The sequence below is a fragment of the Methylomonas sp. MS20 genome (assembly GCF_050275925.1).
GTDB classification, from domain to species: domain Bacteria; phylum Pseudomonadota; class Gammaproteobacteria; order Methylococcales; family Methylomonadaceae; genus Methylomonas; species Methylomonas koyamae_A.
In genome coordinates, this window is record NZ_CP189962.1 from 3,390,898 (window position 1) to 3,504,030 (window position 113,133).

Sequence of the window (113,133 nt, forward strand, 5' to 3'; positions counted from 1 at the left end):
ATTGAAGATCTTGAACAGTTGATGCTTGTTCAAACCCAGTTGACTGTTGATCTCGTCCTTGAATTCCAGGAATAAGGGCAACAAATCGCTGCCGACACAGGTATCGTCGTGCAACTTATGCAAGCGGTGCAATAAATGATAAACCGCGAAGCGGTACAGCTCGGACTCCCGGACAAACAAGCGCGCCGCCGTCGAGCGCACCGCGATCCGGTCGAAATTGTTCAGCCGTATCGATACGATGTGTTTCTTATCGTCGAGGAGGTAGTCGTTGTCGTTCAATGCAAGTCCCTTGTTGGCGTCTGTTCGAAAACCAACCGCTGAGCCTAAATGCAGACGACTTTAATCCATCAATGTTACAGGTTTATAACAACTCTCATATATCGGACATTTTCGGAGTGCGCTCGCCCGACCGTCCGGCGCTAGAGCGAAGACTAAGCCCATCCACGTATCGACTCCGCTCCGCGCGCGCCGCAAACGTCGTTGGGAAACCGCTTGGCGACACGCCCCGCGGCCCGCGCCGGACCAAGTCAAAACGACCGATCCGGAACAGATTGCCCCGCTTCGCCCCGCCGCTGCGACTCGCCGCGCCAACCCGGCGCAACCGGCAATTTTCCCGCCCGGCGAATCAGGCATTGCATAGCAGACCTCAAAAAAATATAATCGCGCGCTTTTTTTAAAGAAAACCTCTTTCCATTTGACGATAGCGAATCCGCCCATGACTAGTCACCTGATGCCGACCTATGCTCGCCAATCCGTCACCTTCGCGCGCGGCGAAGGTGCTTGGTTGTGGGACAGTACCGGCCGACGCTATCTCGACGCCGTCGCCGGCATCGCGGTGTGCAGCCTCGGTCACGCCCACCCGGCGGTGGCCGACGCGCTGTGCGCGCAAAGCCGGACCCTGCTGCATACGTCCAACCTGTACGGCGTCGGCCTACAAGCTCAGCTGGCCGACCGGCTGGCGGAATTGAGCGGCATGGATAACGTATTTTTCAGCAACTCCGGCGCCGAAGCCAACGAAGCGGCGTTGAAGATCGCCCGCAAATACGGCCACCAAAAAGGCATCGACGAACCGGTGGTGCTGACGATGGAAAAAAGCTTTCACGGCCGGACGATGGGCACGCTGAGCGCGACCGGGAACACCAAGATCAAACAGGGCTTCGCGCCGCTACTGGCCGGATTTCGCCACGTGGCTTACAACGACGTTCCAGCCATAGAAGCCGAGTTGGCGGCGGACGCCAATATCGTCGCGATCATGGTGGAACCGGTGCAGGGCGAAGGCGGCGTCAACATTCCCGCGCCCGACTATCTGAACCGGATACGCGAGCTATGCGACCGCCACGATCTGCTGATGATACTCGACGAGATCCAAACCGGCGTCGGCCGTACCGGCCGCTTCCTGGCCTATCAACACAACGGTATCTTGCCCGACGTTTGTACGATGGCCAAAGCCTTGGGCAACGGCGTGCCGATCGGCGCCTGTCTAGCGCGCGGCAAGGCGGCCGATGTATTGACGGCCGGCAACCACGGCTCGACCTTCGGCGGCAATCCGCTGGCCTGCGCGGCGGCGTTGGCGGTGCTGGACACATTGACCGGCAGCGGCCTGCTCGATAGCGTCGAAGCCAAGGGCGCGCAAATTCACGCGGCGCTGAGCCAGGCGCTGGCCGGGAATTCGCATGTCGCCGCGATTCGTCATAAAGGTTTGATGATCGGCGTCGAATTGGATCGTCCCTGCGGCGAACTGGTCGGCATGGCTCTCGAACAAGGCGTATTGATCAACGTCACCGCCGACAACACGATACGTTTACTGCCGCCGTTCGTGATCGACGACGCGCAAATCGCCATGCTGACCGGGACTTTGTCGGCACTCATACAGGAATTCAGCAGGTAATCCACAATGCAACCGAGACACTTCACCAGTTTGCTGGATCTGTCCAGCGCCGAACTCCGCGCCCTGATCCACAGAGCCATCGCGCTCAAGCAACACCGCGATCCCGATTACCAGCCGCTGAAAGGCAAAGTGCTGGCGATGATTTTCGAAAAGTCCTCGACCCGTACCCGGATTTCCTTCGAGGCCGGCATGGCCCAATTCGGCGGCACCGCGCTGTTCCTGTCGCCGCGAGATACCCAATTAGGCCGCGGCGAACCTTTGGAAGACAGCGCCAGAGTCATTTCCAGCATGGTGGACTGCATCATGCTGCGCACTCACAAACACGAAACCGTCACGACGTTTGCCCAATATTCGCGGGTACCGGTCATCAACGGCTTAACCGACCTGAAGCATCCCTGTCAATTGCTGGCGGACATGCAAACCTACTTCGAGCAACGCGGCGACATCGCCGGCAAAACCGTGACCTGGATCGGCGACGGCAACAATATGTGCCATTCCTATATCAACGCCGCCCGCCAGTTCGACTTCCAATTGCACATCGCCTGCCCGTTCGATTACCGACCGAACCAAGCCATCGTCGATGCCGCCGGCCAACGCGTGGCGTTTTTCGAAAGCCCCGAGCTGGCCGCCGCCGGTGCCGATCTGGTCGTCACCGACGTCTGGGCCAGCATGGGTCAGGAAGAAGAACAAAAGCACCGCGAAGTAGCGTTCAGGGATTTTCAAGTCAACGCCGACGTGATGGCGGCCGCGCATGCCGACGCGCTATTCATGCATTGCTTGCCGGCCCATCGCGGCGAGGAAGTCAGTGCCGAGGTCATCGACGGTCCGCAAAGCGTGGTTTTTCAAGAAGCCGAGAACCGCTTGCACGCCCAAAAGGCCTTGCTGGAATTTCTCATCGGCCGATAATTTCGCTAAAATCGCCGGCTTGCGTTAGACCAACCTTGAGAGCCACTGTGAAAAAAACCCTTGCCTACCTCTCCGCCTGCCTGTTGTTTAGCGGTATCGCCGAAGCTCGAACGGCCTACGTCACCGACAAAGTCGAAGTACCGTTGCGTAGCGGCGAGAGCGAGCGCACCAAAATCGTCAAAATGCTGGAGAACGGCGCATTGGTCACCGTATTGCAGGAAAGCACCGAGAACGGCTATACCTACATCCAGACCAACAACGGTGCCGAAGGCTTTATTCTTAGCCGCTACCTGACCGGCGAACCCAGCGCGCGCGGCCAGCTCGAAGCCGCCAACAAAAAGTTGGAGGCCTTGACCGAGGAAAACAAACAACTGAAATCGGCGCAGGCCGGCAGCCTGGAAATCGGCAAGGAACGCGACAAACTCAGCGCCGACCTTAGCGAATTGCAACAAACCGCCGCGAATGCGATCCAATTGAAGCAGCAACGCGATCAGCTTCAAGAACGCGTCGTCAGCGTCGAACGCGAACTACAACAGTTAAAACGCGAAAACCAAGCCTTGGCGGACAGTACCAACCAAGATTGGTTTTTGTACGGCGGCGGCCTGTCCTTGTTCGGCGTGCTGCTCGGCTTTATTCTGCCCAAACTCAGCTGGCGGCGCCGTTCCAGCGGTTGGGACACGTTTTAATCCATTTTTCCCTCACTCGCCGTTGGCGGGAGAGCATTGAATCAGACGTTGGATGTCCTGAACACCGTGAAGCGCATCGTTGGCAATCGATGCGTTCGTTGATGAGCTTCGCTTCACTCGGCACGTCCTTAATTGTTTTGATTTTATTGGGCTGTTAAGGCCTTTCTTTTTTTTGGAACCACCATGCCTAGCTATCGTTCACGCACTACCACCCACGGCCGCAACATGGCTGGCGCCCGCTCGCTGTGGCGCGCCACCGGCATGAAAGACGGCGATTTCGACAAACCGATCATCGCCATCGCCAACTCCTTCACTCAATTCGTGCCCGGCCACGTGCATTTGAAGGACCTGGGTCAATTGGTCGCGCGCGAGATCGAACTCGCCGGCGGCGTCGCCAAGGAATTCAACACCATCGCCGTCGACGACGGCATCGCGATGGGCCACGACGGCATGCTCTACAGCCTGCCCAGCCGCGACTTGATCGCCGACAGCGTCGAGTACATGGTCAACGCCCACTGCGCCGACGCCATCGTCTGCATTTCCAACTGCGACAAAATCACCCCCGGCATGTTGATGGCGGCGATGCGCATCAATATTCCGGTCATCTTCGTGTCCGGCGGCCCGATGGAAGCCGGCAAGACCAAACTGGCCGGATCGGACGACATCAAAAAGCTGGACCTGATCGACGCGATGGTGATGGCGGCGGACAGCAAAGTCTCCGACGCCGACTTGGCGGCGGTGGAGCGCTCGGCCTGCCCGACTTGCGGCTCCTGCTCCGGCATGTTCACCGCCAACTCGATGAACTGCCTAACCGAGGCGCTGGGCTTGTCCTTGCCGGGTAACGGCACCGTGGTCGCCACTCACGCCGATCGCGAACAATTGTTCAAACAAGCCGGCCGCCGCATCGTCGAACTGGCCAAGCAGTATTACGAACAAGGCGACGAATCGGTGTTGCCGCGCTCGGTGGGTTTCAAAGCCTTCGAAAACGCGATTGCCTTGGACATCGCGATGGGCGGCTCGACCAACACCATTCTGCATCTGCTGGCCGTGGCTCAAGAAGCCGGCATTGCTTTCACGATGGCCGACATCGATCGGATGTCCCGCACGGTGCCGCAGTTGTGCAAGGTCGCGCCCAACACCAACAAATACCACATCGAGGATGTACACCGCGCCGGCGGCATCGTGGCGATTCTGGCCGAGTTGAACCGGGCCGGTAAGCTGCATACCGACGTGCCGACCGTGCACGCCAAAACCCTGGGCGACGCGCTGGCTGAGTGGGACATTGCCGGCAACCCCAACGATGCGGTGAAAACCTTTTATCGCGCCGGTCCCGCCGGCATTCCGTCGCAAGTCGCGTTCAGCCAGGATACCCGTTGGCCCAGCCTGGACACCGACCGCGCCGAAGGCTGCATCCGTTCCTTCGAGCACGCCTTCAGTCAGGAAGGCGGCCTGGCGGTGCTGTACGGCAACATCGCGCTGGACGGTTGCGTCGTCAAAACCGCCGGCGTCGACGACAGCCTGCTGGTGTTCGAAGGCAACGCCCACGTGGTCGAATCGCAAGACGAAGCCGTGGAAAACATCCTGGCCGACAAAGTCGTCGCCGGCGATGTCGTCGTCGTGCGTTACGAAGGCCCCAAAGGCGGCCCCGGCATGCAGGAAATGCTGTATCCAACCAGCTACATCAAGTCCAAGGGTCTCGGCAAAGCCTGCGCGCTATTGACCGACGGCCGCTTTTCCGGCGGCACCTCCGGCTTGTCTATCGGCCACTGTTCGCCGGAAGCGGCGGCCGGCGGCGCGATCGGTCTGGTGAAAAACGGCGACCGTATCCGCATCGATATTCCCAATCGGAGCATCAATGTGCTGCTGTCCGACGAGGAACTGGCCCAACGCCGCGCCGAACAAGACAAGCTGGGCTGGAAACCGGCCAAGCCGCGTTCTCGCAAGGTGTCGGTCGCCTTAAAGGCCTACGCTCATTTCGCCACCTCGGCCGACAAGGGCGCGGTGCGGGATTTGTCCAAACTCGGGGACGACTGAGCCAACACATACCAACGCGACCCGGCCAACGCAAACTTCGCGGCCGGGATTTCCACCCCACGGCCGCCCGTGCGACACCGCGCAGGCAGCGATCGATCGTCGATTAAGCGCCTGCCTCGCCGTAGGCCGACTAGACCTACGTGTGCGAAGTCCCCGATGCTAGGGCTTGGCCGGCTCTGTGCTCGGCTTTTGGGTGATAGTGGTCCCATGTCCACCGGATGGAGTGTTATCGCTAACGATACTGGCGTTTTGAACAGCATCAATCCGATCAAAACCGGAGTCGTGCTTGGTTCGAACCTCGCCATTTTAATGTAAGCACACAGCATTTCAGTTCGAACGCATCGGGTTCTGGTTCGTACAACCGCCGTTGTCCGTTGAACGAGCATCACTCTCGGCCGAACAAGCAAGGTTGCATGTTGAACCAGCACATTTCTCGATTGAACAGGCAGCTTTGGCTGTTGAACCGATAATCTTCTCCACTGAACACTCGCCGTTCTCTGTTGAACAGGCAACGTTCTGCAACGAACAGGGAACGATGCCTGTTCAAACCGGACCACACTACATTAAACAGAGAAACGCCGGCGTCGCGGAGCGAACCGTGTCTGTTTGGGATAGAACGTTCTCTCTTTGAGTAGGACCGATGCTTGTCAAGTCGAGACGGGCCGGTGTTTGACATAGAAGTGTGCCAGTTGGCGGCGGATCGCTGCTTGTTGAAACTAGAACGCTCGATGTTTAAGCGGGATCGTTGCCTCCCGGTCGGTCAGGCGAGGCGTTTCGGGATAAATCCGGAAAAAACTCGGCGGAACCGGGGCCCCATCGGCGATGCCTGGCGTGTCGAACGTCCTTTCCCCCGCCGGCTGGTTTAAAATGCCGGGACTGTTTACCGCCGGCTATCTTATGTTCTCGATTCGTGCTTTCCTAACTTTACTATCCGCTGTATCGGTTTTCGCCGCGCCCGCCGCCGGTTCCACCGCCGCCGACTGGGCGGCGATCAAAGCGCCTTCGTCGCGTCCCGCCGGGAGTTTCAGTATCGGCTCGTATACCAACGGCTGTATCGCCGGCGCGGCAAGCTTGCCGCTCCAAGGGCCGGGTTATCAGGTGATGCGGCTGTCCCGGCAACGCTATTACGGCCATGCCGAACTGATCGGCTTCATCCAAGCGCTCGGCCAAACCGCGCGCGACCGCCAGCTTGGTACCTTGTTGATCGGCGATTTAGGACAAGCTCGCGGCGGCCCAACGCTCAGCGGCCACCGTAGCCACCAATCCGGCCTGGACGTGGATATTTGGTTTTTGCTTTCGGAGCAAGCCGACCGGCGCGTATTGTCCGCCGAAGAACGGGAAACGTGGAGCGCGCCGTCGGTGGTGGATATGCGCGCATACCGCATCGACCGGCGCGCCTGGTCGCCCAACCACGCCCAAGTCTTGGAAGCTGCGGCACAACGTCCGGAGGTGGACCGCATTTTCGTGCATCCGGCCGTCAAACAAAATTTGTGCGACGCCAAACAGCCCGGCGCCAGCGGCTGGCTGCGCAAGATTCGACCTTGGTGGAAGCACGACGATCATTTTCACGTGCGTTTGAAATGCCCTGCCGACAACCCGGCATGCCAAGGCCAGGAGCCATTGCCGGCCGGCGACGGCTGCGACGCCAGCCTGGCTTGGTGGTTTACCGAGGAAGCCAAAACGCCGGCGCCAGGCCCGGTTTCCGTCCCGCCGCCGTTACCGGCCTTGTGCGAGCAATTGCTACGGGAATAATCCTGGCAAGCGCGGTTGGCGTGTGGGTGCCTAATCCCGCTCGCCTTAGATCAGTAGCGATAGCGAAAATTACACTCGCCGGTCAATCGGCTGCTCAACGCATTGTTGTCCACGCCGTATTGATTAACATCGACCTCGCAGCCCAGATTCACCGGCCGGGGTTTGGATTTCTGCAACGGCAGTAGTTCGTCGGCGGTTTGCGACGGCGACTGACCGGCTTGCGCGGCGGCATCGAACTTCGCCAAGCCGGCGTCGGATAATGTCAATACCAGTTTATCCGAGCTGTCCGCGTATCCGGGTTCCGCGACGATCAATATTCCGCAAACCACACCCAGTAATCCGCACCTTCCAAAAAAGACAGTCCACTTCTTCATGGCTACCTCCCGATTTCCGGCGACGCTGTCGGTGCGCCGCCCTACTTCGCGCCGGCGCGTATCGCGTCGCCGGCGACCTTCGCCAAGGATTTGGCGATCACCCTTGGACAGCAGGAAAAATGCCAAGTTGCGGAAAGGCTAAGCTCCGGCTACGCCGGCATTTCCCAAGCACGAGTAAGTTTAGTCGAGTTCCCGAAAAGTGATGCCGATCACAGTTCACGGGGCTTGCGACCGGCAGCGTCGCCGGATATGCCGCGAGTGCATATTCCAAACAAAACCACCACAGATTCCGACTTCAAAACCGCCAGGCATTCCGGCAGCAAAGCCGCCACCGATTCCAATCCAAAGTCGGCCATCGATTACCAAACGATTCTGCCAGTAGTGAATGACGGCTTGCGACCCATTGCGGTCCATCGCTTAGTTTGATCCAATGGCGGCTAATTGATCATTACCGGCCATTATTTGTAGTCGCCGATGATATACATAAATCGTCTAATTACTAGTTAGAAGTCCACACTATGTCAGACCGTGTTCCTTGCCCAGCCTGCGGAGCGCCCATTCTTCTTTCTACCGCAGAAAAGAACGGCGGCCTTTGTATGCCCTGCAAAGGTGGATATCGGAAAAGTATTGATGCATCGAAAATCAGGTACGAGCAAGACAAGAGATTCCGAGAAAGTTCTGAACACAAACACTGGCAATGGCTTGTCGATCAAGTCCATAACACAGAAACTGGTTTTTCAGGTTTATCTCATGGGAACCAACTTTACTTCGCAACAAACTTGGTGAGCGGCGAGGTATACAACGGCGGCTTTGATCAATACTTTCACAACAGTTCGGCTGATTACTTTAGGTTTGCCGTTGAGGGGTTAATGGCAATAGGTGCATCAAAAAGTCTCGCCCTCCTGACGGAAGCGAAGAAAATGTTTTTTGGAGACGCTGAGGTTCCTTCCGATACCTGCGAACGGCGTAGTATTCTGCGTGCTACGGATAGTGAAGCTCAAGTCAAACGAGATAAAGAACTGGATGTTCTTGATCGAGCATTTTGGGCAGACCCTGACAAACTTGGTAAGCGCATGAGTCAATTCGCAAAAGACAATGAACTACATAAAAACTTCTAACCTTACGTTCAAGTTGGCTCTCTCCGGTCGCAGGGACGCGCCTTCGGCCCACGGCTAGCGTTACTATATGGACTCTCTTAGGCGACAAATGCATCTCCGCGAAGCAATAGCTAGATTGAGTGACTGGCCAGAGATGGCCATGATTTTTGCCGAGCGAATTGGTGGCGAGTTTCGACCAGAGTCAGGAGCCGTCGTGCTTGAGCTTTCCGAGAGCGAACTTAGTCGTCCGGTGCGTGAGGTCGCGGCAGAGAGAGCGCCAGGCATGGAGTATTTTTTAGAGGTTTTCGTCGCGCTTGAGGTTGTTGAGGGGATGCGATTGAGTCAGCCACACCAAGAGTTAACCATTGAGCAGATTGTTGAGAGAGTCATTTATTATGGCGAGTATGACGCCTAACCATTCGCGGCAGCGAACGTCGACTGGCCATCGCAGTGCATTCGACGCGTCTCGGGGCCTCCGCCGCCAAGCCTGGCTTGTTGAACGACAGCTTTCTGTAATACAGCCGCCATGCACTGAAATACTTGAGTGTCTCTGATTGGCCGAACCCAGCCTTCATCCGAATAAATATCTGTCGGCGCCAGTGGTGATTTTGTCGTTGGAATCCCTGGCCGACATTGGATTGAAACCGGTGGCGGTTTTCGATTGGAATCGGTGGCTGGTTTGGGGTGGAATATGCCGCGACGCTGTTCCGTCAAAAATCGGGTCTAAAGCCCTTCCTGCACCTAGACTTTGAATAATCTGGAGAATAGGGCTCCGCCTGCGTTGGAGACCGCTCAAACCGTGGCCGGTCCGAATCGGACCGGCCACGTTCGCGATTTTGTAACGGCCGATGCTCCGCTAGCGACAAGCCGGACTTGCCAAATTCCGGCGAATTTGCGGAAATGACCGGCTTTTGACAGCGTCCGATTCCGACCCATGAATAAAACTCCGTTAGATGCTCTTCCTCGCCGCGCCATTCCGGCCTTTCCCGGTTGGTGGGCCGCGTTGGGACCCGGCGTGGTCTGGATGGCGCTGGCGCAAGGCAGCGGCGAGCTGATCTGGTGGCCGTACATGATCGCCAAATACGGTTTGACCTTTCTTTGGCTACTGGTACCGGCTTGCTTGTTGCAATATCCGTTAAATCTGGAGATCGGCCGCTACACCCTGCTGACCGGCGAAAGCATCTTTCACGGCTTCATTCGTTTGAACCGCCGGCTCGGCATCTTTCTGTGGCTGTTGATGTCGGTATCGTTTTTTTGGTTCGGCGCCTTCGCGTCGGCCGGCGGCACCGCGATGGCCGAATTAACGCATTGGCCGGCCGGCTGGAGCCAACGCGAGCAAAGTCTGTTTTGGGGCTATTTGTCCATCGCGGTGTTTCTGGCCGCGATCCTGGCCAGCGGCGTCGTTTACACCTTGATCGAACGCTTCATGAAGCTGGTCGCGGTGATCACCGTGGTCGGTTTGTTGTCGGCCTGCCTGCAAAGCGACGTAACCGCCACGCTGCCCGAGTTCGCGCGCGGCTTGCTGGGACCAACGGCGGCGATGGCGCGGCCTTGGGAAGCCGGCGACGCCAGCAAATTATTGACGGCCATCACTTTTGCCGGCCTGGGCGGCTTTTGGATTTTGTTTTATTCGTACTGGCTGCGCGACAAAGGCGCCAGCATGGCCGGCTGGGTCGGCCGGATTACCGGTTTGGGCGGCAGCGAGGAAGCGGTACTCAGCGACGGTTTTCTGCCGCGAGACGAGCCCGAAAGCGCCGCGCGCTGGCAAACCTGGCGGCGCTTCTTGAGCGCCGATATTTTGGTCGGGATTCTCGGAAACTTGCTGACGACGTTGATGACCTGCCTGCTGGCTTACGCGTTACTGTTCCCCAAGGGCTTGCTACCCCAAGAATACGAACTGGCCGTCGTACAAAGCCAGTTCTTCGCGGTCAGTTGGGGCGAAATCGGCAGGCTGTTGTTCCTGGTAGTGGCGGCGGCATTTTTGACCGACACCTGGTTGGCCACCGCCGATGCGGTCAGCCGTATCCAGGCCGACATCGTATTAACGCTGTTTCCAGCCGCGCAACGCTGGTCGGCGCGGCGCTGGTATTATTTGTTTTTGGGATTGCTAACGCTGATTACCTGCTTCACGATGCAGTTGGACGCGCCCGGCCCGCTGATCCTGACCAGCGCAGTGATCGGCTTTGCCGGCACCATCTTGTTTCCGCCGCTGTTGTATTGGCTGAATCACCGCTTGCTGCCGCCGCATTTGCCGGCTTGGGCCAGACCGCGCCGCCGACCTTGGTTGCTGGCGGTCAGCTTTGCGGTTTATTTGACCTTGGCCTTTCTGTATTTACGAAGCGTACTGGGATTTTGAGACTCTACGGCGGCGACTCAATGGGCTTTGCATAACACGCCGGCATCGACCTCGGCGCTGTGGGCGATTTTCTCCAGATTGCTGAGCACATCCAAACTGGCCTGTTCCATCCGTCCCACCGAGGCCAGCATGGTTTGATCGTCGCCGGCAGTATGAGCCGTCAAGGCTTTCAGCGCCGCCTGATGCACGGTCATGTGCGGTTGCTCGATTTCCGAATAACCTGGGAGCTTGGAAAAGCAGGCCCGACCTTCGCCCTGATAATACCACTTGCCTAAGCGGCACTCGGTATGTTCGGCAAAGTCCCGAATCGTCTTCGACGACAAGCGGAACAACACTTTGTAAACTTCGAACTTGTAAATCAAATGGTCCAATTTGGCCAATTCGCAGAAACTGCGCAGCGACGAAGCCGCCACCACTTTTTCCATCGTCACCGAAAAGTCCAACAGCTCGCGCATCGTGCCGGTCGCGCGTTGACCTTCCTCGCTATACGTTCTGGCGTGGTCCGCCAACTGGCTCATTTGCTCGCGGGTACCGCCGCTGGCGTTGCGGATGGATTCGGCCAGCGCCGATATTTTATTGGTCGCTTCGGCGGTACGTTGCGCCAGGGTGCGCACTTCGTCCGCCACCACAGCGAAGCCGCGCCCTTGCTCGCCAGCCCGAGCGGACTCGATCGACGCATTCAGCGCCAATAAATTGGTTTGATCGGCGATGTCGCGAATTAATTTGACCACGCCGATGATTTCCCGCGAACTTTGATCCAGCGAGCCGGCTTGTTCGGCGGCATGGCTGGAACCGTCGGCCAATTCGACCAAGTTGTGGGAAATCCGCTTAATGGCCTCGCTGCTGGTAATCGAGATGCCCTGGGCTTCGATGGCATTGTCTTTTTCGTCGCGCAGCCGGTTGGCCAAGGTTAGCAGACTGGTCTGCATATTCAGCAAGGATTGGCCGAAGTTCTGCAAATGGGCAATCGTGCCTAAATCGCGCTGGTGCGCCGCTTGCAGTGCCATGTTGCCGGCGTGCGCCTGCTGTAACGCAAGACGCGACTGCTCCAACTCATCGGTCTGCTGTTGAATTTGCCGGTGAGCATCGGCCAATTGCAGCTTGAGTTCTTCCAATTCGCGATTTTTCCAAAGAAACGAGAGCATTACCCCAACCCATTTTTGTCATTTTTTAATTACAGCGATTTAAAATTCATCCGTTCGCCGCGCGTGTAGTTTAGTCGATATACCTTAACGGATGGCTTGATAAATCGAGTGATTAAGCCTAGAAATACTTCCATCCTTTTTGTAAGCATATTCTTACGTTTTGATTTTCTCAATCGTCCGCAGGTGCAGCGCCGCCCAGAAATTGTAAACGGTCGCGACTTTAAGGTTGTCCGGCATGCCGACGCCGATCCGCTAACAATGCCACCGCGACCGCCGGTGCGCAATCGGCGGCATCCAAGCGCGAACACTCGCCGTTTGGCTTCGCCAGCAACTCCGAAAAATCTCGGTACGCGTAGCCCAAGTCATCGGCAATCTCCCTGATCAAAAACCGGCCGACGCCGGCGCCAACCCAAACCGGCAGTCGGGTGGCGCGTTGCATTCGCGCGAGCGAAGCGCGAGTCACCTTTTGCTTTTGCACGTCTTTCAAGCGGGCGGCGAACGCCTGCCACAGCGGCCAATCGGCTTCGACAAAATCGTAGCCGGTCAACCTGGACAAGCGTCTGGCGCTGGCTTGCGGCGTTTTTTCGGCACCGTCGGCGCTCTCGGTTTGATCGTGGTGCTCCTGCAAATCGCCGGTTACCCGGTATATATCGGCGGTTGTCGCAAAATGCTCGGCCATCAGACCTTGTTGCCGCCCGTTGAATTCGGCCGTGTCGGCAAGCGCCATCACCGAGGTACGAACGACACCGGTATAGAGCAATTCGCCGGAAATCAAACGCTGATAATCGGTATAGCCTTCGATTCGCGGACAACCGTTTTCAATCAGCAACAGGTCGGTCGTGGTACTGCCGATATCGACGAACAAAGCATCCGGCAACTGCTCCGCCAGCCAAAATACGCTGGCCAGCCAGTTGGCAGAGGCAATGGCCAGCGTATCGGCCGGCGCGACGTCCGATCCGCCGAGAAAGCCGGCCCGGCCGGCAAACACCTCGATACGATCGTCACCAAAGCGCTGGCCGACGGTAGCGACGATGGCTCGCACGCCTTGTTCGCGACTGGCGAATCCGTCCGCCAATTCGCCGGTCATCGTCACCGCGTGGCGATAATCGGCCAAACCGTAGGCCTGGTCCAGTTCAGCCAGTACCGCAGCCAGGTAATCGCAGCCCTTCCAGAGCGGGCATGGCCGTTGCTCGACCCCGCTCAATCCGCCGTGTTCGTCCAATAGCGCCAATTTGACATGGGCGCCGCCAATATCCCATCCCGCGATACGTTGAGCCATGAATTCGTTTAATGATTGAAAATAATATCGACGGTTTGGCTATCGGTTTGAAAACTTTCCGGCACGCCGTCGAGGCAACGCAACACTTGTTCGGCGACATTGATACCAATGGCTTGGCCGACCCCGGCATAGGAACTGGTCAAACGCGGATTGATTTCCAACAATTGACCGCCGCCGTCGGCGGTTTCCAGCCAATCCACCCCAACGTAGCCGAACAAACCCGGCAAACCGACCGCCAATTGATCCAGCCATCCCTGGTACAGGGACCGCGACGCAACCGCGACATTCACCCGACAACCGCGCAACGCGAAGCCGCCATCGACCACCTCGATCAGTTGGCGATTGACGCTCAGCAACCACGCTCGCCCGCCGGCAAACAACGCGGACAAGCTGGAAGGTCTACCTTCGCAATAGGGCTGGACCACATAACGCATCGGATCGGAGCAGCGATTGCGCCAATCGGAAAATTGCTCGGTAGTCAGTAACCGAGCGCCCTCGCAACCAACGCCATCGACGGGCTTGACCACCAAGCGTCCGCGCCAATCGGCGAAATCGTCGACGAGGCTTCGGGTCGGCACGGCCGGTAAGCCTAGCGTGCAAAACACTCGGTAGCTCGCCAGCTTATCCGCGCAAACCGCCAGCGTGGCGGGGTCGGACAACAGGGTCGGAGTCCGGTTGGCGGCGGCGATCTCGGCGAGGGTATGCAGAATGCCGTCGGTCTCCGGCGCGATCGGCCAAAAGCAATCCGTGGCATTCAACAGCTTGGGCAGAATGGTGCGGATGTCCGGATGGTTAACGCGCACGACCTCCGCTTCGGTCAATACATTGGGGCGTTGGCAGCGGCTATCGAGCATCACCGTCAACTCAATACCGGGCAAGGCCTTCAGTTCGTGCAGTAATGCCTGTAACATCTGCCCGCCCTCGGCCGCCAAGCCGGCCGGCAAAGACTGACCGGCAAAACCGCCGCCGGTGATATATTCGAACACCAAAATTTTCATGGTCGGTGCAATGCAGGTTATTCCGGTAATCGATTTAAAAGACGGCGAAGTTGTGTTGGCTGCTGGCGGCGACCGTAGCTGTTATCGGCCGGTGCATCCACAATCGTCGATCTGTAAAGCCAGCGAGCCGCTCGCCGTAATCGAGGCTTTTCTAAACCTGCATGCCTTTACGACCTTTTACATCGCCGACCTCGACGCCATCGAGGCTCGCGGCAGTCACCACCGCGAGATTCTAACGCTGGCCGAAACCTTCCCGGATCTGACGTTCTGGATCGACGACGGCGGCCCGGCCGTCGCCATTCCGTCTCGCGAAAATCTGCGGCCGGTGGTCGGTACCGAATCGCAAAGCCAAGCCGTCGATTTGTCTGGCGGCTCGGCCATTCTATCCTTGGACTTCAAGCACGAGCGCGCGTTGGGGGACCCCGGCTGGCTGACATCCACTGGCTACTGGCCGGATACCGTCATCGCGATGACCTTGGATAAGGTCGGTGGCCATGGCGGTCCCGACTTGGCCTTGTTAGGCGAATTACTGATCCGCCATCCGAACCGCCGCTTCGTGGCCGCCGGCGGCGTGCGCGACCGCGACGATTTGCGCCGGCTTGAGGAAATCGGCGTGCGCGCCGCATTGGTCGCCAGTGCCTTACATAGCGGTGCGCTGACCGGCCCGGACCTGGAAAACCTTTAGACAAAAAAATACCCCGGCAAGCCGGGGTATTTTTAACAACCTTCGCGTCTTAAACTTAAACGTTGTTAGCAGCAAATGGGTGTTTTGCACCAGATTTGGCAGCAACGACTTCTTTTGCAGTCGGAGTGCCGGCAACAGCGCGCTCAATCGCTTCTTTAGTCGCTTTGTAGTTGAATTCTTCGATTTTTGCGTCGTCTTCAGCCAACCAGTGGATGAATACGCCAACAGAAATGAACAAGTCATCAGCTTCGTCAGCAGGGATAGTACCGTCTTCAACAGAGTCGGCAACAGCCATTGCAACAGCGCGTTGAGCAGGTCCGAACATTTGAACGGCTTGTTTAGAACCTTTGATGGTCACTTTGTTGAACAAGATAGTCGCTGGTTTAACCATCAGGTTAGGAGCGACAACTGCCAACAGAGTAGAGAAACCGTCTTTGTTGTTGGTCAGAGCGTTTGCAAAAGCAGTTTCAGCCGCGGAACCGCGTGGGCCGATGATCAAGTCGATGTGGGCAATTTCGTTGCCTTCGCCAACCAAAGATTCACCAACGCGTAAGTTATTGATTTTAGCCATTTTAAATTTATCCCCTTAAGATAAGATTGAACCAAAAAATAGACACTGTTATGTCCTTAAATTGTCGTTTCGGTCTAGGTCCGTCTATCAACGGTTAGCCGCTTGTACCGCTAACCAATTGTTCCAGAAGCACCACGAGCACGGTTGCGACCGTCAGGTCCGCGGTTGTGCCTGGGTTGATTTTTTTTGCCTTGAAAGTTTTATCCAATTCATATAGAACCGGCATCAACTTGTCAGGCGCGAAGGCTGCCTGCAAAGCTCTTTCGAGCTCGACCATTTCCCCCTTAATCCACTCTGTGTATTGCTGTCCATACTTTCGCTCGACATGACTATCGGGAAACCGGGCCAATATCGCAGCATACACCGCCAACGCCGACCAGCCGAAATCGCCAGACAAAACGAAAGCACGATTATATCGTAAAACCGAAAAATCAAAAACGTCTTTAAACCGATTAACGTATTGGGCGGCGATTAAATCGCGCTCGGCGGCGTAGTCCATTGCTTCCAACAGGGTCACATTCGGCGTCTCGCGAACGTCATGGGCGTCCGATTCCCCCAATCCGCCCGGTGCAGCCAGCTCGATGGCCCGAAACACCCACTCCGCATCGGATTGCGTGGTTGTTTCCAACACCCGCGCCAGCGCTGCATGCAACGAGTCGCCGGCCGCCAAGCCGGCCGCGGCCTGCAAAACCGGCGCGCATAGCAAAATAATCCCCAAATTGGTGTTGCAATTGACAGCCTGACGGGTCGCGGCGACCGCGTGATAGATTTTTTCACCCAAGCTGAAGTCTGGATTCGTGATCGGCGCCCGGCTGACTTGAGCGCTGATCCGAAAGTCGTCGACCGTCATATCGTGGGCGGAACTGTAAATACTGACGTTACCCGGCTTGAATGCCTGCAATTCAATCTCGCAGGCTTGGCTATAAATGTCCATCAAGGACTGGCGATTAATGACAGCCATCTCAATGCAAATAACGTTCGACCAGATCGCCGGCCAGACAAGCGGCGACATCGATATCGCAGACGCTTTGCAAACCCTTCCAAGCCGGTACGCTATTGACTTCTATCACTCGGTAACAACCCTCGGCGTCGCGAATGATATCGACACCGGCGTAGTCCATGCGGAGAGTTTCGGTCGCCGCGACCGCCAAGGCCGCTAAAGCCTCGTCCAATTCGATGCATTCGCAGGTAGCGCCCCGCGCCACGTTGTTCAACCAGGAAATCCCGCGCCGCCGCATGCCGGCTACCGCACGACCGTTGACGACAAACACCCGAATATCCGAGTAACCGTCGCCGTCGCACTTGATAAAACGTTGCAGATAATAAATACCGCGACTGCCGGTCAACCACAGCAAGTCGGTGGATTTTTCGATGCGGCGAATGCCCTCGCCTTGCGAGCCGAACAAGGGCTTGCTGATCAGAAAATGACCGTCGCGCAACTCCTGTTCCGCAACCGCCAGCGCCTGTTCGCGGTCGCGGGTCACCCAGGTGGTGGCGGTCGGCAGCCCGGCCTGTTGTAGTAAGAAGCTGGTCATGCCTTTGTCGACGCTGCGTTCGACGGCCCCGGCGTCGTTGTACACCGGCACGCCGGCCATTTTCAACGCGTGCAAGATATCCAGATAAAACACCACCTCTTCCAGCGAACCGCCCGGCACGCCGCGCACGAACACCGCGCGCGGCAAACGATCGGGGTAGCCGGGCAGCGCGATCGGCAAGCCGGCGCCGGTCAATTGGAAACTGCATGCCGTGAGCGACACAAAGTCGGCGGAATAGCCCAGTCCGGCGAAAGCGTGGGTCAATTGCTTGCCATGCCAGCCTGGGTCGTCGGTGATAATCGCGATTCGATGCAAGATAATTTAAAGGCGTTAAAAACGGAAACGCGGCTAGAAGCCGCGTTGTTAGAACGAAAGGAAAAACGCTTAGAAGCCGAAAGACAGGTCCAACAGCGCGTTATCCAATTGCCCGGCCCGGAAACTTTTGCCGGATTCGACCGCCGTGACGATCACGCTGGCCGGACTGAACAACATCGCGTCGATTTTGAAAAAATCGTATTCGTAAGCCTTGAAAATCTCTGCAAACGGTTTGCCGTAATCTTTCGACGTGGAACTGGGCAATTCTTTAGCCAGTTTTTCGGCGGCTTCGTCACTGCCTTTCACGAACAAATGGACTTGACCGGCGAACAAAATCGCATCGTTGGTACGTCCCATCGCCTTGACGAAATTCGGATGCGGCGGGCAAATCGGCGCGCTACCGGAACCGTCGACGATGTTTTCCAGTGGGAAGTGCAAGGCATGAGCCTTGTGCATCGCCACTTCCAAAACCCGGCCGACAACTTGCACACCGCCGGCCAGACTACTGGTCGGCGTGACGATGATGGTCAAGGCTGACGGCGCCAGACCGCACGCGGCTGCAACCTTCTCGACGATTTCGAGCGGTGGGACCGCATCGTTTTCGATTACCAGAACCGCGCGCTCGGCGACATCCCGATATTCCAGCTCTTTGTACAGTTCTTCGACCGGTTCGACCACGCCGTCCTTGATCTTGGTGGCAAGCGCCCGCGCCGGGCCGGAGCCCAAAGCATAATATTTGCCGTGCGACAAACTCCACCCGGCATACTGGCTACCCAAACAGGACAATACCGGATTGGTTGCATGGACATTGATCGTCAGCGGCCAATGCGCGGTGTAGGAACTCTGCGAAATCGTCGCGGTACCCATGCCGCCCATGCAAATCTCGGTGATGATTCGCCCGGCTTCCAAACCGCCTGGTACATTGATTCCGGCGTCGATAATCGTGCAACCGTTTTCCAAGCGCTCGACACCCAAGCGCAGCTTGTCGGCGTTATCCAACAATGTTTGAACCAAGGGCTGGGTAAGTTTATTGACGCTTGCCTGATATTGCATGAGATTAACGACCTGTTTCCAATAATGTTCCGAGAATGTGTAACCGGCGGCGTAACTGCAGCATCGCCAGGCCCGAATTTTTACCGGCCGCAATAATACTGCATATCGGCTGGCCCGCGCCAAAAAAAGCGCCGCCTGGCGGCCTATCCGCGACCCAGTCCGGCCAAGAAAAATCGTCGGCGACACGGAGATTCCGATCAGCGAACACGGTACGCACTGCCTTGGACACCGGTGCCGATGCGACATTATCCAGCGACAATCCAAGACTTCCGCGCAGATGCGATACCAGCAAATCGTCGCCGTAAAGCTGAGCGCTAGCCGACACGCGGGGATTAAGCTCCAACACCCGAAAACCGTCGGGTACCAACATAAAATCCAAACTGTTCAGGCCGCGCAAACCGTATTCAGCCGTTAATTGGACCACGACTGTTCGCAAGGCTTGCGACACCTCACTCGGTATCGGTACCGAGCCGACGGCACCGGCAAACACAAACGCGAAGTCCGGACCTAAATTCGCGCGCCATTGCCGATTCCATCCCACCACCCGCGCCGACTCGCCATTGGCAACGAACAACGCCGACATCGCGATGCCGTCGACGTAACGTTGCCAATACCCCTCGCCGCTCGCATCCCGCCGCTCCGACTCAATCGATCTGGCGATGCCCAAACCGCCCTCGCCTCGCCAAGGCTTGCGCAACCATTCGCCCGCCTCGGTCGGCGCCTGGAAAACAACCTGAGGATAAGGTATCGCCAGTCGCGTCAGCAACGCAAAAAAATCCCGTTTATCCTGCAACCGGCAAAAAGTATCGGCCTGGTTGCCAAGCAATCGCCAATCCCGCGCCAGCTTCATCAAACTATCCGGATGCGTTTCAAAGCCGCTCCCGTACAAGACGTCGGCAATCCGGAAGCGCCCGAGGGCGCTAATTACCGCGAGCTTGATGTCGTCCCAGGCCAACGAACGCACCCGATAAGTTTGATTTGCGATTTGCCGGGTATCGGCATCGGCAAAGCAGTCGACGGCGACCACCTCGAAGCCGGCCCGAACGGCCAACGTCGCCAACATCCGTGCCGATTTTGCAATCACCAACAAACACTTAGAGATTTCCGCCACCGCGATTCGAGTCCGTATCGTCATCAAGCCGCAAAAAATACTAGATTTCGAAAAAAACTTCTGGTTAAATACGCGGCTCATGGAGAGCTGGCTGAGCGGTCGAAAGCGGCGGTCTTGAAAACCGTTGAGGGCTTATACCCCTCCTGGGGTTCGAATCCCTAGCTCTCCGCCATAATTCAATGGCTTGCGCTATACTAAACCGGCTTCACGGCCGGTTTTTTTATGCCTGAATGGGGAAATTTTTCCCTATTGATCGCCTTAGTATTCAATTTCCAGCGACTAAAAACGCCTTCCCCAGCGACCACGGTGCCGGCATTGCGTAACCTTTCCCGCGCGCCGCGAAAATGAGCTTGGCGCCGCGCTCACGATATAGCGTCGAATCCGTTGGATAGCAGACTGTATTTGTCAATTTGCGTTGACTACACCGGTCTAGGGGTCGGCACCCCGTCAACGATGAACTCCATTGCCCTGTTTCTCGGTGCCGGCATGGCACGGCGTCGATAAGTCAGCTCGGCACCATTCGCCATTCTCGGCCATTTTTTGGCATTGCGGAACAGACTCGTGCATCTCTGGCAATCTCAATGATGGACAACTGGTCGCGGAAAACCATCTGCCTGATTTTGGCGTAAAAGATCATGGTTGCCACCCTCTAAGCACCTGTCTGATGTTTGGACAGGACAGGCTAATAGCCTGTGGCCCATTTTCCGCCGGAATTTACCGGTCTACATAGTCAATTTTCAACCGGTATCAACATATGTTTCCAATTAAAACAAACGAAGTCGAATCGCCGCTCGATAAGATTAACGAAGCGGCAGCTCGCGAGAAATCGATTCGGCATGGGCATCTTAGTAACCCTCACCGGCAGCTAAAAGTAACGCCATTGATTTGAACAGAAAATCGACGATTTAAAGTGAAACCCCGGTTATGGTTCAGACGGCTAACCGGAGAGTTGGCAATCCGTCGTTATATGCCTGACGCCGAGTTTTTAGTTTCAGTCGCGAATGCGGCCGTTCGTGGTTGCTCTATCGATATATTCCAGAATTGAAGCGCCGACTTGGGCGACGGAATCTAGGCGTACAGCTAAACCCGCTCGTATTTGACCGATCGCCAAAGACTGTCGCGCGGAGACCCAGCACTCTTTCGACTCGTCAGCTGATTCAATCGACAAAAGCCATCCCAACCCACACCGTTAAATCCGGCTCGGCCGCGCGCTGAAACCAACCAGCGGCGCCAGTAAAAATGCGGTGGTGATGCCGACCGCCAGGGTCAGGCCAAAGGCGTGGACGATGGCGGTCGAGCTGAGCGCCAGGAGTCCGTAGGCCAGCAAGGTGCTGAATGCGGACAGCGTGACGGCGAGTCCGGTCGAGTCGCGCCGTTCGCTGCCGGCCAGATGAAAGAACACCGCGTAATCGACGCCGACTTCCAGCACCAGCATCAGCGCGAACAGATTGAACAAGGTAAACAATTCGCCGCGCCAGCCCAATATCGCCAAGGCCGCCGCCATCGCGACGGCCGGCACGGCCATGACCTGCAAACCGCTGCGCCAGCCCAATTTAAAGACCAGCGCGGCCAGCAACAAGCCGCACACGCCTAGCAACAAGCCGGTGACCATCGCGCGGTAGCGGGCGAATAGCGCCGACATTTGCCCGGCCTGATCCACCCAGGCCACCCCTGGCAGGTTTTGCGCCGCGGCGAGACCGGCCAGATCGGCAACGCCGCTCAATGCCACCACGCTACGGCAGGCACCAACATCGCAACCCAGCCACAGGCCGCGCTGACCGGGATCGGCGGCGGCCAGCCAATCGGCCAGCGGCAAGACCCTTGCCTCGGCGGCGACGAATTGGCGGGCTTCCTCGGCCGCGGCTTGGGCGCTGAAGCCCAAGCCCGTCATATAGGTTTTCAATCTCACGTTGTCGTACAGCGTGGTTTGCAGCAAGCGGTAATCGGCGCGCTGCCGCTCCGGATCGGGCCAAGCCGCGCTGATCGCGTCGTAACCCGCCAATCCGCCCTGCCCGCGAATGCCGTTTAAACCAGCCAGCAGCCGATGTTCGTTGGCGAGCCATTCTGTTTGATCGGCGCCACTGACCAGAAAAAACTGACTGTCGTAGCCAATCGCCAGCACTTGCTTGAGTTTGGCGTCGGCGGCCAGCAAACTGGTCGGAGCCGATTGCAACAGGCGCACGTCGTCCTTGGGCTGTAATTGGGTCAAGCCGCCGACCAGCAAGACCGCCAGGCTTAGTGCCAGCGCGATCCGATGGCGGTTAAGCCAACCCGGCCAGACTTGCTGCCAATAACGGGTCAACCGTAACACGGCCGGCCGATGCGGCATGCGAAAGCCGCCCAGCAAGCTCGGGAACACCGCGACGACAGTCAGCCACGACACGATCAAACCGATCGCCGAAAACGCGGCGATTTCTCGCAAGCCCGGAAATGGCGACCAGCCCAAACCAGCGTAGCCCAGCAAGCTGGTCAACAGGCCGAAGCCGATGCCGGGCAGCACATAGGCCAAGCCCTGGCGCGGCGTCCAATCCGGCAAGCCCATGCCGTCGCAGAAAAAATGCAGCGCATAATCCACGACGACCCCGACCAGGCTGGAACCGAACACCAGCGTCAGAATATGCAGCTTGCCGAACAGTTGCAGGCTCAATACCCAAGCCGCGAACAAGCCGGCGGCGACCGCCAGACACGACAGCAGCAAGGGCCGCGGGCCGCGGAACGCCGCCCAGAGCAAGATCAGCAAGCCTAGCGTCGATCCGCCGCCGATCAGCGACATCTCTTGCTGAGCGCTATGCGAGCCATGGGCGGTAAATAGCGGCATGCCGGTCGCCAGCAACTCGCCGCCCTGCTCGGCGATTTGCCCGGTCAGCCGCTGGTTGAGGCTTAGCAGGGTGCCCAGTTTATCCAGTTTCAGGTCGCTATCCGGCCATTCGCCGATCAGCAGGGCCCAGTAGCGGCCGTCGCGCTTGATCAGCGGGACGCCTTGGTGCAGGCTGGCCGCCAACGGCTGCCGGGCCCGCAGATAGCGGTTGAACAGTAGCCAGGGATCGCGTTCCAAGCCGGCGGTCTGCAATTGGCCGACCGGACTGTACAGCCAGGCCAGATTTTCGGCGGCGATTTTGGCAGGATCTTGGCTGAGGGTTTGCCGGGTGGCGTCGTCCAATAACTGATAGCGATAGTCAAACCAACGCCGATAGGCCGGCGCCGCAACGTCCGCCGCGCGTTCCAGCGGCAAACTCGCGAACAAACCGCTGGCCGCCAGCTCGCGGTGGACTTGCCGAATCGCGGCGACGGCTTGATCGGCGCTCGCCGCGCCGGCCAGCCAAATCAGCTTGCCTTGGATTTGCCGATTCCGCGCGGCAATCGCCTCGGCCACGTCCGGGCGTTGTTCCGCGACCGGCAGCAAGGCCATGAAACCGGTTTCCAGCCAATCCCGCGACCAGTCGCGCGCCGCCTGCCAAGCCAGCGCAGTCATCGCCAGACACCAAATCAGCGCATACAGCCTAGGGCGATAAACGTTCAAATTCGGCCGCCTGTGCCGGCGTCAGTTGGGCCGGATGGCTGATTTGTTCGAAGACGGTACTGGAACGGTTGCCGCCGCTTTCCAGAATATCGAAGCCGCGCAAGTCGCTATCGCCGGACAGTACCAGTTCGGCGACGATCTTGGCGAGCAGCGGGTCCTTGGGTAGGAACTGCAAGCGCCAACTCCGGGCCTGGACGCTGCCTTGAATCTCGAAGTCCGTCCGCAATCGAGCGAAGTCGCCGCCCAACAGTGCCGGTATCAATTGGCCGAAACTGGGCGGCAGGGCTTGCTCGCCCTGCTCGGAAACCATCCGGTCTCCGCCGATCAATACCGTCGAAGCGACCGGGCTGACGGTATTCCAGATCACGCCACCGCTTTGGGCGTAAACGAATTCGCCTTCCGACACCAAAGGTTGTTGCAGGAAGGCCAGTTGCTTGGTTTGCCGAAAATGGCCGACCGCGATCGGCTCGGGTTGCAGTATCGCCCGGACTTGGTCCAACACGTCGTCGGCCCAGGCCGGCGGCACGAGCAACATCAGCATTACCAGGCTCAGTCGGAACACGGCGACACCAAGCCCAATTTGGCGAGCAGCACCGGCGGCGATTGCCAGCACAACTCACCGCTGTTTAAATCGACGGCAACCTGCACGCTATAGCCCTTGGTCAAGCGATCGCCGCTGGTCTGGTCGAGGATCAGATAGTCGATTTTCAAACGATACTCCCATTCGCGCAGGCTGGCTTTTACCACCACCCGCTGCCCGAAACGGGCCGGTTTGACGTAGCGGATGCGTATATCCACCAGCGGCCAGGCGAAGCCGGAGTCCCGCATTTGCGGATAGTTGTAGGCTATCTTGTCCAACAGCGCGCAGCGCGCCACTTCGAAATATTTGCAATAGTGGCCGTGCCAGGCCACGGCCATCATGTCGACATCGTGAAACGGGATATCGATGGCGACTTCGGCTTCCAGCACGGACTTAGTCATATAAAGACCAGCGCTGGCTGCGTATCGCGTCGAGACAGGCCCGCAATTCGCCGTCCAAGGCCCGGTCCTCGGTCAGCGGCGCGACCAGACGGCGCAGATCGGCGCAGGTGTCGCTCAACGGCTCGGACAACAGCGCGCCGCCGCGCAATTCCACGGCTTGCACGCTGGCCAGCAATGCCGCCGCCGCCACCTGCTCGGTCAATTCCACGATGCGCAAGCAGTCGCGGGCGGCAATCGTGCCCATGCTGACCTTGTCCTGGTTATGGCATTCGGTGGATCGGGAGAACACGCTGGCCGGCATCGTCAATTTCAAGGCTTCGGCAGTCCAGGCCGACGCGGCGATTTGCACGGCCTTGAAACCGTGGTTGAGCGGCGCCAACTCGCCGACCTCGCCCGCCAGATTGGCCGGCAGGCCATGATTGAATTTGGGATCGACCAGTTGCGCCAATTGCCTGTCCAGCAAATCGGCGATATTGGCGACGGCGGTTTTCAAGGTGTCCATCGCCAACGCGATGTGGCCGCCGTAAAAATGCCCGCCGTGCAACACGTGCTCGTCGTCGGCGTCGATCAACGGATTGTCGTTGGCGCTGTTCAACTCGGTTTCGATCAGTTGCCGCAACCAGGGCAAGGCGTCTTCCAACACCCCAATCACATGCGGCGCACAGCGTAGCGAATAGCGATCCTGCAAGCGGCTGTCGTTGCGCGGCATGTCGGCGTGCCATTGCAAATCGGTGCGAATCCGCGCCGCGACCTTGGCCTGACCGGGATGCGGCTTGAGCTGGAACAATTTGGCGTCGAAATGGTAGGCGTTGCCTTGCATTGCGGTGACCGCCAGGCTGGTGATGCGCGCCGCCAGCCGGGACAGATATTCGGCGCGGCCGAAGGCCAGACAGGCCAGACCGGTCATCGCCGCCGTGCCGTTCATGATCGCCAAGGCTTCCTTGGGTTTGAAGACCAGCGCCGCAATGCCCAGTTCCGCGTAAACCTCGGCGACCGGCCGGCGCCGGTTTTGGTACAGCACGTCGCGCTCGCCGGCCAGCACGGCGGCCAGATAGGACAGCGGCGTCAGATCGCCGCTGGCCCCGACCGAGCCTTCTTGCGGGATCAACGGCAGAATGTCGCGGCGCAGCAATAGAGTCAGGTGTTGCAATAAGCGATAGCGCACGCCGGAGTAACCGCGCGCCAAACTGGTCAGGCGAGCCACCAAAATGGCGCGGGTTTGTTCCGGATCGAAGTCCTCGCCCAAACCGCAACCGTGAAAGCGATACAAACGCACCGGCAATTGCCCGACCAATTCGACCGGCACCGCGACGGTACACGAATCGCCGTAGCCGGTGGTGACGCCGTAGACGCAACCTTCCTCGGCCAGCAAGGTATCGACGAAACCGGCGCCGCGATCGATGCGGGCGATAAATTCCGCCGCCTCGCTCAGCACCGCGGCGGCCGTGCCGCGCGCGATACCGATCACGGCCTCGATGCTCAGCGGCGTGCCGTCGAAAATCACCGCCGCCGGTTTAGTCATCGCCAAGCACCGTCAAAAAACAGGAGTTAGTGTCGTCAGCCATTACATCAACGGCAAAAGCTGATCAAGAATTTTGCCGTTCGTGGCCAATATCTGCTTGGGAAACACGCCGGGATTGCCCTGAAAATCGGTCAGCGTGCCACCTGCTTCTAGAACGACCAATGCCCCACCAGCCACGTCGTACAAATTCAATTCCTGTTCCCAGAACGCATCGACCTGACCGTCGGCCACCGTGCATAAATCCAATGCCGCCGAACCCATTCGACGCTGGCCGGTGGTCGCCTGGGCGATGCGGCAGAAGCGAGGCAGGTTGTTGTCCGGCAAATACTGGCGCAAACAGGCGAAGCCGGTCGACACCATGCTGGCGGCCAGACTGGTCTCGTCCGACACCCGGATCGGCTTGCCGTTTTTCCAGGCACCTTGGCCTTTAGCCGCGCAGTAGTAGTCGTCCAGAGCCGGGCCGTACACCGCGCCGACCACCAATTCGCCGGCAATTTCCAACGCGACGCTGACGCCCCAAAAATACTGGCCTTTCGAAAACGAATGGGTACCGTCGATCGGATCGACGATCCAGCGCTGGTTTTGGTTGGCGGTTTGGCCGCTCTCCTCGCCCCAGAAGCCGTATTCCGGCCATTTTTCGGTCAAGGCCTGTTTCAGATAATGTTCGACCGCGACATCCGCGTCGGTGACCAGATCGCGTGCGCTTTTTTTGCTGACGGCCAATTGGTCCAGATCGTTGAAATAAGTCATCGCAATCGCGCCGGCGGCGCGCACGATGGTTTCCAGTTCGGAAAGTGGGATAGGCATGAATTTCCACTGAGGTTGATGAAAACGGGCGGAGTCGGTCTCCGCCCGCTCGAGCCGGCAAACGCTGGCGTAGTTATAGATTGTGGTAACCGGTTTCTTCGTGCAGCGCGATGTCGAGACCTTCGACTTCTTCGTCTTCGCTGACCCGCAAACCGATGGTTTTGTCGAGCAGCTTCAAGACCAGATAGCTGAACGCGGCGCTCCAAACGATGGTCACCAACACCGCCAGCGCTTGCACGCCGACTTGCTCGGCGATGCTTACACCGTTCAGCCCCAAGCCGCCGAAACTTTCCGCCGCGAACACACCGGTCAAAATGGAGCCGACGCAGCCGCCGACGCCATGCACCGGAAACACGTCCAGCGAATCGTCGATTTTCAGGCCGCGCTTCACGTATTGCGTCGCATAAAAGCAAACGATACCGGCAACAATGCCGATGACCAGACCGCCGATCGGACCGACAAAACCCGAAGCCGGCGTAATGGTGCCTAAACCGGCCACCATGCCGGTGACGATGCCCAACACGCTGGGTTTGCCGAAGCGGCGCCATTCGATGGTCATCCAGGTCAGCGAACCGGCGGCGGCGGCGATATGAGTCACCGCGATCGCCATGCCGGCGCTACCGTCGGCCTTCAGGGCGCTGCCGCCGTTGAAGCCAAACCAGCCGAACCACAGCATGCCGGCGCCGGTGACGACCATCGTCATGTTATGCGGCGGCATGGCCACGGTCGGAAAACCTTTCCGGTTGCCGATGACCAAGGCCGAGACCAGGGACGCCACGCCGGCATTGACGTGAATCACGATCCCACCGGCGAAGTCCTTGGCACCCAGCGCGGCCAGCCAGCCGTTACCCCACATCCAATGGCAAATCGGCATATAGACGACGATCAGCCATAACGCACTGAACCAGAGCATCGCCGAAAACTTCATCCGTTCGGCGAACGCGCCGACGATCAAGGCCGGCGTGATAATCGCGAAGGTCATTTGAAACATGAAATACACGGTTTCCGGAATATCGCCGATCAAATTAGCGATACCCATGTCCGGCAGGAACAATTTGCCGGCGCCGCCCAGCCAGGGTTGCCAGGCGCCGCCGTCGGCGAATATCAGACTGTACACGCCTGCCAACCATAACAACGACACCAGACAAGTAATTGCAAAACACTGCATCAAAACCGATAGCACGTTTTTGCTACGGACCAAGCCGCCGTAAAACAGCGACAAGCCGGGTATCGTCATGAACAACACCAGAGCGGTGGATGTAAGCACCCAGGCGGTGTTGGCTTGATTGATGCCGTCCGCGCACGCGGCGGCCGGCCAGATGAACAACGGTGCTGTGAGTGCGAAGACTCTTTTTGTTATTGTCATTTTTGTTGAATTTTTGCTAGGTCAATTTTTGGAGAACCAGAAACGACAAAATCGCCCTGGCCCGCGAATCGTCTTCGCGAACCAGGGCGATTGAAATGTTTGCCCAGCAATAAAACCCGCTGGGAAAATCTAAATCGCGTCTTCCCCGGTTTCTCCGGTTCTGATTCGGATAATTTGTTCGAGACTGCTGACGAAGATCTTGCCGTCGCCGATTTTTCCGGTGTTGGCGGCTTTGACGATCGCCTCGACGGCCCGGTCGACCACATTGTCGGCCACGGCTATCTCCAGCTTCACTTTGGGCAAGAAATCAACCACATATTCGGCACCCCGATAAAGCTCGGTGTGGCCTTTTTGCCGTCCAAAACCTTTGACCTCGGTGGCGGTCACGCCGGCCACGCCGATCTCGGACAAGGCTTCCCTGACGTCGTCCAGTTTGAACGGTTTGATAATCGCTGTAATGAGTTTCATGCTATCCCCAAATTCGAATGAATAATTTGCTGTGTCGGAAGGCTACCGCCAATCATAAATAATTCCAGGCTAACCTACAATTTACCGGCTCAAGCACCGGAAAGGTGCTTTTAATGATAGCAAAAACGGACCGCCCTGACCGACGGTCCGTTTTTTCCTTGTTAATCAGCAATCTCGATAGCTTAAATGTGATAAGCCGTTTCGCCGTGCTCGGTCACGTCCAAACCTTCGCGCTCGGTCGCTTCGTTGACGCGCAGACCCACCGCCACGTCGGCGATTTTGAATGCCACGAACGATGCAATGCCGGACCAGACAATCGCGACACCCACGCCCCAGGCTTGGCTGGTGACTTGCGTCAACATGTCGTATTCCGCTACCGCGTTGGCGACATAATCCCACACGCCGGTACCGCCCAGTGCCGGGCTGGCGACGATGCCGGTCCCCAAGGCGCCGACGATGCCGCCAACACCGTGTACGCCGAAGGCGTCCAACGAGTCGTCATAGTTCAGCGCATGTTTCAAGCGAGTCACCGACCAGAAGCACACCGCGCCGACAACGAAGCCCAGCGCGATCGAACCCATCGGCCCCGCCCAACCGCAAGCCGGGGTGATCGCAACCAGACCGGCCACGGCGCCGGAAGTCGCGCCCAACATGCTGGGCTTGCCGCGCACCAGCCATTCCATGACCATCCAGGACAAGGTCGCGGCTGCGGCAGCCAGTAGCGTGTTAACGAAAACCAATGCAGCCAGACCGTTGGCTTCCAAGTTGGAACCGGCGTTGAAACCGAACCAACCGATCCACAACAACGAAGCGCCGATCATGTTCATCGTTACGCTATGCGGCGCGATGAATTCCTTGCCGTAGCCGATGCGTTTGCCGATCAGCAGACAGCCGACCAAACCGGCCATGCCGGCGTTGATATGCACAACGGTGCCGCCGGCGAAGTCCAGCGCGCCTTTTTGGAACAAGAAACCGGCCGTGGCTCCCGCTGCTTCGGCCGCAGTCGCGTCTGTATATGCGTCCGGACCGGCCCAGTACCAAACCATGTGCGCCATCGGTAAATAACAAATGCTGAACCAGATTACCGTAAACAACAGCACCGCCGAGAACTTCACGCGCTCGGCGAAGGCGCCGATTATTAGCGCCGGAGTAATCGCCGAAAAGGTCAGCTGAAAAGCGACATAAATGTATTCCGGCACGTACACGCCCTTGCTAAAGGTCGCCGCCATCGAATCCGGCGTGATACCGGACAGAAAGGCCTTGCTGAAACCGCCAAAAAACGCGTTGCCTTCGGTAAACGCCACGCTATACCCGTAAACCGCCCACAAAATGGCCGATAACGAAAAGATCACGAACACTTGCATCAGAATCGACAACATGTTTTTGGCTCGCACCATGCCGCCGTAAAACAATGCCAAACCGGGAATGACCATCAACGCGACCAATACCGTGGCAACAATCATCCAGGCAGTATCGCCCTTGTTCACGGTGGCTTGAACGGCCGGTGCCGCCGCTTCTTCCGCGCCGGCGATCCCCGAGAAGCCCAACAGCGCCAACAGCGCCATGCCTGCTACATATCTCATTTGCTTAGTCCCCATGGTCTAGGTTTAAAGTGCTTCTTCGCCGGATTCGCCGGTTCTGATCCGGACGACCTGCTCCAAATTAGTCACGAAAATCTTGCCGTCGCCGATCTTTCCGGTATTGGCGACTTTTACGATGGCTTCCACCGCCTGATCCAGCAACGCGTCGGCCACTGCCACCTCGATTTTGGCCTTGGGCAGAAAATCCACGACGTATTCAGCGCCGCGATACAGTTCGGTGTGGCCTTTTTGCCTGCCGAATCCCTTAACCTCGGTTACCGTCACACCGGAAACGCCGATATCCGATAACGCTTCCCGCACGTCATCGAGCTTGAACGGTTTTACAACCGCTGTTATCAGTTTCATAGTTCAACACCTCGTTGCTTGAGTTAGTAAATTCCCAACTCAGCCAAAGCAGAATATATGCCAGTATTTATATCCATGTTTTTTAAGCATAATTTGCTTAAAACATTAAAATCCCTCAGAGAATCGCACCCAGATGGTGCGAAGGTTCATGTAGCGCACCATTTCCAAACAAATGCTCACTAAAAATGTTAAGCAAACACGCTAAGTGGCGCTAAACTAAGCATTAGCTTGCAGGACCGCTATCGCGACCACCCAAGCACCACGACAGTGCAAACAACGATTTTTGCACCAAATCCACTCAAAAATACCTGGCCAACGCCCGCTATCTCCTTGATTTCCAAAGCATGAGACTTGGCCTAAAAACTGCTTAATAAACTTTCGAGTACCAACTAGAAAAGGGGAATACCATCATGAAACACCACTTCCAATCTCGCCGAACTTACGTTGCTGGCATTTTGGCGCTATGCAGCGCTTCGGCCGGCGCCGAGAGCTGGACGGAAGCCTCCGGCCTGCTCGGAGCCGCGGGCATAGACCCGAATGAAGCTAAATTCATGAAAGATCACAATCTGAAAATCGGCGGTTGGCTGGAAACCAGTGTCGGCGCCAATTTGAACGCGACTCACGACGCTTATAACGGCCCTGTGACCTTCAATGATAGAACCGCTGAAGTCCAACTCAACCAGCTTTACGTATATTTGCAGAAAGCCGTAACCGTAGGCGGCGATGCTTTCGACATCGGTGGCCGCGCCGACTTTATGTACGGTACCGACGCCATCTTTACCCAGGCGTACGGCAATCCTTCTTTCGACCCCACCACGGCATTATCAACCGGCGGTCGCGGCGATTGGGACTTGTATTTAACCGACGACCGCTTTTACGGCATCGCCTTGCCTCAAGCTTACGCAGAACTGAATTTGCCGATTGGAAACGGTATCGACGTCAAAGTCGGACATTTCTACACCCCAATCGGTTATGAAGTGGTCACATCGCCCGACAATTTCTTCGTCACTAAGCCCTACACCATGCAATATGGCGAACCTTTCACGCACACCGGCGTTCTGGCTAGCTATACAGTCAACCCAAACTGGGCTGTATCGGCTGGCGCCGTAACCGGCAGCGGCACGGGCGGCTGGGACGGCAACTTCAATAAAAATGTTGGCAACTGGTCCTTCCTGGGCGGCGTAACCTGGACCAGCGACGACGCCGGCACTTCGTTGGCACTGACTTCAACCGCTGGCGAACAGTCCGAAGTGAACAGCTCCAAATGGGCGATGTACAGCTTGGTGGGCAAACACAACTTTACCGACAAATTGCATTACATCATTCAACACGACCATGGTTTCGCGGATAACGTGTTTACAGGCAATGGCGCGAGGGCGGGTCTTGCGACGCAGAACGCGGAATGGTACGGCATAAATCAGTATTTGATTTACGATATTAACGACAAACTGTCCGCCGGTCTTCGCGCGGAATGGTTCCGAGACAATAACGGATTCAGGATTAACGGCCCTGGCCGCTGTGTAGCCGGAGCGCAACCGGACGGCTCCAATTACGCTTGCAACAACGCGTCTTGGGCATCGTACTATCAAAACGATCCTTCGTTGCTCAGCCAAGGTAGCGGATACTACGAACTGACTGCCGGCTTGAGCTACAAGCCCGCGAAATGGCTGAATCTTCGTCCAAACGTTCGCTGGGATCACAGCGATCAAGCCAAAGCTTTCGCCGGCGGCAATAGCCACGATCAAGTCCTGTTTACCGCCGACGCCGTAATCATTTTCTAATCCACTATTTTGCCCCCAGCAGCGCGATACAAACGCCTCCAGCACGTTATCGAAAACGTCCTGGAGGCTTTGTTTGTTATAGCTCTTTAGAGCCTTTGATGGTATCGTTACAGTCGATTTAGCACCTCAATCCACTACAACTAAAACTAGGAGACTTTTTCCAATGTCTGTTGATCACGTCCTGAAATTAATCCAAGAAAACGACGTTAAATTCGTCGATTTCCGTTTTTGCGACACTCGCGGAAAAGAGCAGCACGTCACCTTCCCTGCGCACACCATCGACGAAGACACTTTCGAAGAAGGCAATATGTTTGACGGTTCGTCAATCGCAGGCTGGAAACACATCAACGAATCGGACATGATTCTGATGCCGGACGCCAGCACTGCTAAAATCGACCCCTTCTTCGACGACAAAACCCTGATCTTGCGTTGCGACATCATCGAACCCAAAGACATGCAAGGTTACGCGCGCGATCCGCGCTCGATTGCAAAACGCGCCGAAGCCTATATGCAGTCCACCGGCATCGCAGACACCGCGCTGTTTGGTCCTGAAAACGAATTCTTCATTTTCGACGACGTACGTTGGAGCACCGGCATGGGCGGCTGCTCTTATCAAATCGACTCCGAGGAAGCCGGCTGGAACTCGGCGAAAGTCTACGAAAACGGCAACATTGGCCATCGCCCTGGTATCAAAGGCGGCTACTTCCCGGTTCCGCCGGTCGACTCTTTCCAAGACATGCGTTCGGCTATGTGTTTGGTTCTGGAAGAAATGGGCCAAACCGTCGAAGTCCACCACCACGAAGTAGCGACTGCGGGTCAGTGCGAAATCGGCGCTAAATTCAACACGCTGGTTAAAAAAGCCGACGAAGTGTTGGAACTGAAATACGTGGTCGCCAATATCGCCCACGCTTACGGCAAAACCGCGACCTTCATGCCGAAACCGCTGGTCGGGGACAACGGTAGCGGCATGCACGTTCACCAATCGCTGGCGAAAGGCGGCGTCAACCTGTTCACCGGCAATCTGTACGGCGGCCTGTCCGAAACCGCGCTGTATTATATCGGCGGCATCATCAAACACGCTAAAGCCTTGAACGCGATCACCAACGCTTCAACCAACAGTTACAAACGTCTGGTTCCAGGATTCGAAGCGCCGGTTATGTTGGCTTATTCCGCTCGCAACCGTTCGGCTTCGATCCGTATTCCGTACGTTAACAACCCTAAAGGTCGTCGTATCGAAGTACGTTTCCCGGACTCAACCGCTAACCCTTACTTGGCATTCTCCGCCATGTTGATGGCCGGTCTTGACGGTATCCAAAACAAAATTCACCCAGGTGAAGCGATGGATAAAGACTTGTACGACTTGCCGCCGGAAGAGGAAAAAGCCATTCCGCAAGTCTCGTTCTCTCTGGACGAAGCATTAGCCGCACTGGATGCCGACCGCGAGTTCCTGACCCGGGGCGGCGTTTTCACCGACGACGTCATCGACGGCTACATCGAGCTGAAAAAACAAGACGTTACCCGTCTGCGCATGAGCACTCACCCTGTTGAGCTGGACATGTACTACAGCTTGTAAGAGGTAGGACTGTTTCTGACAGTCCCGCACCTTCCCGGAACCCCGCAAGTTGCAAAGCTTCGCGGGGTTTTTTGTTTCGACAGACCCTTCAACTATTTGAACGTCTTATGCGGATCATTTCGATCAACCTTAACGGCATTCGCTCCGCCGACCGCAAAGGCTTTTATGATTGGCTATGCGCGCAAAATGCCGACTTTGTATGCTTGCAGGAGTTAAAGGCTCAAGCCGCCGACCTAACAGCAACCATGGCGAATCCGACCGGATATCACGGTTATTTTCATTACGCGGAGAAAAAAGGTTACAGCGGCGTTGGCATCTACAGCAAACTTCCCGCTGAAACGATCATCACCGGCCTTGGCTACGCCGATATCGACAGCGAAGGCCGTTATCTGGAAATCCGAGTCAAAAACCTGTCCGTGATTTCACTCTATTTGCCCTCGGGATCGAGCGGCGAACAACGCCAAGCGATCAAATTCAGCGTTATGGACCGCTTATACCCCCATTTGGCGCAGCTTCGGGCCAGCGGGCGACACGTTATCGTCTGTGGCGACTGGAATATCGCTCATCAGGCCATCGATTTGAAAAACTGGAGAGGCAATAAAAAGAACTCCGGCTTCCTTCCCGAAGAAAGGGCCTGGATCGGAAAGGTTCTTGGCGAGCAGGGTTGGGTCGACGTCCACCGATACTTGGAACCCGACGCTACTGAGTCCTGCTATACATGGTGGAGCAATCGCGGCCAAGCTTGGACTAAAAACGTAGGTTGGCGCATCGATTACCAGATTGCCACTCCAACGCTGGCAAATACCGCCAGTAAGGTCTCGGTCTACAAACTCGAACGCTTCAGCGATCACGCACCCCTGATTGTCGATTACGCACTCACGCTTTGAAGCCGCGCGGACATCCGGCTGACACCTGCTTTGTTAGACCGGGCGGCCCACAATTAAAACGATCGCCAGAACGAACCACATTGGTGCATTGCTCAACCTATTACGCACTAAACAAGCTCGGCCGACACCAGGCGTTCGTCTCTAAAGGTAGCTAGTGGGACGACTGTTTGTTTAACTTTAGTAGGGAGATACCCGGACCGATAGTGGCTTACCGCATTTTCGCGTCGACCGCGGCCATTTAGTGTTATAACCCAAACCAACGCACCAAAATTGTGCTTTTTGGCTAATTCGGAATTTCCGTTCGCGCTTCGCCACGACGAAGCTCGGCAACATTAGCATTGCCTTTGAGCTTCAGCACCACTGTCACTAGACTCGTTGAATCTAGCGGGTCCTAATCACCAACAATGTAGAGACCGGCGAAGACAGCAGTTGTTAAGGATTCACCCTAATTTCAAGCCATCGAAGATCCCGCGATTTGCAAAAAAACAGCGCTAAATTGCAAAACGTCCCTGAGTTTTGGTTAGCAAATCACCGCAGCAAGCGGTTGGGTACAAGTTATCCAGGGATTTGACCTTGAACTTCTCAACTGCTCGAGCTTAGCGGTCTTTGCCTATCCGTTGCAAAGTCGATTTCGATCCCAGACATCCGAGAGCAAAAAACGCTGGTATTTGGTGCGCAAGCGACGCCGGTATTTAAAGAAAATCGACCACATTAACGGGCCGATAAACTCCTCAAACGCAATACTTGGAACCCATGCACCACTTGGCCAATCACCTGATCATTACCCTCACATTCTTGATCCGGATATGGCTCGTATATTGCTGTATAAACGTAGCCGACAGGAGAATCCAATAACACCGTGTACAAAAAAATCCTCGATCACCTGAACGAAGCCATCCTGATGTTCGACAGGGATTTACTGCTGACCTACATTAATCCGGCCGGCGAAATGCTGTTCGCCGATAGCGCTAAGCATTTGCTCGGCAATCCGGCCCAGAAGCTTTTTAAAATCGGACATCACGGCTTGTTTACCGATTTGATGCAGCGCCTACATCAGCACGAACCGTTGGTAGACAGAGAATTGATACTGGAGCGGATGAGCCAATCCATCACCGTCAATCTTAGTGCCACGCCGTTACTGGAAGACGGTCAGTTGAACGAAATCCTGATCGAGCTTCAGCAAGTCGACAGGCATTTACGTATTACCAAAGAGGAGCAACTGCTGGCGCAGCAAAATACCAGCCGGATGTTGGTGCGCGGACTGGCGCACGAAATCAAGAACCCGCTGGGCGGACTTCGCGGCGCGGCTCAACTGCTGGATTTGGAATTGCACGACCCGGAACTGAAGGAATATACCCAGATCATCATTGCCGAATCGGACCGTTTGCAAGAGCTTATGGACAAGATGCTGGGACCCAATAAACCGGCCCATAAAAGTTTGTTGAACATCCACGAAATATTGGAGCGTGTTCGTCAACTGGTCGCCGTGGAAGCCGGTAATAACATCAGCCTGGAAACCGATTACGACCCCAGCATTCCCGAACTGTTCGCCGACAAAAACCAGTTGATCCAGGCCTTGCTGAACATCGTCCGCAACGCCATTCAAGCGATTCAGACCTCGGGCCGAATCACATTGAAAACCCGGATTCGCCGCCACATGACGATAGGCCGTAAACGCTACCGGCTGGCGGTGAAGATCGACGTCATCGACAACGGCCCGGGCATCAAACCCGAGTTAATGGGACAGATTTTTTACCCGATGATTACCGGACGGGCCGAAGGTACCGGCTTGGGCCTGTCCATCGCCCAATCTTTGATTAACCAACACAGCGGCTTAATCGAATGCGAAAGCGAGCCGGGCAATACCGTATTCTCTATTTATTTACCGTTAGCCGATAATCTTGGCAAAAAAGCATCGAATCGAAATTGATGCCATCATCTTAATATTGAGTTTTGGAGAGATCTCATGCCACTGCCAGATAAGGTCTGGATTGTCGATGACGACAAATCGATACGCTGGGTGTTGGAAAAAGCCCTGCAAAAGGCCAGCATCGTCACGCGCTGCTTCGCCAACGCCGCCGATTTGTTGAAAGAACTATCCAAGGAATTGCCGCATGTTTTGATTACCGATATCCGCATGCCGGGCATGGACGGCTTCGAACTGTTGCGCAAGGTACAGCACGACCATCCTAATCTGCCGGTCATCATCATGACGGCGCATTCGGATTTGGAAAGCGCGGTATCGGCCTTTCACGGCGGTGCATTCGAGTATTTACCCAAGCCGTTCGATGTCAACGAAGTGGTCGAGACGGTACAACGCGCTTGCATTCACAGCAAGCAGTTGCAAAACGACGTCGCTCAAGAGCCTCCAGTCAACGAAGAGACCCCTGAGATCATCGGTGAAGCGCCTGCGATGCAGGAAGTGTTCCGAGCCATAGGCAGACTCGCGCGCTCGCACATCACCGTCTTGATCAACGGCGAATCCGGCACGGGCAAGGAACTGGTCGCTCGGGCTTTACACCGGCACAGTCCACGCGCCGAGCAGCCTTTCATCGCGCTGAATATGGCGGCGATTCCGAAAGACCTGATGGAATCGGAGCTGTTCGGTCACGAAAAAGGCGCGTTTACCGGAGCCCAGGCCCGGCGCATCGGCCGTTTCGAGCAAGCCAATCACGGCACGTTGTTTCTCGATGAAATCGGCGACATGCCCGCCGATATGCAAACCCGTTTGCTACGGGTATTGGCGGACAACGAATTTTACCCGGTCGGCGCACATTCGCCGGTTAAGGTCAATGTCCGTATCATTGCCGCCACCCACCAAAATTTGGAGTTATTGGTTGCCCAGGGACGCTTTCGCGAGGATTTATTTCACCGGCTGAACGTTATCCGCATCCACATCCCACCACTGCGTGAACGTCGGCAGGACATCGGCTTGTTGATGCGGCATTTTCTATACCAAAGCGCCAAGGAGCTGGGTACCGAGGTCAAATCCTTGAAACCCGAGGCAGAGGCCTTCCTCAGTAATTTGAAGTGGCCCGGCAATGTCCGTCAACTGGAAAACACCTGCCGCTGGTTGACGGTCATGGCATCGGGCCGCGAAATTCATATCGAGGATTTGCCGCCAGAACTGATGCAAACCGCTACCGAGACCGCCGGCGAAGTCGAGCGAGGTGACTGGGAGAGCCAGTTTCGTTCCTGGGTGAAGCAACAACTCAACGCCGGCAAGGTCGACATCGCCAAGCAAGCCATTCCTTCGGTGGAAACCCTGCTGATCGAATCGGCGCTGACTCACACCCACGGCCGCAAACACGAAGCGGCTCAATTGCTAGGATACGGCCGCAATACGCTGACCCGAAAAATCAAGGAATTGGACATCAAGGAATAATTCGCTTCCCGCGTCCGGGCGCCCCGTTTACAGGGTCGCCCACCCTTCCCTACCAGGAATTTTTATCCGTTTAAATGTCGTCGGTGTATACTCCGCCCGATCGATCAACCTCTAGCCACTTATAAAAAAGGTTCACAGCACATGGCGGACAAAACGGCAAGTAAATACCTGATAAACCTAGAAAAACAATTCGCGGCAGCCGACCCGGTCCTGCAAAAAACCGCAAGATTGTTCCAGGAATTGGACCAAATCGAATTCGACATGGGGCTGATCGACTCCGAGGAAAGCACCGCCCGCAAAACCACTTGGTGGCCGGTTATCAGTACGCTGGGCGGTTACTCACCGGCCAAATCCGACTTCCTGGCCCGATACCTCAACTCGCCGCTGCACACCGTTCGCCACAAATTCACAGTCTTGCAATACACGCCGCAAGCCGCCGGCGCCACGCTGCCGGGTACCGCGCTGGACGCCGATCACCGCCTGCCCTTTTACAGAATCGGCCAAGCCATGGAACAAGTCCTGCCCGGCGAGGGCGGCAAACTCAATGGCCATCTGGAGCTGGTGACGGTCAATAGCTCTAAATTGAAAGGCAAGCTGGTTATCGACACGCCGGTGCTGAGCAATACCACCGAAAATGCCGTCACCGCGATGCTGCGCAAATACGTACTGGATATTTCCGATCTGGTACTGGTGTTCACCGATTTGTTCGAAGCCGATGCCGAACTGAACAAGGCCGCCCTGACCGAAATCGTTGCCCAGCAAGACTCCAATAAATTCGTATTCGTGATCGATCACTCCGAAATCGGCCTGGACCCCGCCAAAAGCCAGGATATCGCCAATGCTTGGCAACGCCGCTTGGCCGAACTGGGCATACACACCGGCCAGTTCGTGGTGTTGAGCCAAAACAGCGACGGCGCCGCGCTCGACCAGCGAATCGCCAACTTGGCAAGCGACCGTTCCTACCGGGTATTGGCCACCCTGCAGGATAGCATCCGAGCCATCGACGATGTGATTCTGCCGGAAGTCGAAGCCTCGCTGACCACTTGGAAAGAACGTTGCAACGCGACGACGCTGATCGTGCTCGGCTTCATCATCATGCTGGCGCTGTTCGCCGAAATCGCCGTCGGCATTCTGGAACTGATCTTCGACCCCATTATCGGCCCGGCTATCGCCATCGCGCTGATTGCGCTGCTGACTCCGATGCATCTGATCGTCAGCCGAGTACACGCCAAGTTCATCGTTAAACAACTGCACAAACGCCAAAAACAATTGAATTTGACCGAAGATCTGGCGGCACTATTCGAAAAGAGCCAAAGCTTCTGGCGCATGCTGTTACCGATCACCGATCCGGTCGGCAAAAACAAAAAAAACCGCAAGAAGCTGGCCGGTTTGATCGAGCAAAGCAAGGATCTGGTACAGGCGCTGAACGACCAATTTAGCCATACCCAGCAGGAATATCGGCACGACTTGGACGCCTACGCCTTCGAGGAACGCTAAACCCGCCACGGTCCCGCCGCCATGGAACTGATCAGATACTATCTCCCGCTGTGCTGGCTCAATGTTTCCGCGCTGGAACTGCCCAGTTCGACACGCTTTTTCAAGTACAACATTTATTTTTATTTCGGCATGGTGTTTTTCATCAAATTCAACATGTCGGACGACTTGGAAACTGTCTTCGAAGTCCTGATCGAAACCGGGCTGACCTTGGGATTTATCGCGTTAGTCCTGGGTTTGAACGGTACTTTTCGCACTTACGTTCAGGTAGCCAGCGCCATCTTGTTCTGCGAAAACCTGGTAGGCATTTTTCTGGTACCCATCGTATTTTGGGTCACTGTCGCCGAGGACGCGCTGAGCTATTCGGCGTTGGCGGTATTTTTCCTCTGGGATATGCTGATGATCGCTCGAATATTTAAGGACGTGTTGCTGATCAACCGGCCGGCGTCGCTAGTGATGTCACTGTTCTATTTTCTGTCCAGTTACGGCGGCGCTTACGGGATTTACAGCCTAATAGCCGGCTGACTCAAGGCTTCACGCCGTAATAATTGGAAAGCACATCGTAAGCCCCCTGGGCGGCGGCTACCGCCGTCGCTTTCAACGGCTGACAAGGACTGTTCCACTGTTTGATCTTGCCATCGAAATAAAACGCCCACTCGCCCTGCCAGCATTCGCCTTTTTCGACGATGCGCCCCGCCATGACCGATGTCACTTCATAACGAGCCGAAACCGCCAACAAACCGCGCGAGTCGGCGCTCAACACTTGGCTGACCGTGATTCTTTGTTGTTCCTCCAGGTCCAGCATCGGAAAAATCATCGGAATGCCTTTGACCTTCGCCGCGAACGCCAGCGCACTCTCCAGCTCCGGCATGGTATCCGCATTGTAAAACTGACGATTGCCGCCCTGATCGACGACTAGCCACACCAACGTTTCCGGGCGGATCTCGCTCCAGATGCCGACATGGCTATCGCGCATCACTTGCATCACCTGATCCTCATCGAACTCGATCCGCGCCAAACGGGCCTCGGTATCGGGCGATTCGTCCGCGGAAATCAGCGAAAATTGGAATTGCTTGACATAGTTTTGCGCCCCAGTCAGCGCCTGTTGCACCGCCGGAATCTTGGAAATGTCTTCGGACACCAGCACTCGGCTCAACACGGCGTACAAGCCTTGCTTGATCACCTGTGTCCTATCCTCGGCGGATTGGCCCCTCGCCACCAACTCGATCTCGTACAAGCCCTTGACCTCGACCGCTTCGGCAAACGGCACAGCCAGTAGACCCGTTAAAACCATGGCCACCGCGGCCCGTCCGGCCTTCTTAAATGCTTCGCTCACTAGCCCACCCTGACAATGTCACATTTCGAATATAGTACAATATCGGTCGATTCCATCTTAACTTTAAAGAGGCCAACCTTGAGCGAACAACCCACTGACCGCCTGGATTACAAAAGCGCCGGCGTCGATATCGAAGCCGGAAACGCCTTGGTCGATCGCATCAAACCCATCGCCGCCAAAACCCGCAACGCCGGCGTGATGGCGGGGCTGGGCGGCTTCGGTTCGCTGTTCGAACTGCCGCTGGACCGCTATCAACAGCCGGTGCTGGTTTCCGGCACCGACGGCGTCGGCACCAAATTGAAATTGGCGCTGGACACCGGCATTCACGACACGGTCGGCATCGATCTGGTCGCGATGTGCGTCAACGATATTATCGTGCAAGGCGCCGAACCGCTGTTTTTCCTGGATTATTTCGCGACCGGCAAACTCGACGTCGATACCGCCGCCAGCGTGATCGAAGGCATAGGCCTGGGTTGCGAGCAGGCCGGCGCGGCGCTGGTCGGCGGCGAAACCGCCGAAATGCCCGGCATGTACGCTGACGGCGATTACGATTTAGCCGGCTTCTGCGTCGGCATCGTCGAAAAGTCCCGCATCATCGACGGTAGCCAAGTCCAAGCCGGCGACAAATTGATCGCGCTGGGCTCGTCCGGCCCACATTCCAACGGCTACTCGCTGATCCGCAAAATCGTCGCGCGTAGCGGCTTGACCTGGACCGACACCGTCAACGGCAAACCGCTGGGCGAAACGCTGCTGACGCCGACCCGCATCTACGTCAAACCCTTGCTCGAATTACTGAAGTCCGTCCCTGTACATGCGATGGCGCATATTACCGGCGGCGGCATTACCGAAAACCTGCCTAGAGTTTTGCCGAACGGTCTGAATGCCGCGATCGACTTGACTAGTTGGGATTTCCCGGCGACTTTTCAATGGTTGCAACAACAAGGCAACGTAGCGCTGGAGGATATGCTGGTCACCTTCAACTGCGGGGTCGGCATGATCGTTTGCGTGGCGGCGGCCGACGAAGCCGCGACCGTGGAAATTCTCGGCCGGCAAGGCGAAACCGCTTTTACGATCGGTGAAATCGTCGCCGGCGACGGCAAGCCCGGCGTCGTTTACCGCTAACCTCGCTATCGGCCGGCGCGCTTATCACCGGCCGATTTAAATGCTAACCCCGATCCGTTTCGCGCCCCAATCGCCGGGCGCCGCTTCGAACAAACCGGCGCAAACAGTGCCGCAGAATCGGCAGCATCCGGCTGCATTCAGATTCCAATCCGACAACACATACCAGTCCCGGCCTATCAGCATTTCGCCGCACTGGTGGCAGTACGTGCTTTCGGCGGCCTTATCGTGCACGTTGCCGACATAGGCGTAACGAACGCCATTTTTGGTCGCGATCTGCCTAGCCCGTAACAAGGTAGATAACGGCGTACGCGGCTTGTCGGTCATTTTCCAATCGGGATGGAAGGCGGTGAAATGCATCGGCACCTCCGGCCCCAAATGTTCGACCACCCATTGGGTCATCGCCTCCAATTCGGCTTCGCTATCGTTTTCGTCGGGAATCAGCAAGGTCGTCAATTCCAGCCAAACCTGGGTTTCGTGCTGCAAATACAATAAGGTATCCAAGACTGCTTGCAAATGACCGCCGGTGACTTTGTGGTAGAACCTTTCGCTGAAGGCTTTCAGGTCTACATTAGCGGCATCCATGTATCGGTAAAACTCAACGCGCGGCTCCGGGCATACATAGCCCGCCGTTACCGCGACCGATTTCAGACCGAGGTCGCGGCAAGTTTGCGCGGTATCGATCGCGTACTCGTGGAAAATCACCGGGTCGTTATAGGTGTAAGCCACGCTCCGGCAGCCATGGGCCAAAGCAGCGTTGGCTATAGCCTCCGGCGCGGCGCGGCGCGTCAAGGTATCCATCTCACGGGATTTACTGATGTCCCAATTCTGACAAAACTTGCAAGCCAGATTGCAACCGGCGGTACCGAACGACAGTACCGGCGAGCCCGGCAAAAAGTGATTCAGCGGTTTTTTTTCGATGGGATCAACCGCGAAGCCGCTGGAGCGGCCGTAGCTGGTCATCACGATGCGGCTATCCAGATTTTGCCGCACAAAGCACAAGCCACGCTGGCTTTCATGCAATTTGCAAAAACGCGGGCATAGATCGCACTGGACGCGACCGTCGTCGAGCGCGTGCCAATAGCGGGTGGCGACGGTATCGCCGCCGAGGAATGTCGTCATCGCCGTTCTCCTTGAACCCTAATCGAAAACCACTGTCGGTAGCAGGCTATACTGAGTATCGCAAGCCTGAAACACGGCTCAATCCGCTTCGGCGCCTTGCCCCGTCTGATCGTATCAATAACAGTTACAAGGATCAGCCATGAACAGAAAACCCGCAGTGGCCGGCCGCTTTTACCCGGCCGATCCCTTACAATTGCATAATGCGGTCGACAGCTATCTGCGCGCGGCCGATTCCAGCGGCAACGTACCCAAGGCCATCATCGTCCCTCATGCCGGTTACATCTATTCCGCTCCGGTCGCCGCCACCGCTTACGCGCGCTTGGCACCCGCCGCCGAGCGGGTCCGCAGGGTCGTGTTGATCGGCCCGTCGCACCAAGTCGCTTTTCGCGGTTTGGCGGTCAGTCGCGCTCACGCCTATAGTACACCGCTGGGCGATGTCGAAGTCGATCGCGATGCGATAGCCCAATTACTGCAATTGCCGTTCGTGGAGTACGTCGAACAGGCCCATACCCTCGAACACAGCCTAGAAGTGCATCTACCCTTTTTGCAAGAAGTATTTCGCGACTTCAAGCTGATTCCGATCGTCGCCGGCGAAGCGGAACCCTCCCAGGTCGCCAGCCTGCTTGAATTACTCTGGGGTGGCGACGAAACCTTGTTGGTGATCAGTTCCGACCTGAGCCATTATCACGACTATGCGACCGCGCAACGCCTAGACCGCGACACCAGCCGCCTGATCGAAGCGCTACGGTACGAGGAAATCGTCGGCGACGCCGCTTGCGGCCGGGTCGGCGTCAACGGCTTGCTGAAACTCCTGCGCGACACGGGCCGGTCGATCAAGACCATCGATTTACGCAATTCCGGCGATACCGCCGGCGACAAAGCCAGAGTCGTGGGTTACGGTGCCTATGTCGTTGAATGACGTCGAACGCGGCTGCTTGCTGACCCTGGCGAAAGCATCCATTGCCCACGGCCTCGCGCATGGCCGGCCGTTGCCGGTCAATCTGGCGGATTATCCCGCCAAATTGACCGGGCCGGCCGCGACTTTCGTGACGCTGGAACTGGACGGTCAACTGCGCGGTTGCATCGGCAGGCTGGAAGCCGCTCGGCCGTTGGTCGAGGATATCGCCGAGAACGCCTATGCCGCCGCTTTCCGCGATTCGCGTTTTCCGCCGGTCACGGCCGCCGAATTGGCTGGGCTGAGTCTGCATATTTCGGTATTGAGTCCATCCGAACCGCTCTATTTCGCATCCGAAACGGACCTGATCAGCCAACTTCGGCCCGGCATCGACGGTCTGATTCTGAGCGAAGGCGGCAGGCGCGGTACTTTTCTACCCTCGGTTTGGGAGGACCTGCCAGACCCGGTGGAATTTCTGCGCCATCTAAAACGCAAAGCCGGCCTGCCGGCCGACTACTGGTCGAGCACGGTAAAAATCCAGCGCTACACCACCGAAATGTTCGGCTGAAACGCCGCGACAAACACACCGGCAAACCCAGCAAAATCGGCACCTCCAGCCGAAAGCCTTGTTTGGCGCCAGCCTGAACCATTATAATGGGGGCATTTTCGCCACGATGCGCGGCCGGCTGATTCAGAACCACAAGCCGAGTCGAACGCCGGGTCGGTCGGCGGCCACATTCTCTTGGTTTTCGGTACCCTCAATGAAAAACAATTCCTATAAACCCTGCGACTTGGTGATCTACGGCGCGCTGGGCGATTTGTCTAAACGCAAATTGCTGATCTCGTTATACCGTCTGGAGAAATCCAACCTACTGGAGCCCGACACCCGCATCATCGGCGTGGACAGATTGGAAGAAACCAGTGCCGGCTTCGTCGAAATTGCCCACAAAAGTCTGGTCGCTTTTTTGCATAACACGATCAACGAAGAAATCTGGCAACGCTTTTCACAACGCCTGTCGTATCTGAAAATCGACCTGACCCAACCCGACCAATACCGCCAATTGAACACCGCCGTAGACGCCGAAAAGCGAGTGATGGTCAATTATTTCGCGGTCGCGCCGTTTCTGTTCAAGAACATCTGCCAAGGCCTGCATAGCTGCGGCGTGTTGACGCCGGAATCGCGGATGGTGATGGAAAAACCGATAGGCCACGATTTGAAATCTTCGAAGGAAATCAATGACGTCGTCGCCGATGTTTTCCACGAGGATCAGGTCTATCGCATCGACCATTACCTGGGCAAGGAAACCGTGCTCAATCTGCTGGCGTTGCGTTTCGCCAATTCGATCTTCACGACCAACTGGAATCACAACACGATAGACCACATTCAAATCACGGTTGGCGAGGACATCGGTATCGAAGGCCGCTGGGAATACTTCGACAAGACCGGCCAGCTCCGCGACATGCTGCAAAACCATTTGCTGCAAATTCTGACCTTCGTAGCGATGGAGCCGCCGGCCGACCTGTCGGCGGAAAGCATACATATGGAAAAGATCAAGGTATTGAAATCGCTACGGCCGATCACGGTCCGCAATGTCGAGGAAAAAACCGTGCGCGGCCAATACACGGCCGGTTTCATCAAAGGCTCGGCGGTACCGGGGTATCTTGAGGAAGACGGTGCCAACAAGGAAAGTACCACAGAAAGCTTCGTGGCGATTCGGGTCGACATCGACAATTGGCGTTGGGCCGGCGTGCCGTTTTACATGCGTACCGGCAAACGCATGCCCAACAAGCGCACCGAAATCGTCGTCAATTTCAAGCAACTGCCGCATAACATCTTCAAGGACAGCTTCCGCGAACTACCGGCCAACAAGCTGGTCATTCACTTGCAGCCCAACGAAGGCGTGGACGTCGTGATGCTGAACAAAGTGCCGGGTATCGACGGCAACATCAAATTGCAACAAACCAAACTGGACTTGAGCTTTTCGGAAACCTTCAAGAAAAACAGCATCTTCGGTGGTTATGAAAAGCTGATTTTGGAAGCCCTGCGCGGCAACCCAACGCTGTTTTTAAGCCGCGAGGAAATCGAACAGGCTTGGACCTGGGTCGATTCGATCCAGGATGCCTGGGCTCATAGCCATAGCGCGCCGAAATCCTATCCGGCCGGCAGTTGGGGGCCGATCGCTTCGGTCGCGCTGTTGGCCCGCGACGGCCGCGCCTGGGAAGAATAATTACACGCACCGCACCCATCGAGAGTTTTAAGATCATGGTTAGAGAATTCTTTTTTGAAAACCGCACCCACCTGCTGACCGCGCTGTCGGCCGAATGTCAGGACGTTCTGGCCGAGGGTATTAGCAAACACGGTCTGGCCACGTTGTTGGTTTCCGGCGGCACGACACCGGCGCCGCTTTACGAAGCCTTGTCCAAAGCCGACATGAACTGGAAAAAAATCCGGATCGGCCTCGTCGACGAGCGCTGGGTCGACGACCAACACGCCGCCAGCAATGAAGCACTGATTCGCCGCAGCCTGTTAATCAATAACGCCAAAAACGTCGAGTTCGTCGGTATGAAAAACGCCGCCGCGACCGCCGCCGCCGGCCAAGCCGAAACCGAAACCCGTTATCGCGGCCTGCCCAATCCGTTCACGCTGGCGATCGTCGGCATGGGCGCGGACGGCCACACCGCGTCGCTGTTTCCCCATGCCGAAGGCCTGGCCGATGCGCTACGCGAGGATAACGACCAACTGACGGCGGCGATCACGGCGACAGCCAGCGACATTACCGGTCCCAACACCGAACGCATGACGCTGACCCGCAATGCCTTACTGAACACCGACCGCATCATTATCCTGTTTACCGGCGAGGACAAATTGGCGATCTTCGGCAAGGCTCAACAGAACGGCCCGGTCGAAGACATGCCGATCCGAGCGTTGTTACACCAAGATAAGGTGCCAGTGGAGTTGTATTGGGCGCCGTAACCTGAAAAACTGCAATCCGAGAAACCAGCCAAGGGGCGACCGGTGTATAGTAAAAATCTGAAAAGCGATACGTTTTTGATTTTGAAGGCCGTCATGACCAAGCCGATTACTTTTTCGCCCGCGTCGCCGACGACGGATTGTCGGGAAAAACCGCCCGCTACGATGTCATTATTTCGCGCGCGGTATTGGAACACGTCGATCAGCTGGACGCCACGTTTCTGGATATTCGGCAAGCGCTACGCGCCGACGGGGTTTCGCTACGCAAAGTCGACTTAAAAAGCCATGGGCTGGAGCCCTATCCGCCGTTTGATTTTTTAAGTTGGCCGACTGGGCTGTATCGGATGACGTATTCCCGTAAAGGCTTGCCGAATCGCCGGCGAGCCACCGGTTTGGCTACCAAAAAACTGCGCCTGGTAGAGGCTCTGGATTTGGATTTGGATTTGGAAGCGGTCAACGCGATCAGACCCCACCTTGCCTCCGAATTTCGCGATTTAGAACCGAGCTTGCTCGGCTGGCAACGTTTTTGGATAGAACCGACCAACAGCGCTTGAACCGGAGGCCGTGGCCACCCGTCGTGCTGACTTCTGTTTAGACCCAGCCATTTCCGCTGCTCGCTCGGTACCAATTCCAAAGCGAAAGCAGTCGGGCCTCATATGCGGCTGACCTTGAGATTCCGTTAAACGTTTATTTTCCGACCAGGACACCACGATGCATCCCACACTCGAAAAAGTCACGCAAACCATCATCGAACGCAGTCGCGACAGCCGCGGCGCCTATTTGTCCCGTCTGGAAGCCGCCGTCGATCAAGGCCCGCACCGCGCCAAATTGGCCTGCGGCAACCTGGCTCACGGCTTCGCGGCCTGCGCCGGCGGCGAAAAGGAAGACTTAGCCGGTTCGCAAAAGCCCAATGTCGGCATCATTTCGGCGTACAACGACATGCTGTCCGCCCACGAACCCTATAAGGATTTTCCGGCATTGATCAAACAAGCCGTGCGCGATGCCGGCGGCGTGGCCCAATTCGCCGGCGGCGTACCGGCGATGTGCGACGGCGTCACCCAAGGCCAACCCGGCATGGAGTTGTCGCTGTTCAGCCGGGACGTGATTGCGATGAGCACCGCGATCGGCCTTAGCCACAACATGTTCGACGCCGCGTTGTACCTGGGCGTCTGCGACAAGATCGTCCCCGGCCTGTTGATCGGCGCCCTGAGTTTCGGCCATCTGCCGGCGGTATTCGTACCGGCCGGCCCAATGCCCAGCGGCCTACCCAACAAGGAAAAGGTCCGCATTCGCCAACTCTATGCCGAAGGCAAGGTCGGCCGCAAGGAGCTACTGGAATCCGAATCGCAGTCCTACCACAGCCCCGGTACCTGCACCTTTTACGGCACCGCCAACAGCAATCAGATGATGGTCGAGATCATGGGCCTGCACTTGCCCGGCAGCTCCTTCATCAATCCTTACACGCCGCTACGCGACGAGTTGACCAAGGCCGCCGCCAAGCAAGTCTTGAAATTCACCGCGGCCGGCAACGACTTCAGACCGATAGGCCACGCAATCGATGAAAAGGCCATCGTCAACGCGTTGATCGGCCTGTTGGCCACCGGCGGATCGACCAATCACACGATACATTTGATCGCGATCGCCCGCGCCGCCGGCGTGATTATCAACTGGGACGACTTCGACAAGCTGTCGAAAATCATCCCGCTGCTAGCCAAGATCTATCCCAACGGCTCGGCCGACGTCAACCACTTCCAAGCGGCCGGCGGCATGGGCGTTTTGATCGCCGAACTGCTGTGCAACGGCCTGCTGCACGGCGACATCCTGACGATAGGCGACGAACGCGGCATGGCGCAATACAGCCGGGAACCGAAGCTGACCGAGGCCGGACTGCGCTGGGAAGCAGGGCCGGCGAGCTCGCAGGACGATGCGGTCATTTCCACGGTCGGCCAGCCCTTCCAACCGACCGGCGGCCTGAACGTGATGCACGGCAACCTCGGCCGCGGCGTCTCGAAGATCTCGGCGGTCGCCGAGCAACATCAAGTCGTGACCGCCCCGGCCGTGGTCTTCGACGATCAAGATGACGTGGTCGCGGCCTTCAAACGCGGCGAGTTGGAGAAAGACTGCATCGTGGTGTTACGCTTCCAAGGACCGAAAGCCAACGGCATGCCTGAATTGCACAAACTGACGCCGCCGCTGGGCGTATTGCAGGACAAAGGCTTCAAAGTGGCCCTGATCACCGACGGCCGCATGTCCGGCGCCTCCGGAAAAGTGCCATCGGCGATTCACATGTGCCCGGAATGCCTGGACGGCGGTCCGCTGGCCAAGGTCCGCGACGGCGACGTCATCGTTTTGAACACGCAGACCGGCGAAGTCAACGTCCAGGTCGATCCGGCGGAATTCGAGGCCAGGGTCGCCGCCGCCAATACCGCTAAGGGCCACCACTTCGGCATGGGCCGGGAATTGTTCGGTGGCTTCCGCGCCCACGCCTCGTCCGCCGAAACCGGCGCGACCAACTTGTTTTACGTCGATTAACACAATAACAACAAACCAACCTACAGGATTAAAACCATGACCGTAAGCATCCAAGAAGTCATGACCACCTCGCCGGTAATGCCGGTCATGGTCATCAACCATCTCGAAAGCGCCGTTCCGCTGGCAAAAGCGCTGGTCGACGGCGGACTGAAAGTACTGGAAATCACGTTGCGCACCCCGGTGGCGCTGGATGCGATTCGCCGCATCAAGGCCGAAGTCCCCGGCGCGATCGTCGGCGCCGGCACCATCATCAATGTGCAAACCCTGCATGCCGCGATCGAAGCCGGCGCCGAATTCATCGTCAGCCCCGGCGTCACCGAAACCTTGTTGGACGCCGCGTTGGAAACCAACGTGCCGCTGCTGCCCGGCATCATCACGCCGAGCGAAGTGATGCGCTTGTTGGACCGAGGCATTACCGCGATGAAATTCTTTCCGGCCGAAGCCGCCGGCGGCATTCCGATGTTGAAATCGATCGGCGGTCCGCTGCCGCAAGTAACCTTCTGCCCAACCGGTGGCGTCAATCCGAAGAACGCCCCGGAATATTTGGCCTTGAGCAACGTCGCCTGCGTCGGCGGCTCATGGATGGCGCCGGCCGATCTGGTCGATGCCGGCGATTGGGCGGAAATCACCCGCCGCGCCGCCGTTGCCGCCCAATTGAAAAACTAAGACATTTTCTCCGCCAGGGACGGCGGAAAACCGCGCTTGGCAGCGTCAACGGTATTTCCCCCAAATGTCCATCGTGTTGAAAACCGCCCTGCTTTATCTACTCGCCGCTTGGCCGACACTCGGCCGCGCCGACGATCCGAGCCTGGCAGCTTTATTCGCGGAACGTCAGCTAAGCGGCACTCTGATCATCGCCACCGCAGACGGCAGCCAACGCTACGTCCACAACGACGCCCGCGCCGGCCAACGCTACGCAAGTGCATCGACGTTCAAGATCCTCAATACCCTGATCGCCCTGGAAGAAGGAGCCATCGACAGCAACGAAGTGCTGAAATGGGACGGCGTCGCGCGGTCGTTGCCGGACTGGAACCGCGACCACACCCTGGCCAGCGCGTTCAAGACCTCCTGCGTCTGGTGCTATCAGGTTATGGCGCGTCGGATCGGCGGACAGGCCTACCGCAGCTATCTCGACGACATCGATTACGGCCGTTTGGCGTCGGATTTTAATCCCACCGAATTCTGGTTGAACGGCGATCTGCAAATCAGCGCGGCGGAACAAATCGAATTCCTGAAGAAATTGCAAAACCGCGCACTACCGTTCGCCGACGAGCACTTTGAAACGTTACGGAACATCATGCTGGTGGAACGCACGCCGACCTACGCACTGCGCGCCAAAACCGGCTGGGCGGCGCGCGGCCAGCCGCAGATCGGTTGGTATGTCGGCAGCCTCGAAACCGCTGCGGCGACTTGGTTGTTTGCGTTGAATATCGACCTACGCTCCGAACAAGACCTGCCGTTGCGAGCCCAACTGCTCCGCGCCGCGTTGCGAGCCAAGGGTATCGCCGATTTGCCGCCATGACCATGCAAGCCTTGCTGCTGGACCGGGAGTTGAGTTACCGGACCGACCGACCGATCCCAAAACCGGAAGCCGGCGAAGCATTGATTGAAATGCGTCTGGCCGGCATCTGCGCGACCGACCTGGAATTAGCCCACGGCTACGCCGGTTTTGCCGGCATTTTAGGCCACGAATTCGTCGGACAAGTGGTCGAGGTCGCCGATGCGAACGACCGCCATTGGCTAGGCAGTCGAGTGGTGGGATCGATCAACATCGGCTGCCGCCTATGCCCGACCTGTCTGACGACCGGACCTTCGCATTGTCCGACCCGGCGGGTGCTGGGCATCCGCGCTAAAGACGGCGCCTTCGCGGACTTCTTCACGTTGCCGGTCGCGAATTTATTGCGACTGCCGGACCACGTCGCCGACGAGACCGCCGTGTTCGCCGAACCGTTGGCCGCAGCCTTGCGGGTCGTCGAACAATTGCAAGACCTGCCGCGCGGCGAGATCGGCGTGCTCGGACCGGGCCGGCTCGGCCTGTTGATCGGCCGAGCATTGGCGCTGGCCGGCCATCGGGTCACGATGTTGGGCCGTACCGAAACCTCGCTAACGCTACCCAGGTGTTGGGGCTTGCAGGCCGGATTGGCCGCCGATTTTCCAGAGAGCGGTTTTTCCTGCATCGTCGATGCCAGCGGTACCGCCAGCGGCTTCGCGGCAGCCTTGCGCCTATTGCGCGCGCAAGGCTGTTTAGTCCTTAAATCCACCTTCGTCGCCGATCACCCAATCGATCTCAGCCCGCTGGTCGTCAAGGAAATCCGTTTGCTGGGATCGCGATGCGGCCGTTTCGAGCCCGCCCTGGACAGACTAAGCGCCGGCGACATCGCCGTCGAGACGTTGATAGAAGGCGTTTTTCCGCTCAGTGCCGGCCCGGCGGCGTTCGCCACGGCGGCTCGACCGGGGGTACGGAAGATTCTCCTGAAACGTTAATCGGTCGACGGTAAACGCCGGCAACTCCGCTAGACTTACCGACTTTTTCAGGACAACCTCGAGGTTGAACGATGACCGAGACCTTATTTTCGCCGCTGGCCTTGGGCGAGTTGCCGTTGCCCAACCGTATCGTGATGGCACCGCTGACGCGTTGCCGGGCCGACGCGGATAACGCGCCGCATCAACTGCACGCGCTGTATTACGCCCAACGCGCCAGTGCCGGACTCATCGTCAGCGAAGCCAGTCAAATCGTTCCCGAAGGTCAGGGTTATCCGGCCACGCCGGGTATTCATAGTTCGGAACAAATTCGAGGTTGGCGGCAAGTGACCGCCTGCGTCCACGCCGCCGGCGGCCGGATGTTTCTACAGCTTTGGCACGTCGGCCGGGTCTCCCATCCCTGTTATCAACCGGACGGTAAACTGCCGGTCGCGCCGTCGGCCCTCGCACCGTCCGGCATGGTCGGCACGCCAAGCGGCCCGCAACCGTTTGTTATTCCGCGCGCGCTGGAAATCGGCGAGTTGCCCGCTATCGCCGCCGCTTACGCTCAAGCCACCCGCAATGCGATGCAGGCCGGTTTCGATGGGGTTGAAATTCACGCCGCCAACGGTTATTTGCTCGATCAATTTCTGCGCGACGCTAGCAACCAGCGCCAGGACGGCTACGGCGGCAGCGTCGATAATCGGATGCGTCTTTTGAACGAAGTCGTCGATGCCGTAACCGCCGTGGTCGGTAAAGACAAAGTCGGCGTGCGCATTTCCCCGGAAAACAGTTTTAACGACATGCGCGACAGCGATCCGCAATTTTTGTTCGACGCCGTTGCCGCCGAGCTGGCCGGCAGAATTGGCTATCTGCATGTCGTCGAAGGCGAAGACCGACTCAATCGCTCGTCGAACTTCGACTACTCGGCGCTGAGGCGTCTGTTTGGCGGCGTGTACGTTGCCGCTTGCCACTACACCGCCACCCGAGCGGCCAGCGCGGTCGCGGACGGCCGCGCCGATCTGGTCGCCTTCGGCCGCGCCTACATCGCCAACCCCGATCTGGTGACCCGCCTACAACTGTGTCTGGCGCTGAACGCGCCGGATTCCGAGCATTTTTACGGCGGCGATTGGCGCGGTTACACCGACTATCCGCTCGCCAGCCGATGATTGCGCGCTAGTCGGGTTGCCGCACCGCCACTGCGGACAAGGCGCGGCTGACAGCGTCGTACAATATGTCGCCGACGATGGGCTTTTGCAAAAGCGGGAATCCCGCGACACGTACCGGCGCCAAGGCCTCGAGCCCGGTCTCGCCGGTCACGACCAAAACCGGAAACTCGCCGTGCCGGCCGCGTAAACGCCGAACCAGCGCCAAGCCTTGCTCGCCTTCGGCCAAGCGCAAATCCACGATCAATAAATCCGGCCGGCCAACATCGGAAAACAACGAGTCGGCCACGCGCGCCGATGCCGCCGTTTCGACTCGGCAACCCCAGCCTTGCAGCAAAATGCGCATCGCTTCCAAAATGTCCGCCTCGTCGTCCACCACGTAAATCCGTTTGCCGCTTACTCCTGATACATCGGCGTCCACGTTGACCGGCCTTGGTTCATTGCCGGTCGCCAAGGTCCGAAAGCGCAGGGTGACCCGGGTGCCGACACCCGACTCGGAAGCCAGGGCAATGTCGGCACCGATCAATTCGCACAAACGCTGGACAATCGTCAAACCCAAGCCGACACCGTGTTGCTGATCGCGGCCGGGATTGTCCAATTGGTAGAATTCCTCGAAAACCCGGGTCAATTCGCCGGGCGGAATGCCGCGTCCGGTATCGGCGATCTCCAACACCGCCCACTCGTCTCGCCGCGCGGTGGACACTACCACTTCGCCCCGCTCGGTGTATTTGATGGCGTTGTCGAGCAAATTGCGGACGATGCGGGCAATCGCCACCGGATCGTCGAACAATCTGACCTGTCCCAGACACCGCACTAAGCGCAACGACTTATCTTCGGCCAAGGCGTCGAATTCCGAGCAGACCTCGGCCGCCAATCGATCCAGCGAAATTCGCCGCAGTTCCGGCACGTATTGATCCGCCGACAAGCGCGACAAATCCAGCAAGCCGTGCAGCAACCCGCCCAAATTGCGTACCAGACGATCGATATTGCCCGCCACCTCCGGCAAGGCTTCCGCGGCGGGGTTGGCCACCAATACCGCGCTATACACCGACAGTGCGTGCAAAGGCTGACGCAAGTCGTGACTGGCGGCGGCCAGCACCCGCGCCCTGGCCTGCGACGACGCCTCGGCCCGCGTCACCGCTGCCCTGACTTCGGCATTCAGTTGTTGCAAATCCGCCAACGTGCGATCCCGCTCCCGCCGAATCGCCACCGAACGACGCAACAACTGTTCGCCGTCACCGGCCGCGCTGACGATGAAAGACCAGTACAGCGTGGTCAAGCCGGCGACCACCAGGCTTTGCTCGGGATATTGAACGGCCCAGCAGACCGCGGTCGGCACCATGATCAGTAGCGAATACGCGGCCAAAATCCGCGGTGACGACACCGCCACCGACACGCCGGCGGCCGGCATCGCAAACAGCACGATCACAAGCAAGGCTCGATCCGGCAACGGCATATTCGGTATGAACAGCCACGCGCTCAAGCCCACCGTCGCACCGACGCCGGCCGCCAAACCGATAAAAACCCGGTGGATCGCCGCCGGGTCGGCGCTCGGCGCCATCCGCAGCACCCTGACGGCGTATAGGGCTCGGCCGCACTCCGCGCCGACCGTCAACAGACTCCAGCCCACCAGCCAGCTCCACGATGTCGAGCGGTACGCCAACAACGCCACTCCTAAGGCCAATAAAGCCTGGACCCAGGGCAAGCGCAACAACATCCTGGCGTGCAAGCCTATCAACTCGCGCAAAACCTCGCATTCGAAATCCGCGCTGTCGGCATCGTCCAAACCGATCGCGGCCTCGCGCCCGAACCGGCGTCGCCAATCAGTTTTCACTGGGCAGCAACCGCAACCGGCCGGTCTTGATCACGGCTTCGGTGCGATTATGCACGTCCAGCGCCTTGAACAATGCGGCGATATAGTCCTTGACGGTATGCTCGGACAGACCCAGATCGCGAGCGATGGATTTGGTCGGCAAACCACGGCACAGACCTCGCAAAACATCGCGTTGGCGCGGCGACAAATTAATCGGCGCCCAATCGCCATCGCTCACCGCCATCGCCGCCGGCAAATACACCGCGCCAGCCATCACGTACTTAAGCGCTTCGGCCAACACATCCGGCGCCGAACTTTTCGGAATAAAACTCATCGCGCCGGCATTGATACACGCCCTGACCGTCGCCGGTTCGTCGCTGGCGGTCACCACGACCACGGCGACGTCCGAGGCGACCGCTTTGATGTCGGCGACCGCCGCCAACCCGTCCTCGCCGCGCAAACTTAAATCCAACAAACATAAACGAAGGTCGGCGTGCTCGGCAGCGACGGCCAAGGCCTCGGCGATCGTCCCCGCTTCGAAGACTGTTACCGAACGGTCCAAGGCTTGCAACAACAAACGCAGGCCGGCTCGAAATAACGCATGGTCGTCAAGTAACAGAATTTTCATCGGTAGCCTTCCAAGGAAAATAACGGCTTTTATACTGAGCCAATTTTTAGCGCTCGACAATATCCCCCCATTTGGCGGAATTGCGGTTGGGTATTCAGGCTGATTACACTGCCCACCGGCCCTAACGCCCCTCTGCTAAAGCGCTAACCGTACCGAGAGTGGCACGCGCCAAGACCGGGAAATCCGCCCAGCCGCTTCATCGTCCGCTGGCCTGGGACAAACGAATTTCCGACACCGACCCACAACGTCCTCGAGTCCCGCAAGGCAGGGCCTTGTCCGGTTAACGAGGCCGTCCCCAACCTGGAGAAAACCGATGTTCCAAGCTCGTTACTCAGCCCAGATCAGTCTGGCCCTATGGGCGCTAGGCAGCGCCCCAAGTTTCGCCGCGCCGTTGAATCCTAACGACTTTACTTCGTTGGGCAGTTTGTCGCTCACCCAGACCGTTGGCGATTATCTTTTCGATACCGGCAACGGCACACCGGTTCTGAAAGCACCGGACGGCTCGGTGTTGTACAGCGGCGTTGTCAGCGGCGATATCGCCGTGTTCAATTTCGATTCGGTGTCTATCGCCAGTCAGGTGACGGTCAAGGCCACCGGGACATTGTCGTTGGGCTTGCTGTCGCTGAGCAGCATTCAACTGAACGGCAATTTGAACGCCAACGGCTTCAACGCGAATAACGGCACGCCCGGCGAGGGCGGAGCCGGCGGCGGGCGCGGCGGCGCGGCGCCTTTCGGGGCCGGCGAGGGTAGCGGCGGCGGCATCGGCAAGGGCGGCTTGCCCGGCTTCGGCGACGGTGGCGGCTTCGGCGGTCACGGCGGCAACGGCTTCGGCGATGTCGGCGGCATTGCCTACGGCGATCTGCATCTGAAACTGGAAGGCGGTAGCGGCGGTGGCGCGTCGGCCAATTTGTTCGGCAGCGTCGCCGGCGGTGGCGGTGGCGGCGCGATCGAGTTAGGTGCGTTGTCGTCCATCGATTTCGGCGGCGGCTTGCTGACCGCCACAGGCGGCGACGGTAGCGGCGGTACCGCGCTGCTGGGCGGCGGCGGCTCGGGCGGCGGTTTGTTGTTACACGCGCCGACGATTTCGTTTACCGGCAACACCACGGTCAGCGCCGACGGCGGCGGCGCTTTCGGCGGCGGCGGCCGGATATTGTTTCTGACCGACAGCGGCGGTTTAAGCGGCGAAATCACCCATCTGTCGGTCAATCCGGCACCAACCGGCGGCGCCGTCGCCGGCGTCATCGAATACGGCAAACTGTCCGCGGTGCCGGTACCGGCCTCGGCTTGGCTGATGCTCAGCGCGCTGACCGGATACTTGGGCCTGCGGCGCAAGGCCGCATAAACCGCGTTCGACCGCCGCCGAGTCGACCGGCCTCGGTGGCGCTGCTAGCGCCCCAAACGTTGCTCCAGCGCCAACACCCGCTGGGTGGTTTCCAGCACGGTATCGGGATTCAGGCTCATCGAGTCGATGCCGATTTCAACCAAATATTCGGCCATCTCCGGATAATCCGACGGTGCCTGACCGCACAAACCGGAATGGCGACCGTTGCGGCGGGCGCCTTCGACGGCCAAGCGGATCATGGTTTTGACGCCGGGATCGCGCTCGTCGAAGTCGTTGGCCACGATCTCGGAGTCTCGATCCACGCCGAGCGTGAGTTGGGTCAAGTCGTTGGAGCCTATCGAAAACCCGTCGAACAGTTTGGCGAATTCGTCGATCAGAATCACGTTGTTGGGAATCTCGCACATCACGTAGATTTCCAAGCCATTTTCGCCACGCTTGAGGCCGTGCCGCGCCATGCTCTCCAACACCCGTTCCGCTTCGCCGATGCGCCGACAGAACGGAATCATCAGGACCACGTTGGTCAGTCCCATGCCGTCGCGCACCCGTTTCATCGCCGCGCATTCCAATGCAAAGCCTTCCGCGTAAGTCGGATGCACGTAGCGCGCGGCACCGCGAAAACCGATCATCGGATTCGCCTCGTCGCCCTCGAACCAGCGCCCCCCCAGCAACGTCGCGTATTCGTTGGTCTTGAAATCCGACATCCGCACGACGACCGGCTTCGGATAGAATGCCGCGCCTATCGTGCCCACCCCTTCCGCCAGCCGCTCGACAAAAAAGTCTTCCGGCTTGGCGTAAGCTTCGGTCAGCGCTTGCAATTTGACCAACTCCTCGGCGTCCCGAACCTTATCGGGATGGATCAAAGCCAAGGGATGGGCCTTGATGTATTCGGTAATGATGAATTCCATCCGCGCCAAACCAACCCCGTCGTTCGGCAAAAAGCTGTGCTTGAAGGCCAGTTCCGGATTGCCGAGATTCAACATGATCTTGGTTTTCGGCCGCCGCAGCTGGGCCAGATCGGTATGGCTGACCTCGAAACCGACTTTTCCGCGATACACCTTGCCGGCATCGCCTTCGGCGCAACTGACCGTGACCTCGCTGCCGCTGGAAATCGCGCTGGTCGCGTTTTCGCAGCCGATCACCGCCGGCACGCCCAACTCGCGGGCAATGATCGCCGCGTGGCAGGTCCGCCCGCCCCGGTTGGTAACGATGGCGGCGGCGGTTTTCATCACCGGCTCCCAATCCGGCGTGGTCATGTCCGCCACCAGCACTTCGCCGGGTTTGAAGGTCGACAACTTAGCCACATGGTCTATCACTCGCGCGGTGCCGGCCGCGATCTTGCCACCGACCGCGTGGCCGCGCGCGATCACCTCCCCCGCTTCGGTGAGACGATACTGCTCCAACACATGACCGGCTTTTTGCGAGGCCACGGTTTCCGGGCGGGCCTGGACGATGTACAAGCAGCCGTCCAGACCGTCCTTGGCCCATTCCATATCCATCGGCCGGCCATAGTGGTTTTCGATTTTGATCGCGTAATCGGCCAGTTCCAGCACTTCGGCGTCGGCGATGCAATAGCGGCGCCGCTCGTCGTTAGCGGTCGCGATATTGCGGACCGGCTCGCGGGTACGGCCGTCGCTATACACCATCTTGATTTTCTTCGCGCCCAGATTGCGCCGCAGCACCGCCCGATAACCTTGGGCGAAAGTCGGCTTATGCACGTAGAACTCGTCAGGATCGACGGCGCCCTGCACCACGTTTTCGCCCAAACCGTAAGCGCCGGTGATAAATACCGCCTCCTGGAAACCGGACTCGGTATCCAGCGAAAACATCACGCCGCTGGCCGCCAAATCGGAGCGCACCATTTTCATCACGCCGATCGACAAGCTGATCTTAAAATGATCGAAGCCCTGATCGATGCGGTAATGAATGGCACGGTCGGTGAACAAACTGGCAAAGCAGCGCTGGCAGGCATCCAGCAAGGCCTGACCGCCGCGAATGTTCAAATAGGTATCCTGCTGGCCGGCAAAGCTGGCGGTCGGCAAGTCTTCGGCGGTCGCCGAACTGCGCACCGCAACGCTCAAGTCCGCCCCGTACTCCTGTTGCAATCGGGCGAAAGCTCGGTGGATCTCGGCCTGCAAATCGGCCGGCAACGGGGCCGCGTAAACCAGATCGCGCGCCATTTGGGCGCGGCGAGCCAGGTCGGCGACGTCGTCGGCGTCCACGTCGTCCAGCAGTTCGTGCAAACGCGGCCAGATCCCGGCTTGATCCAGTACGTAGCGATAAGCCTCGGCGGTAATCGCGAAGCCGTTGGGGACGCGGATACCCTGGCCGGCGAGTTCGCGATACATTTCTCCCAACGACGCGTTTTTGCCGCCGACCAGCGGGATGTCGCGGATGGTCAACTCGTTGAACCAGCGGATGTATTGATAAGCTTCCGACATGAGACACTCCTTGGCTGTTGTTATCGTGATTACGCCGACTGTCCGGCCGGCCGTCTTGGTTTGGGCTCTAAAATTCTGGGATTCGGCGCTCGGACCCGAAGCCGCTCAACCCGACGGAACTTCCGGCCGTTTCCGAGTCCGCGCCGCTGGCTAAGCAAGCGACTATCGGCATACGCCGTTCACAAGCTTCGACAGTTCGCGAAGCGGATCGGTCCCTACTTGAATATAGTCTAAATGCGGTCCCGGCGACGATCAGACGGAACCGCCGGCGCACGCGGGTTAGCGCTTGATTTTGAACACGCGCTCGCGATAACGCACGACGATGCCATCCTCCTGGATTTCCCGCAATTCGACCTGATCCTTGATGGTCTGGCCGGGCACGTATTTGACCATGTCTATCATCACGAAGCGCTCGGCCGGCGTGGCCGAGTAACTGTAGACATTGATCGGCAGGCTGGGTAGCGATTGGCGCAGCGCCGGCGGTAAATCGTCCAGTGTGTCCAACCCGCTTTTTGGCCGCGGCGGCGCGGCGGCCGGCGCAATCGCGGCGACGGCGGCTACCTCCGGAACGGCCGGTTTCGGCGCGGGGACGGCCGGCGCCTCAGGTTCCGGCGCCGAATCCTCGCGTGCCGGCTCGGCCACTACCACCGGCTTCGGCGCGGCGGTTACTTTTGGAGGTTCGGGGGCCATTTTCTTGGCCGCGCCGGCCTTATCCGCCACGCTGCTTGCCGCAACCGTCCGTGGCGGCGGATCGGCCTTCGGCGCCGACGGCCGTTTCCGTTCCGGCTTGCCGGTCTGGCCGGCCGACACCGGTTCGGATTCCGCGTCGGGCCGCGGCGCCCGGTTTGCCGCGATGGGTTGAACGGCCTCCGGCTTGCCCGGTGCAAAGCCCAGGAAATACGTCAAAATAGCCGCGTTCAGCAATACCAATGCGACAACGATTTTGGCGATGCCCTGTCGCGCGGGGGCGGGTTGTACCGCAATCCTGGCCGCGACCGTATCCGGCTGTAGCGCTTGCCGCTCCTGCTCGGATTTACGCAATGCGTTTAAGATGTAAGACATATCGATAAGACTAGCGGGGGTTGATGTCCAAAAGGGGCGAATCCTCCGCCCCACTCCGGTTCTGCAACTGAATCAGGGTACGCGCGCCGGCAATGCCGTCCGGCGTCAATTGCTGCTGGCGTTGAAATGCCACTAGCTGGGTTTTTAACGCGTCGTCGAAAAGCTGCGGATCACCGCCGGCGGGAACCTCGGCGACTTTGCCGATCTGTCGGCGCAACCATACGACATCGGCGGATTTTTGCGGCGGCGCGATTTCGGTCAAGCCCGGCCGTGGCGGTCGCCACAGCAGCAGATAATTTCCGTCCCACAGCGTTAGCAGCTCGACCAGCGGGAAGGACTTGTCGCCGTTAATCCGGACCTCCGCGCGGCTCGGGTCCGCGCCGGTCAAAAGTACGTAGCGCTTTTGGCCCCGCGTATCGCTCAACACCAACAGGGCCGGACGGTCGAGGCGTATCAATTCCCGCCAGCTCGCCTTGCCCGATAAGCAACTCAAACCCAACGTAGCGATCGAGTCGCAATTAACCGGTGTATCGGTCGTCGGCTTTTGCCGCCAAATCCGCAGTAGTTCGGCTAACGCGACATCCGGAGACGCCGGCGCCGCATCGAGCCATTCCTGGAAAGCCGGCGCGAGCGGCTTGGCCTCGACCGGCGGCGGCGCCACGGCGACGGCCGCCGCCGATAGCGCAAGCGGCTTGGCGGTTTCGACAATAGGTCGATCCGTCCACCAAACGTAGCCCCCCGCCGCGACACTGAGTGCCAACGTCGCGGCGGCCGCCACGTAGCGCTTTACCGCTGCTCGCCGGGGCCCCAAGGTTTCGCTGGCGGCGCGGACGATGATCGCCGGACCGATCTGGCGGGTATTGGTCGCGTAAGCGCCGAGCAAGGCTCGGTCGCACAAGATGTTGATCAAGCGCGGCACGCCGGCGGAATACCGGTAAATTTTGCGAATGGCCGCGGCCTGAAACAAACGATGGCTACCGTGGCAAACCCGCAAACGGTGCAAGATGTAGGCACGGGTTTCGTCCAGCGACAGCGGACCCAAATGATAACGCGCGGTAATCCGTTGATTGAGCTGGCGCAGTTCTTGGCGAGCCAACATTTGGTTCAACTCGGGCTGGCCGACCAGAATAATCTGCAGCAATTTGGCTTTGCTGGTTTCCAGATTGGTCAGCAGCCGAATCTGCTCCAGTACCTCCAGACTCAAATTCTGAGCCTCGTCGATCAGCAGCACGCTGCGCCGACCTTCGGCGTACGCAGCCAATAGATAAGCATTGATGGCATCGATTAAACTCTTCGCACTCAGACTTGCATGGGCGATACCCAATTCGTCGCATATCGTCGCCAATAATTCGACGGCGGTCAGTTTGGGATTCAGGATCAACGCGATATCGACGTTATCGGGTAGCTGTTGCAACAAGCAGTGGCACAAGGTGGTTTTGCCGGTGCCGACTTCGCCGGTCAAGGCCACGAAACCGCCGCCTTGATTGATGCCGTACAGCAGATGCGCCAAACCTTCCTGATGGCGCTCGCTCATGTACATGAACCGCGGATCGGGCGAGATCGAGAACGGTCGTTCGCTGAAATTGAAATAGGACTGGTACAAGGTTTTGACGGCTCGACGATAGGTTGGCCGGATGCTAATGCAAAGCCCGGCAAATTGCACTCAAATTGCGCTCCGGCGGACGACCAGCCTACATCCCCGTACCCGACCGAAAGCTAAAGCGCGCCACCAGCGGCGCCCAGTGCCTCAATTCTCGTAAGTTTGTCGGCTGCGTCGTTCGGTAGGCGGTCAATGCGCCAAGCACGTACTTAGCCTCGTTAGCGTAAATCAGGCTGCGCAGGTAGTCGTCGAACAACTGGAAAGCATCCTCGTCGCGATGTTCGTCCAAAAAGCGCAGCATGTCCAGCGAACTGCGCGGCGCGCCGGTGACCAAGGCCAACAGCGTCATCGCGGTCCGGTATTCGCCGTTGGCGCCGTGTTCTAAAACAAAGGTTTCCCGCTCCAAGGCATCGATCGAGGCTTTCAAGATTCGGTAGGTATTGACGAAGCGCTTCAGCCGGCGCGGCGACTTGCCGACCGCGCCCGCCAGGCGCAGCATGTAATTGCGTTCCTCGGCGGCGATGTCCAACAGTTCCGCCCCTTTCGGCGTTGGTGAGGGCTGGGCCTTGGCCGCGTCGAGGTGAGCCGCTTGCGACGTCGCGGCCTGTTGATCGGCGGCCGGCAAGTCCGCGGGCTTCTGCTCCGCGGCGTTATGCCCGGATTCGACACCGGCTTGGCCGACCGGCGCCGGCAACAATTCGAAAATCAGATTGCGGCTGGCTTGTTCTTCCATCGGCGGCAACCAAAACGGAATCTGAAAGATTTTTTCCAAATAATCGAGCGCGGTCGCGCCGTCAATGTCGGCTCGGCTAAGCGCCGTCGGCGTGGTCTGGCATTGTTCGTCGCCCGGCGTCAAATGGTTGGGGTATTTTTCGGCCAATGATCGGGCCGCCCAGCGAATGTCCACGCCGACCACGACCACGAACAACTCGAAGGCCAGCATCAGGTGAATCGCTTCCAGCACCGCCACGACGCGATCGCTGGGACAACGGTCCAGGTCGTCGATATACAACACGATCCGATCGATGGGTTCCGGCGTGGTCGGTGCGGACTCGGACTCCCGGCGCATTTGCTTCATCAAATCGCTCAAGGTCTGGAAGTCGGCGCGGATGGCCGCGACAATACCTAGATATTGCTCGTAGTTCCTGCCGCTAAGGCGTTGCTCCACCAACCGGGCAATACGTTGCGCCGACCGGCTTTCCGCGACGGCTTGCTCGGCTTGTTCGACGTTTTGTATTGCCATCAGTAGCGAGGCTTCCGCATCGGCCAGCTTGGCCTGAGATTGCCGAAAGGCTTCCTCGGCAGACAGGAGATCGGCTTGATTTTCCAAGTGTTTGGCGGCCAGCCGGCGGTCTAACTCACCGCTCAAATTATCGAATTGATTCAAGCCCTCGGACACTGTTTTCAAATGGCCTTTCGCCCAAGCGATTGCCATCCCGCCGACCGCGCCCAGTTCGGCAAGCAAGGTCGATAGCATGGCCCAAGCATTGCCTATCCAGTCTCGAAAAACCGTAGCGAACAATGAGACGACGACGAGTACCAGAATCGCCACGACCGTCAGTTTACGAAATTCATTTTTGGAAATCGGCGCGCGCGACAACCAGCTCAAAGCCGACCGCACTTTGCCGGTTGCCGAGCGACTGTCGCGCACGATGTCCATCAAAGCGCTCACGGTTTGGCGGCCTTCCAGAATGTCTTGGCGAATGCCGCGATACCCCAGGTAATCTTCAGCCAAGACCAGCAAACGCTCCAGGTTTTGGTCCGCGATCACTTCGGCGTTGACCGCCGCGACGACATCGACAGCGCTTAGCGCCCGCACTTTTTCGGCTTCCAGTCTGGCCTGCTGCCGAACCGCTTGCAGCGCATTATTGCGATCGTCTTGTTCGTCACGTGCTCGGTTAAGCTGATTCTCTGCCTCCGCTCTGGCCTCTTTAGCCAAGTTTAAATCCTGTTGCACCGAGGCCAAAACATCGGACGCGTCACTCGGGCCAAGCAGCGCTTGATTTAACTCCTGGAAAATGGTCTGAACCAGACTGGCCCATAAGTCTTGCTCCGCGTAATGCCAGGCATTGAAACGGATCGACAGGATTCGCCGGCAAAACAGACGCTTGCCGTCCGGCCCGAGCGTGGAATTGGCGCACAGCCGCTCGGTTTGCTCGCTGATTAAGCGCATGAAAAAGCTCTTGCCGGCACCCCAATCGCCGAAAATGCCGATCGACAACGGCGGTCTGACCTGTTCGGCGGCCACGACCACCGCGAACGCGGTCGCATAACGCGCGACATCCAGCTTGTCGATGCCGGTATCGGCCGAATCCGAGCTATAGCCGGCGATGGTCGGCGGCGTGGTACCGATCAAGTGAAAGCGCCATTGCAAGCCGTCGTCATTGACCCAGCGCCGGGTAAAGTCGCCCAAGACTCGATTACGCAGCAACGGTAGGCTGACACCTACCCGCTTCAGTGTTTTATTGGCTGTCGAATCCGGCGAGACCAACAGCGAGGCGATAATATGGCGGACACCGATGATTTCGGTTCCGCTAATCGCCCGGGCTAGCGTCCGCGCTCGATCCAAAATATTCTTGAAGCCGTGCGTCGCCGAAAAAGAGCTGCCGCTACCGGCGAACGGGGAATCGAGGGTCGTCAGCGTTCGAGGCTCGCCGATTTTTAGCGGGATAGCGACCAGTTCGGCGAAGGTCGCGCAATCGGGCACTTCGCGCAGCGACACCAGCAGATCGAGCAAGCTTGCCGAGGAAAATAGCGGCGGCGAGTGGCTCGCTATCGTTTGTTCCAAGGTGCGCAGCAATTGCACGGTTTGGGTATCGAATGCATAGCCACCCAAGAATTGTCCCGATGGTTGTAAATCGTCGGTATCCAGATACCCGCTCAACACCTGCGCCCAACCGCCAAACTCCGCCGAATAGTGATCGTGTATGTATTCGGCGAACCGGCTTCGCCACACCTCGGCTTCGAAGCCCCATTCTTGGTGCAGTTGATGGTTATGCCCTGGCGGATTCCGAAAAAAATACGCGGCCAGCACGTGGCGGGTCGCCAGCGGCGCGTCGCCGGCGCAACCGGTTTCCAAAGCCAGGGTGTGCGCCTCTTGCAGCACGGTCCGCGCCGAAATACTGATCGCGACTTGCCGCGACGCGGCCGGCCGGCCGTTACGAACGTTTTCCAGAATCGGCTCGCGTTGCGCCTCGGTCAGGCGCCGCTGCCGGTAGAGGTTTTCGACCGCAACGCCGCCGCGCTGAATTTGGGCTTGCAGCCAGACCGATAGCGCATCGCCGTTCCATAGCAAGCCGATCAGCAACGAGGTGTAGCTGATGTTGGCATCGTCTTCGGAAACGTCGCCGATATGGGCGGCAATTTCCAAGGCCTTCTGCAATTCCGAATCGGCGGAGAAACCCAATTCGGCCATCCAGTTTTCGCCGCTGTTTGCGCTCATGACGGACTCTGGTTTTGAGGAAGATGTAGGCCAGCTTACCGCCGGTTAGCGAGGACTTTGGGTCTCGGTCGCCTCGCGACGCTCGCGCTGATAGCGGTCGTAGTCGGGGCGTTTTTCGCAATCGTCAGCCATCGCCTTTTGGCACTGCATCTGCCTGGCATTGCTGAGCGCATGGTAACCCATCCGCTGTGCCCAATCGCTCGAACAGCCGCCGGCCGCGACCGCCGCGACGGTCAATAGCCCGGCTCTCATTCCATTCGTCATCGTTATTTTCCTTCGGCATGGCGCCGTGACGCGTTGCGGTAATAATCGGCAGCCAGACTCAGTGGAAAATCGCTACAATGCCGGCCACACGGCTTTAGTTTACGGCACCGACGATGGACATGGAAATCGCAAATCGACCCGAAAAATACGCGGCTTTTCTGAGCCTGCTCAAACACCACGGCAAACTGTCCGACAGCGACTTGAGCAAGGTTCGGCGCATGCAGAAAACCTCGCTGGACGACTCGCTGCCCCAACTGTTGATCAAGCTCGGCATGTGCTCGGACGCCGACGTCGCCAATTGCTTCGCTCAGACCAGTGGCCTGCCCAAGGTCGCCGGCGAACAATACCCGCCGCAATCGCCGCTGCCCGAGCTCATTTCCCGGCGCTTTCTCAAGCAATACCACGTGGCAGGCCTGGAAGCCGGCGAGGATGCCGTCACCGTCGCGGTGCTGGATCCGGAAGACGACTACGTCGCTCAAGCCCTGCAACTGGCGACCGGCAAGCCGGTTGCGCTGAAAATAGGCCAAATGTCCGACATCGACGCCGCGTTGGAACTGCAATACGGCGAAGGCAAATCGCAAATGGACCAACTGCTGGACGGCCTGAGCAGCGAAGAAGAAAACAGCGAAGACCTGGAACATCTAAAAGATCTGGCCAGCGAAGCGCCCATCATCAAAATGGTCAACTTCATCCTGCAAAAAGCCGTCGAAAGTCGGGCCTCGGACGTACACATCGAACCGTTCGAGCAAAGCCTGAAAGTGCGTTTGCGCATCGACGGCGTGTTGCAGGACATCGACTCGCCGCCGGTGGCCTCGACCGCCGCGGTGCTGTCGCGGATCAAGATCATGGCCAAGCTCAACATCGCCGAACGCCGCCTGCCGCAGGACGGCCGGATCAAATTGCAAATGATCGGCAAGGAACTGGACCTGCGGGTCTCGACGATCCCGACGCTGTACGGCGAAAGCGTGGTGATCCGTTTGCTGGACAAGGAAAACGCGGTCCTGGATTTTAAAACCCTAGGTTTCGTCGGCAAGCAGGCCGAGCGTTTCATGGAAGTGCTGGCGCAACCGCACGGCATTATTTTGATTACCGGTCCGACCGGTAGCGGTAAATCCACGTCCTTGTACGCCGCGCTGAAAACTCTGAACACCTCAGAGCGCAAGATCATCACCGTCGAGGACCCGGTGGAGTATCAACTGGAGGGCATCAACCAAATTCAGGCCAAACCGCAGATTGGCCTGACCTTCGCCTCGGCATTGCGCTCCATCGTCCGCCAGGACCCGGATGTGATTATGATCGGCGAGATGCGCGACCTGGAAACCGCCAAGATCGCGGTGCAATCCGCGCTGACCGGCCACTTGGTACTGTCCACGCTGCATACCAACGATGCCGCCGCCGGCGTCACCCGCTTACAGGACATGGGTCTGGAGGAATATCTGCTTAGCTCGACGATCAACGGCATTCTGGCTCAACGCCTAGTTCGCCGATTGTGCCCCGTTTGTAAGCAAGCTCATCCGGCCTCCGACACGCTGATCGAAGAAATGAAACTGCGGCAGTGGCAGCCAAGCGGCGAAATCCTGCTGCACAAACCGGTCGGCTGCCCGACCTGCAACGGCATCGGCTACAAGGGCCGACTGGCGATCATCGAGTTCTTGACGATGACCGACACGATCCGCAAGCAAATCATGAAACACGAGGAAGCTTTCGTAATCCAGCAAACCGCGATCGCCGAAGGCATGCAAACCATGTACGAAGACGGCGTCGGCAAAGCCTTGCAGGGCACGACCACGCTGGAGGAAGTGCTGAGGGTGACGACCGAGGCGTAATTGGATTACATAAAGTCGTTATGTGGATTTATTGAAAATAATCAATTGTGGATTGGCGAAATCCGATCCAAGGCGGAAGTTCGTGTATTTATCTTGAATGTCGGTTTAAAATTTAAATCAGCCATTCAAATAATAAAAGTTGTAGGGTGGATAAGCGAAGCGCCATCCACCTATTTGCGTTCCTATGGTGGATGGCGCTTCGCTTATCCACCCTACGGCCCTAAGAAAAGATATTGAAATTGCCAGGCGAGTTGCCTTGTAGAACGGAAATCCTTGGAAATGCGATAGACAGCAATTGGTAAAATGGCCCTAGCTCACCGGAGGTAATATGTATGCCGCAATTAAAGGCATTTACGAAAACGGCCAAGTCATACTTGAAGAAACCCCGGCAACCAATACGAAGTCGAAAGTAGTTGTTATGTTTCTTACCGAAGAACAAACTGTAGCTAAATCTGTCCATCAAGCCCGGTAGGTACGATTAGCATAGCGTAATCGTACGAAGACAAAATACCATTATGCGTTTTATATAATTCTAAACCTAGCAGTTGTCGGAGGCCAAAAATGTTGCAAGAACTGTTAATAGAAGAAATCAAACGAATTCCCGATGAAAAACTCGCCGAAGTTTACGATTTAATTCACTACTTTAGACTCGGTTTGGCGCAAGAAACCCAGGCAGTCGAAAACAATATTTCGGAGAGAACACCGGGTAGCTTAACGCGACTAGGTTCTTTGCAAGGGAAAAATTACAATATTCCAGACGACTTTAACGACCCGCTAGACGACCTGCGGGAGTATATGGAATGAACTATTTAATCGATACTCAAATATTAATTTGGTATCAACTAAATAGCTCCAAACTCGGCCCAGGCGTTTTAGCGCTAATCAACAATAGAAAAAATATTGTTCAAATCAGCCAGATAAGCCTTTTTGAAATCGCCATCAAACAAAAGCTCGGCAAGTTACCGGAACTGGACATCACCGTTGACGCATTGACAGGCTTGATTCGCCAAGACGATTTTAATTTGCTTGACCTAAAAACCAAACATATCAACGCGTACGCCAATATTCCATTACTTCCCAATCACCGCGATCCATTCGATAGACTATTGTTAGCTACTGCCTTTAGCGAAAACATGCCGATTGTTTCCGCCGACGAGAATTTTGCCTTATACCCACCGCAAATCCAGCTCATTGCCAATCGCTAAACCATTCCATGCCTTTATATTCCTACAAAGCCGTCAACAATCAGGGTCTCGCCGAGGAAGGCGTGCGCGATGCCGCCGACGAGCAGGCCCTGCTGCTGGAACTGCAAAATCAGGGTTTGATTCCGATCCGCGTCGAAGCGGCCAAGGACAAGACCTTTCTCGGGTTCAAGCTGAAAACCGCCGGCGTCCGCCTGTCCGCTAAGGAAATCGGCATGCTGACCGCCGAATTGGCGACGCTGCTGGAATCCGGCCTGCCGCTGGACCGCTCGCTGACGATCTTGCTGCAACTGACCGAGGATAAGCCCAAGCTCAACAAGCTGACCGCCGACGTACTGGACAAGGTCAAGGGCGGTAAGGCACTGGCCGACGCGCTGGAAAGCCAGACCGGCGTGTTTTCCAAGTTTTATCTGAACATGATCCGCGCCGGCGAGTTGGGCGGCAATCTGGGCGGCGTATTGCAGCGGCTGGCCGAATATATGGAGCGCGCCCAAGAGTTGAAGGATACCGTCAGCACCGCGCTGATTTACCCGGCGGTGTTGCTGGTGATGTCGCTGGCGTCGCTGTTCGTGATGTTGACCTTCGTCGTGCCGCAGTTCAAGGAAATGTTCGATAGCGCCGGCCAAGCCTTACCGGTGCCCACGCAAATCGTGGTCGGGCTGGCCGAGTTCCTGCAAAGCTATTGGTGGCTGTTGCTGTTGGGCATCGCCGCGACGGTGCAATATTTCAAATCCCAGCTCGGCGCGCCGGCCAGCAAGAAGGTCTGGGACGGCCGGTTTTTAAAAGCCCCGCTGGTCGGCGAAATCGTGTTGACGATGGAGGTTGCCAGCTTCAGCCGTACCTTCGGCACCTTGCTGGGTAACGGCGTATCGATCTTAAAGTCGCTGGTCATCGTCCGTGAAACCGTCGGCAACACGGTGTTGGCCGAATCGCTGGATTATGCCGAGGGCCAATTGAAACAGGGCCGAACTTTATCAGAGGCTCTGAGTCAACAAAGCCTGTTTCCCAAACTCGCCGTGCAAATGATTAAAATGGGCGAGGAAACCGGCCGGCTGGAAGAAATGCTGATGAGGGTGGCCGGCATTTACGACAAACAATTAAAACAAACGATACAACGCATGCTGGCCTTGCTGGAACCGGCGTTGATTATCTCGTTGGGCCTGATGATAGGCGGCATCATCGTCTCGATTTTGCTGGCGATTCTCAGCGTCAACGATCTGGCTTTTTAATCCAAGGAGAGACACGCGATGACACACACGATACGCCGCCAACGCGGCTTTACGCTGCTGGAACTGTTGGTGGTATTGGGCATTATCGCCATGCTGGCCGGCATCGTCGGCCCGCAGGTCATGAAACACATGGGCGCCTCCAAAACCAAGGCGGCCAGGGTGCAAATCGAGGATTTGGCTGCGGCCCTGGACATGTACAAGCTGGACGAGGGCCGCTATCCGACCCAACAACAAGGTTTGCTGGCGCTGATCGAAAAACCGTCCGACGCCAAGCGCTGGAACGGCCCCTATCTGCGTAAGGAAAAAATTCCGCAAGACCCCTGGAACGTCGATTATCACTACGTCTTCCCCGGCCAACACGGCAAGTTCGATTTGTTCAGCTACGGCGCCGACGAGAAAGAAGGCGGCGAAGGCGAGGAACAAGACATCAATAGCTGGGAATAATGACCCGGCCGCCCCGCCCCGCCGCCGCGCGGGGCTTCACGTTGATCGAGATGGCGATCGTGTTGCTGGTCGCCGTGCTCGGTTTCGCGGTGCTAGGCAACAATATCGCTTCCGGCAACCACGCCACCAAGTTGCAGGCCGTGGCGCGCGACATCGCTTCAGCGCTGCGCTATGCCCACGGCCAGGCCTTGTTGACCGGCAAAACCGCGGCGGTCACGATCAGTCTGGCCGACAACAGCTACCGAGTCGACCATCGCGACAAGACTTACGCATTCGCCGAAGACATCGACGTGTCACTGGTGGTTGCCGAGGAAGAATTCGCCGACGGCGAGCAAGGCAGCATCCGCTTCTTCGGCGACGGCTCCTCGACCGGCGGCCGCATCACGCTGGAATGGGGCAATCTGTCCAAACAAATCGACGTGAACTGGATTACCGGCGAAGTCGCGATTTCGGCCGCCGAACCCGATCTACTCGACCATGCGACGGCTTGACGGCTTTTCGCTGCTGGAGATTTTAGTCGCCTTTTCGATCATGGCGATCGCGCTGACCATCGTGTTGCGGGTATTTGGCAACGGCGTCAACCACGCGGGAATCGCCGAGGAATACACGATCGCGGTGCAAATCGCCGAGTCGCTGATGGCCCGCACCGGCGTCGAAACCGCGCTGGAGCCGGGCGAACTGGACGGCAACGAAGGCGAACGCTTCGATTGGCGGGTCAGCGTCCAACCGGTGCAAAACAGCGGCGGCGTTCGCGAAAGTCTGCGCAAGCTGGCCGACGGCGACCAGGAACCGGCCGCGCGACTGATGCGAGTCAACGTCACCGTAGCCTGGGGCGACGACGAGCAGCGCCGCACCGTTGAACTCGATACCTTAAAACTGACCACCGCTCAATAGCCGGCATGGACCGCCCGATTCGAAACGGCTTTACCCTAATCGAAATGTTGATCGCGATGACGCTGCTCAGCGTCATCGTCGCGCTGCTGTTCGCCAGTCTGCGCATTGCCGCCGAGAGCTGGAACGTCGGCGAAGCCAAGCTGACCGAGGTCAACCAGAAAGCCGTGGTCTATCAGTTTTTCAGACGCCATCTCAGCGGCATCAAACCGGTGCCGGCACCGACCGAAGACAACGAGTCATCGCCGACCGGTCTGAGAACCGACACCCCCGACGCCGCCAATCAAACCGCCGAGACGCTGGCCTTCGAAGGCCGTCCGCACGCGATTCGTTTCGTCGCGGCGCTGCCTTCGGCTTCGGCCCGTAAGGGCTTACAGACGTTTACCGTCGATACCGACCCTGATAGTTCGTCGGTGATTCGGGTTTCGCTGGTACCTTACGGCCAATTGCCCGACGCCGCGGCAGAGGCCACGGTCCTACTGACTAATGTCGAGGACTTTGAGTTGGCCTATTACGGCACCAACGCGGAAACCGATAAAACCGCCTGGCACGAGCAATGGATCAACGCCGAGCAACTGCCGTTGCTGATTAAGGTCCGCATCGTCTTGCGAGACCACAGTTTCTGGCCCGACATGATCTTTCCGGTCAGAATCAATGCCAGACCGACGCTGACCGCGCCGCCCGCCAATGCCGAGAGCGTGGACGATGCCAACCCGAATTAATCGGCAATCCGGCTTCGCGCTGGTCATCGTCATCTGGATTTTGACCTTGCTGAGCATCATGGCCGGCAGTTTTGCATTAAGCATGCGCCGCGAAAGCAGCGTCAGTTATGCGCTGCACAAAAACGCCGAAGCGATGGCGATCGCCGAAAGCGGCATCAATCTGGCTATTTTCAGGCTGCAACAAACCGACAAGGAGCAGCGCTGGCTATCGGACGGCAGCGTTTATCAGGTCCCGACCGTGGACGGCGTCACGCGCATCAAGATTCTCGCCGAATCCGGCAAGGTAGACATCAACGCCGGCAAGGAGGAACTGCTGCAAGCCGTGATTGCCGGCGCGACCAGCGACGAGAAGGAACAAGCTCGCTTGGTGGACGCGATCGTCGATTGGCGCGATGCCGACGACGAGCCGCGTCAACACGGCGCCGAACGCAAGGAATATCAGCAGGCCGGTTTGCGGCAGCGCCCCGGCAATCGACCGTTCCAGTCCGTCGAAGAACTGCAACAGGTGATCGGCATCGACGCTGAATTGCTGGAACGCCTGCGGCCCTGGCTAACCGTGTATTCGGAACAAGCCGAAGTGGATTTCAAGGTTGCCGATCCGAAGCTGTTGCAAATCATCGGCGCCGATCTGAAAGAACGCAATGTTCATGATGTATACTTGGACAATCGTTTGGCGGCTCAGTCGTCGGACCAGGAAGACACCGGCGAAACCGGCGAGGACAGCGGAATCGCCGAGAACCAGGCTTTTACCATCACGGTGGAAACCCGGATTGGCGAAGACGCCGGCGCTGGCCTCGAAGCGGTCATTAAGTTTCAGAATCAGAACCCGGATGAGCCTCCTATAAAAATCCTGGATTGGCACCCTCGGCAAGACGCATTGTCGTTATTCGACTCGGCTATGGAATCCCAGCTAATTTTTGTTCAAGAATGAATTTACAAGCGACAATCGATTTTGACCTGCGGCGGTTTTTCCGCTGGTGGAGCAAAGAGCTGAGCTACTGGATACCCGCTCCGGTGCTAGCCTTATTAAGCGACCGCAGCGGCTATCTGATTTTCGCCGAAACCCCAGCCGGCATGACCGCGACGTTTCGCCGCGCCCTAGACCCCGATCAGCCTCCCGTCTTCAGTAAAACCCTGAATCGCGACAATCCCGATGCCTATCGGGAGTTGCTGGCGCAACAACCGGAACTGCAAAAAGCCGACACGCTGCTCAGGCTGGAAGCGGGCCAGGGTCTGACCAAAACCATTTATCTACCGCTGGCCGCCCAGGAAAACCTGGCGCAAGTGGTCGGTTTCGAGCTGGACCGGTACACGCCGTTCAAGGCCGACGCGGTGTATTTCGCCAACTTACCGTTGGGGAAAACCGATTCGGGCCAACTACGGGTTCAGTTGGTGCTCACGCCGCGACCTGTGCTGGATCGCCTGCTGGAACAATTGCAGAGTTGGGGCGTGCAACCCAGCGGCGTCGATTACGCCGAGGCGTTACCCGCTGAAGGTATCACGGCGGATTACAATCTATTGCCGGAACGTTTCCAACCGCGCGGCAATCGCTTGTCGCAATCGCTGCACTGGCTTTTAAACGCATTGTTTGCGCTATTGTTGCTGGCCGCGACAATTTGGCCGGTTTGGCGAGAAGGTGAAGCGGTCGAGCGCTTAAAGGCCAGTATTAAAACATTGGAAAAGGAAACGCGGCTGATTGAGGGCCAACAACAGGAAATCGAGGCGGTGCGGAGCAAGACTCAACGCTTGATCGACCTGAAAACCCAAACCCCCTCGCTAATCGAAGTGCTCAACGAGCTCAGCAAGTTATTGAAAGACGACACCTGGCTCACCCACTTTCAGTACACCGACAAGCACTTGCAGGTTCAGGGCCAGTCGCCGGCCGCGTCCGCGTTGATCGGCATCTTGGAAGCGTCGCCCTATTTCGCCAACGTGGCTTTCGTATCGCCATTGACTCAGGATAAGAACACCGGCCGGGAACGCTTTCAAATCAGCATGGATGTCGCCGCCGTCGCCGAAACCGAACCCTCCGAAGCCGCCGATACCGCCGAGGAAACCGACACCGATGCGAATCCGGCCGATGACAACGGGTCAGGGACGGCGAATGAGTAATCCGCGTTATCAACGTTGGTTGGCTCTTGGGCTGTTGATCGGCGTCGTCTTGACCTTGCTGTTTGCGATTCTGCTGCCCTTGTTGAATCAATGGTTGGATTATCGCGACCAAAAAAGCGATTTGTTATTCCGCCTGCAACGCCAACAAGCCGTTGCCGCCCGCAAACAAGGCGTGGCCGACAATTTACAAGCCTTGCAACAGCAATTCGAAGAGCAGGATTACTTCTCGAACAGCACGACCGAGGCCTTGGCGTCCGCCGAGCTGCAAAACGCGATCAAGACGGCCGTCACCGAAGCCGGCGGCCAGCTCACCAGCACGCAGGGGCTGCCGGGCAAAGCCGAAAACGAATTCGTCCGAATTTCAGTGAAGGTGCGCATGGTGTCCTCGATAGACGCACTACGCCACGTGTTGCACAGCATTGAGTCTTCGGTACCGCTGCTGGTAATAGATCAACTGGACATTACCCCGGTTCGCGGGGCCCGCAATCGCGGCACCAACAAAATAGACCCCAGCACCCAACTCAACGTCAGTTTTCAAGTGGTCAGTTTCATGCGAGCCAAATCCTCATGAACCAAAAACTATTGAAACTGCAATTGATAGGCTGCGGCCTGGCAAGTTTAACGCTGGCCGCCGAGTGGACTTACGGCAATCTTGCCTGGAACGAGTTGCTCAAGGCCTTGGAGCCGCCCGTGCCGGCTGAATTTCAAAGCGAGGAATTGCCGGAACTGCCGGAGCGCCAACGCTCGTTGGAGAATTTCGCCGAAATCGTCGATCGCCCGGTGTTTATCGAAGGCCGCCGGCCGATTGCGGATACCGCGACATCCGATGCGACCGCCGGACCGGACCTGGGCCAGATCGACGATTGGGCCTTAATCGGCATCTACAACAAAGACCGGAATCCGATCGCACTGTTCAGCAAACGCAACGAAGCCAAAAAATTTCAAAAGCTCAACGAATCGCAAAGCATTTCCGGCTGGACGCTTAAACAGATACTGGCCGACCGGGTTGTGCTGACCCAAGCCGGCCAGGAAAAAGCCGTCGCGTTACGTAAGCCTAGACCGCAAACCAAACCGCCGGTGCCGGGCAGGCCCCCCGTGCCGCCGAGACCGGCGCAACCGCCAGCCGCCATGCAGCCGCCCCCGAAACCCAACGAACCATCTCCGCCCGTTGAAAATGTCGAGAACATCAATGACAACTAGTAAATTCACTCTTACGCCGGTCGTGGCGTTAGCGCTGTCGATGACAGGTTGCGAGTTTATCGGTCCGCAATTCCATCAGAAACTGCCATTGGCCGACATCAAACCGGCGTCCGGCGATCAATTATCGCTACCGGAGTTGTCCAACGAAGCCGATAAAAACGCTGAAAACAAAGTCACCAAGGTCGAGTTGTTCCCGAACGGCGAACCCGTCATCAACGCCCAAGCCAACACCACGTCCGAACCGAAAAAATCGGTCGGTAAAGGCGAATACAGCTTGAATTTCGACGACGCGGATCTTGGTGAAGTAGCCAAGGTGATCCTCGGCGATATCTTGAATCGCAACTATACGATCAGTCCGCAAGTCACCGGCAAAGTCACGCTACAGACCTCGAAACCGCTCAGCAAGGAAGAATTGATTCCGACCCTGGAAATGCTGCTGAGCCTGAACAATGCCGCGCTTTCGACGCTGGACGGGGTTTATTTGATCAAGCCATCCAACGAAGCTATTTACAGCAGCTCGATCAACTCTCTGTCGGGTTCGAAAATGCCCAACGGTTATCAGGTCCGAATCATTCCGGTCAAAAACGTCGCCGCCGCGGAATTGGGCGAAATTCTGAAACCCTTGCTGCCGGAAAAAGCTCTACTGCATGTCGACGCCAATCGCAATCTGCTGATGGTGGCCGGTTCCGGCGCCGAGCTGGGCCGGGTCATGGATGTGGTCAATACCTTCGATATCGATATTTTGAAAGGTCGTTCGTTCGCGCTATTCACGCCGGCCCACGTCAGCGCCGGCAAAGTCATAGACGAACTGGACCAAATCTTCAACCACAAACAGGAGAAGGACAAAGGCGGCGATTCCAGCTTCTTCCGTTTCATCGAAATCGAACGCCTGAACGCGATTCTAGCCATCACCCATCAGGCGCATTACTTAAAAGACATCGAAAACTGGATCTTGCGACTGGATAGGATCAATCCGGCGGCGGCCGGCGGCGTGAATGTCTACCGAGCGCAGCATGTCAATGCGATGGATCTGGCGGACACTCTGAGCAGCATTTACGGTAGCGGCGGCGGTCAGCGTAGCTCGAAAGCCTCGATTGCCTCAGGCCGGAAAAGCATGTCGGCCAGCAATCGCTCAACGTCCGGCTCCGGCACCGGTTCTTCGAGCAGCTCCAGTTCGATTTCCGGCTCCAACTCCAGCAGCGGCAGCCGTAGCGACGCCAACGAACGCACGCTGAGTGACCGGACCCAAGACCGAAATCGTAGCGGTAGCTCGAGCGGCAGCGTCGGATCAGTACTTGGCAACGCTTCGACAGCAGGCTCGAACAACAACGACATGCCCAACGTCAAAATCATTCCCGACGAAGGCAACAATGCATTGATTATCGTCGCGAATTCCGAGGAGTATTCGAAAATCCTGCGGGTCTTGAAACAATTGGACGTGTTGCCGATGCAAGTATTAATTGACGCGACCATTGTTGAAGTCACGTTGAATAACGACCTAAAGTACGGAATCCAATGGTTTTTCAATCACCAAAACGGCGGTAATAACACGATACAGGGCGGCTCGAACCAAGGCATCGACTTAGGCAAAGCCGCTCTGGGCGCAGCCACCAGCGGGTTTTCCTACGCCTTCGTCAGCGGATCGAAGGATATTGCTGCTGTATTAAACGCCAGTGCCGTCAATAACAACATCAATGTCATTTCTTCTCCGTCGCTGATGGTCTTAAATAATCAAGAAGCATCCATCAAGGTCGGTGATTCGGTACCGGTTAGATCTTCCGTCACCAGCAACACCAGTAACACTACGACAACCGGCATCGTTCAGACGAGCTCGATTCAGATGGTCGATACGGGCGTCAATTTAGCGGTCAGGCCCCGAGTCAATGCCAGTGGTTTGGTATTAATGGACATCCTACAAAGTGTCAATGCCGCAAAAAAGACCACCACAAGTGACACGATCGACTCGCCAACGATACAAAAACGTGAGATCGAAACCAGCGTCGCCGTTCAAAGTGGAGAAACCATCGTTTTAGGCGGCTTGATCAAAGAGGATAACGATTATTCGCGAAACGGGGTTCCGGTTCTGCATGAATTGCCTTTAGTAGGGCCTCTATTCGGTGGAACCACCCGAAACAAAGATAAGACCGAGTTAGTGGTATTGCTGACGCCACGCGTGACAAAAACCCGTCAGGATGCGCGAGAAGTTACCGAAGAATTCAAACGCAAACTGTCTGGAATTTACGAAGAAGTAGCACCGCTTAACGTTGAAATAGAAGAATCCATTCAATAGAAATCCCGCTTGGTGCATAGCTTGGCGGGATAGAACTGTTTTATCCCGCCGATAAAAAACGCAAGCGGGAATAGTTAACCGTCAACTCGCTCACCCTGCGCCAATAAGGCGGCTTGCTCGGCCTCCAACAGTTTGCGCTTGTCGCACTTCTCGGTACAAATACAGTTCCCGGTACCGCCGCACGAGCCTTTGATCGCGTGCCGACCAAAGATCACGCCAACCGCCATGACGGCGATCACGACCAGCATAAACACGAAAGTTACTAAAAAATACGTCATGGTTGCCCCCTAATTCGATATCGCGGTTGAAATACGTACCGCCGATAGATTGTCAAAAACTGAAATAGTTACCCGGCCGGCCGAAATCGGCGCGGCGATCACGGCAATTTAAGCGTATTCGCGCATCAAACCTGATTCCAATCGAATCCAATCATCGCACAAAAAAAACGAGGAGAAATCCTGAGATTGCTCCTCGTTCCCGACCGGCAAAAAACCGATTTAGCCGCCGAAGTCGTCCAGGAAGATGTTTTCCCTGTCTACACCGTTAGCCAACAGCATGTTGATCACCGACGAGTTCATGATTGGAGGACCGCACATGTAGAACTCGCAGTCTTCCGGCGCCGGATGGTTCTTGATGAACTCCTCGAACAACACGTTGTGGATGAAGCCGGTGTAACCGGTCCATTCGTCTTCCGGCAACGGATCGGACAGAGCCACGTGCCATTGAAAGTTGTCGTTCTCGCGTTGCAACATGTCGAAATCTTCGACATAGAACATTTCCCGCTTGCTGCGCGCGCCATACCAGAACGTGATTTTGCGTTTGGATTTCAACCGACGCAACTGGTCGAAAATGTGCGAACGCATCGGTGCCATACCGGCACCGCCACCGATGAAGACCATTTCGGCATCGGTATCCTTGGCGAAAAATTCTCCGTAAGGACCTGAAACCCAAACTTGATCGCCCGGCTTCAAATTAAAGATGAAAGAAGACATGATGCCTGGCGGAATACCGTCCGGCGCGCCCGGCGGCGGCGTGGCGATCCGCACGTTCAACATAATCTCTTTTTCTTCCGGATAGGAAGCCATCGAGTAGGCCCGCAGAGTCGGTTCTTTGACGTCGGAAACATAACGCCACAGATTGAATTTATCCCAATCCGGACGGTATTCCTCGGCGACATCCATATCCGCGTACTTGGACACGTGCGGCGGACATTCGATTTGAATATAACCACCCGCGCGGTAATTGATCGCTTCGCCTTCCGGCAATTGCAATACCAACTCTTTAATGAAGGTCGCGACGTTGTCATTGGACTTGACGGTGCAAAGCCATTTTTTGACGCCGAATACGCTGTCCTCGACTTCGACCGCCATATTGGTTTTCACCGCGACCTGGCACGCCAGACGTTCGCCGTGAGCCGCTTCGCGCTTGGTAATGTGCGACAGCTCGGTCGGCAGAATATCGCCGCCGCCGCTATGCACTTTCACCTTGCATTGGCCGCAAGAACCGCCGCCGCCGCAAGCGGACGAAACGAACAATTGGTTGTCGGACAGCGCATTCAACAATTTCGAACCGGCCGGCACGTGAATCTTCTTCTCGTTGTTGATCAGAATTTCCACATCCCCGGCGGCCACCAGTTTGCTTTTCGCGCCGATGATCATAAACACCAGCGCAATCACGATAGCCGTGAAGAAAATAACCCCTAATGCAATTTCTAGCATTACGATACCCTTACAATTGAATTCCAGAGAACGCCATAAAGCCCAAAGACATCAAGCCGGCGGTAATGAAGGTGATACCCAGGCCTTGCAGGGCCGCCGGCACGTCGCTGTATTTCAGCTTCTCGCGAACGCCAGCCATCAACGTAATGGCCAAGGCCCAACCGAAGCCGGAACCGATACCGTAGGTCACACTCTCACCGAAGTTGTAGTCGCGCTCGATCATAAACAAGCTACCGGCCAAAATCGCGCAGTTCACGGTAATCAAAGGCAGGAAGATACCCAATGCGTTGTAGAGCGCCGGGAAGAACTTATCCAACGTCATCTCCAGAATCTGCACGATCGCGGCGATCATGCCGATACAACTGAGCAGACTAAGAAAGCTCAAGTCCACGCCGGTAATGCCAATCCAGGCCAGGGCGTCTTCCTTCAACAAGGTTTGATAGATGAACTGATTGGCCGGCACGGTCAAGGTTTGTACCACCATGACCGCAATACCCAGACCCATCGCCGTTGAGATCTTCTTGGACACCGCCAAGAAGGTACACATCCCCAGGAAGAACGATAACGCCAGGTTTTCGATGAAAACCGCTTTAACAAATAAGCTGATATAGGCTTCCATTAGTGATGCCCTCCTTCACCGTGAGCAATAGCCATGATTTTGAACTCGTTGTGTTCGACTTGTTTCGGTTTCCAGGTGCGGAAAGCCCAAATAATCAAACCGATCACGAAGAACGCGCTGGGCGGCAACAGCATCAAACCGTTCGGTACGTACCAACCGCCATCTTTGACCAACGGTAATACTTCGATACCCAACAATTTGCCGGAACCCAGCGTTTCGCGAACCAAGGCGACCAGAATCAAAATCAAGCTGTAGCCGGCACCGTTGCCGATACCGTCGATAAAACTTTGCAGCGGCGGATTTTTCATCGCATACGCTTCGGCGCGGCCCATGACGATACAGTTGGTGATGATCAAACCGACGAACACCGACAGTTTTTTACTAACATCGAACGCGAAGGCTTTCAACAACTGATCTACCACGATCACCAACGAAGCGATGATGATCATCTGCACGATGATACGGATGCTGCTCGGCGTGTGCTGGCGCACGGCGCTGATCGCCGCGCTGGAACACGCGGTAACCGAGGTCAAGGCCAGCGCCATGATCAGCGAGGTCGACATTTGCGAGGTCACCGCCAGCGCCGAACAAACGCCGAGCACCTGCAAGGTAATCGGGTTGTTATCGACCAATGGTTCGAATAATACTTTTTTAGTTTCTTTGTCCATGACGACTCCTAACCGTTTGACTTGATTTTGTTCAGGTACGGCGCGAAACCTTCCGGTCCCATCCAGTACAGGATCAAATTGCTGACGCCGCGGCTGGTCAAGGTGGCGCCGGCCAGGCCGTCGACTTTGTTGACCGCATCCGGACGACTGGTATCGACCGAGCCTTTCACCAGGGTCAAAGCCACTTCGCCGTTATCGCCGTAGACTTTCTTGCCTTTCCACAACGCCCGCCAGTTGGGGTTAACCACCTCGCCTCCCAGACCCGGTGTTTCGCCTTGGTCGTAGAGGTTGATGCTTTGCACGGTTTGGCCGTCGGCTTCCAGCGCCAGGAACCCGTACATCGTAGACCACAAGCCGTAGCCGTTAATCGGCAGAATGATGGATTGCAATTTACCGGCGTCCTTCACCAAAAACACCTTAGCAACCTTGGCCTTCATCCGAATGCTGGCGATGTCTTTCTCGACCGGAATCACTTCGTTGGTTGCCGGGTCCTTGGCCGCCTTGCGTTGGTCGTATTCGTCAACGTCGCCGTCAACGTATTCGCCGGTCGCCAGATCGACCAATTTGGCTTCGATTCTGTCCTTGAAGGCCGCATCGATGTTGGTATCGTTTTCCAACAAACCGGCGACATCGAGAATGTTTTTCTTCATGTCCAGGGCTTTGTTGTGCGACTGCAACGGACGCAATGCGACAGTGGCCATAGACACCAACACCGCGCAGACCAAACATAGGGCCAATGCGACATTGATGGTTTTTTCCAAACTGTCGTTGCTCAGCGCTAGGATACGGTCGGCATAAACTCTGAACTGCTCGTAATATTTACAGAGCTGCTCGTTATACTTGCAGGTTTTTTTCTCAGCATTAAGCATGGCGTTTAATCCTTCTTCTGATATTCGCTTGGACGACAAAGTAATCAATCAACGGCGCAAACATGTTGGAGAAAAGAATTGCAAGCATCACGCCTTCCGGGAACGCCGGGTTTACGACCCGAATGATGACGATCATCACACCGATCAAGATGCCGTAAATCCAGCGGCCGGTATCGGTATTGGCGGCGGAAACGGGATCGGTGGCCATATAGACGGTACCGAACGCAAAACCGCCCAACACCATGTGCCAATACCAGGGAATCGCGAACATCGGATTGGTATTGCTGCCGACCACGTTCAGTAAAGTGGACATCGCGATCATGCCAATCAACACGCCCGCCATGATCCGGTAAGATGCGACGCGGGTGTATAGCAGGAAGGCCGCGCCCAGCAGACAGGCCAAGGTCGAGGTTTCACCCATCGAACCGGGAATGAAGCCCAAGAAGGCTTGGAACCAGCCGAAACTGGCTTTGATCGCGTCCAAGCCACCGGCGGAAGCCAGCGACAATGCGGTGGCGCCGCTATAACCGTCCACCGCGACCCAAACCGAGTCGCCGGAAATCGAAGCCGGATAGGCGAAGAACAGGAAGGCCCGGCCGGTCAAGGCTGGGTTCAGGAAGTTTTTACCGGTACCGCCGAACACCTCTTTGCCCAACACGATACCGAAGGAGATACCCAGCGCCACTTGCCACAAAGGCATGTCCGGCGGCAGAATCAACGTGTAAAGCATCGACGAAACCAGGAAGCCTTCGTTGACTTCGTGCTTACGAACGGTGGCGAACAACACTTCCCAAACGCCGCCCACGGCCAGCGTGGTGAAATAGATCGGGAAGAAGTACAGCATGCCGTGCACCAGGCACGATAAGGGGTTGTACGGGTTGTAACCGAACAAGACCATAGGGAAGCGGCGCCAGTTGTCGATCGCTTCGACACCCATCGCCTTCATCGCCAAATTAGCCTGATAACCGGTGTTGTACCACGCCATCAATATGCAGAACGCCGTGGCGATAACCACGAAGGTCATGGTCCGTTTCAGGTCGTTTCCGTCCCGAACGTGGGTTTTACCGCGCGTTACATCGGACGGCGTGTAGATAAAAGTATCCACCATCTCGTAGAGACCGTAGTACTTTTCGAACTTGCCGCCTTTTGTAAAATGCGGCTCTATGCTATCTAATAAGTCTCTAGCCGACATTTATCCTTCCTTCTCGATTTTAGTTAAATTAGCTCTAAGCACCGGCGCGAAATCATGCTTACCGGGATCGACAAAGGTGAACAGGGAAACATCTTCCTCATTCAACTCCAGACAACCCAAGGCTTGCGCGGTATCGGTGTCGCCGACCACAATGGCTTTCAGTAACGGCGTCGCCAAAATATCCATCGGCATTACGCTCTCGTAAACGCCGACCGGCACGATGGCCCGGTTACTGCCGTTCTTATCGGTTGTTAACGGAAACAAACGGCCATCTTTGCGATCCTTGCTGGACACATAAACGTTCATCGCCGAATATTTGTCCTTGCCGGCCACTATCCAGCCGAAGAATTCGCGATCGCGACCTTCTTTCAGTGCCGAAACTTGCAGACTGTAGGCGCTCAAATACGCCAACGCACCAGCGGCTTCGTGGCCATACAGCACCGAACCGGAAATCACGCGATTTTCAACGTCCTGCAATTCGCCGGCGACTAAGTCTTCCAGATTCGCACCGACCCGAGTACGCACCAACCGCGGATTTTTAACGGTAGGTCCGGCTAGCGATACGACTCTTTCGACATTCAATTTGCCGGTCGTGAACAAGGCGCCGATCGCCATCACCGCTTGATAGTCGATATGCCAGACCGATTTATGGCCGTTAACCGGATCGAGGAAGTGGATGTGAGTGCTGGGCAATCCGGCCGGATGCGGACCGGCGAATTCCGCGACCTGAACCGCGCTGTTGCTTGGCACGTCCGCGCCGCTGGCTTTACACAAATAAGTCTTGCCGGCGGTCAGTTTGGCGATCACGGTCAAACCGTTCAGAAAGTCGGCCGCCCGGTCTTTAACCACCACGACCGGGTCCGCGGCCAAGGGTCGGGTGTCGATCGCGGTAACGAAGATAGCGCTCGGCGCGCTGTCGGCGGCAGGAACTTTGCCGTAGGGGCGAGTCAGGAAAGAAGTCCAAAGGCCGGAAGCCAACAGATTTTCCTTGACTTGATCGGCGGACAAGCCGGCCAGCGCCGCCTCGTCATAACTGGCGAAGCTTTCTTGTTGATTGCCGCTCAGTTCGATCACTACCGACAATAACACTCGGCGATCGCCGCGATTGACGGCCTTGACCACTCCGGCTCCCGGCGAGGTAAAGTTGACGCTGGGGTTTTGCTTATCAACGAACAAAGCTTGGCCCAACTTGACTTTATCCCCTTCGGCAACCAGCATTTTTGGCTTTAGGCCGACATAATCGCAGCCCAAAAGCGCTACCGACTTGATGCCGTTACCGTCACTTATTTTCTGTTCGGGTCCACCCGTAATGGGCAAGTCCAAACCTTTTTTTAATGTAAATTGCATAGTAGATACGCCTACTCTCCAGACAGATTGCAGCAAAAGCCCGCCGGAAAAAACTCCAACCCCACCGGGCACTTCAAGACATAAAACCGCGTCATTACATCACAACTTATCGGCTTTCTCAACGAGAAATCCTCAGTCGCGACGCCGCCTGCAGCCCCGGTTAACGCACGAAGTAAGGCGTTTTTTGGCTTCAAATTTCGATGGTTTTATTGATATCGAATCCCTCAACGGTTTTACGCCCTAGATAGCCGCGGGTATTACTGAGGATGCGCGCGTCGGCGATACGATAGTCTCCCAAATTGTGAACATGGCCGTGAAACCAAGCAGCGATCTCGTACTCGTGAAACAAAGGTTTCAAATCGTTGCAATAGGCCAATCGCTTTAGAACTTTGGGCGAACCTATCCAGCTCCATTCGGTAGGCGCGTGATGCGTGACAACGACGGTTTTTCCGGCGTAGGGTTCGGCCAAACGCGCTTCCAGCCAGCTCTTGGCATCGGCATGCAAGGCCGAAAACTGATAGGGCGAGAACGCCTGATCCTCAAAGCTGATCCGGCGAAAATCGTTGAGGGTTTTCTGCAGCGCATTCGCTTTTTCGTCGCCTTCGGAAAACAGATCAGTCCAGAGCGTGCAGCCAATAAAGCGTACACCCTGGAACACAAACTGATCTTTTTCCAGAAAATGAATCTGGCTGCCCGCGCATTCCCGGCGCAACATTTCCAGCACCTGGCGATACTCGTAGCCATAAAACTCATGGTTGCCCGCGACGTAGATCACCGGTTTATTCAAAGCCTTCAACCAAGCCACGCCTTGGTCGAAAACGCCAATGTCACCCGCCGCCACGATAATGTCCGCGTCGGTTTCCGGCGCCGCCTGCTCGCCGAATTCCAAATGCACGTCGGAAAAATAATTGATCAACACAAATTAACTCTTGACTATTGGCGTTGGGTTATAATTTTAAGACCGAGTAAAACGCTTGGTATTTTTCCAAACAACTTCGATTTCTTGCAAAACATTTCTATGTCCATAAGTCCCAGAAAGCACACTCAACAGGTTTTGGTTGGCAACGTCAGAGTCGGCGGCGGCGCTCCGATTGTAGTCCAATCCATGACCAACACGGATACTACCGATGTTGCGGGAAGCGTACAGCAGATTATGGAATTGGCGACCGCCGGGTCGGAATTGGTCAGGATCACCGTCAACACAGAGGAAGCCGCCAAGGCCGTCCCGGACATCGTTAACCAGCTCGAGCAAAAAGGGTTTTCGGTACCGATTATCGGCGACTTCCATTTCAACGGCCACAAATTATTGGAAAAATATCCGGACTGCGCCCAGGCCCTAGCCAAATACCGAATCAATCCCGGCAACGTCGGCAAGGGTAAAGCCCGCGATCCGCAATTCCAACAAATGATCGAATTCGCGATCCAGTACAACAAACCGGTACGGATCGGCGTTAACGGCGGTAGTCTGGATCAGGCGGTGCTAACCCGCTTACTCGATGAAAACCGCCAACTGGCGGAGCCTAAGGAGTTACCGGCCATCACTCGCGAAGCCATCGTGCTATCCGCGTTGGAAAGCGCCGCCAAGGCGCAAGAGCTAGGGCTGGGCAAGGACAAAATCATTCTTTCCTGCAAAATCAGCGATGTGCAGGAATTAATCAGCATTTACCAAGACCTGTCCGAGCGTTGCGACTATGCCTTGCATTTAGGCCTGACCGAAGCCGGCATGGGCTCCAAGGGTATTGTCGCCTCGTCGGCGGCACTGGGTATACTGATGCAACAAGGCATCGGCGATACGATCCGTATTTCGCTAACGCCGGAACCCGGCGCCGCCCGCACCAAGGAAGTTGTCGTGGCTCAGGAGATTCTGCAAACGATGGGCTTCCGCTCGTTTACGCCGATGGTCACTGCTTGCCCCGGTTGCGGCCGCACCACCAGCGACTATTTCCAAAGACTGGCCCAAGATATTCAAGGCTATTTGCGCGACCAAATGCCGCTCTGGAAAAACAAGTATCAAGGCGTCGAAGAGATGAAAGTCGCGGTGATGGGTTGCGTCGTCAATGGACCGGGCGAAAGCAAGAACGCCAATATCGGCATCAGCTTGCCAGGCACCGGAGAAACGCCGGTCGCGCCGGTATTCGAAGACGGCGTTAAAACCGTGACGTTAAAAGGCGATAACATTGCCGGCGAGTTTCAGGAATTGGTCGAGCGCTACATCGAAAGCCATTACAGCGCGCACTAATTCTTTTCTTTGGCAACAGCCGACGAGAGCTCCCCCATCTCGTCGGTTACCCGCCGCGCATTTCCTTAATGCCGGCGCACGTGCCAACCATCAGGGCATTCAAAAGAAGAGCTGTCGTTAAGCGGCCTTAAAGCGATCCGCGGCAGCATCCTCGGCCTCCGCTTGATACCATTCCTTAAAATCGATAGGTAGCTCCATCACCGGACCGGTGACGCAAAATCTCAACATGCCGTCCGTTGCAACATAGATTCCGCCACTAATGCAATCTTCCCTGAGTCTTTGAGTGCTTACACTAAGCGAGGTATTCATGACGATCCGTTGTAATTGACTTGCGGGCGACTGTAGACAAGCTTTCTTAACGCTCTCTTAACTATCCGGTTGCGGCGGCGAGACCAGTTTCGGCGGATAGCGCTTACAAGCAGAATATCTAGTTGCGCAATACAGTCGTAAGTTACGACTCACCCGAACCAACGCGTAGCCAGATCGAGCTATTCTCCGAATAAGTTGAAGGTTCAATGTAACTGGTAAATAATGCGTCGAATAAGCGCCGTTGCCTACCGCTACGTCGAGGTGTGAATCCCCGCCATCGCTACCCTCCCTTATGGAGTTTAGGACTATTTTTCGCAAAGGTTTGTTTTCATTGGCGATAGGTCTGGCTTGTTGGTTACCGGACACCCCGCCTGCCGTGGCCGAATGGCACGGTAGCTTGACCTTCCTCAGCGATTACATCTACCGGGGCTACTCCAAAAATCAGGGCAATCCGTTGGCTCAAGCCCATCTGGATTACCAACACGAGATCGGCTGGTTCGCCGGCCTCGGCTTGTCTCAAGTTCGCTTCGACGACCAAACAAACAGCAACCGCGCGGAAATTGAAATCAAACCTTATTTCGGATGGAATTGGCCGATCGACAGAGATTGGCGGGCCGAGCTGTCGGTTAGCGGATACCTTTTCGATAACAAACTATTCAACCACTCCGCCGATTATGCCGAATATTCCGCCTCGCTACATTTCCGCGACTGGCTGAGCGCCACGATTTCGGTCGCTCCCAATGCCTACCAACGACAGGCCGACGTGCCCAATTACGAACTGAATTATCGGCGCGACATTTGGGATACCGTACAATTTTCGGCAGGTTTGGGCTACCATCAAGCAGGTAGATTATTGGGCCAGGACTATTTTTACTGGAATGCCGGTCTTTCCTGGTTTGTGAACGAACATGTGTCGGTCGATATGCGCTACTTGGACGCCGCGTTGACGGCTCATCACCACGCCGATCCGAATCAAGACGAATTCTATCCGCGCCCGCAAGACGACCGATATCTATTTTCGGTCACTGTCGGATTTTAAAAGCGAACCGTCATTGAACCTTGGACGCCCAGCGCGGCATATACCCGAGACCACCCGAGGATCCGCGACCAAGGTTAGATGATGCTGCGTCTAGTGCGTAATTCAATACCACCCATGCCGAACCACACCGAACATCCCGTCGATGAACAGGCAATTCTGCTCCGTATCGCCGAAGGGGACGCTCAAGCCTTCGAGATTTTTTATAAACTGTACTACCCGCGCTTGTTTCGATTTATTTTGCGCGTCACTCGCGACGCCGAAAATATCGAAGAATTGATACAGGAAACCCTGTTGCTGATCTGGGAGCAGCCGCGGCGCTTCAACCACGAGAGCAAAGTCTCGACTTGGGTATTCGGTATCGCCTATCGCAAGGCGCTGAAGGCCTTATCCAAGGCCGGCAAATACAGCGCGGATGTCGATATCGAGGACTTTCACGAAACGCTGGGCGATCCGTTGGCCAATTTGGCCGACAATTTCGAGACCGCCGATTGGTTGAACCGCGCGCTGGCCCATCTGCCGCCCGATCAACGTGCCGTGATCGAATTGACCTTCTACCACGGCCTGCCCTACCAGGAAATCGCCAAAATCCTGGACTGCCCGGAGAATACCGTGAAAACCCGTATGTTCCATGCCCGCAAAAAGCTGCAAGCCTTTGCCTAGGCCAGGGAGATTAGACCGATGAACGCCGAAGCCCACACCCAAGCCCAACATCAACAAGTTCAGCGACTGCTGCCGTGGTACGCCAACGACAGCCTGCCGGAAGCGGAGTACCGACTGGTGGATAAACACATTCGGACCTGCCTGACCTGCCGCCGGGAATTGCAAGGTCTGAAAAAGCTGGCGCAAGCCATCAGCCAATCAACCGATCTGGATATCGCCGCGGAAACGTCGTTCGCCAACGTGTCCGCCAAACTTCGCTCCCGCGACCGCTCGGCCGACTCGGCCGCGCCCAACGATCGCCAGGTACCGTCGCGGACGCCCCGCCGCTCGAACGCCTACAGCAAACATCGCGGTTTCCGCTACGCATTGGCGGCTTCGATCTTGCTGGCCTTAATGCCGCTGGGCTGGCAACTCATGCCGATCGGCACCGACGGCTACCGGACCTTGGCAACCGCCAAACCCGGCGGACTCGCGGCGCCGACCTTGCGCGTGGTCTTTGCCAATACCGTATCGGCTACGGATATATCGGCCGTGCTCCGGGATTTACACGGCGAACAACAAGGCGAAGCCAATAGTGTCGGCGCCTTGACCGTGCGTCTGAGCACCGAGGACGGTCACCCGAATCTGGAGCAAGCCATCGCCCTGCTCCGGAGCCGATCCGACGTGTTGCTGGCGGAGCCTGTGATACAACCATGAGTCCGATCCGTGTAGCGACACTCGCGATACTCTTGTTACTCGGATGCGGTTGCGCCGATCGAATCGACTTCGCGAACCTCGGCGACCAGCCTGCCGATCAGGAACGGCGGATTTTGGTGACCTTTATTGACCGCGGCATTCAACGCGATTTACCCGGCAATTCCCAGGATCGCTATCGGACGCGCGGCACTTACGGCAATTCGTCCTGGAGCGAGCGTATCGCGCTAAAGCTGGCGGAACGCCACCAACTGCGCTTCGTCGCCCAATGGCCGGTCACGGAACTCGGCGTCAGTTGCGTGGTTTACGAAATCCCCAACGCGCTGCCGTTACCGCAAGTCATCGGCGAATTGCAAAACGACGACGATGTCGGCACGGTGCAGCCCATGCAGAGCTTCCAAGTGCTGGCCGACCACCCGGCCGGAAATCCGACGGGCGACCCCTATTTGCCGTTGCAAACCGCGTACAACGCGTTAAACATCGGCGAATGGCATAAGCGGGCCACCGGCCAAGGCGTACGCATCGCGTTGATCGATACCGGCGTCGACCTGGAACATCCGGATTTGAAAGGCCAAATTGATTATTCGGAAAACCTGGCGCCGGAACCTGGCGATCATAATCTGGCCGACATGCACGGTACCGCGGTGGCCGGCGTGTTATCGGCGCGCCCCGACAACGGCATCGGGATCGCCGGTATCGCGCCGGCCGCCGACGTCCTGGCGCTTCGTGCGTGCTGGCCGGAACAACCCAATGCGCTGGCCGCTCGCTGCAACAGTTTCACGCTGGCCTTGGCCTTGAATCAAGCGATTCGGATGAATGCGCGGATTATTAACCTCAGTTTGAGCGGACCGGAAGACCCGTTGCTGAAAATGCTGATCGAAAAAGCCCTGACCAAAGACATCATCGTTATCGCCGCCGTGCCGGGCAACCCGCTGGCCGGCGGATTTCCGGCCAACATTCCCGGCGTCATCGCCGTGAATCAACTCGACCTCAACCTTAAGGCGGACGGCAACCAAATCGCGGCGCCGGGCCGGGATATTTTGACGACCTTACCTCACGAGTCCTACGACTTCATGACCGGCAGCTCCTTCGCCACGCCCCATGTTGCCGGACTTACCGCGTTATTATTGCAATTGCACCCGGATTGGCGCGCGGCCGAGATCAAACAGCAACTGCTTCATCCGGAAAACTTGCTCAGCGCCCTAAACACCGATTAGGCCGATGACCTTCCTCGTTGGAGGCAATCCGGCGCGCGCTGGGTCGCGATCGATCGTTGCGGATCCTACCCCGACGAGCCTGTCGCCAAACGCTAAGCCCGCAAATGCCCGTCCCCCACCGCCACCCACTTATAGGTCGTCAGTTCGTCGGGACCGACCGGACCGCGCACGTGGAGTTTATCGGTACTGATACCGACGACCGAACCCAAGCCGTAATCGCCGCCGCCCGATAACCGGGTCGAGGCATTGATCATCACCGATGCCGAATCCACCTGTTCCTCGAATTGCCGGGCCAGACTCAGACTTTGGGTAACGATACCGTCGGTGTGGCCGGAACCGTAACGGTTGATATGATCGATCGCGGCCAGGATGCCGGCCACGACTTTCACCGACAAAATCGGCGCCAGATATTCGGTGGACCAATCCTCTTCGCCGGCGGCGGCGATACCGGGCAACAACGTTTGGGTACGCTCGCAACCGCGCAGTTCGATATGATTCGCGGTAAATGCTTCGTTCAACAACGGCAGTAATTGTTCGGCGCATTGGCTATCGACCAGCAAGGTTTCCAGCGCATTGCAAACCTGCACGCTTTGACATTTGGAGTTGACCGCCAAGGCCACCGCCTTGTCGGGCTCGGCGTCGCCGGCCAAATACAAATGGCAAATCCCGTCGTAATGCTTGATGACCGGAATTCGGGTGCCTTCGGCGATACGCTGAATCAAGCCCTTCCCGCCGCGCGGTATCAGCACGTCGATATAACCGTCCATTTTCAACAACTCGCCGACCGCTTCGTGGCCGGGCGTACGAATGATCTGAATCGCGTGTTGCGGCAAGCCGGCCGCGACCGCGCCGGCGACCATTGCATCGGTCAAAATGGCGTTGGTTTGCAGCGCTTCCGATCCGCCGCGCAAAATCACCGCGTTGCCGCTTTTAATGCAGACGCCGGCAGCATCGGTGGTGACGTTGGGACGCGACTCGTAAATAATGCCGATCACCCCCAGCGGCACCGATTTTTTATACACCCGCAAGCCGGCCGGGTTGGTATGGCCGGTCAGCACCCGATTCAGCGGGTCCGGCAGTTGCGCGACTTTCGTCAGACGCGACAACATGTAATTGAAGGTCTTGTCGTCTATCGTCAGCCGCTTGACCATCGCGTCCGACTGGCCCGCATCGCGCGCCTTGGCGATTTCCAGCGCGTTGACCTCCAGCACGGATTGCTTAACCGCCTCCAGCGCTTCGGCCATGTTCGCCAAGGCGCGATTGCGGGCGGCCGCCGACACCGAGGCCAATTGACGAGCCGCCGCGCGGCTTTGTTGAGCGATGGTTAACACGGAATCACAGTTCATAGTCAGCAATACGGTTTGGATAAAACGACGGGAATGGAAAAAACGCCATTATCCTACAGGATGGCGCCGAAAGGCTTAGCGGCCCTTCGGCTCCGCTCAGGGACCGCCCTCGACTCCGCTCAGAGACCGCTTCGGCTCAGCTCGGGGCAAGCCGCGGCTCTGCTCAGGGACCGCGCGGATGATTCGCCAAGCATGCCAGGCCCCCTAGCGGAAACAAGGCCGCCGAGTTCAGGCCCCCTAACGCTCATGAAACTGCTGCGTCGCACCGGCATTTGAAAGTCCTGGCGTGGGAGCGGCTTTAGCCGCGATTGACAGTACTCTGACACCGAATTGGGTGACTGCATTCGCTGACTTTCATAGTAAAACTGGTTCGCCAAGCCTGTCGGCCCGCCGCAAAACCAAGCCAGGCCGACCCGAATAAAGCCGAAGTTGCCCCGCACGAAGCCAGACTAGCCCCAAGCGAAGCCGAGGCCACCCCCGCACGAAGCCAGACTAGCCCCGAGCGAAGCCGAGGCTCACCCCCGCACGAAGCCAGACTGGCCCAGAGCGAAGCCGAGCCCCCCCCCCGAACGAAACCAGACTGGCCCAGAGCGGAGCCGAGGCCTGCACTGAAGGCAATCGAGGCTTGCCCCGAGCGGAGCCGAGGGGGGCGGGACAATAAAACCGTTAAAGGCCACTCGATAAGCCCTAAATTCACGGGAATTCAGCGAACTGGCGCGCTATCGCCGCCCTGCCCCTGTCCGCGCTTACAAATCCCGCGTATCAGCCGGCCGACGGTGCCGGATTCGCGGCCGGCGGGCTTTGCAACGAACGCAAGTAATCCAACACCCGCGCTTGCCGCCAGCGGTCGTCGGCGGCGCAAGCACCAAGTCGGGCGCGCCGGCAGGCGGCAACGGCCTCATCGCCCCCCCGCTCGGTCCACGGCCGCAAATCGGCCGGCGTCTGGTTCAGCAGTTCCGCCGCCAATTCGGCCGGCGGCGGCGGGCCGTCGCGCAGCCAGGCTTCGGCTTGCTCGAAGCCATCGCGGCACATCAGCGCGATCATGTAATCGCAGGCCGATTGCAATCCGGGCCGCAGCCGGCCGGGACTGACCGACACCATCGGCAACAAGGGCGCCAACGACGGCAGTACGTGATTGGCGTAAACCGTCGCGCCCCAATACGCTTCGGCGGTACGGCGAAAATGGGCGAGATCGCGCACCGCCAGCAAGCCGCTGCTTTCCAGCGGCAGGATTTCCACCGGCGGTTTGGCGACATCGACGGTATCGTTGGCGACATCCACATACAATCCGCCCACTTGCAACGCATTTTGGAAATATTGCTCGCGCAACACGCCCCATACCGAGCGTACGAAGCCGCCGTGAGCAATGAATTCGTGTAGCCAGCGTTCGACAGGGGTCTCGGCCAATCGCAGCCGCGTCGCCAACAGCGCATACACCTCGCGGGTAATTTCCTCGCAGCGCCCGTAGGGGTAGGCCTTGCCGGCTGCATCGGGCAAACTAAGCGCCAATTGGGCATCGACCTCGGCCCGCAACCCTAAAAAATAACGCGCCAGCGCATCGATCCGGCTGGCCAGATAGGTCTCGGTCAATGCGCGTTGACGGGGATCGACCGGCGCGATTTGTTGGGGTAGTAAAGAGGTCATCTCGGCGGGAATTGTCATCGCGAACCACCGTCCTGGCAAGCGAACGCCTGAAGAAGGCCGCAACGCCGCGCATTACGCGCGTTGGCGGCCCGATGCTGTCCATCGATGCGAGACAAGCCGGAAAAGTTCGGCATGATCGACCTCCAAAGTCTCGGTCAGATACCTAAGGAACGACGCTATTTGGCATGGGCACCGCGAATGGTTTCAATCTCAAGTGCCTTCCTCCGTTGAAAAAGCGGGGCGACAACTCGCCGAGCGCTGGCCGCCGTCGGCCATCGCCAAGTCAATCGCCGCCGCAGCCGCCACCACAACCGCCATCGCCGCCGTCACCATTACCGCCATCGCCACTGTCGCCGCTCCAGGACCCGTCGCCGAAGCCGTCGGTCGAGCCGTCGAAATCGTTGCTGGAGAAATCCCCGCCGCAGTAGGCCGTCCCTCCGCCGGTATCGTCTTCGCGCCGCACGCCGCGACAATCCGGCACATAGACAAAGCCGTCGGTAATCTGAAGTTTTTTATCGATAGCAAACAGTAACGGCAAACGACTGGGATTGCGCGGATCGATATTCTCGTCGCGGCAAGTCAGCCACCAAATTCGGCGCAAACCGCTGTTGTTTTGTTTATCCCGGCTCAGCACCACCGCCGGCGTATGGTGCAGAAAGCCGCCAAAGGCTTTTTTGCAGAAACTGTCGTAATGGCGGGTATATAAAATCAATTCGTGCCAGAGATCGTCGACCACTTGCGAGGGCATGGACACGTAACGGCGACCGCCCAGCAAATAAGCCAGGAAAAACTGCCGCAAGGCCCGCCCCACCAACTGGCAATCCTTTAATGCCAATTCCGGCCGGCGCTTGCGAAGCTTGTCGTAAAGCGCCGGCGGAAAACGGTAAGTACGAATATAGTCGGCACGGGCGGAACGCCGTAAACGCCGCCAAAACGCTATCAGCAATACCAGCAGACCGGCGATGAAAAACAATACGGGTAGATTCATGCGCCAAGTTTAGGCCATACGCCTGTCGTTTGCTGGGGTATCCGGGTTTCGCGGGCGTTGACTAAAACGGGGGACGCTACGCCGTTGCTTAGCCTAATGGCTTTCGTCGCAAGCAGTCCCGCATGGCCGATAGGCTTTGACTAACTCCAAGCGCGCGGAAGACAAGGTGGCCGGATTTCGAGCAAAAAAAAGCCGCCCATCCCGGGCGGCAAAGTGGATAACGAGGTTTGCAAATCGATACGAGCGGCGGCTTACGGCAGAGTGCAGGTACCGTCGCCGCCATCGCGGATGTAGTAGTCGGTGGACAGGGTGCCGTTCGCGGCCGAGATCACGTTCGGGCCCGCGCCCAAAAACACCGGCACGGCTTTACGGGTGGTGCCGTTCAATTGGGTTAACGGCGTGCCATTGATCGACACGTTCAATAGATAAGTGCCGTTATCGAACAGGTTAACAAAGGGTTGGGCATTGCCGGTGGCCGGATTGAAGGCGCAACCGGGGCTGACCAGCGCGTAGGATTTGCCGCTGGCCGCGTACTCTAAGGTACCGTCGCTGCTGAAGGTATTGCCCGAGGTATCCGGCAGGCTGCAGAAATCCGCTTGGACCGTGAACGTATAGGTGTCGGCAACCCGTTTGGACAGAGCCACCACCACGCTGTTATTGCCGTCCGCCAGCCAAACCGGCACGGCGGGCTGGGCTGCGGTCACTTTAGCAACCGTGCCGCCATTGAGGCGAACCGTGGCCGTGGTTTTGGCGCTGGGATTGAACAGTCCCGCTTGGATCGTAGCGGCTTGGGTGCCGGTCGCCGGATTGATCGCGCAAGCGACGGCCGCCGACGCGAAGGTTTTACCGCTAGGACCAATTTGTACGGTGGTCGCGGCAACGGCGCTGGCCGACAGGCCCAACACGGTAAGAAAACTGAATAGCCTGACGGATAAGGCGGGGTTCATACGGTTTGTTCTCCTGAACGAATAAGATTAGGAAGCCAAAATCCTATTCGACGGCGATAAGCTCAAGCTGAATACCCCATTAAATTTAAGTTAAAGTGCCGCGCCAGTGAACCGCGCTTACCGGCCAAGGGCAGCCGGTTGGCGGTGATACCGTCGACACCGGCCAGCCGCGAACCGAACCGGCGCAAACCGCTCGCCGCCGGCCCCACTAGCCCGCCCGTTCGAATTCCGCGCTGCGTTTGGCATTACGGCCGGCTCGCAAGGCTTTTTGGCTTACGAGCAAGGCTTTTAGCGTTGCGGGCAAGGCTCGGCGCCTTGCGTTTATTGCTCGGAGCTTTGCGCGCAAGGCTTTTGGCGTTGCGAGCAAGGCTCGGCGCCTTGCGTTTATTGCTCGGAGCTTTGCGCGTAAGGCTTTTGGCGTTGCGAGCAAGGCTCGGCGCCTTGCGTTTATCACGCTGAGCATTGCGCGCAAGACATTTAGCGTTGCGGGCAAGGCTCGGAACCTTGCGTTTATCACGCTGAGCATTGCGCGCAAGACATTTAGCGTTGCGGGCAAGGCTCGGAACCTTGCGTATATTATTCGGAACTTCGAGCGCAAGGCTTTGAGAATTGCTGGCAAGGCTATCTGGTCGCTTGCGCCGTTTTTTCGGCTACCGGATTTGGTAGGTCGGTCTGTTATAAATGAAATGTTCCTGAAAGGTCGCCTTCCATGAAAATCGCTATCTCCCCGGATCATTCCGTTCCGGAGCAACGGTTGATTGCCCCCAAACTCAAAGCGATCAAAGCAAATATCCGCTTTAAACAGCGTCAAGATTGACTGTATTGCCGGGGCGGTCGATGTTGAAGACCATTGGCAAGCATTAAAGGACTTGGAAACAGGCGGACAAATTTGCCCACCGATCAATTTCGCGCGAGCACAAAACCTTGCCCACCCAGGCTTTTTCGGAGCGTCGTTAAAGACTTATTGGATAAATGGGCTACTTATAGCGTTTTAAAATTGTCAAAAAATTTTACGCAAGCTTGATACGGCGTTTTTAATTCATTGATTTTTAGCATACTTTACGAAGGCACAGAGTTTGCTCACTAACAGGGTTTCCCATTTTTAACCATGGAGTTCAAGATTATGCAGCATCAAAACCACATGATGACGACAGTCTGCCTGTCAGGCGTGTTGTTGGCGGCATCGGTTATGCCAGCCCAGGCGGCTATCATTGTCGGCGGCAGTTCGCTGTTGACCGAAACCTATTTGAGTCAACTGGAAAATCAGCTTGGCGAAGGCCCTATCGCGTTGACCAATATATTCACTAAATCACCCGGCGCCACTTCCGTTGATTTCCACAATGCGGTTGACAATAAAGGCCGGACCTTTGTGGTGATGCAAGCAGCGGAAGACAATGGAAATACCGCGGTGATCGGTGGCTACAATCCCGAATCATGGAATTCTGTCGCTCACACTAACCCCACTCAGCAAAGCTCATTCCTCTTCAATTTAAGCAATAGTCAATTTTTTTTACAATTTGGTGCTTATATAACACTCAACCAAAGCTCGTATGGCCCAAGTTTTGGTAGCGGCTACGATATCTTTGTCGATAGCAGTTTGAATAATGGTTATTCATACCTGGCGACCTACACCAATACTTCCAGCGGAAACTCCATTATCGACGGTTCACACTACAACGGCGTCAATGTCAGCTATGGTGCCATGGAAGTGTTTACGATCAGCCAAGTGCCTGTACCTGGCGCGGCCTGGTTGTTTGGTTCAGCCATTTTGGGTTTGCTGGGCTTGAAACGTCGCGGATAGCAAAGCTTGGCATGCGCGGGTCCTGAACTTTCCTGACCGACGATTCGGACGGATGGCGATAGCCGTCCGAAGCGGTGCAGTTTGAAATATCAGAAAATTTTACATCTGGACCAATAGCTTGAGTCCGCCCAAGCATGGCTAAAAATCTAGCGACACCAAGCTTTGAAGTGCCATAACCTATTTCTAATAAACGGCTCCGGAACCGTCGACAACCAGCCGCCTAACCGCCGATTCTAGGTCGTTACGCCATGCAAACCGAAAGCCGCCGGTCACCGCCGCTTGCCGACTTCGGTTAACAGATCGAGCTGGATTTCCTGGATTTGCGCCAGTCTCTCCCATTGGTGCGACAACAAATGATCCAACTTATCGTGAAGATGGCGGATTTCCAGCTCCGCTTTCAAATTGACTTGGTAATCGTGTTGCGAACGCAGCCGGTCTTTAGCCTCCTGGCGGTTTTGGCTCATCATTATGATCGGCGCCTGGATCGCGGCCAGACAGGAAAGCACCAAATTCAGCAAGATGAAAGGATAAGGGTCTATCGGATGGGCGACCAGCACCACCGTGTTGATGGCGATCCACACCGCCAGGAAGAAACCGAAGCACATCAAAAACGCCCAACTGCCGCCAAACGTTGCGATGCGATCCGCCAAACGCTCGCCGAACGTCCAATTCTGTTCGAATTCGATATCGACATTCTTGGCCAGCAGTTCGTGATCGCGAATGCTGTTCAACACCTCGCGCTCCAGACTGGTCAACTCGCCGCGTTCGGTCTCAAGCAGCGCATGCACATACTGCGTTCGGTAATGGGTTAAATCGGGAATACAAATGAAGCTCTCCGACGACCAGGCCGGGTGTTCGCGGGCGATTTCCGCCGAAATGACGTCGCGCACGGCGGCACCGGGAACCAAATTGCGCGCCGGGAAACTCTTGCCGCAGACCACGCACGGGTGGGATTCGGATTTCTTACTCATAAACGCTGCCTCGGGCGGATGGTTGAGCGAAGGAAGATTGGGGTAACGCCAACACAATCTCGCATCAACCTAAAAAGGGCAGTTGGCGTGTATTGCGGGCCGTTCGTGCTGAGCAACGTCGAAGCATGGACGGCTCGCAATACACTCACCAAACGGGTGAATGAAAAATCCCGCGCGCCCTTCGACAAGCTCAGGACGAACGGGATTTTTCATCGCCAAACTGCTCTTTTTAGGATCAACGACCTTGACGGAATCATAAACGTTCCGGCCGGTTCGCGGATGCCGACAACCGAATTCAGTCCGATGGCCTCGGCCTGACGGAGCGCAAACTAACCAAGCTTAGCGCGCCGGCTCACGACCGAAACGAAGATACCAGCTTGTGCGGATATTGAGGCTGTCGAACGTTTCCGGTATTTCGGTTTTAGAGGGGCAGTTTGATCGGGGCAGGTCTTGCGTAGCCTCGATGCAGCGTTAGCGGAATCGAGGGTGTTGGCCCTCCGTCATCAGACTAACATCGGCGAATTGTAAGAGTGTTTGCCTTCGAATCCTCGATTCCATCGAGGCTACTTGCTTGAAGTAGATACCATTTTGGTATATGCTCGCGGCATGCATGTTATAGCCAAGCCTGTACTAGTCGAATTTTGGACAAAACACCTCGCCTCTGAAAAGCCGTTGCGTGCATGGTATCAAGTGATGGAAAGCGAGCTCTTTAACAACTTCAATCATCTTAAAACTGTATTTGCCAGTGCGGATTATGTCGATGGCTTGACTATTTTCGACATCGGCGGCAACAAATATCGCCTGATTGCCTCAATCCACTATAACCGGCGCAAAGTGTATATCCGCAACGTGCTAACCCATGCCGAGTATGATCGTAACCACTGGAAACGGAAGACTTGACTATGCGAACTGTTCCTGAACCCAAAGCAATATTAAAAGCCTGGATGCCATTCAAAGAGCTGGTTGGCGTAACCGGCGTCCATACCGATGACGATTATGCACAAGCCCGTGCAACTATTGAGGTCTTGCTGGACGAAGTAGGCGATGACGAAAGCCATCCCTTAGCTGATGTATTAGATTTTCTATCTGACCAGATTAAAGCTTACGAAGACGAGCATGTTGTTATACCCGAAACCGAGCCGAAGGAAGTGCTACGTTTTTTGATGGAACAGCAAGGATTAAAACAAGAGGATTTATCCGATTGCGCTCCTCAAGGACGTATATCAGACATATTGGCTGGAAAGAGGTCGATTAGCAAAGATCTGGCGAAACGCTTTGCACAGCGTTTTCATATTAGGGCTGATGTGTTTTTATAACGGAATTCAGGCTTCGTTGATACACGCGGAATGACAGCCAAAAGGTACGCGGTGCGTACCCTACCGGACTTTTTCGGGCATCCTGCTTGAAAAAATCGGCAAAAATTACGCGGCGGTTATTTCCGGCATCCCGGTTCATCCGCGTCACCTCCGCGCTATCCGATGCGTCCAAGGAATTGGACGATTTCCGCGACCATCCGCCAGCAGATTCTTGCGAGAGGTCTGGCGCCCCAAGCCGAACAGATGTAGGGTGGGCAAAATTGCCCACCGATTAGCTTCGCGTGGGCACAAAAACCGTGCCCACCCTACCGCCCGCCGTTCCGTCATCCAGTGAAACTTGACGAACTGCTTGATCCAATCGCAGTAACAACGTTCGGTATGCAAGGAATAATGTTTCAACCGCATCGCGCGACGCACAACGTCCAATAAGCTTGGCGATGTGGTGCTTGACATAAAACACCTACCTGATAAAGTCAGCGGCGAATTTAATACGCAGGCAAGATTGCCTGAATTGGCCGCCAATATCAAGTTATCCAGGCAAACATGCCCACTTTTACAGATACGCAGGCAAAAATGCCTGAAAAGGCGGTTAACCAAAAATGAGAAATTCCCCGGCTCTGCCGGGGAGACAGCAAAAGTTTGACATATAGAGGAGTCCATCAGGAAACTCCAGAGCGTGAGCCGCCAAGCAAGCGCAAGAGGAGAACCTGATGGACGAGAATGAGAGCTTAAGTCACTCGAAATGGGAGTGCAAATATCATGTGGTATTTATACCGAAATGCCGCCGTCGAACCTTGTATAAGGCGTTGCGAAAGCATTTAGGCGAAGTATTTCGGCGCTTAGCGAGTCAGCGAGAAAGCCGAATATTGGAAGGTCATTTGATGCCGGATCATGTGCATATGCTCATATCGATACCGCCGAAATACGCGGTGTCGCAAGTGGTAGGCTACATCAAAGGTAAGCGTGCGATACATTTGGCGAGGGGCTATGGCGAGAAGAAACGCAACTTCGTGGGTCAACATTTCTGGGCGCGAGGGTATTTTGTTTCGACGGTTGGCAGGGACGAAACGATGATACGGGAATATATTCGGCATCAGGAACAGGAAGACCAGCGAGTCGAACAAATGAACCTTTGGCAATGAGTCGCCACCTATTGGCGGCTATTGATAAGGGGCCGCGTTAGCGTCCCCATTTACCGCTTTGAGCGGTTCACTTTATAAAGCCCCCGGCTTTGCCGGGGGATATTTACTATCAGCTTAAGCTCTTAGCAAAAAGTTAGCGTGTATTGTGAGCCAAACCCTCGGCCAATTTCGTCAATAGCCTGCTCAAGCTCATCCGGCATAAATGTTTTGAATGGCAGCCATTCATATTTCATTTTATGCCACAGCAATTCAATCCGATTCAACTCAGGGCTATAGGGCGGCAGGAAATAAAATCGAATACCTTTCTCTTCCAGCAAATCCCAATACGGCTTCAGTTTTTTGGCCGTATGAATGGACGCATTATCTAAAATCACCACCAATGGCTTGCTGACGCGTTGGACCAATGCCATCAGAAAGCCAAAAAACCACAGACCATTGACGCTTTGCCACAGCTTAGTCAGCATTAATCGACCCGATGAAAGCAAAGCGCCAATGACGTTCATCCGCTGCGCGCGTTTAGCGGTAATGGCATGAACTTCTCCGCTTTTGGTCCAAGCCGAACGATTCGGTGGTTGTGGTGCAAATCCGGCCTCATCCACATAGGCCAATTCGATTTCGCCGGCTTGCGCTTGCTGAATCAGTGCGGCAATGTCGTGTTGGGCCCGCTCGAAGCGCTCGGGATCACGCTTTTTTTTAAACTGTAACGGGTGCGCTTCCATACATAGCCCATCCGTTTTAACTCGTTCCGCAAGGTGCTGGCGCTAATCGTCACGTCGCATTCCGTCGTTAGACGACTGACCAATGCCCGGCAGTTTAAAGGTTCCGCATCGATCCATTCTTTGAGCCGGCATCGATGCGCGTCAGTCAATTTACTTGGTGCACCACTGCGGGGTTGATCCGGTAAACTGTTCAGCCCATTTCTCCACCACTTCCGCCGCCGCTCCCGTATAGCTTCCGGTTTCACGCCTTGCTGTTCTGCAATCGCAATGACTGTCTGGCCATTGGCTAACATCAAAATGGTCTGTGCCCGCTCCCGTTCTCGCCAATCGCTCCCTTTTTTGATAATTTGCTGGAGCTGCTCTCGTTCGCTTTCGTTCAATTCTATTGCTCTTGCCCGCATTCTGTCGCTACCACCACACCTGAAATCTCGCTATTTTAATGCATGGTGATTTGTTGTTAAGCGCTTATATGGGCAGATTTGCCTGATAATCAATAGTTATGTGTAAATCATGTCTGAACTGAAACAGCTCATTGAAGAGTACGGCGGAATCCAACCGCCTCATTTGGCCTTTTATATGGAATCGATCCGTTTTAGCAGTGAAGCTGCAATGAACTCCATCGATTATCTGGCGGACTTCATTAAAATGACTAATGAAACTAAAGGCCAATATGAAATGACCAGAGAACTGCAAACGATTATTTTGGATCATCTCCAAAATATTTTGACGCATGCTGCCGCTTTATCTCGGTATTTCTGGCCTTCTAAACCGGGTAAAAATAGTCTTCATCAGAAACGAGCTGAAACATTAATGGCTGAGTTTGATTTAAACGATGGTAGCCCATTAAAAAACAGAAAGCTTCGGAATCAGCTTGAGCACTTCGATGAAAATCTGGATAACTATTTGTGGTCGAAACCGTTAGTTGGATACGTTTTACCAGCTTATGTTGGAGGTGTTTTTGATAATGATGGTGTGCCCACGCATTTATTTCGTGCATTCTATATTGATGTTGGCATATTCGAAACACTGGGTCAGCGATATGAAGTTCAACCCATAGTTGATGAGCTTTGTAAAATTCATGATAAGTTTAACAGTGCTAACAATCACACATAACATGGCGCTCCAGCGGTCGGCTTAGCTTACGTTATGTTTCATCTGGAGGCTTGATTGCAGCTTGAATGGAAGGAAACTCCCGAGGGCGTCGATTGGCAAGAGCTTTCAGCCCTCTATCTGGCGGCACCGCTGGGCGAGAAGAACCCTGCTGATCTTGAGAAGGCATTCTCAAACAGCATGTTTCGGTTCTTCGTTTACGACTCTGGCCGTTTGGTTGGTGTTGGTCGAGCACTTGCTGACGGTGCGGACTGTTCTTACATCTGTGACGTCGCAGTTCTCCCCACACACCAAGGCATAGGCTTAGGGAAAGAAATCGTCACAAAGCTCATTGCATTGTCGGCCGGTCACAAGAAAATCCTGCTTTACTCTGTTCCGGGCAAGGAGTCTTTTTATCGCCGTCTTGGTTTCAAGCGAATGACAACAGCAATGACCATCTTCGAGAATCAGGCCATTGCCCTTGAGAGGGGATTGGTCAATGAAACATAACTCTGCGGTTCACCAGACGCTGCGCGATAACGCCGCGCAGCGCCGGTGACCTTCCCGTTAGGTGCTATGCCGAACACCATGACGCTATCTGAAATTGACCGCGAAGCCTTTCTACAGGCTTTGACTGAACGCTTTCCAGAAATTGCTGCAAGCATCAGCGATATTGAGAGTGGCTTGCTACATCCCGAAATGGGAGTTGTCTCAGATGCCACACGCTCCGCGATAGCAGCGCACAACTGGGAGGCTGTAAAGGAACAGTTTGAGTTCATCGGCGAAATCTTCGTTGGTGCAAACGACGCAGTGCGTAATGCCGTCTACGTTTCCTATCTTGAGAACGTTCTTTTGGGAGAAACGTCTTCTGATTTCAAGAAGGCCCGTGCTATGTTGCCACCTATGCTTAACCACGCCATGGCTGAGCTTGAGGCTCACTTTGAAAGGCTTGCTAATGCCCAACAACGCACCTAACCCTGCGCTCAAGGGCCGTAGGGCGGATAAGCGAAGCGTCATCCGCCGATAAAACCGTCAATTGTCCGATTCATCCGCTCCCGAAAATACCAAGTCCAACCCCGCTCAATTTAACGGATAAATGCCCATTTTGACCAAGCGATGAACACTTGAATATGGCCTTTATGTCCTTGGGTAAATCCTTAACGGTAATCGCCCAACCATGCTTCACTGGGTTGTAACGGATGTAATTCATATGTGCCGCGTAGCAGGTAAACCACCCAGGCATCGATATGAAATGGTGGCTTTTCCAGAGCCATTCATTCTCACCACTTCCCGTCACTCGGCAATATGCTCGATTAACAGCGTCGATTTCCGTTCGAGCAGGTTAACGGTGAAAAAATAGGTGCCGCCAGAAACGCGATTTCGTCGGTAGTTTGACGCGAAAAGAGTTTAACCGATTTGGCGGATGACGCTACGCTTATCCGCCCTACAGCCGCTTTGAAATTGTGATCAAACTGCTGGGATTCATGGTAAGCGGTCCTTTAACAGCATCTGTATAAACAGCTCGAAAGGAACGAAGATAGTGTCCACTTATAATCAGGTGGACACCTATGAAGGAGCATAACACGCGATTATCGCGGCCATTAATCGTGGGGCACGGGCGAGACGGCCGTTGCCTTTATGATCCGGAAGCCAAGCGGGAGCTAGTGAAAGTTTGCTTGCATTCGGGCACATCGGTTGCCAAGATCGCTCTGCAATACGGTATCAATGCCAATCTGCTGCGCAAGTGGATGGGGCATTACCGAGAAACAGGACATCCGAATCCGAACAGTCCATTAACGTTGCCGGCTTTTGTGCCCGTTCAGTCGCTGAGCGCAGAGAAACCGGCTGAGTCAGCGCTCAGTGCGGAGTTGCCCAACGGCGTTAAACTCGCGTTACAGCCTGTCGCACTGAGCGACCTGCCGGTGATTTTGAAGGCGTTGGCCGAGCTGCCATGTTTCGTTTCGACGCAGGATTGAAGGTCTACCTGCACCGCGAGCCGGTCGACGGCCGCAAGGCCATCAATGGTTTAGCGCTGCTGGTTGAGCAGGCATTAGGCTTGAATCCGTTCGAGCCGGCCATCTACGTGTTCAGCAACCGCCGGCGGGATCGGATCAAACTGCTGTTGTGGGACCGCACCGGTTTTTGGTTGATGCTCAAGCGGCTGGAAGCCGACCGTTTTCACTGGCCGAAAGAGGCAGCAGTTGTGATGTTGACGGTCGAGCAACTCCACTGGTTGTTAGCCGGTATTGACTTGGCCGCGATGCGGCCGCATCCGGCACGAACCTATACCCAAGTGGGCTGAAACGCGGATGTAAAGCCGGTAAAATAACGGCATGACGCCCACCATCACGCTGTCCACCGAAGACTACCAAGCCTTGCTGGCCGAGCAGCAACGGCTGGCGAGTCAACTGCGGTTGGTGACGGTCGAGCGGGATTTATTGAAAGAACGTGTGGATGCCTTTCTGCATAGGCTGTATGCCGCAAAATCCGAGGCGCGGGCCAATCCGGCCCAGCGCGACCTGTTCCTGAACGAAGCCGAAGTGTTGGCGCCGAACGGTGCTCCAATCGCCGAGGAAGCCACGCCCGAAGCGGTCGAGGTGGCCGGTCACCGCCGTAAGAAACGCGGTCGCAAACCGCTCGATCCGCATCTGCCGCGTGAGATCGTGCGCCATGAATTAGCGGAAGCCGAACGCATCTGTGCGCATGACGGTACTCGTCTGGTGGAAATCGGCGCTGAAATCAGCGAGCAGCTCGACATCGTGCCGCAACAGGTGCGAGTCATTCAACATCACCGCGTCAAATATGCCTGCCCGTGCTGCGATGAAAGCATTCGCGTGACGCCGGCACCGGTTCGCATCATCCCCAAAGGCTTACTCACCGAAACGGCATTAGCCTGGGTCGTCACCGCCAAATACCAGGATAGCCTGCCGCTGTATCGGCAAGCCGCGCTGTTGAGCCGTTTCGGCGGCGATCTGTCGCGCAACACGCTGGCGGCTAGCATGGTGCGGGTTGGCGACGCAGTGCAACCCATCATCAACTTGCTGCGCGACCATCTGCTCGATGCCGATCTGATCCTGGGCGACGAAACCGTGGTTCAAGTGCTCAAAGAATCCGGCCGAGCCGCGCAAAGCAAAAGCTATCTGTGGGCACAAATGACCGGCTCCGGACCGCCGATTCGGCTGTTCAGCTACACGCCGGGGCGCGGCGGAACGCATGCGCAGCCGTTGTATGAAGGCATCAAACCCGGCGCGGTACTGATGAGCGACGGCTATGAGGTGTATAACGCCATTGCAGCCAGCCGGGGTGCGATTCACCTCGGCTGTTGGGCGCATGCGCGGCGTTATTTTGTCGAGGCCGAAGCCGCCATTCCTAAAGCCGCGCGTGGCCCGGAGCAACTGGCGACGCAGTTTATCGCGGCGATGGGTGAACTGTACGCGATTGAAACTCAGACGGAAGACCTGAGCGTCGAACAGCGTGGGCAGCGGCGCCAGGAGCAAAGCCGACCGGTTTTGGTCAAAATCGAAGCCCTGCTGCTACAACATCTGCATGCGGTAATCCCCGGTAGTTTGCTGGGCAAGGCTTTGCATTACTTGTCATCGCAGTGGTCCAAACTGATCCGCTTCGTCTACAACGGCGCTTGGCCCATCGACAACAACCTCTGCGAAAACGCCATACGCCCCTTCGTGGTGGGCCGCCGCAATTGGTTGTTTTGCGATACGGTGGCCGGCGCCCGTGCCAGCGCTAATCTTTACTCGTTGATCGAAACCTGCAAGGCCAATAGCGTCGACCCTTACACCTATCTGGTCGATCTGTTCCGAAAGCTTCCCACCGCAAAAACTGTCGAAGAGTTCGAAGCGCTGTTGCCTTGGAATCTCGACGCCCTAACGGACTAATCGCACGCCAACGGTTAAGTCATTGTCCGTTTCAGTTCTAGTGCGTCCTTCAAAGATCGCTTACGATTCATGAGCTGCGATAAGGGATAAACCAGTCATTCATTAGAAATGCGAAGCGGCGCATTCCGCCTCCCATCCGCCGCAGGAAACGCGGATTCCGCAAAGCGCTTGGTCCAATGAACGGTCGCACCATTCGCGTTCTGTTTTCCCAGTTCTCCGATGGTATTTCGCCAATCGGCGGATTGCCAGCTCAACCGCCATCCGCCAGCGGATTCTCTCGATCGGTCTGTTGCCCAAGTTGCTGGGCCAAGCCAAGCAGTATGCCTTCGGGACCCCGAATGTAGCAGAGCCGGTAGCTGTTTTGATAGTTGACGACCTCGTCGACCACGGTCGCGCCGAGCAGACCAAGCCGGGTCAGCGTGTCGTCGAGGTTGTCCACGGCAAACATGACGCGCTGGTAACCCAGCGCATTGACCGGGGCGGTACGGTGATCGGAAGCCACGGCTGGGGCGTCGAAACGCGCCAGCTCGATGCGGCCGTGGCCGTCCGGCGTAAGCAGCATGGCGATCTCGACGCGCTGGCCGCGCAAACCGGTGACTCGCCCGGCCCATTCGTCGTCGATATTCATGCGCCCTTCCAGAATCAGGCCGAGTTCCAAGAAAAATTCAACGGCGGCATCGAGATCGGCCACGACGATGCCGACATTGTCCATACGCTTAACAGTCATCAGGTCTCCTAGGTATTTGCTATTCCGGCCTCGCAAAGTTTAAACGGCCGTGCGCCTCCGGAAAGACCGCCGGTCTTTCGGCAAGCACGCACGGTTAGAACCTTTAAGGGCCGGCTCAATCACGTTAGCGGCGGACCGCGTTATGCGGCTTCACCGCAGCCGGCCGTCTCGATGGCTGGCTTGACGTCCGCTTAGCGATCAGGGAAGTCCGGATTGTTGGCGCCCTCCCCTCCCAGAGAAAACCGTCTAAGCCGGTGACATAGCCGAAATAGTCGCCCATATGCCGATAAGTTAAACCGTTCGTGGTGAGCTTGTCGAACCACGGACGGATTAACCCTCCGCCCGTCAACCGTGCTCGGGACGAACGGTTAATCCTTAACTTAACCGGGTTGCTCGCCGCCCAAGTCCATGGATTGCGCCTGCTTAGTAACCATTGCGCCGAAAGCTGCAACACGCCCAAGCAACGCATCGGCTTCGGCCAAGCGCCAATCGAACGAGTCCGGCGCCGGCAATCCCGCCATCGTTAGGGCCGCGAGGGCGCGAGCGCTTGCAAATGCGGTGTCATAACGCCTTCCAGCCAACACATGAAGACCTGCACGCGCCGGGACAGGTGGCGGCGGTTGCTGTATAGCAGCGTGACCGGCAGCGGTTCGGCCCGGTAGTCCGGCAAGACTTCGATCAGCTCGCCGCGCTGCAGGTAGGGTTCCAGGTTGGGTTCCGGTCCCTGAATCATACCCAAACCGGCCAGACAGGCGGAGAAATAGGCGATGGAGCTGTTGACGGTCAAATTGCCGGCCATCGGCAGATTGCGGACCTCGCCGCTGGCGACATCGACATATTCGAAGCCGGCGGGTTTGCTGCCCAGGCTCAAGGCGTAATGTATCAAGCGATGTTCGGCCAAATCGGCCAGGGTTTGCGGGATGCCGTAGGCGGCGGCATACGCGGGACTGACGCAATTCAATTGCCGATAGGCGCCCAAGCGGCGAGCCACCAAGCGCGAATCGGAGATGGTGCCGGCCCGCATTACGCAATCGAAGCCTTCGGCGACGATATCGACTAAGTGGTCGGTAGCGCCGAGTTCGACTTCGACGTTCGGATAGCGGGCCATGAATTCCGGCAAGCGCGCCATCACGATGCCGGCCACCGCGCCGACCGACATATCCACCCGCAGCCGGCCGCGCACGTCGGCCGGATCGATCCGGAACATGTCTTGCAGTTCCTCGGCGTCTGCCAGCCATTCCAGGCAGCGTTGGTAAAACACCTGGCCATCCTGAGTCATTTGCACCCGCCGGGTGGTGCGGTGCAGCAAGCGAATGCCGGTTTGGTTTTCCAGCCATTGCACGGCCAACGAGGTCGAGGCCTTGGGCAGGCCTAAATCCGCCGCGGCCTGCGTAAAACTGGCCGCTTCGGCGACCCGAACGAAGATTTTGATCGCGTCGAGTTGATTCATCTTGGAGGACTGGTTTCCTGAAAAAGCGATTGGGCAACGCCGTATGAATAGTTAGAAATTTTGAACAGTGTTATCGGCATTTGCCCGTTTATCCGATGAAATCCTAAAAATATACTGAATTCCGTCTATTGCAACCGGCGCGCTGGCGCCGCAAAACGGAGGTTCGGATGGCAAAAATCGCTTTAATCACCGGCGCGTCGCGCGGCGTCGGCAAGGCCGTCGCACTGCGCCTAGCGCGAGACGGCTTCGACGTCGCGGTCAATTACGCCGCGAACGCCCAGGCCGCCGAGGAGGTCGCCGCGCAAATTCGCCTGATCGGCCGGCAAGCGGTGGCTTTGCCCGCCGACGTCAGCGATCCGGCGCAAGTCGCCGAGTTATTCGCCAACGCCGAGCGAGCGCTGGGGCGCATCGACGTGCTGGTTAACAACGCCGGCATCATGAAATTGCAAATGCTGGCGGAAACCGACGACGCCGGCTTCGACGATATCGTCGCGGTCAATTTGAAAGGCACGTTCAACACGCTGCGCCTGGCGGCGACACACTTGAACGACGCAGGCCGCATCGTCAATTTTTCGACCAGCGCGATCGGCCTGGCCTTGCCCGGCTATACGATCTACAACGCCGCCAAGGCCGGGGTGGAAGCCCTGTCCCGCACCTTTGCCAACGAATTGCGCGGCCGCAATATTACCGTGAATTGCGTCGCGCCGGGACCGACCGATACCGAATTGTTCTTTCACGGCAAGACCGCCGAGCAAGTCGAACGTTTACGCAAGCTGCCGCCACTGGAACGCCTGGCGACGCCGGACGACATTGCCGCCGTCGTCGCGTTTCTGGCCGGCCCGGACGGCGGCTGGATCAACGGCCAAGTCCTGCGCGCCAACGGCGGACTGAATTGAACCCAACAACCGCTTTCAACGACAAACACAATCTAAACCAGGAGTAAGCCATGTCCAAGCAACTATTAACGTCCTTTCAATTGCACGATTTAACGCTGAGCAACCGTGTGGTGCTGGCACCGTTGACTCGCGCCAGGGCCGGCCAGGAACGGCTGGCCAATGTCATGATGGCCGAATATTACCGGCAACGAGCCTCCGCCGGCTTGCTGATCAGCGAAGCGACATCGATTTCCGAACAAGGCTTGGGCTGGGTGAATACGCCCGGTATTTACAGCGATGCGATGGCGCAAGCCTGGCGCCAGGTGACCGACGCGGTGCACAGCCGGGGCGGCAGGATTTTCATGCAACTGTGGCATTGCGGCCGGGCCTCGCACAGCAGCTTTCACGGCGGACAACCGGCCGTCGCGCCGTCCGCGATCAAACTAAGCGGCGATTACATTCACACGCCGCTAGGCAAACAGCCTTACGAAACGCCGCGCGCGCTGGAAACCGCCGAATTGGCCGGCGTCGTCGAGGATTATCGGCGCGCCGCCGAGCGCGCCTTGCAGGCCGGCTTCGACGGCGTCGAAATCCACGCCGCCAATGGGTATTTGTTGGACGAATTTCTGCAATCCAAAACCAATCATCGCGACGACGCCTACGGCGGCGGCATCGCCAACCGCTATCGCCTGCTCGGCGAAGTGTTTGCCGCGATCGCGACGGTCTGGCCGGCGCACCGCATCGGCGTTAGACTGTCGCCCAACGGCGCCTTCAACGACATGGGTTCGGCCGATTACCGCGAGCAGTTCGCTTACGTCGCTCAACAACTCGACCGACTCGGCCTGGCCTATTTGCACGTGATGGACGGCCTGGGCTTTGGATTTCACCAACTCGGCAGCGCGATGACCTTGAGCGAATTCCGCGAATATTTCCACGGGCCGCTGATGGGCAACTCCGGCTACGATCAAGCCAGCGCCGAGCAAGCCATCGCTTCCGGCGCGGCCGACCTAATCGCGTTCGGCCGGCCGTTCATCAGCAATCCGGACCTGGTGGAACGCTTTGCCCGGAACGCGGCATTGAATCCGGAAGCCGATGTCGCCCACTGGTACACACCGGGCGGCGCCACCGGCTATATCGATTTCCCCTGCTTGCAATATTAATCGGCTAGTCTCGGCCAGTCAGAACCATCAGCACAATCGATCAGGAGTCTTCATGGATTTGCAATTACACGACAAAACCGCGTTGGTGACCGGCAGCACCGCCGGCATCGGCTTCGCCATTGCCAAGGCGCTGGCCGGCGAAGGCGCGAACGTCATCGTCAACGGCCGATCGGCGGCGTCGGTGGCGCAGGCGATCGAAGAACTCGCGCCCTGCGCCGCCAACCAGTTGTTCGGCTTTGCCGGCGATTTGTCGCGAGCCGACACGGCGGACGCCTTGCTGGCCGCCCATCCCCAGGTGGATATTTTGATCAACAACCTCGGCATCTTCGAACCGGTGGCCTTCGAAGACATTCCTGACGCCGACTGGCGCCGGTTGTTCGAAGTCAACGTGCTGAGCGGCGTGCGCCTAGCCCGACTGTATCTGCCGGCGATGCGCGCCGCCGACTGGGGCCGGATTGTGTTCATCTCCAGCGAAAGCGGCGTGCAAATCCCGGCGGAAATGATTCATTACGGCATGACCAAGGCCGCGCAGATCGCGGTGGCGCGCGGCTTGGCCGAACACGTGGCCGGCACCGGTATCACCGTCAATTCGGTGTTGCCCGGCCCGACCCGCTCGCGCGGCGTCGGCGATTTCGTCAACCAACTGGCCGAGCAACAAGGCATCAGCTTCGAGGCCTTCGAACAACAATTCTTCGAAACCGTCCGCCCGACTTCGTTGATCAAACGCTTCGCGACGACCGACGAAGTCGCCTCGCTGGTCTGCTATCTGGCCAGTCCGCTGGCCGCGGCGACCACCGGCGCCGCGCTGCGGGTTGACGGCGGCGTGATCAAAAGTGCATTCTGATTGTCAGTCCAACTGCGACGACCGGGCGAATTTGCCGCCCGGCCGTCGCCATTTTCCGGAGGTCCAATGTCCGAAGTCACGTTAAACGGCGGTTGCCTGTGCGGCGCCGTGCAATTTCAAGTGCGCGGCGAGCCGCAACGTTTTTACCACTGCCACTGCCGCCGCTGTCGCAAGGCCAGCGGCACCGGCCATGCCAGCAATCTGATCATCGGCGACGCAACGCTGAGTTTCACTCAAGGCGAAGGCTTGCTGAAGCGCTATAAAGTACCGGACGCCCAACGCTTTGCCCGCCAGTTTTGCAGCGAATGCGGCGCGGCGGTGGCTCGCTTCGTACCGGAATTGAACGGCGTGGTAATTCCGGCCGGCGCACTGGACGATGCCGCGCCGATCCAGCCGCAAGCGCGGATATTCTGGGATTCGCGCGCCGATTGGTCTTGCGACGGCGACGATCTGCCGCGTTACGCCGAATATCCGGTGTAAACGCCGTCCGGCGGTTTAGTTCTCGCGGCAATGGGGATCGTTCTCGACGAGGTACGCTGGGGCATGATCGGCTGCGGCGCGGTGACCGAACGCAAAAGCGCGCCGGCCTTCAACAAGATCGAGCAGTCGCGGCTGATGGCGGTGATGGGCCGCGATGCCCGCAAGGCGGCGGATTACGCGGCGCGCCACGGTGTCCCGCGATGGTATGCCGATACGGAGGCGCTGATGGCCGATCCGGAGGTCAACGCCATTTATGTCGCGACGCCACCGTCCAGCCACGCCGAATACGCAGTGCAGGCCTTGCAAGCCGGTAAACCGGTCTACGTCGAAAAACCGATGGCCTGCCGCTACGCCGAATGCCAGGCCATGAACCAAGCCGCCAGCGCCGCCGGCCTGCCGCTATTCGTAGCCTATTACCGGCGAGCCTTGCCGTATTTTTTGCAAGTCAAAGCGCTGTTGGATGCCGCCGCGATCGGCACGGTATTGGCGGTCAACGTGCGCCTGGTGCAATCGCCGCGCCCGGCCGACCGCAATCCAAACAGCTTGCCGTGGCGGGTAAACCCGGCCGTGGCCGGCGGCGGTTACTTCTTCGATTTGGCCTGCCATAGCTTGGACCTATTGGACTTTTTACTAGGCGCCATCGTCGACGCCCAAGGCTGCGCCGAAAATCGCGGCGGACTTTATCCGGCCGAAGACACCGTCGCGGCATCTTTTAAATTCGCAAGCGGCGCGCTGGGCACGGGTTTCTGGACCTTCACCGCCACGGACGCCGGCCGAAGCGACAGCGTCGAAATCCTAGGCACTACCGGTACGATCCGCTTCTCGACTTTTGCCTTCACGCCGATCGAGCTGGAAACTCCTACGGGCACCCAACGCTACCTGCCGCCGAATCCGGAAAACATCCAATTGCACTTGATCGCCGCCATCGTCGCCGAACTGCGCGGCCAAGGCCGCTCGCCGTCGAACGGCACCAGCGCGGCCCGAACCAACTGGGTCATGGATTGCATCACAGGCGTTGGACAGTAATCGAAATTTGCTGGATTGGGTTAGCTCTACCATCTTGATTAACTTGTGTTTGCCAATCGCGACAATCGGGATATAACCGCGATTCAACCAGCCTTCGAGGACGCCGGAGAGGATGCCGGTTATCTCGCGGAAGCGTTCCCGATGCATAACCGGGACGACGTCCGGCAAGGGCCATTGTTGGGCTTGTTCCATGTTTTCGGGCATTTGAGTTAGTATTAGTGCTGGTTGGGTTACAGGCAAAACATGGTGACTATGTTTGTACGCCACCATGAAAACCTTGCGCGAACGACTTTTAAAGGCAATTGACTTTAAAAGGGAAGCTTCAAAATCTTTAGAAGAGACGGCAGGCGTTGCCCGTGTAAAGTGGTCATACATCAAGCACAAAGACCCAATTTGAGCCAACGAAGAAGAACATTTGGAAGCAGTATTAAGCTATAGCCTGAATACGTATTATCGATAGCCACAGAACAGACCAACCCAGAAACCGGACAAATCAGCCCAGAACTGGAGGAAACTAGACAGAG

General features: G+C 57.0%; 111 protein-coding genes and 1 tRNA gene (1 of these 112 only partly in view). 65 read left to right on the forward strand and 47 right to left on the reverse strand.

Features of this window, described 5'->3' with window-relative positions; genetic code table 11:
- Positions 1–279, reverse strand: partial view of a hypothetical protein gene (locus ACQE3D_RS15065; protein ID WP_231883520.1) — the 5' portion only. 237 nt of this gene lie to the left of the window's left edge; the window shows 279 of its 516 coding nt (coding positions 1–279); the start codon lies at positions 277–279; its stop codon lies off the left edge, out of view.
- A 436-nt stretch (positions 280–715) separates the two neighbouring features.
- Between ACQE3D_RS15065 and ACQE3D_RS15070 the strand changes: the two genes are divergently transcribed.
- The 5 genes from ACQE3D_RS15070 (at position 716) to mepA (ending at position 7,266) form a co-directional block, all read left to right on the forward strand.
- A complete protein-coding gene (locus tag ACQE3D_RS15070) occupies positions 716–1,888 on the forward strand; it encodes an acetylornithine transaminase (RefSeq protein ID WP_313729877.1) in 1,173 nt (390 codons plus the stop codon).
- A 6-nt stretch (positions 1,889–1,894) separates the two neighbouring features.
- Positions 1,895–2,794, forward strand: coding sequence for an ornithine carbamoyltransferase (gene argF, locus ACQE3D_RS15075; RefSeq protein ID WP_064024447.1), 900 nt, complete (start codon positions 1,895–1,897; stop codon positions 2,792–2,794).
- 47 nt (positions 2,795–2,841) lie between these two features.
- Positions 2,842–3,480, forward strand: a complete 639-nt coding sequence (locus ACQE3D_RS15080; RefSeq protein WP_064024449.1) for a TIGR04211 family SH3 domain-containing protein — start codon at positions 2,842–2,844, stop codon at positions 3,478–3,480.
- Between the two features lie 183 nt (positions 3,481–3,663).
- Positions 3,664–5,514 (forward strand): dihydroxy-acid dehydratase, encoded by a 1,851-nt coding sequence (gene ilvD, locus ACQE3D_RS15085; protein ID WP_313729876.1) that lies wholly within the window; start codon positions 3,664–3,666, stop codon positions 5,512–5,514.
- Between the two features lie 897 nt (positions 5,515–6,411).
- Positions 6,412–7,266, forward strand: coding sequence for a penicillin-insensitive murein endopeptidase (gene mepA / locus ACQE3D_RS15090; RefSeq protein ID WP_313729875.1), 855 nt, complete (start codon positions 6,412–6,414; stop codon positions 7,264–7,266).
- Between the two features lie 50 nt (positions 7,267–7,316).
- On the opposite strand, the gene ACQE3D_RS15095 is transcribed toward mepA, so the two are convergent.
- Positions 7,317–7,640, reverse strand: coding sequence for a hypothetical protein (locus ACQE3D_RS15095; protein WP_313729874.1), 324 nt, complete (start codon positions 7,638–7,640; stop codon positions 7,317–7,319).
- 90 nt (positions 7,641–7,730) lie between these two features.
- Between ACQE3D_RS15095 and ACQE3D_RS15100 the strand changes: the two genes are divergently transcribed.
- From ACQE3D_RS15100 to ACQE3D_RS15115, 4 genes are all read left to right on the forward strand, one after another.
- Positions 7,731–8,066: a hypothetical protein gene (locus tag ACQE3D_RS15100; protein WP_427550968.1), complete on the forward strand. Its 336-nt coding sequence runs from the start codon at positions 7,731–7,733 to the stop codon at positions 8,064–8,066.
- Between the two features lie 92 nt (positions 8,067–8,158).
- Entirely contained in the window at positions 8,159–8,758 is a 600-nt protein-coding gene (locus ACQE3D_RS15105; protein ID WP_313730682.1) for a DMP19 family protein, read from the forward strand.
- Positions 8,759–8,897: 139 nt separating this feature from the next.
- Positions 8,898–9,152 carry a hypothetical protein gene (locus tag ACQE3D_RS15110; RefSeq protein ID WP_313730683.1) on the forward strand — a complete coding sequence of 85 codons (255 nt, stop codon included), beginning with the start codon at positions 8,898–8,900 and terminating at the stop codon, positions 9,150–9,152.
- A gap of 519 nt (positions 9,153–9,671) precedes the next feature.
- Positions 9,672–11,093 (forward strand): Nramp family divalent metal transporter, encoded by a 1,422-nt coding sequence (locus tag ACQE3D_RS15115; RefSeq protein ID WP_313729868.1) that lies wholly within the window; start codon positions 9,672–9,674, stop codon positions 11,091–11,093.
- A 17-nt stretch (positions 11,094–11,110) separates the two neighbouring features.
- Here the strand turns inward: ACQE3D_RS15115 and ACQE3D_RS15120 are convergent, their stop codons facing one another.
- The 3 genes from ACQE3D_RS15120 to ACQE3D_RS15130 form a co-directional block, all read right to left on the reverse strand.
- On the reverse strand, positions 11,111–12,238 hold the full coding sequence (locus tag ACQE3D_RS15120; protein WP_313729867.1) for a methyl-accepting chemotaxis protein: 1,128 nt from the start codon (positions 12,236–12,238) through the stop codon (positions 11,111–11,113).
- A gap of 220 nt (positions 12,239–12,458) precedes the next feature.
- The gene (locus ACQE3D_RS15125) at positions 12,459–13,517 is read right to left on the reverse strand and encodes a hydantoinase/oxoprolinase family protein (RefSeq protein WP_313729866.1); all 1,059 of its coding nucleotides are present in this window, start codon (positions 13,515–13,517) and stop codon (positions 12,459–12,461) included.
- An 8-nt stretch (positions 13,518–13,525) separates the two neighbouring features.
- A complete protein-coding gene (locus ACQE3D_RS15130; protein ID WP_313729865.1) occupies positions 13,526–14,515 on the reverse strand; it encodes an ATP-grasp domain-containing protein in 990 nt (329 codons plus the stop codon).
- Positions 14,516–14,525: 10 nt separating this feature from the next.
- On the opposite strand from ACQE3D_RS15130, the gene ACQE3D_RS15135 reads away from it, so the two are divergent.
- Positions 14,526–15,200 (forward strand): HisA/HisF-related TIM barrel protein, encoded by a 675-nt coding sequence (locus tag ACQE3D_RS15135; RefSeq protein WP_427550970.1) that lies wholly within the window; start codon positions 14,526–14,528, stop codon positions 15,198–15,200.
- Between the two features lie 55 nt (positions 15,201–15,255).
- Here ACQE3D_RS15135 and fae read toward each other — a convergent pair whose 3' ends face one another.
- From fae to ACQE3D_RS15160, 5 genes are all read right to left on the reverse strand, one after another.
- Positions 15,256–15,771 (reverse strand): formaldehyde-activating enzyme, encoded by a 516-nt coding sequence (gene fae, locus ACQE3D_RS15140; RefSeq protein ID WP_064024482.1) that lies wholly within the window; start codon positions 15,769–15,771, stop codon positions 15,256–15,258.
- A 94-nt stretch (positions 15,772–15,865) separates the two neighbouring features.
- Complete coding sequence (locus ACQE3D_RS15145; RefSeq protein ID WP_313729863.1) at positions 15,866–16,732, reverse strand: triphosphoribosyl-dephospho-CoA synthase; 867 nt, start codon at positions 16,730–16,732, stop codon at positions 15,866–15,868.
- 1 nt (position 16,733) lies between these two features.
- Positions 16,734–17,621, reverse strand: a complete 888-nt coding sequence (locus tag ACQE3D_RS15150) for an ATP-grasp domain-containing protein (RefSeq protein ID WP_313729862.1) — start codon at positions 17,619–17,621, stop codon at positions 16,734–16,736.
- A 69-nt stretch (positions 17,622–17,690) separates the two neighbouring features.
- A complete protein-coding gene (gene mch, locus ACQE3D_RS15155; protein ID WP_313729861.1) occupies positions 17,691–18,674 on the reverse strand; it encodes a methenyltetrahydromethanopterin cyclohydrolase in 984 nt (327 codons plus the stop codon).
- Positions 18,675–18,678: 4 nt separating this feature from the next.
- A complete protein-coding gene (locus ACQE3D_RS15160; RefSeq protein ID WP_313729860.1) occupies positions 18,679–19,785 on the reverse strand; it encodes an ATP-grasp domain-containing protein in 1,107 nt (368 codons plus the stop codon).
- 81 nt (positions 19,786–19,866) lie between these two features.
- Here ACQE3D_RS15160 and ACQE3D_RS15165 point away from each other — a divergent pair.
- Positions 19,867–19,957 (forward strand) — tRNA-Ser (locus ACQE3D_RS15165).
- A 582-nt stretch (positions 19,958–20,539) separates the two neighbouring features.
- Positions 20,540–20,674, forward strand: coding sequence for a DUF1156 domain-containing protein (locus tag ACQE3D_RS15170; RefSeq protein ID WP_409521116.1), 135 nt, complete (start codon positions 20,540–20,542; stop codon positions 20,672–20,674).
- 300 nt (positions 20,675–20,974) lie between these two features.
- Here the strand turns inward: ACQE3D_RS15170 and ACQE3D_RS15175 are convergent, their stop codons facing one another.
- The 9 genes from ACQE3D_RS15175 to ACQE3D_RS15215 form a co-directional block, all read right to left on the reverse strand.
- The gene (locus ACQE3D_RS15175; RefSeq protein ID WP_427500725.1) at positions 20,975–23,305 is read right to left on the reverse strand and encodes an MMPL family transporter; all 2,331 of its coding nucleotides are present in this window, start codon (positions 23,303–23,305) and stop codon (positions 20,975–20,977) included.
- Complete coding sequence (locus ACQE3D_RS15180; protein ID WP_427550973.1) at positions 23,286–23,846, reverse strand: outer membrane lipoprotein carrier protein LolA; 561 nt, start codon at positions 23,844–23,846, stop codon at positions 23,286–23,288. Before ACQE3D_RS15180 ends, ACQE3D_RS15175 begins: the two co-directional genes overlap by 20 nt.
- A gap of 8 nt (positions 23,847–23,854) precedes the next feature.
- The gene (locus ACQE3D_RS15185; protein WP_409521115.1) at positions 23,855–24,286 is read right to left on the reverse strand and encodes an acyl-CoA thioesterase; all 432 of its coding nucleotides are present in this window, start codon (positions 24,284–24,286) and stop codon (positions 23,855–23,857) included.
- Positions 24,279–25,808: an HAL/PAL/TAL family ammonia-lyase gene (locus tag ACQE3D_RS15190; protein WP_313729857.1), complete on the reverse strand. Its 1,530-nt coding sequence runs from the start codon at positions 25,806–25,808 to the stop codon at positions 24,279–24,281. The genes ACQE3D_RS15185 and ACQE3D_RS15190 overlap by 8 nt, the downstream gene beginning before the upstream one ends.
- Positions 25,809–25,850: 42 nt before the next feature.
- Positions 25,851–26,615 carry an inositol monophosphatase family protein gene (locus tag ACQE3D_RS15195; protein ID WP_168029747.1) on the reverse strand — a complete coding sequence of 255 codons (765 nt, stop codon included), beginning with the start codon at positions 26,613–26,615 and terminating at the stop codon, positions 25,851–25,853.
- A 73-nt stretch (positions 26,616–26,688) separates the two neighbouring features.
- Positions 26,689–27,981 carry an ammonium transporter gene (locus tag ACQE3D_RS15200; protein WP_313729856.1) on the reverse strand — a complete coding sequence of 431 codons (1,293 nt, stop codon included), beginning with the start codon at positions 27,979–27,981 and terminating at the stop codon, positions 26,689–26,691.
- 129 nt (positions 27,982–28,110) lie between these two features.
- The gene (locus ACQE3D_RS15205; protein ID WP_064024330.1) at positions 28,111–28,449 is read right to left on the reverse strand and encodes a P-II family nitrogen regulator; all 339 of its coding nucleotides are present in this window, start codon (positions 28,447–28,449) and stop codon (positions 28,111–28,113) included.
- Positions 28,450–28,631: 182 nt separating this feature from the next.
- Positions 28,632–30,032: an ammonium transporter gene (locus tag ACQE3D_RS15210; protein WP_064024328.1), complete on the reverse strand. Its 1,401-nt coding sequence runs from the start codon at positions 30,030–30,032 to the stop codon at positions 28,632–28,634.
- A gap of 24 nt (positions 30,033–30,056) precedes the next feature.
- The gene (locus ACQE3D_RS15215; protein ID WP_064024325.1) at positions 30,057–30,395 is read right to left on the reverse strand and encodes a P-II family nitrogen regulator; all 339 of its coding nucleotides are present in this window, start codon (positions 30,393–30,395) and stop codon (positions 30,057–30,059) included.
- Positions 30,396–30,805: 410 nt separating this feature from the next.
- Between ACQE3D_RS15215 and ACQE3D_RS15220 the strand changes: the two genes are divergently transcribed.
- From ACQE3D_RS15220 to ACQE3D_RS15250, 7 genes are all read left to right on the forward strand, one after another.
- Positions 30,806–32,176 (forward strand): porin, encoded by a 1,371-nt coding sequence (locus ACQE3D_RS15220; protein WP_313729855.1) that lies wholly within the window; start codon positions 30,806–30,808, stop codon positions 32,174–32,176.
- Positions 32,177–32,339: 163 nt separating this feature from the next.
- Entirely contained in the window at positions 32,340–33,749 is a 1,410-nt protein-coding gene (glnA, locus tag ACQE3D_RS15225; RefSeq protein ID WP_064024321.1) for a glutamate--ammonia ligase, read from the forward strand.
- A gap of 107 nt (positions 33,750–33,856) precedes the next feature.
- Positions 33,857–34,636, forward strand: a complete 780-nt coding sequence (locus tag ACQE3D_RS15230) for an exodeoxyribonuclease III (protein ID WP_313729854.1) — start codon at positions 33,857–33,859, stop codon at positions 34,634–34,636.
- 859 nt (positions 34,637–35,495) lie between these two features.
- Complete coding sequence (gene glnL / locus ACQE3D_RS15235) at positions 35,496–36,566, forward strand: nitrogen regulation protein NR(II) (protein WP_168029751.1); 1,071 nt, start codon at positions 35,496–35,498, stop codon at positions 36,564–36,566.
- A gap of 36 nt (positions 36,567–36,602) precedes the next feature.
- Positions 36,603–38,021, forward strand: coding sequence for a nitrogen regulation protein NR(I) (gene ntrC, locus ACQE3D_RS15240; protein WP_064024315.1), 1,419 nt, complete (start codon positions 36,603–36,605; stop codon positions 38,019–38,021).
- A gap of 141 nt (positions 38,022–38,162) precedes the next feature.
- The gene (locus tag ACQE3D_RS15245; RefSeq protein ID WP_281020780.1) at positions 38,163–39,518 is read left to right on the forward strand and encodes a hypothetical protein; all 1,356 of its coding nucleotides are present in this window, start codon (positions 38,163–38,165) and stop codon (positions 39,516–39,518) included.
- 21 nt (positions 39,519–39,539) lie between these two features.
- Positions 39,540–40,040 carry a hypothetical protein gene (locus tag ACQE3D_RS15250; RefSeq protein WP_313729853.1) on the forward strand — a complete coding sequence of 167 codons (501 nt, stop codon included), beginning with the start codon at positions 39,540–39,542 and terminating at the stop codon, positions 40,038–40,040.
- A gap of 1 nt (position 40,041) precedes the next feature.
- On the opposite strand, the gene ACQE3D_RS15255 is transcribed toward ACQE3D_RS15250, so the two are convergent.
- Positions 40,042–40,851 carry a DUF2066 domain-containing protein gene (locus tag ACQE3D_RS15255; protein ID WP_071157606.1) on the reverse strand — a complete coding sequence of 270 codons (810 nt, stop codon included), beginning with the start codon at positions 40,849–40,851 and terminating at the stop codon, positions 40,042–40,044.
- A gap of 78 nt (positions 40,852–40,929) precedes the next feature.
- Here ACQE3D_RS15255 and purM point away from each other — a divergent pair, with 78 nt between their 5' ends.
- Positions 40,930–41,973, forward strand: coding sequence for a phosphoribosylformylglycinamidine cyclo-ligase (gene purM / locus ACQE3D_RS15260; protein WP_313729852.1), 1,044 nt, complete (start codon positions 40,930–40,932; stop codon positions 41,971–41,973).
- 36 nt (positions 41,974–42,009) lie between these two features.
- Here purM and amrS read toward each other — a convergent pair whose 3' ends face one another.
- Positions 42,010–43,092: an AmmeMemoRadiSam system radical SAM enzyme gene (amrS, locus tag ACQE3D_RS15265; RefSeq protein ID WP_313729851.1), complete on the reverse strand. Its 1,083-nt coding sequence runs from the start codon at positions 43,090–43,092 to the stop codon at positions 42,010–42,012.
- Between the two features lie 139 nt (positions 43,093–43,231).
- On the opposite strand from amrS, the gene amrB reads away from it, so the two are divergent.
- The 10 genes from amrB to ACQE3D_RS15315 all read left to right on the forward strand — a co-directional run bounded on the left by amrB (position 43,232) and on the right by ACQE3D_RS15315 (position 53,119).
- The gene (gene amrB, locus ACQE3D_RS15270; RefSeq protein ID WP_313729850.1) at positions 43,232–44,011 is read left to right on the forward strand and encodes an AmmeMemoRadiSam system protein B; all 780 of its coding nucleotides are present in this window, start codon (positions 43,232–43,234) and stop codon (positions 44,009–44,011) included.
- Positions 43,998–44,555 carry an AmmeMemoRadiSam system protein A gene (amrA, locus tag ACQE3D_RS15275; protein WP_313729849.1) on the forward strand — a complete coding sequence of 186 codons (558 nt, stop codon included), beginning with the start codon at positions 43,998–44,000 and terminating at the stop codon, positions 44,553–44,555. The genes amrB and amrA overlap by 14 nt, the downstream gene beginning before the upstream one ends.
- A gap of 193 nt (positions 44,556–44,748) precedes the next feature.
- Positions 44,749–46,215: a glucose-6-phosphate dehydrogenase gene (gene zwf / locus ACQE3D_RS15280; protein WP_313729848.1), complete on the forward strand. Its 1,467-nt coding sequence runs from the start codon at positions 44,749–44,751 to the stop codon at positions 46,213–46,215.
- Between the two features lie 35 nt (positions 46,216–46,250).
- The gene (pgl, locus tag ACQE3D_RS15285) at positions 46,251–46,961 is read left to right on the forward strand and encodes a 6-phosphogluconolactonase (RefSeq protein ID WP_064024299.1); all 711 of its coding nucleotides are present in this window, start codon (positions 46,251–46,253) and stop codon (positions 46,959–46,961) included.
- A 137-nt stretch (positions 46,962–47,098) separates the two neighbouring features.
- Entirely contained in the window at positions 47,099–47,512 is a 414-nt protein-coding gene (locus ACQE3D_RS15290; protein WP_313729847.1) for a hypothetical protein, read from the forward strand.
- Between the two features lie 157 nt (positions 47,513–47,669).
- Positions 47,670–49,490, forward strand: a complete 1,821-nt coding sequence (edd, locus tag ACQE3D_RS15295; RefSeq protein WP_313729846.1) for a phosphogluconate dehydratase — start codon at positions 47,670–47,672, stop codon at positions 49,488–49,490.
- A gap of 36 nt (positions 49,491–49,526) precedes the next feature.
- Complete coding sequence (locus ACQE3D_RS15300; RefSeq protein WP_313729845.1) at positions 49,527–50,156, forward strand: bifunctional 4-hydroxy-2-oxoglutarate aldolase/2-dehydro-3-deoxy-phosphogluconate aldolase; 630 nt, start codon at positions 49,527–49,529, stop codon at positions 50,154–50,156.
- Between the two features lie 64 nt (positions 50,157–50,220).
- On the forward strand, positions 50,221–51,012 hold the full coding sequence (blaOXA, locus tag ACQE3D_RS15305) for a class D beta-lactamase (RefSeq protein ID WP_313729844.1): 792 nt from the start codon (positions 50,221–50,223) through the stop codon (positions 51,010–51,012).
- On the forward strand, positions 51,009–51,974 hold the full coding sequence (locus tag ACQE3D_RS15310) for an alcohol dehydrogenase catalytic domain-containing protein (RefSeq protein WP_313729843.1): 966 nt from the start codon (positions 51,009–51,011) through the stop codon (positions 51,972–51,974). Before blaOXA ends, ACQE3D_RS15310 begins: the two co-directional genes overlap by 4 nt.
- 71 nt (positions 51,975–52,045) lie before the next feature.
- A complete protein-coding gene (locus tag ACQE3D_RS15315; protein ID WP_313729842.1) occupies positions 52,046–53,119 on the forward strand; it encodes an alkene reductase in 1,074 nt (357 codons plus the stop codon).
- Positions 53,120–53,126: 7 nt separating this feature from the next.
- Here ACQE3D_RS15315 and ACQE3D_RS15320 read toward each other — a convergent pair whose 3' ends face one another.
- A complete protein-coding gene (locus tag ACQE3D_RS15320) occupies positions 53,127–54,950 on the reverse strand; it encodes a hybrid sensor histidine kinase/response regulator (RefSeq protein WP_313729841.1) in 1,824 nt (607 codons plus the stop codon).
- A complete protein-coding gene (locus ACQE3D_RS15325; protein ID WP_313729840.1) occupies positions 54,940–55,557 on the reverse strand; it encodes a response regulator transcription factor in 618 nt (205 codons plus the stop codon). Before ACQE3D_RS15325 ends, ACQE3D_RS15320 begins: the two co-directional genes overlap by 11 nt.
- Before the next feature lie 313 nt (positions 55,558–55,870).
- Between ACQE3D_RS15325 and ACQE3D_RS15330 the strand changes: the two genes are divergently transcribed.
- On the forward strand, positions 55,871–56,899 hold the full coding sequence (locus tag ACQE3D_RS15330; protein WP_313729839.1) for a hypothetical protein: 1,029 nt from the start codon (positions 55,871–55,873) through the stop codon (positions 56,897–56,899).
- Between the two features lie 44 nt (positions 56,900–56,943).
- Here ACQE3D_RS15330 and ppsA read toward each other — a convergent pair whose 3' ends face one another.
- From ppsA to ACQE3D_RS15355, 5 genes are all read right to left on the reverse strand, one after another.
- On the reverse strand, positions 56,944–59,337 hold the full coding sequence (gene ppsA, locus ACQE3D_RS15335; RefSeq protein WP_313729837.1) for a phosphoenolpyruvate synthase: 2,394 nt from the start codon (positions 59,335–59,337) through the stop codon (positions 56,944–56,946).
- 279 nt (positions 59,338–59,616) lie between these two features.
- Positions 59,617–60,399, reverse strand: a complete 783-nt coding sequence (locus ACQE3D_RS15340; RefSeq protein ID WP_313729836.1) for a general secretion pathway protein GspB — start codon at positions 60,397–60,399, stop codon at positions 59,617–59,619.
- Positions 60,400–60,409: 10 nt separating this feature from the next.
- Positions 60,410–61,933 (reverse strand): ExeA family protein, encoded by a 1,524-nt coding sequence (locus tag ACQE3D_RS15345; protein WP_313729835.1) that lies wholly within the window; start codon positions 61,931–61,933, stop codon positions 60,410–60,412.
- A gap of 157 nt (positions 61,934–62,090) precedes the next feature.
- Positions 62,091–65,441 carry a P-loop NTPase fold protein gene (locus ACQE3D_RS15350; protein ID WP_313729834.1) on the reverse strand — a complete coding sequence of 1,117 codons (3,351 nt, stop codon included), beginning with the start codon at positions 65,439–65,441 and terminating at the stop codon, positions 62,091–62,093.
- A 45-nt stretch (positions 65,442–65,486) separates the two neighbouring features.
- Positions 65,487–65,705, reverse strand: a complete 219-nt coding sequence (locus ACQE3D_RS15355; protein WP_139306112.1) for a hypothetical protein — start codon at positions 65,703–65,705, stop codon at positions 65,487–65,489.
- A gap of 113 nt (positions 65,706–65,818) precedes the next feature.
- Between ACQE3D_RS15355 and gspE the strand changes: the two genes are divergently transcribed.
- The 13 genes from gspE to gspD all read left to right on the forward strand — a co-directional run bounded on the left by gspE (position 65,819) and on the right by gspD (position 77,621).
- The gene (gene gspE, locus ACQE3D_RS15360) at positions 65,819–67,531 is read left to right on the forward strand and encodes a type II secretion system ATPase GspE (RefSeq protein ID WP_409521112.1); all 1,713 of its coding nucleotides are present in this window, start codon (positions 65,819–65,821) and stop codon (positions 67,529–67,531) included.
- Between the two features lie 561 nt (positions 67,532–68,092).
- Positions 68,093–68,335, forward strand: a complete 243-nt coding sequence (locus ACQE3D_RS15365) for a DUF2281 domain-containing protein (protein WP_064028109.1) — start codon at positions 68,093–68,095, stop codon at positions 68,333–68,335.
- Positions 68,332–68,736: a type II toxin-antitoxin system VapC family toxin gene (locus ACQE3D_RS15370; RefSeq protein ID WP_064028107.1), complete on the forward strand. Its 405-nt coding sequence runs from the start codon at positions 68,332–68,334 to the stop codon at positions 68,734–68,736. Before ACQE3D_RS15365 ends, ACQE3D_RS15370 begins: the two co-directional genes overlap by 4 nt.
- Positions 68,737–68,744: 8 nt before the next feature.
- Positions 68,745–69,962, forward strand: a complete 1,218-nt coding sequence (locus tag ACQE3D_RS15375) for a type II secretion system F family protein (protein ID WP_313729832.1) — start codon at positions 68,745–68,747, stop codon at positions 69,960–69,962.
- A gap of 18 nt (positions 69,963–69,980) precedes the next feature.
- Positions 69,981–70,406, forward strand: a complete 426-nt coding sequence (gene gspG / locus ACQE3D_RS15380) for a type II secretion system major pseudopilin GspG (protein ID WP_064028101.1) — start codon at positions 69,981–69,983, stop codon at positions 70,404–70,406.
- A complete protein-coding gene (locus ACQE3D_RS15385) occupies positions 70,406–70,897 on the forward strand; it encodes a GspH/FimT family pseudopilin (RefSeq protein ID WP_313729831.1) in 492 nt (163 codons plus the stop codon). Before gspG ends, ACQE3D_RS15385 begins: the two co-directional genes overlap by 1 nt.
- Positions 70,884–71,300 carry a type IV pilus modification PilV family protein gene (locus ACQE3D_RS15390; RefSeq protein WP_064028097.1) on the forward strand — a complete coding sequence of 139 codons (417 nt, stop codon included), beginning with the start codon at positions 70,884–70,886 and terminating at the stop codon, positions 71,298–71,300. The genes ACQE3D_RS15385 and ACQE3D_RS15390 overlap by 14 nt, the downstream gene beginning before the upstream one ends.
- A 5-nt stretch (positions 71,301–71,305) precedes the next feature.
- Positions 71,306–72,019, forward strand: a complete 714-nt coding sequence (locus ACQE3D_RS15395; protein WP_313729830.1) for a prepilin-type N-terminal cleavage/methylation domain-containing protein — start codon at positions 71,306–71,308, stop codon at positions 72,017–72,019.
- Positions 72,003–72,950 (forward strand): general secretion pathway protein GspK, encoded by a 948-nt coding sequence (locus tag ACQE3D_RS15400; RefSeq protein WP_064028093.1) that lies wholly within the window; start codon positions 72,003–72,005, stop codon positions 72,948–72,950. The genes ACQE3D_RS15395 and ACQE3D_RS15400 overlap by 17 nt, the downstream gene beginning before the upstream one ends.
- Before the next feature lie 83 nt (positions 72,951–73,033).
- Positions 73,034–74,131, forward strand: coding sequence for a PilN domain-containing protein (locus tag ACQE3D_RS15405; RefSeq protein WP_427550978.1), 1,098 nt, complete (start codon positions 73,034–73,036; stop codon positions 74,129–74,131).
- A complete protein-coding gene (gene gspM / locus ACQE3D_RS15410; RefSeq protein WP_071155549.1) occupies positions 74,124–74,702 on the forward strand; it encodes a type II secretion system protein GspM in 579 nt (192 codons plus the stop codon). The genes ACQE3D_RS15405 and gspM overlap by 8 nt, the downstream gene beginning before the upstream one ends.
- On the forward strand, positions 74,699–75,331 hold the full coding sequence (locus tag ACQE3D_RS15415; protein WP_168029786.1) for a hypothetical protein: 633 nt from the start codon (positions 74,699–74,701) through the stop codon (positions 75,329–75,331). Before gspM ends, ACQE3D_RS15415 begins: the two co-directional genes overlap by 4 nt.
- Positions 75,321–77,621 (forward strand): type II secretion system secretin GspD, encoded by a 2,301-nt coding sequence (gspD, locus tag ACQE3D_RS15420; protein ID WP_313729828.1) that lies wholly within the window; start codon positions 75,321–75,323, stop codon positions 77,619–77,621. The genes ACQE3D_RS15415 and gspD overlap by 11 nt, the downstream gene beginning before the upstream one ends.
- Positions 77,622–77,695: 74 nt before the next feature.
- Here the strand turns inward: gspD and nqrM are convergent, their stop codons facing one another.
- The 8 genes from nqrM to ACQE3D_RS15460 form a co-directional block, all read right to left on the reverse strand.
- Complete coding sequence (gene nqrM, locus ACQE3D_RS15425) at positions 77,696–77,899, reverse strand: (Na+)-NQR maturation NqrM (protein ID WP_313729827.1); 204 nt, start codon at positions 77,897–77,899, stop codon at positions 77,696–77,698.
- Between the two features lie 219 nt (positions 77,900–78,118).
- Complete coding sequence (gene nqrF / locus ACQE3D_RS15430) at positions 78,119–79,339, reverse strand: NADH:ubiquinone reductase (Na(+)-transporting) subunit F (RefSeq protein ID WP_064028077.1); 1,221 nt, start codon at positions 79,337–79,339, stop codon at positions 78,119–78,121.
- A gap of 10 nt (positions 79,340–79,349) precedes the next feature.
- On the reverse strand, positions 79,350–79,958 hold the full coding sequence (nqrE, locus tag ACQE3D_RS15435; RefSeq protein ID WP_064028075.1) for an NADH:ubiquinone reductase (Na(+)-transporting) subunit E: 609 nt from the start codon (positions 79,956–79,958) through the stop codon (positions 79,350–79,352).
- A complete protein-coding gene (locus ACQE3D_RS15440) occupies positions 79,958–80,626 on the reverse strand; it encodes an NADH:ubiquinone reductase (Na(+)-transporting) subunit D (RefSeq protein WP_064028073.1) in 669 nt (222 codons plus the stop codon). Before ACQE3D_RS15440 ends, nqrE begins: the two co-directional genes overlap by 1 nt.
- 8 nt (positions 80,627–80,634) lie before the next feature.
- Positions 80,635–81,495 carry a Na(+)-translocating NADH-quinone reductase subunit C gene (locus tag ACQE3D_RS15445; RefSeq protein ID WP_313729826.1) on the reverse strand — a complete coding sequence of 287 codons (861 nt, stop codon included), beginning with the start codon at positions 81,493–81,495 and terminating at the stop codon, positions 80,635–80,637.
- Positions 81,488–82,687, reverse strand: coding sequence for an NADH:ubiquinone reductase (Na(+)-transporting) subunit B (locus ACQE3D_RS15450; RefSeq protein WP_064028069.1), 1,200 nt, complete (start codon positions 82,685–82,687; stop codon positions 81,488–81,490). The genes ACQE3D_RS15445 and ACQE3D_RS15450 overlap by 8 nt, the downstream gene beginning before the upstream one ends.
- The gene (locus ACQE3D_RS15455; RefSeq protein WP_313729825.1) at positions 82,688–84,034 is read right to left on the reverse strand and encodes a Na(+)-translocating NADH-quinone reductase subunit A; all 1,347 of its coding nucleotides are present in this window, start codon (positions 84,032–84,034) and stop codon (positions 82,688–82,690) included.
- Positions 84,035–84,224: 190 nt separating this feature from the next.
- The gene (locus ACQE3D_RS15460) at positions 84,225–84,953 is read right to left on the reverse strand and encodes a metallophosphoesterase (protein ID WP_064028064.1); all 729 of its coding nucleotides are present in this window, start codon (positions 84,951–84,953) and stop codon (positions 84,225–84,227) included.
- Positions 84,954–85,052: 99 nt separating this feature from the next.
- Between ACQE3D_RS15460 and ispG the strand changes: the two genes are divergently transcribed.
- From ispG to ACQE3D_RS15485, 5 genes are all read left to right on the forward strand, one after another.
- On the forward strand, positions 85,053–86,273 hold the full coding sequence (gene ispG / locus ACQE3D_RS15465; protein WP_168029791.1) for a flavodoxin-dependent (E)-4-hydroxy-3-methylbut-2-enyl-diphosphate synthase: 1,221 nt from the start codon (positions 85,053–85,055) through the stop codon (positions 86,271–86,273).
- Between the two features lie 685 nt (positions 86,274–86,958).
- Positions 86,959–87,621 (forward strand): TorF family putative porin, encoded by a 663-nt coding sequence (locus tag ACQE3D_RS15470; protein ID WP_313729824.1) that lies wholly within the window; start codon positions 86,959–86,961, stop codon positions 87,619–87,621.
- A gap of 114 nt (positions 87,622–87,735) precedes the next feature.
- Positions 87,736–88,281 carry an RNA polymerase sigma factor gene (locus ACQE3D_RS15475; protein ID WP_168029795.1) on the forward strand — a complete coding sequence of 182 codons (546 nt, stop codon included), beginning with the start codon at positions 87,736–87,738 and terminating at the stop codon, positions 88,279–88,281.
- 18 nt (positions 88,282–88,299) lie between these two features.
- Positions 88,300–88,977: a zf-HC2 domain-containing protein gene (locus ACQE3D_RS15480; protein ID WP_313729823.1), complete on the forward strand. Its 678-nt coding sequence runs from the start codon at positions 88,300–88,302 to the stop codon at positions 88,975–88,977.
- The gene (locus ACQE3D_RS15485; protein ID WP_313729822.1) at positions 88,974–90,191 is read left to right on the forward strand and encodes a S8 family peptidase; all 1,218 of its coding nucleotides are present in this window, start codon (positions 88,974–88,976) and stop codon (positions 90,189–90,191) included. The genes ACQE3D_RS15480 and ACQE3D_RS15485 overlap by 4 nt, the downstream gene beginning before the upstream one ends.
- A gap of 92 nt (positions 90,192–90,283) precedes the next feature.
- Here the strand turns inward: ACQE3D_RS15485 and ACQE3D_RS15490 are convergent, their stop codons facing one another.
- From ACQE3D_RS15490 to ACQE3D_RS15505, 4 genes are all read right to left on the reverse strand, one after another.
- Positions 90,284–91,537: a glutamate-5-semialdehyde dehydrogenase gene (locus ACQE3D_RS15490; protein WP_313729821.1), complete on the reverse strand. Its 1,254-nt coding sequence runs from the start codon at positions 91,535–91,537 to the stop codon at positions 90,284–90,286.
- A 762-nt stretch (positions 91,538–92,299) separates the two neighbouring features.
- Positions 92,300–93,199 carry a hypothetical protein gene (locus tag ACQE3D_RS15495; RefSeq protein WP_313729820.1) on the reverse strand — a complete coding sequence of 300 codons (900 nt, stop codon included), beginning with the start codon at positions 93,197–93,199 and terminating at the stop codon, positions 92,300–92,302.
- Positions 93,200–93,464: 265 nt separating this feature from the next.
- On the reverse strand, positions 93,465–94,169 hold the full coding sequence (locus ACQE3D_RS15500) for a glycine-rich domain-containing protein (RefSeq protein WP_313729819.1): 705 nt from the start codon (positions 94,167–94,169) through the stop codon (positions 93,465–93,467).
- 251 nt (positions 94,170–94,420) lie between these two features.
- Complete coding sequence (locus ACQE3D_RS15505) at positions 94,421–95,116, reverse strand: hypothetical protein (protein ID WP_313729818.1); 696 nt, start codon at positions 95,114–95,116, stop codon at positions 94,421–94,423.
- 239 nt (positions 95,117–95,355) lie between these two features.
- Between ACQE3D_RS15505 and ACQE3D_RS15510 the strand changes: the two genes are divergently transcribed.
- Positions 95,356–95,829, forward strand: a complete 474-nt coding sequence (locus ACQE3D_RS15510; RefSeq protein WP_313729817.1) for a hypothetical protein — start codon at positions 95,356–95,358, stop codon at positions 95,827–95,829.
- A 410-nt stretch (positions 95,830–96,239) separates the two neighbouring features.
- Complete coding sequence (locus tag ACQE3D_RS15515) at positions 96,240–96,917, forward strand: PEP_CTERM-anchored TLD domain-containing protein (protein ID WP_197471746.1); 678 nt, start codon at positions 96,240–96,242, stop codon at positions 96,915–96,917.
- A 269-nt stretch (positions 96,918–97,186) separates the two neighbouring features.
- Here the strand turns inward: ACQE3D_RS15515 and ACQE3D_RS15520 are convergent, their stop codons facing one another.
- Positions 97,187–97,888: a DUF1003 domain-containing protein gene (locus ACQE3D_RS15520; RefSeq protein WP_313729816.1), complete on the reverse strand. Its 702-nt coding sequence runs from the start codon at positions 97,886–97,888 to the stop codon at positions 97,187–97,189.
- A gap of 567 nt (positions 97,889–98,455) precedes the next feature.
- On the opposite strand from ACQE3D_RS15520, the gene ACQE3D_RS15525 reads away from it, so the two are divergent.
- Positions 98,456–98,788: a type II toxin-antitoxin system HigB family toxin gene (locus tag ACQE3D_RS15525; RefSeq protein WP_313729815.1), complete on the forward strand. Its 333-nt coding sequence runs from the start codon at positions 98,456–98,458 to the stop codon at positions 98,786–98,788.
- A 2-nt stretch (positions 98,789–98,790) separates the two neighbouring features.
- The gene (locus ACQE3D_RS15530) at positions 98,791–99,204 is read left to right on the forward strand and encodes a helix-turn-helix domain-containing protein (protein WP_313729814.1); all 414 of its coding nucleotides are present in this window, start codon (positions 98,791–98,793) and stop codon (positions 99,202–99,204) included.
- Between the two features lie 144 nt (positions 99,205–99,348).
- Here ACQE3D_RS15530 and ACQE3D_RS15535 read toward each other — a convergent pair whose 3' ends face one another.
- Positions 99,349–99,864 (reverse strand): phage integrase N-terminal SAM-like domain-containing protein, encoded by a 516-nt coding sequence (locus tag ACQE3D_RS15535; protein WP_427500738.1) that lies wholly within the window; start codon positions 99,862–99,864, stop codon positions 99,349–99,351.
- A gap of 50 nt (positions 99,865–99,914) precedes the next feature.
- Here ACQE3D_RS15535 and tnpA point away from each other — a divergent pair, with 50 nt between their 5' ends.
- A complete protein-coding gene (gene tnpA / locus ACQE3D_RS15540) occupies positions 99,915–100,346 on the forward strand; it encodes an IS200/IS605 family transposase (RefSeq protein ID WP_313729813.1) in 432 nt (143 codons plus the stop codon).
- A 122-nt stretch (positions 100,347–100,468) separates the two neighbouring features.
- Here the strand turns inward: tnpA and ACQE3D_RS15545 are convergent, their stop codons facing one another.
- Together ACQE3D_RS15545 and ACQE3D_RS15550 are read right to left on the reverse strand one after the other, a co-directional pair.
- Positions 100,469–101,065 (reverse strand): IS630 family transposase, encoded by a 597-nt coding sequence (locus tag ACQE3D_RS15545; RefSeq protein ID WP_313728407.1) that lies wholly within the window; start codon positions 101,063–101,065, stop codon positions 100,469–100,471.
- Positions 100,984–101,445, reverse strand: coding sequence for a helix-turn-helix domain-containing protein (locus ACQE3D_RS15550; protein ID WP_427550980.1), 462 nt, complete (start codon positions 101,443–101,445; stop codon positions 100,984–100,986). The genes ACQE3D_RS15545 and ACQE3D_RS15550 overlap by 82 nt, the downstream gene beginning before the upstream one ends.
- A gap of 130 nt (positions 101,446–101,575) precedes the next feature.
- Here ACQE3D_RS15550 and ACQE3D_RS15555 point away from each other — a divergent pair, with 130 nt between their 5' ends.
- The 6 genes from ACQE3D_RS15555 to tnpC all read left to right on the forward strand — a co-directional run bounded on the left by ACQE3D_RS15555 (position 101,576) and on the right by tnpC (position 106,047).
- Positions 101,576–102,178: a hypothetical protein gene (locus tag ACQE3D_RS15555; protein WP_313729812.1), complete on the forward strand. Its 603-nt coding sequence runs from the start codon at positions 101,576–101,578 to the stop codon at positions 102,176–102,178.
- Between the two features lie 54 nt (positions 102,179–102,232).
- Complete coding sequence (locus ACQE3D_RS15560) at positions 102,233–102,664, forward strand: GNAT family N-acetyltransferase (protein WP_313729811.1); 432 nt, start codon at positions 102,233–102,235, stop codon at positions 102,662–102,664.
- A 78-nt stretch (positions 102,665–102,742) separates the two neighbouring features.
- Positions 102,743–103,129 carry a DUF7674 family protein gene (locus ACQE3D_RS15565; RefSeq protein WP_313729810.1) on the forward strand — a complete coding sequence of 129 codons (387 nt, stop codon included), beginning with the start codon at positions 102,743–102,745 and terminating at the stop codon, positions 103,127–103,129.
- A gap of 593 nt (positions 103,130–103,722) precedes the next feature.
- Positions 103,723–104,130, forward strand: coding sequence for a transposase (locus tag ACQE3D_RS15570; protein ID WP_231883784.1), 408 nt, complete (start codon positions 103,723–103,725; stop codon positions 104,128–104,130).
- Entirely contained in the window at positions 104,106–104,456 is a 351-nt protein-coding gene (gene tnpB, locus ACQE3D_RS15575; protein ID WP_313727828.1) for an IS66 family insertion sequence element accessory protein TnpB, read from the forward strand. The genes ACQE3D_RS15570 and tnpB overlap by 25 nt, the downstream gene beginning before the upstream one ends.
- A 31-nt stretch (positions 104,457–104,487) precedes the next feature.
- Positions 104,488–106,047 (forward strand): IS66 family transposase, encoded by a 1,560-nt coding sequence (gene tnpC, locus ACQE3D_RS15580; RefSeq protein WP_427550982.1) that lies wholly within the window; start codon positions 104,488–104,490, stop codon positions 106,045–106,047.
- Between the two features lie 250 nt (positions 106,048–106,297).
- On the opposite strand, the gene ACQE3D_RS15585 is transcribed toward tnpC, so the two are convergent.
- The 3 genes from ACQE3D_RS15585 to ACQE3D_RS15595 all read right to left on the reverse strand — a co-directional run bounded on the left by ACQE3D_RS15585 (position 106,298) and on the right by ACQE3D_RS15595 (position 108,224).
- Positions 106,298–106,774, reverse strand: coding sequence for a VOC family protein (locus tag ACQE3D_RS15585; RefSeq protein WP_313729809.1), 477 nt, complete (start codon positions 106,772–106,774; stop codon positions 106,298–106,300).
- 380 nt (positions 106,775–107,154) lie between these two features.
- Positions 107,155–107,295: a hypothetical protein gene (locus ACQE3D_RS15590; RefSeq protein WP_313729808.1), complete on the reverse strand. Its 141-nt coding sequence runs from the start codon at positions 107,293–107,295 to the stop codon at positions 107,155–107,157.
- Between the two features lie 2 nt (positions 107,296–107,297).
- Positions 107,298–108,224 carry a LysR family transcriptional regulator gene (locus ACQE3D_RS15595; RefSeq protein WP_313729807.1) on the reverse strand — a complete coding sequence of 309 codons (927 nt, stop codon included), beginning with the start codon at positions 108,222–108,224 and terminating at the stop codon, positions 107,298–107,300.
- Positions 108,225–108,391: 167 nt separating this feature from the next.
- Between ACQE3D_RS15595 and ACQE3D_RS15600 the strand changes: the two genes are divergently transcribed.
- The 5 genes from ACQE3D_RS15600 (at position 108,392) to ACQE3D_RS15620 (ending at position 112,609) form a co-directional block, all read left to right on the forward strand.
- Positions 108,392–109,120, forward strand: coding sequence for an SDR family oxidoreductase (locus tag ACQE3D_RS15600; protein WP_168031589.1), 729 nt, complete (start codon positions 108,392–108,394; stop codon positions 109,118–109,120).
- Positions 109,121–109,170: 50 nt separating this feature from the next.
- On the forward strand, positions 109,171–110,259 hold the full coding sequence (locus ACQE3D_RS15605) for an alkene reductase (RefSeq protein ID WP_313729806.1): 1,089 nt from the start codon (positions 109,171–109,173) through the stop codon (positions 110,257–110,259).
- 52 nt (positions 110,260–110,311) lie between these two features.
- On the forward strand, positions 110,312–111,103 hold the full coding sequence (locus ACQE3D_RS15610; protein ID WP_281020831.1) for an SDR family NAD(P)-dependent oxidoreductase: 792 nt from the start codon (positions 110,312–110,314) through the stop codon (positions 111,101–111,103).
- 66 nt (positions 111,104–111,169) lie between these two features.
- On the forward strand, positions 111,170–111,583 hold the full coding sequence (locus ACQE3D_RS15615; protein WP_313729805.1) for a GFA family protein: 414 nt from the start codon (positions 111,170–111,172) through the stop codon (positions 111,581–111,583).
- 30 nt (positions 111,584–111,613) lie between these two features.
- On the forward strand, positions 111,614–112,609 hold the full coding sequence (locus tag ACQE3D_RS15620) for a Gfo/Idh/MocA family protein (protein ID WP_313729804.1): 996 nt from the start codon (positions 111,614–111,616) through the stop codon (positions 112,607–112,609).
- Positions 112,610–113,133 lie beyond the last annotated feature (524 nt).

What these genes read in the sequence shown, in the direction of transcription:
- ACQE3D_RS15490 (WP_313729821.1), bottom strand. Translation starts at nt 91,537, where the DNA reads ATGAACTGTGATTCCGTGTTAACCATCGCTCAACAAAGCCGCGCGGCG.
- ACQE3D_RS15520 (WP_313729816.1), bottom strand. Translation starts at nt 97,888, where the DNA reads ATGAGTAAGAAATCCGAATCCCACCCGTGCGTGGTCTGCGGCAAGAGT.
- edd (WP_313729846.1), top strand. Translation starts at nt 47,670, where the DNA reads ATGCATCCCACACTCGAAAAAGTCACGCAAACCATCATCGAACGCAGT.
- mepA (WP_313729875.1), top strand. Translation starts at nt 6,412, where the DNA reads ATGTTCTCGATTCGTGCTTTCCTAACTTTACTATCCGCTGTATCGGTT.
- ACQE3D_RS15130 (WP_313729865.1), bottom strand. Translation starts at nt 14,515, where the DNA reads ATGAAAATTTTGGTGTTCGAATATATCACCGGCGGCGGTTTTGCCGGT.
- ACQE3D_RS15190 (WP_313729857.1), bottom strand. Translation starts at nt 25,808, where the DNA reads ATGACTAAACCGGCGGCGGTGATTTTCGACGGCACGCCGCTGAGCATC.
- amrA (WP_313729849.1), top strand. Translation starts at nt 43,998, where the DNA reads ATGTCGTTGAATGACGTCGAACGCGGCTGCTTGCTGACCCTGGCGAAA.
- nqrE (WP_064028075.1), bottom strand. Translation starts at nt 79,958, where the DNA reads ATGGAAGCCTATATCAGCTTATTTGTTAAAGCGGTTTTCATCGAAAAC.
- ACQE3D_RS15530 (WP_313729814.1), top strand. Translation starts at nt 98,791, where the DNA reads ATGCGAACTGTTCCTGAACCCAAAGCAATATTAAAAGCCTGGATGCCA.
- ntrC (WP_064024315.1), top strand. Translation starts at nt 36,603, where the DNA reads ATGCCACTGCCAGATAAGGTCTGGATTGTCGATGACGACAAATCGATA.
- ACQE3D_RS15210 (WP_064024328.1), bottom strand. Translation starts at nt 30,032, where the DNA reads ATGAGATATGTAGCAGGCATGGCGCTGTTGGCGCTGTTGGGCTTCTCG.
- ACQE3D_RS15070 (WP_313729877.1), top strand. Translation starts at nt 716, where the DNA reads ATGACTAGTCACCTGATGCCGACCTATGCTCGCCAATCCGTCACCTTC.
- ACQE3D_RS15395 (WP_313729830.1), top strand. Translation starts at nt 71,306, where the DNA reads ATGGACCGCCCGATTCGAAACGGCTTTACCCTAATCGAAATGTTGATC.
- ACQE3D_RS15600 (WP_168031589.1), top strand. Translation starts at nt 108,392, where the DNA reads ATGGCAAAAATCGCTTTAATCACCGGCGCGTCGCGCGGCGTCGGCAAG.
- ACQE3D_RS15310 (WP_313729843.1), top strand. Translation starts at nt 51,009, where the DNA reads ATGACCATGCAAGCCTTGCTGCTGGACCGGGAGTTGAGTTACCGGACC.
- ACQE3D_RS15515 (WP_197471746.1), top strand. Translation starts at nt 96,240, where the DNA reads ATGCAGCATCAAAACCACATGATGACGACAGTCTGCCTGTCAGGCGTG.
- ACQE3D_RS15545 (WP_313728407.1), bottom strand. Translation starts at nt 101,065, where the DNA reads ATGGAAGCGCACCCGTTACAGTTTAAAAAAAAGCGTGATCCCGAGCGC.
- nqrM (WP_313729827.1), bottom strand. Translation starts at nt 77,899, where the DNA reads ATGACGTATTTTTTAGTAACTTTCGTGTTTATGCTGGTCGTGATCGCC.
- ACQE3D_RS15485 (WP_313729822.1), top strand. Translation starts at nt 88,974, where the DNA reads ATGAGTCCGATCCGTGTAGCGACACTCGCGATACTCTTGTTACTCGGA.
- glnA (WP_064024321.1), top strand. Translation starts at nt 32,340, where the DNA reads ATGTCTGTTGATCACGTCCTGAAATTAATCCAAGAAAACGACGTTAAA.
- ACQE3D_RS15390 (WP_064028097.1), top strand. Translation starts at nt 70,884, where the DNA reads ATGCGACGGCTTGACGGCTTTTCGCTGCTGGAGATTTTAGTCGCCTTT.
- ACQE3D_RS15555 (WP_313729812.1), top strand. Translation starts at nt 101,576, where the DNA reads ATGTCTGAACTGAAACAGCTCATTGAAGAGTACGGCGGAATCCAACCG.
- ACQE3D_RS15440 (WP_064028073.1), bottom strand. Translation starts at nt 80,626, where the DNA reads ATGGACAAAGAAACTAAAAAAGTATTATTCGAACCATTGGTCGATAAC.
- ACQE3D_RS15355 (WP_139306112.1), bottom strand. Translation starts at nt 65,705, where the DNA reads ATGACGAATGGAATGAGAGCCGGGCTATTGACCGTCGCGGCGGTCGCG.
- ACQE3D_RS15180 (WP_427550973.1), bottom strand. Translation starts at nt 23,846, where the DNA reads ATGCTGATGTTGCTCGTGCCGCCGGCCTGGGCCGACGACGTGTTGGAC.
- ACQE3D_RS15350 (WP_313729834.1), bottom strand. Translation starts at nt 65,441, where the DNA reads ATGAGCGCAAACAGCGGCGAAAACTGGATGGCCGAATTGGGTTTCTCC.
- amrS (WP_313729851.1), bottom strand. Translation starts at nt 43,092, where the DNA reads ATGACGACATTCCTCGGCGGCGATACCGTCGCCACCCGCTATTGGCAC.
- ACQE3D_RS15375 (WP_313729832.1), top strand. Translation starts at nt 68,745, where the DNA reads ATGCCTTTATATTCCTACAAAGCCGTCAACAATCAGGGTCTCGCCGAG.
- ACQE3D_RS15595 (WP_313729807.1), bottom strand. Translation starts at nt 108,224, where the DNA reads ATGAATCAACTCGACGCGATCAAAATCTTCGTTCGGGTCGCCGAAGCG.
- ACQE3D_RS15505 (WP_313729818.1), bottom strand. Translation starts at nt 95,116, where the DNA reads ATGAACCCCGCCTTATCCGTCAGGCTATTCAGTTTTCTTACCGTGTTG.
- ACQE3D_RS15570 (WP_231883784.1), top strand. Translation starts at nt 103,723, where the DNA reads ATGAAGGAGCATAACACGCGATTATCGCGGCCATTAATCGTGGGGCAC.
- ACQE3D_RS15120 (WP_313729867.1), bottom strand. Translation starts at nt 12,238, where the DNA reads ATGCTCTCGTTTCTTTGGAAAAATCGCGAATTGGAAGAACTCAAGCTG.
- ACQE3D_RS15315 (WP_313729842.1), top strand. Translation starts at nt 52,046, where the DNA reads ATGACCGAGACCTTATTTTCGCCGCTGGCCTTGGGCGAGTTGCCGTTG.
- ACQE3D_RS15365 (WP_064028109.1), top strand. Translation starts at nt 68,093, where the DNA reads ATGTTGCAAGAACTGTTAATAGAAGAAATCAAACGAATTCCCGATGAA.
- ACQE3D_RS15450 (WP_064028069.1), bottom strand. Translation starts at nt 82,687, where the DNA reads ATGTCGGCTAGAGACTTATTAGATAGCATAGAGCCGCATTTTACAAAA.
- gspM (WP_071155549.1), top strand. Translation starts at nt 74,124, where the DNA reads ATGAGTAATCCGCGTTATCAACGTTGGTTGGCTCTTGGGCTGTTGATC.
- ACQE3D_RS15230 (WP_313729854.1), top strand. Translation starts at nt 33,857, where the DNA reads ATGCGGATCATTTCGATCAACCTTAACGGCATTCGCTCCGCCGACCGC.
- ACQE3D_RS15245 (WP_281020780.1), top strand. Translation starts at nt 38,163, where the DNA reads ATGGCGGACAAAACGGCAAGTAAATACCTGATAAACCTAGAAAAACAA.
- ACQE3D_RS15170 (WP_409521116.1), top strand. Translation starts at nt 20,540, where the DNA reads ATGTTTCCAATTAAAACAAACGAAGTCGAATCGCCGCTCGATAAGATT.
- ACQE3D_RS15480 (WP_313729823.1), top strand. Translation starts at nt 88,300, where the DNA reads ATGAACGCCGAAGCCCACACCCAAGCCCAACATCAACAAGTTCAGCGA.
- ACQE3D_RS15535 (WP_427500738.1), bottom strand. Translation starts at nt 99,864, where the DNA reads ATGGACTCCTCTATATGTCAAACTTTTGCTGTCTCCCCGGCAGAGCCG.
- ACQE3D_RS15370 (WP_064028107.1), top strand. Translation starts at nt 68,332, where the DNA reads ATGAACTATTTAATCGATACTCAAATATTAATTTGGTATCAACTAAAT.
- ACQE3D_RS15615 (WP_313729805.1), top strand. Translation starts at nt 111,170, where the DNA reads ATGTCCGAAGTCACGTTAAACGGCGGTTGCCTGTGCGGCGCCGTGCAA.
- ACQE3D_RS15620 (WP_313729804.1), top strand. Translation starts at nt 111,614, where the DNA reads ATGGGGATCGTTCTCGACGAGGTACGCTGGGGCATGATCGGCTGCGGC.
- ilvD (WP_313729876.1), top strand. Translation starts at nt 3,664, where the DNA reads ATGCCTAGCTATCGTTCACGCACTACCACCCACGGCCGCAACATGGCT.
- ACQE3D_RS15385 (WP_313729831.1), top strand. Translation starts at nt 70,406, where the DNA reads ATGACCCGGCCGCCCCGCCCCGCCGCCGCGCGGGGCTTCACGTTGATC.
- ppsA (WP_313729837.1), bottom strand. Translation starts at nt 59,337, where the DNA reads ATGTCGGAAGCTTATCAATACATCCGCTGGTTCAACGAGTTGACCATC.
- ACQE3D_RS15565 (WP_313729810.1), top strand. Translation starts at nt 102,743, where the DNA reads ATGACGCTATCTGAAATTGACCGCGAAGCCTTTCTACAGGCTTTGACT.
- ACQE3D_RS15105 (WP_313730682.1), top strand. Translation starts at nt 8,159, where the DNA reads ATGTCAGACCGTGTTCCTTGCCCAGCCTGCGGAGCGCCCATTCTTCTT.
- ACQE3D_RS15500 (WP_313729819.1), bottom strand. Translation starts at nt 94,169, where the DNA reads ATGAATCTACCCGTATTGTTTTTCATCGCCGGTCTGCTGGTATTGCTG.
- ACQE3D_RS15185 (WP_409521115.1), bottom strand. Translation starts at nt 24,286, where the DNA reads ATGACTAAGTCCGTGCTGGAAGCCGAAGTCGCCATCGATATCCCGTTT.
- ACQE3D_RS15125 (WP_313729866.1), bottom strand. Translation starts at nt 13,517, where the DNA reads ATGGCTCAACGTATCGCGGGATGGGATATTGGCGGCGCCCATGTCAAA.
- ispG (WP_168029791.1), top strand. Translation starts at nt 85,053, where the DNA reads ATGTCCATAAGTCCCAGAAAGCACACTCAACAGGTTTTGGTTGGCAAC.
- ACQE3D_RS15250 (WP_313729853.1), top strand. Translation starts at nt 39,540, where the DNA reads ATGGAACTGATCAGATACTATCTCCCGCTGTGCTGGCTCAATGTTTCC.
- ACQE3D_RS15475 (WP_168029795.1), top strand. Translation starts at nt 87,736, where the DNA reads ATGCCGAACCACACCGAACATCCCGTCGATGAACAGGCAATTCTGCTC.
- fae (WP_064024482.1), bottom strand. Translation starts at nt 15,771, where the DNA reads ATGGCTAAAATCAATAACTTACGCGTTGGTGAATCTTTGGTTGGCGAA.
- ACQE3D_RS15330 (WP_313729839.1), top strand. Translation starts at nt 55,871, where the DNA reads ATGTTCCAAGCTCGTTACTCAGCCCAGATCAGTCTGGCCCTATGGGCG.
- gspE (WP_409521112.1), top strand. Translation starts at nt 65,819, where the DNA reads ATGGACATGGAAATCGCAAATCGACCCGAAAAATACGCGGCTTTTCTG.
- ACQE3D_RS15220 (WP_313729855.1), top strand. Translation starts at nt 30,806, where the DNA reads ATGAAACACCACTTCCAATCTCGCCGAACTTACGTTGCTGGCATTTTG.
- tnpA (WP_313729813.1), top strand. Translation starts at nt 99,915, where the DNA reads ATGGACGAGAATGAGAGCTTAAGTCACTCGAAATGGGAGTGCAAATAT.
- ACQE3D_RS15135 (WP_427550970.1), top strand. Translation starts at nt 14,526, where the DNA reads ATGCAGGTTATTCCGGTAATCGATTTAAAAGACGGCGAAGTTGTGTTG.
- nqrF (WP_064028077.1), bottom strand. Translation starts at nt 79,339, where the DNA reads ATGCTAGAAATTGCATTAGGGGTTATTTTCTTCACGGCTATCGTGATT.
- ACQE3D_RS15325 (WP_313729840.1), bottom strand. Translation starts at nt 55,557, where the DNA reads ATGAAAATTCTGTTACTTGACGACCATGCGTTATTTCGAGCCGGCCTG.
- ACQE3D_RS15590 (WP_313729808.1), bottom strand. Translation starts at nt 107,295, where the DNA reads ATGGCGGGATTGCCGGCGCCGGACTCGTTCGATTGGCGCTTGGCCGAA.
- tnpB (WP_313727828.1), top strand. Translation starts at nt 104,106, where the DNA reads ATGTTTCGTTTCGACGCAGGATTGAAGGTCTACCTGCACCGCGAGCCG.
- ACQE3D_RS15110 (WP_313730683.1), top strand. Translation starts at nt 8,898, where the DNA reads ATGATTTTTGCCGAGCGAATTGGTGGCGAGTTTCGACCAGAGTCAGGA.
- pgl (WP_064024299.1), top strand. Translation starts at nt 46,251, where the DNA reads ATGGTTAGAGAATTCTTTTTTGAAAACCGCACCCACCTGCTGACCGCG.
- ACQE3D_RS15205 (WP_064024330.1), bottom strand. Translation starts at nt 28,449, where the DNA reads ATGAAACTCATTACAGCGATTATCAAACCGTTCAAACTGGACGACGTC.
- gspG (WP_064028101.1), top strand. Translation starts at nt 69,981, where the DNA reads ATGACACACACGATACGCCGCCAACGCGGCTTTACGCTGCTGGAACTG.
- ACQE3D_RS15610 (WP_281020831.1), top strand. Translation starts at nt 110,312, where the DNA reads ATGGATTTGCAATTACACGACAAAACCGCGTTGGTGACCGGCAGCACC.
- mch (WP_313729861.1), bottom strand. Translation starts at nt 18,674, where the DNA reads ATGCAATATCAGGCAAGCGTCAATAAACTTACCCAGCCCTTGGTTCAA.
- ACQE3D_RS15495 (WP_313729820.1), bottom strand. Translation starts at nt 93,199, where the DNA reads ATGACAATTCCCGCCGAGATGACCTCTTTACTACCCCAACAAATCGCG.
- ACQE3D_RS15340 (WP_313729836.1), bottom strand. Translation starts at nt 60,399, where the DNA reads ATGTCTTACATCTTAAACGCATTGCGTAAATCCGAGCAGGAGCGGCAA.
- ACQE3D_RS15215 (WP_064024325.1), bottom strand. Translation starts at nt 30,395, where the DNA reads ATGAAACTGATAACAGCGGTTGTAAAACCGTTCAAGCTCGATGACGTG.
- ACQE3D_RS15095 (WP_313729874.1), bottom strand. Translation starts at nt 7,640, where the DNA reads ATGAAGAAGTGGACTGTCTTTTTTGGAAGGTGCGGATTACTGGGTGTG.
- ACQE3D_RS15115 (WP_313729868.1), top strand. Translation starts at nt 9,672, where the DNA reads ATGAATAAAACTCCGTTAGATGCTCTTCCTCGCCGCGCCATTCCGGCC.
- ACQE3D_RS15585 (WP_313729809.1), bottom strand. Translation starts at nt 106,774, where the DNA reads ATGACTGTTAAGCGTATGGACAATGTCGGCATCGTCGTGGCCGATCTC.
- ACQE3D_RS15195 (WP_168029747.1), bottom strand. Translation starts at nt 26,615, where the DNA reads ATGCCTATCCCACTTTCCGAACTGGAAACCATCGTGCGCGCCGCCGGC.
- argF (WP_064024447.1), top strand. Translation starts at nt 1,895, where the DNA reads ATGCAACCGAGACACTTCACCAGTTTGCTGGATCTGTCCAGCGCCGAA.
- gspD (WP_313729828.1), top strand. Translation starts at nt 75,321, where the DNA reads ATGACAACTAGTAAATTCACTCTTACGCCGGTCGTGGCGTTAGCGCTG.
- ACQE3D_RS15455 (WP_313729825.1), bottom strand. Translation starts at nt 84,034, where the DNA reads ATGCAATTTACATTAAAAAAAGGTTTGGACTTGCCCATTACGGGTGGA.
- zwf (WP_313729848.1), top strand. Translation starts at nt 44,749, where the DNA reads ATGAAAAACAATTCCTATAAACCCTGCGACTTGGTGATCTACGGCGCG.
- ACQE3D_RS15145 (WP_313729863.1), bottom strand. Translation starts at nt 16,732, where the DNA reads ATGGCTGTCATTAATCGCCAGTCCTTGATGGACATTTATAGCCAAGCC.
- ACQE3D_RS15445 (WP_313729826.1), bottom strand. Translation starts at nt 81,495, where the DNA reads ATGCTTAATGCTGAGAAAAAAACCTGCAAGTATAACGAGCAGCTCTGT.
- amrB (WP_313729850.1), top strand. Translation starts at nt 43,232, where the DNA reads ATGAACAGAAAACCCGCAGTGGCCGGCCGCTTTTACCCGGCCGATCCC.
- ACQE3D_RS15300 (WP_313729845.1), top strand. Translation starts at nt 49,527, where the DNA reads ATGACCGTAAGCATCCAAGAAGTCATGACCACCTCGCCGGTAATGCCG.
- ACQE3D_RS15415 (WP_168029786.1), top strand. Translation starts at nt 74,699, where the DNA reads ATGAACCAAAAACTATTGAAACTGCAATTGATAGGCTGCGGCCTGGCA.
- tnpC (WP_427550982.1), top strand. Translation starts at nt 104,488, where the DNA reads ATGACGCCCACCATCACGCTGTCCACCGAAGACTACCAAGCCTTGCTG.
- blaOXA (WP_313729844.1), top strand. Translation starts at nt 50,221, where the DNA reads ATGTCCATCGTGTTGAAAACCGCCCTGCTTTATCTACTCGCCGCTTGG.
- ACQE3D_RS15345 (WP_313729835.1), bottom strand. Translation starts at nt 61,933, where the DNA reads ATGAGCGAGCGCCATCAGGAAGGTTTGGCGCATCTGCTGTACGGCATC.
- ACQE3D_RS15400 (WP_064028093.1), top strand. Translation starts at nt 72,003, where the DNA reads ATGCCAACCCGAATTAATCGGCAATCCGGCTTCGCGCTGGTCATCGTC.
- ACQE3D_RS15605 (WP_313729806.1), top strand. Translation starts at nt 109,171, where the DNA reads ATGTCCAAGCAACTATTAACGTCCTTTCAATTGCACGATTTAACGCTG.
- ACQE3D_RS15200 (WP_313729856.1), bottom strand. Translation starts at nt 27,981, where the DNA reads ATGACAATAACAAAAAGAGTCTTCGCACTCACAGCACCGTTGTTCATC.